Annotated in this window: 122 protein-coding genes, 8 tRNA genes and 3 rRNA genes (2 of these 133 running past the window's edge); 43 read left to right on the top strand and 90 right to left on the bottom strand. The window is 40.2% G+C overall.

The genetic code is table 11. The features are described 5' to 3' along the window. The 26 genes from HYX58_01415 to HYX58_01290 form a co-directional block, all read right to left on the bottom strand. On the bottom strand, window positions 1–500 hold the 5' portion of the coding sequence (locus HYX58_01415) for a nucleoside monophosphate kinase (protein ID MBI2774644.1). 187 nt of this gene lie to the left of the window's left edge; 500 of the gene's 687 nt are visible here — the first part of the coding sequence; the start codon lies at window positions 498–500; its stop codon lies off the left edge, out of view. After that, window positions 497–1,810, bottom strand: a complete 1,314-nt coding sequence (gene secY / locus HYX58_01410) for a preprotein translocase subunit SecY (GenBank protein ID MBI2774643.1) — start codon at window positions 1,808–1,810, stop codon at window positions 497–499. The genes HYX58_01415 and secY overlap by 4 nt, the downstream gene beginning before the upstream one ends. A gap of 4 nt (window positions 1,811–1,814) precedes the next feature. Next, the gene (gene rplO / locus HYX58_01405) at window positions 1,815–2,261 is read right to left on the bottom strand and encodes a 50S ribosomal protein L15 (GenBank protein ID MBI2774642.1); all 447 of its coding nucleotides are present in this window, start codon (window positions 2,259–2,261) and stop codon (window positions 1,815–1,817) included. Beyond that, window positions 2,248–2,763: a 30S ribosomal protein S5 gene (gene rpsE, locus HYX58_01400; GenBank protein ID MBI2774641.1), complete on the bottom strand. Its 516-nt coding sequence runs from the start codon at window positions 2,761–2,763 to the stop codon at window positions 2,248–2,250. Before rpsE ends, rplO begins: the two co-directional genes overlap by 14 nt. An 18-nt stretch (window positions 2,764–2,781) precedes the next feature. Then, window positions 2,782–3,135: a 50S ribosomal protein L18 gene (locus tag HYX58_01395; GenBank protein MBI2774640.1), complete on the bottom strand. Its 354-nt coding sequence runs from the start codon at window positions 3,133–3,135 to the stop codon at window positions 2,782–2,784. A gap of 19 nt (window positions 3,136–3,154) precedes the next feature. After that, window positions 3,155–3,694 carry a 50S ribosomal protein L6 gene (gene rplF, locus HYX58_01390; protein MBI2774639.1) on the bottom strand — a complete coding sequence of 180 codons (540 nt, stop codon included), beginning with the start codon at window positions 3,692–3,694 and terminating at the stop codon, window positions 3,155–3,157. An 11-nt stretch (window positions 3,695–3,705) separates the two neighbouring features. Beyond that, a complete protein-coding gene (gene rpsH, locus HYX58_01385) occupies window positions 3,706–4,101 on the bottom strand; it encodes a 30S ribosomal protein S8 (GenBank protein ID MBI2774638.1) in 396 nt (131 codons plus the stop codon). 23 nt (window positions 4,102–4,124) lie between these two features. Continuing rightward, complete coding sequence (locus tag HYX58_01380; GenBank protein MBI2774637.1) at window positions 4,125–4,310, bottom strand: type Z 30S ribosomal protein S14; 186 nt, start codon at window positions 4,308–4,310, stop codon at window positions 4,125–4,127. Between the two features lie 8 nt (window positions 4,311–4,318). Further along, entirely contained in the window at window positions 4,319–4,876 is a 558-nt protein-coding gene (gene rplE, locus HYX58_01375; protein MBI2774636.1) for a 50S ribosomal protein L5, read from the bottom strand. A gap of 15 nt (window positions 4,877–4,891) precedes the next feature. After that, complete coding sequence (locus tag HYX58_01370; GenBank protein MBI2774635.1) at window positions 4,892–5,203, bottom strand: 50S ribosomal protein L24; 312 nt, start codon at window positions 5,201–5,203, stop codon at window positions 4,892–4,894. 14 nt (window positions 5,204–5,217) lie between these two features. Then, window positions 5,218–5,580 (bottom strand): 50S ribosomal protein L14, encoded by a 363-nt coding sequence (rplN, locus tag HYX58_01365; protein MBI2774634.1) that lies wholly within the window; start codon window positions 5,578–5,580, stop codon window positions 5,218–5,220. A gap of 27 nt (window positions 5,581–5,607) precedes the next feature. Further along, the gene (rpsQ, locus tag HYX58_01360; GenBank protein MBI2774633.1) at window positions 5,608–5,871 is read right to left on the bottom strand and encodes a 30S ribosomal protein S17; all 264 of its coding nucleotides are present in this window, start codon (window positions 5,869–5,871) and stop codon (window positions 5,608–5,610) included. Between the two features lie 14 nt (window positions 5,872–5,885). Then, window positions 5,886–6,095, bottom strand: a complete 210-nt coding sequence (rpmC, locus tag HYX58_01355) for a 50S ribosomal protein L29 (GenBank protein MBI2774632.1) — start codon at window positions 6,093–6,095, stop codon at window positions 5,886–5,888. Beyond that, a complete protein-coding gene (rplP, locus tag HYX58_01350) occupies window positions 6,082–6,501 on the bottom strand; it encodes a 50S ribosomal protein L16 (protein ID MBI2774631.1) in 420 nt (139 codons plus the stop codon). Before rplP ends, rpmC begins: the two co-directional genes overlap by 14 nt. A gap of 19 nt (window positions 6,502–6,520) precedes the next feature. After that, a complete protein-coding gene (gene rpsC / locus HYX58_01345; GenBank protein MBI2774630.1) occupies window positions 6,521–7,153 on the bottom strand; it encodes a 30S ribosomal protein S3 in 633 nt (210 codons plus the stop codon). A 10-nt stretch (window positions 7,154–7,163) separates the two neighbouring features. After that, the gene (rplV, locus tag HYX58_01340) at window positions 7,164–7,502 is read right to left on the bottom strand and encodes a 50S ribosomal protein L22 (protein ID MBI2774629.1); all 339 of its coding nucleotides are present in this window, start codon (window positions 7,500–7,502) and stop codon (window positions 7,164–7,166) included. A 73-nt stretch (window positions 7,503–7,575) separates the two neighbouring features. Beyond that, a complete protein-coding gene (gene rpsS, locus HYX58_01335; GenBank protein ID MBI2774628.1) occupies window positions 7,576–7,863 on the bottom strand; it encodes a 30S ribosomal protein S19 in 288 nt (95 codons plus the stop codon). Between the two features lie 13 nt (window positions 7,864–7,876). Continuing rightward, on the bottom strand, window positions 7,877–8,692 hold the full coding sequence (rplB, locus tag HYX58_01330) for a 50S ribosomal protein L2 (GenBank protein ID MBI2774627.1): 816 nt from the start codon (window positions 8,690–8,692) through the stop codon (window positions 7,877–7,879). A 16-nt stretch (window positions 8,693–8,708) separates the two neighbouring features. Beyond that, a complete protein-coding gene (locus HYX58_01325) occupies window positions 8,709–9,041 on the bottom strand; it encodes a 50S ribosomal protein L23 (GenBank protein MBI2774626.1) in 333 nt (110 codons plus the stop codon). Continuing rightward, window positions 9,032–9,685 (bottom strand): 50S ribosomal protein L4, encoded by a 654-nt coding sequence (gene rplD / locus HYX58_01320; protein ID MBI2774625.1) that lies wholly within the window; start codon window positions 9,683–9,685, stop codon window positions 9,032–9,034. Before rplD ends, HYX58_01325 begins: the two co-directional genes overlap by 10 nt. A 10-nt stretch (window positions 9,686–9,695) precedes the next feature. After that, complete coding sequence (gene rplC, locus HYX58_01315) at window positions 9,696–10,310, bottom strand: 50S ribosomal protein L3 (protein ID MBI2774624.1); 615 nt, start codon at window positions 10,308–10,310, stop codon at window positions 9,696–9,698. Between the two features lie 20 nt (window positions 10,311–10,330). Then, the gene (gene rpsJ, locus HYX58_01310; protein ID MBI2774623.1) at window positions 10,331–10,636 is read right to left on the bottom strand and encodes a 30S ribosomal protein S10; all 306 of its coding nucleotides are present in this window, start codon (window positions 10,634–10,636) and stop codon (window positions 10,331–10,333) included. A 21-nt stretch (window positions 10,637–10,657) separates the two neighbouring features. Continuing rightward, window positions 10,658–11,848: an elongation factor Tu gene (gene tuf, locus HYX58_01305; GenBank protein MBI2774622.1), complete on the bottom strand. Its 1,191-nt coding sequence runs from the start codon at window positions 11,846–11,848 to the stop codon at window positions 10,658–10,660. A gap of 39 nt (window positions 11,849–11,887) precedes the next feature. Beyond that, window positions 11,888–13,960, bottom strand: coding sequence for an elongation factor G (fusA, locus tag HYX58_01300; protein MBI2774621.1), 2,073 nt, complete (start codon window positions 13,958–13,960; stop codon window positions 11,888–11,890). A gap of 12 nt (window positions 13,961–13,972) precedes the next feature. Further along, window positions 13,973–14,458 carry a 30S ribosomal protein S7 gene (gene rpsG, locus HYX58_01295; protein MBI2774620.1) on the bottom strand — a complete coding sequence of 162 codons (486 nt, stop codon included), beginning with the start codon at window positions 14,456–14,458 and terminating at the stop codon, window positions 13,973–13,975. Window positions 14,459–14,481: 23 nt separating this feature from the next. Beyond that, a complete protein-coding gene (locus HYX58_01290) occupies window positions 14,482–14,868 on the bottom strand; it encodes a 30S ribosomal protein S12 (GenBank protein MBI2774619.1) in 387 nt (128 codons plus the stop codon). Window positions 14,869–15,160: 292 nt separating this feature from the next. Between HYX58_01290 and HYX58_01285 the strand changes: the two genes are divergently transcribed. Together HYX58_01285 and HYX58_01280 are read left to right on the top strand one after the other, a co-directional pair. Beyond that, window positions 15,161–16,276, top strand: coding sequence for a site-2 protease family protein (locus HYX58_01285; GenBank protein MBI2774618.1), 1,116 nt, complete (start codon window positions 15,161–15,163; stop codon window positions 16,274–16,276). Window positions 16,277–16,286: 10 nt separating this feature from the next. Then, window positions 16,287–16,631, top strand: a complete 345-nt coding sequence (locus tag HYX58_01280) for a hypothetical protein (GenBank protein MBI2774617.1) — start codon at window positions 16,287–16,289, stop codon at window positions 16,629–16,631. Between the two features lie 90 nt (window positions 16,632–16,721). Here the strand turns inward: HYX58_01280 and rplM are convergent, their stop codons facing one another. Beyond that, the gene (rplM, locus tag HYX58_01275) at window positions 16,722–17,138 is read right to left on the bottom strand and encodes a 50S ribosomal protein L13 (GenBank protein ID MBI2774616.1); all 417 of its coding nucleotides are present in this window, start codon (window positions 17,136–17,138) and stop codon (window positions 16,722–16,724) included. A gap of 170 nt (window positions 17,139–17,308) precedes the next feature. On the opposite strand from rplM, the gene HYX58_01270 reads away from it, so the two are divergent. Continuing rightward, the gene (locus tag HYX58_01270) at window positions 17,309–18,898 is read left to right on the top strand and encodes a hypothetical protein (protein MBI2774615.1); all 1,590 of its coding nucleotides are present in this window, start codon (window positions 17,309–17,311) and stop codon (window positions 18,896–18,898) included. A 103-nt stretch (window positions 18,899–19,001) separates the two neighbouring features. After that, window positions 19,002–19,427 carry a hypothetical protein gene (locus HYX58_01265; protein MBI2774614.1) on the top strand — a complete coding sequence of 142 codons (426 nt, stop codon included), beginning with the start codon at window positions 19,002–19,004 and terminating at the stop codon, window positions 19,425–19,427. 71 nt (window positions 19,428–19,498) lie between these two features. Here the strand turns inward: HYX58_01265 and HYX58_01260 are convergent, their stop codons facing one another. Then, complete coding sequence (locus HYX58_01260; protein ID MBI2774613.1) at window positions 19,499–20,875, bottom strand: aminopeptidase P N-terminal domain-containing protein; 1,377 nt, start codon at window positions 20,873–20,875, stop codon at window positions 19,499–19,501. A gap of 226 nt (window positions 20,876–21,101) precedes the next feature. On the opposite strand from HYX58_01260, the gene HYX58_01255 reads away from it, so the two are divergent. Both HYX58_01255 and HYX58_01250 read left to right on the top strand, forming a co-directional pair. Next, the gene (locus HYX58_01255; GenBank protein ID MBI2774612.1) at window positions 21,102–22,106 is read left to right on the top strand and encodes a hypothetical protein; all 1,005 of its coding nucleotides are present in this window, start codon (window positions 21,102–21,104) and stop codon (window positions 22,104–22,106) included. Window positions 22,107–22,255: 149 nt separating this feature from the next. Beyond that, complete coding sequence (locus HYX58_01250) at window positions 22,256–22,486, top strand: hypothetical protein (protein MBI2774611.1); 231 nt, start codon at window positions 22,256–22,258, stop codon at window positions 22,484–22,486. 72 nt (window positions 22,487–22,558) lie between these two features. Here HYX58_01250 and HYX58_01245 read toward each other — a convergent pair whose 3' ends face one another. The 3 genes from HYX58_01245 to HYX58_01235 form a co-directional block, all read right to left on the bottom strand. Beyond that, window positions 22,559–23,527 carry a leucine-rich repeat domain-containing protein gene (locus HYX58_01245; protein ID MBI2774610.1) on the bottom strand — a complete coding sequence of 323 codons (969 nt, stop codon included), beginning with the start codon at window positions 23,525–23,527 and terminating at the stop codon, window positions 22,559–22,561. A gap of 62 nt (window positions 23,528–23,589) precedes the next feature. Further along, entirely contained in the window at window positions 23,590–24,189 is a 600-nt protein-coding gene (gene recR, locus HYX58_01240; protein MBI2774609.1) for a recombination protein RecR, read from the bottom strand. Next, window positions 24,182–25,750: a YidC/Oxa1 family insertase periplasmic-domain containing protein gene (locus HYX58_01235; GenBank protein MBI2774608.1), complete on the bottom strand. Its 1,569-nt coding sequence runs from the start codon at window positions 25,748–25,750 to the stop codon at window positions 24,182–24,184. The genes recR and HYX58_01235 overlap by 8 nt, the downstream gene beginning before the upstream one ends. 113 nt (window positions 25,751–25,863) lie before the next feature. Between HYX58_01235 and HYX58_01230 the strand changes: the two genes are divergently transcribed. From HYX58_01230 to HYX58_01220, 3 genes are read left to right on the top strand one after another with little or no spacing between them, the layout of a single operon-like run. Continuing rightward, window positions 25,864–26,235 (top strand): MerR family transcriptional regulator, encoded by a 372-nt coding sequence (locus HYX58_01230; GenBank protein MBI2774607.1) that lies wholly within the window; start codon window positions 25,864–25,866, stop codon window positions 26,233–26,235. 5 nt (window positions 26,236–26,240) lie between these two features. Beyond that, window positions 26,241–27,620, top strand: a complete 1,380-nt coding sequence (locus HYX58_01225) for a deoxyribodipyrimidine photo-lyase (GenBank protein MBI2774606.1) — start codon at window positions 26,241–26,243, stop codon at window positions 27,618–27,620. Next, window positions 27,617–29,080 (top strand): cryptochrome/photolyase family protein, encoded by a 1,464-nt coding sequence (locus tag HYX58_01220; GenBank protein ID MBI2774605.1) that lies wholly within the window; start codon window positions 27,617–27,619, stop codon window positions 29,078–29,080. The genes HYX58_01225 and HYX58_01220 overlap by 4 nt, the downstream gene beginning before the upstream one ends. A gap of 14 nt (window positions 29,081–29,094) precedes the next feature. Here HYX58_01220 and HYX58_01215 read toward each other — a convergent pair whose 3' ends face one another. Beyond that, window positions 29,095–29,628 carry a GNAT family N-acetyltransferase gene (locus tag HYX58_01215; protein MBI2774604.1) on the bottom strand — a complete coding sequence of 178 codons (534 nt, stop codon included), beginning with the start codon at window positions 29,626–29,628 and terminating at the stop codon, window positions 29,095–29,097. Window positions 29,629–29,945: 317 nt separating this feature from the next. Here HYX58_01215 and HYX58_01210 point away from each other — a divergent pair, with 317 nt between their 5' ends. The 8 genes from HYX58_01210 (at window position 29,946) to HYX58_01175 (ending at window position 36,761) form a co-directional block, all read left to right on the top strand. Beyond that, window positions 29,946–31,364, top strand: a complete 1,419-nt coding sequence (locus tag HYX58_01210) for a sodium/proline symporter (GenBank protein ID MBI2774603.1) — start codon at window positions 29,946–29,948, stop codon at window positions 31,362–31,364. Next, window positions 31,357–31,950 carry a hypothetical protein gene (locus tag HYX58_01205; GenBank protein ID MBI2774602.1) on the top strand — a complete coding sequence of 198 codons (594 nt, stop codon included), beginning with the start codon at window positions 31,357–31,359 and terminating at the stop codon, window positions 31,948–31,950. Before HYX58_01210 ends, HYX58_01205 begins: the two co-directional genes overlap by 8 nt. After that, window positions 31,947–32,279, top strand: coding sequence for a tRNA-binding protein (locus HYX58_01200; GenBank protein MBI2774601.1), 333 nt, complete (start codon window positions 31,947–31,949; stop codon window positions 32,277–32,279). Before HYX58_01205 ends, HYX58_01200 begins: the two co-directional genes overlap by 4 nt. Before the next feature lie 44 nt (window positions 32,280–32,323). Then, entirely contained in the window at window positions 32,324–32,866 is a 543-nt protein-coding gene (locus tag HYX58_01195; protein MBI2774600.1) for a hypothetical protein, read from the top strand. 104 nt (window positions 32,867–32,970) lie between these two features. Beyond that, on the top strand, window positions 32,971–34,011 hold the full coding sequence (locus tag HYX58_01190) for a hypothetical protein (protein MBI2774599.1): 1,041 nt from the start codon (window positions 32,971–32,973) through the stop codon (window positions 34,009–34,011). Between the two features lie 60 nt (window positions 34,012–34,071). After that, the gene (locus HYX58_01185) at window positions 34,072–34,713 is read left to right on the top strand and encodes a hypothetical protein (GenBank protein MBI2774598.1); all 642 of its coding nucleotides are present in this window, start codon (window positions 34,072–34,074) and stop codon (window positions 34,711–34,713) included. Window positions 34,714–34,782: 69 nt separating this feature from the next. Next, the gene (locus HYX58_01180) at window positions 34,783–35,340 is read left to right on the top strand and encodes a hypothetical protein (protein MBI2774597.1); all 558 of its coding nucleotides are present in this window, start codon (window positions 34,783–34,785) and stop codon (window positions 35,338–35,340) included. A 29-nt stretch (window positions 35,341–35,369) separates the two neighbouring features. Beyond that, window positions 35,370–36,761, top strand: coding sequence for a UDP-N-acetylmuramate--L-alanine ligase (locus tag HYX58_01175; protein ID MBI2774596.1), 1,392 nt, complete (start codon window positions 35,370–35,372; stop codon window positions 36,759–36,761). A gap of 5 nt (window positions 36,762–36,766) precedes the next feature. Here HYX58_01175 and HYX58_01170 read toward each other — a convergent pair whose 3' ends face one another. Next, window positions 36,767–37,462, bottom strand: a complete 696-nt coding sequence (locus HYX58_01170) for a hypothetical protein (protein ID MBI2774595.1) — start codon at window positions 37,460–37,462, stop codon at window positions 36,767–36,769. Between the two features lie 167 nt (window positions 37,463–37,629). Between HYX58_01170 and HYX58_01165 the strand changes: the two genes are divergently transcribed. Beyond that, complete coding sequence (locus HYX58_01165; GenBank protein MBI2774594.1) at window positions 37,630–38,067, top strand: hypothetical protein; 438 nt, start codon at window positions 37,630–37,632, stop codon at window positions 38,065–38,067. 8 nt (window positions 38,068–38,075) lie between these two features. Here the strand turns inward: HYX58_01165 and HYX58_01160 are convergent, their stop codons facing one another. From HYX58_01160 to HYX58_01130, 7 genes are all read right to left on the bottom strand, one after another. After that, window positions 38,076–38,498, bottom strand: a complete 423-nt coding sequence (locus HYX58_01160) for a hypothetical protein (GenBank protein ID MBI2774593.1) — start codon at window positions 38,496–38,498, stop codon at window positions 38,076–38,078. 23 nt (window positions 38,499–38,521) lie between these two features. After that, window positions 38,522–38,914 carry a 50S ribosomal protein L19 gene (rplS, locus tag HYX58_01155; protein MBI2774592.1) on the bottom strand — a complete coding sequence of 131 codons (393 nt, stop codon included), beginning with the start codon at window positions 38,912–38,914 and terminating at the stop codon, window positions 38,522–38,524. A 236-nt stretch (window positions 38,915–39,150) separates the two neighbouring features. Continuing rightward, the gene (trmD, locus tag HYX58_01150) at window positions 39,151–40,437 is read right to left on the bottom strand and encodes a tRNA (guanosine(37)-N1)-methyltransferase TrmD (GenBank protein ID MBI2774591.1); all 1,287 of its coding nucleotides are present in this window, start codon (window positions 40,435–40,437) and stop codon (window positions 39,151–39,153) included. A 14-nt stretch (window positions 40,438–40,451) separates the two neighbouring features. Then, window positions 40,452–40,682 (bottom strand): KH domain-containing protein, encoded by a 231-nt coding sequence (locus HYX58_01145; protein ID MBI2774590.1) that lies wholly within the window; start codon window positions 40,680–40,682, stop codon window positions 40,452–40,454. 11 nt (window positions 40,683–40,693) lie between these two features. Then, complete coding sequence (gene rpsP, locus HYX58_01140; GenBank protein ID MBI2774589.1) at window positions 40,694–40,951, bottom strand: 30S ribosomal protein S16; 258 nt, start codon at window positions 40,949–40,951, stop codon at window positions 40,694–40,696. A 26-nt stretch (window positions 40,952–40,977) separates the two neighbouring features. After that, entirely contained in the window at window positions 40,978–42,318 is a 1,341-nt protein-coding gene (gene ffh / locus HYX58_01135) for a signal recognition particle protein (protein MBI2774588.1), read from the bottom strand. 34 nt (window positions 42,319–42,352) lie between these two features. Next, window positions 42,353–42,679: a hypothetical protein gene (locus HYX58_01130; GenBank protein ID MBI2774587.1), complete on the bottom strand. Its 327-nt coding sequence runs from the start codon at window positions 42,677–42,679 to the stop codon at window positions 42,353–42,355. Between the two features lie 89 nt (window positions 42,680–42,768). Between HYX58_01130 and hflX the strand changes: the two genes are divergently transcribed. From hflX to HYX58_01110, 4 genes are all read left to right on the top strand, one after another. Further along, window positions 42,769–43,905 carry a GTPase HflX gene (gene hflX / locus HYX58_01125; GenBank protein MBI2774586.1) on the top strand — a complete coding sequence of 379 codons (1,137 nt, stop codon included), beginning with the start codon at window positions 42,769–42,771 and terminating at the stop codon, window positions 43,903–43,905. 129 nt (window positions 43,906–44,034) lie between these two features. Then, window positions 44,035–45,282: a hypothetical protein gene (locus tag HYX58_01120; protein ID MBI2774585.1), complete on the top strand. Its 1,248-nt coding sequence runs from the start codon at window positions 44,035–44,037 to the stop codon at window positions 45,280–45,282. Between the two features lie 124 nt (window positions 45,283–45,406). Then, a complete protein-coding gene (locus HYX58_01115) occupies window positions 45,407–46,351 on the top strand; it encodes a hypothetical protein (protein MBI2774584.1) in 945 nt (314 codons plus the stop codon). Between the two features lie 74 nt (window positions 46,352–46,425). Further along, entirely contained in the window at window positions 46,426–48,669 is a 2,244-nt protein-coding gene (locus HYX58_01110; GenBank protein MBI2774583.1) for a UvrD-helicase domain-containing protein, read from the top strand. Here the strand turns inward: HYX58_01110 and HYX58_01105 are convergent. From HYX58_01105 to HYX58_01040, 14 genes are all read right to left on the bottom strand, one after another. Next, window positions 48,666–49,724 (bottom strand): hypothetical protein, encoded by a 1,059-nt coding sequence (locus HYX58_01105; GenBank protein ID MBI2774582.1) that lies wholly within the window; start codon window positions 49,722–49,724, stop codon window positions 48,666–48,668. The genes HYX58_01110 and HYX58_01105 overlap by 4 nt on opposite strands. Beyond that, a complete protein-coding gene (locus HYX58_01100) occupies window positions 49,705–50,775 on the bottom strand; it encodes a hypothetical protein (GenBank protein MBI2774581.1) in 1,071 nt (356 codons plus the stop codon). The genes HYX58_01105 and HYX58_01100 overlap by 20 nt, the downstream gene beginning before the upstream one ends. Window positions 50,776–50,828: 53 nt before the next feature. Further along, complete coding sequence (locus tag HYX58_01095) at window positions 50,829–51,371, bottom strand: hypothetical protein (protein ID MBI2774580.1); 543 nt, start codon at window positions 51,369–51,371, stop codon at window positions 50,829–50,831. Then, on the bottom strand, window positions 51,352–52,428 hold the full coding sequence (locus tag HYX58_01090) for a hypothetical protein (GenBank protein ID MBI2774579.1): 1,077 nt from the start codon (window positions 52,426–52,428) through the stop codon (window positions 51,352–51,354). Before HYX58_01090 ends, HYX58_01095 begins: the two co-directional genes overlap by 20 nt. Further along, on the bottom strand, window positions 52,409–53,506 hold the full coding sequence (locus HYX58_01085; protein ID MBI2774578.1) for a hypothetical protein: 1,098 nt from the start codon (window positions 53,504–53,506) through the stop codon (window positions 52,409–52,411). The genes HYX58_01090 and HYX58_01085 overlap by 20 nt, the downstream gene beginning before the upstream one ends. 49 nt (window positions 53,507–53,555) lie before the next feature. Continuing rightward, on the bottom strand, window positions 53,556–54,134 hold the full coding sequence (locus HYX58_01080) for a hypothetical protein (protein ID MBI2774577.1): 579 nt from the start codon (window positions 54,132–54,134) through the stop codon (window positions 53,556–53,558). Window positions 54,135–54,397: 263 nt separating this feature from the next. Next, window positions 54,398–55,405: a tryptophan--tRNA ligase gene (gene trpS / locus HYX58_01075; GenBank protein ID MBI2774576.1), complete on the bottom strand. Its 1,008-nt coding sequence runs from the start codon at window positions 55,403–55,405 to the stop codon at window positions 54,398–54,400. A gap of 76 nt (window positions 55,406–55,481) precedes the next feature. Next, complete coding sequence (locus tag HYX58_01070) at window positions 55,482–56,078, bottom strand: hypothetical protein (GenBank protein ID MBI2774575.1); 597 nt, start codon at window positions 56,076–56,078, stop codon at window positions 55,482–55,484. A 26-nt stretch (window positions 56,079–56,104) separates the two neighbouring features. Next, a complete protein-coding gene (locus HYX58_01065) occupies window positions 56,105–56,302 on the bottom strand; it encodes a hypothetical protein (GenBank protein MBI2774574.1) in 198 nt (65 codons plus the stop codon). 27 nt (window positions 56,303–56,329) lie between these two features. After that, window positions 56,330–56,908 (bottom strand): hypothetical protein, encoded by a 579-nt coding sequence (locus HYX58_01060; protein ID MBI2774573.1) that lies wholly within the window; start codon window positions 56,906–56,908, stop codon window positions 56,330–56,332. Between the two features lie 10 nt (window positions 56,909–56,918). Further along, complete coding sequence (locus tag HYX58_01055; protein MBI2774572.1) at window positions 56,919–57,506, bottom strand: hypothetical protein; 588 nt, start codon at window positions 57,504–57,506, stop codon at window positions 56,919–56,921. 279 nt (window positions 57,507–57,785) lie between these two features. Then, on the bottom strand, window positions 57,786–58,145 hold the full coding sequence (locus HYX58_01050) for a hypothetical protein (protein ID MBI2774571.1): 360 nt from the start codon (window positions 58,143–58,145) through the stop codon (window positions 57,786–57,788). Window positions 58,146–58,156: 11 nt separating this feature from the next. Then, the gene (locus HYX58_01045) at window positions 58,157–60,061 is read right to left on the bottom strand and encodes a hypothetical protein (protein ID MBI2774570.1); all 1,905 of its coding nucleotides are present in this window, start codon (window positions 60,059–60,061) and stop codon (window positions 58,157–58,159) included. Next, entirely contained in the window at window positions 60,061–61,176 is a 1,116-nt protein-coding gene (locus tag HYX58_01040; GenBank protein ID MBI2774569.1) for an AAA family ATPase, read from the bottom strand. Before HYX58_01040 ends, HYX58_01045 begins: the two co-directional genes overlap by 1 nt. Before the next feature lie 215 nt (window positions 61,177–61,391). On the opposite strand from HYX58_01040, the gene HYX58_01035 reads away from it, so the two are divergent. The 4 genes from HYX58_01035 (at window position 61,392) to HYX58_01020 (ending at window position 64,607) form a co-directional block, all read left to right on the top strand. Continuing rightward, on the top strand, window positions 61,392–62,252 hold the full coding sequence (locus tag HYX58_01035; protein MBI2774568.1) for a hypothetical protein: 861 nt from the start codon (window positions 61,392–61,394) through the stop codon (window positions 62,250–62,252). Next, window positions 62,203–62,598 (top strand): hypothetical protein, encoded by a 396-nt coding sequence (locus tag HYX58_01030; GenBank protein MBI2774567.1) that lies wholly within the window; start codon window positions 62,203–62,205, stop codon window positions 62,596–62,598. Before HYX58_01035 ends, HYX58_01030 begins: the two co-directional genes overlap by 50 nt. Then, on the top strand, window positions 62,595–63,911 hold the full coding sequence (gene glmM, locus HYX58_01025; protein ID MBI2774566.1) for a phosphoglucosamine mutase: 1,317 nt from the start codon (window positions 62,595–62,597) through the stop codon (window positions 63,909–63,911). Before HYX58_01030 ends, glmM begins: the two co-directional genes overlap by 4 nt. A gap of 66 nt (window positions 63,912–63,977) precedes the next feature. Continuing rightward, entirely contained in the window at window positions 63,978–64,607 is a 630-nt protein-coding gene (locus HYX58_01020) for a DUF502 domain-containing protein (GenBank protein MBI2774565.1), read from the top strand. A gap of 2 nt (window positions 64,608–64,609) precedes the next feature. On the opposite strand, the gene HYX58_01015 is transcribed toward HYX58_01020, so the two are convergent. Then, window positions 64,610–64,954, bottom strand: a complete 345-nt coding sequence (locus HYX58_01015; GenBank protein MBI2774564.1) for a hypothetical protein — start codon at window positions 64,952–64,954, stop codon at window positions 64,610–64,612. 96 nt (window positions 64,955–65,050) lie between these two features. Between HYX58_01015 and HYX58_01010 the strand changes: the two genes are divergently transcribed. The 3 genes from HYX58_01010 (at window position 65,051) to HYX58_01000 (ending at window position 67,403) form a co-directional block, all read left to right on the top strand. Further along, on the top strand, window positions 65,051–65,335 hold the full coding sequence (locus HYX58_01010; GenBank protein MBI2774563.1) for a hypothetical protein: 285 nt from the start codon (window positions 65,051–65,053) through the stop codon (window positions 65,333–65,335). 54 nt (window positions 65,336–65,389) lie between these two features. Beyond that, window positions 65,390–66,601, top strand: coding sequence for a hypothetical protein (locus HYX58_01005; GenBank protein MBI2774562.1), 1,212 nt, complete (start codon window positions 65,390–65,392; stop codon window positions 66,599–66,601). A 97-nt stretch (window positions 66,602–66,698) separates the two neighbouring features. Continuing rightward, the gene (locus HYX58_01000; GenBank protein MBI2774561.1) at window positions 66,699–67,403 is read left to right on the top strand and encodes a hypothetical protein; all 705 of its coding nucleotides are present in this window, start codon (window positions 66,699–66,701) and stop codon (window positions 67,401–67,403) included. 79 nt (window positions 67,404–67,482) lie between these two features. On the opposite strand, the gene HYX58_00995 is transcribed toward HYX58_01000, so the two are convergent. The 19 genes from HYX58_00995 to HYX58_00905 all read right to left on the bottom strand — a co-directional run bounded on the left by HYX58_00995 (window position 67,483) and on the right by HYX58_00905 (window position 84,489). Next, a complete protein-coding gene (locus HYX58_00995; GenBank protein ID MBI2774560.1) occupies window positions 67,483–68,430 on the bottom strand; it encodes a hypothetical protein in 948 nt (315 codons plus the stop codon). Between the two features lie 14 nt (window positions 68,431–68,444). Continuing rightward, entirely contained in the window at window positions 68,445–69,209 is a 765-nt protein-coding gene (gene rph / locus HYX58_00990; protein MBI2774559.1) for a ribonuclease PH, read from the bottom strand. A gap of 25 nt (window positions 69,210–69,234) precedes the next feature. Beyond that, window positions 69,235–71,313, bottom strand: a complete 2,079-nt coding sequence (locus HYX58_00985; protein MBI2774558.1) for a polyribonucleotide nucleotidyltransferase — start codon at window positions 71,311–71,313, stop codon at window positions 69,235–69,237. A 53-nt stretch (window positions 71,314–71,366) separates the two neighbouring features. Further along, complete coding sequence (gene rpsO / locus HYX58_00980; protein MBI2774557.1) at window positions 71,367–71,627, bottom strand: 30S ribosomal protein S15; 261 nt, start codon at window positions 71,625–71,627, stop codon at window positions 71,367–71,369. Window positions 71,628–71,659: 32 nt separating this feature from the next. Next, a tRNA-Val gene (locus HYX58_00975) sits at window positions 71,660–71,734 on the bottom strand. A 10-nt stretch (window positions 71,735–71,744) separates the two neighbouring features. Continuing rightward, window positions 71,745–75,803 carry a DNA-directed RNA polymerase subunit beta' gene (gene rpoC, locus HYX58_00970; protein ID MBI2774556.1) on the bottom strand — a complete coding sequence of 1,353 codons (4,059 nt, stop codon included), beginning with the start codon at window positions 75,801–75,803 and terminating at the stop codon, window positions 71,745–71,747. Between the two features lie 52 nt (window positions 75,804–75,855). Then, window positions 75,856–80,181, bottom strand: coding sequence for a DNA-directed RNA polymerase subunit beta (gene rpoB / locus HYX58_00965; protein ID MBI2774555.1), 4,326 nt, complete (start codon window positions 80,179–80,181; stop codon window positions 75,856–75,858). Between the two features lie 103 nt (window positions 80,182–80,284). Then, window positions 80,285–80,668 carry a 50S ribosomal protein L7/L12 gene (gene rplL, locus HYX58_00960; GenBank protein ID MBI2774554.1) on the bottom strand — a complete coding sequence of 128 codons (384 nt, stop codon included), beginning with the start codon at window positions 80,666–80,668 and terminating at the stop codon, window positions 80,285–80,287. Window positions 80,669–80,728: 60 nt separating this feature from the next. Then, entirely contained in the window at window positions 80,729–81,259 is a 531-nt protein-coding gene (locus HYX58_00955) for a 50S ribosomal protein L10 (protein MBI2774553.1), read from the bottom strand. Between the two features lie 20 nt (window positions 81,260–81,279). Next, window positions 81,280–81,978 (bottom strand): 50S ribosomal protein L1, encoded by a 699-nt coding sequence (locus HYX58_00950; GenBank protein MBI2774552.1) that lies wholly within the window; start codon window positions 81,976–81,978, stop codon window positions 81,280–81,282. A 19-nt stretch (window positions 81,979–81,997) separates the two neighbouring features. After that, a complete protein-coding gene (gene rplK / locus HYX58_00945; protein MBI2774551.1) occupies window positions 81,998–82,420 on the bottom strand; it encodes a 50S ribosomal protein L11 in 423 nt (140 codons plus the stop codon). 18 nt (window positions 82,421–82,438) lie between these two features. Next, the gene (nusG, locus tag HYX58_00940; GenBank protein ID MBI2774550.1) at window positions 82,439–82,957 is read right to left on the bottom strand and encodes a transcription termination/antitermination factor NusG; all 519 of its coding nucleotides are present in this window, start codon (window positions 82,955–82,957) and stop codon (window positions 82,439–82,441) included. A gap of 15 nt (window positions 82,958–82,972) precedes the next feature. Further along, complete coding sequence (gene secE / locus HYX58_00935) at window positions 82,973–83,152, bottom strand: preprotein translocase subunit SecE (protein MBI2774549.1); 180 nt, start codon at window positions 83,150–83,152, stop codon at window positions 82,973–82,975. Window positions 83,153–83,232: 80 nt separating this feature from the next. Continuing rightward, window positions 83,233–83,309 (bottom strand) — tRNA-Trp (locus HYX58_00930). A gap of 10 nt (window positions 83,310–83,319) precedes the next feature. Further along, on the bottom strand, window positions 83,320–83,481 hold the full coding sequence (gene rpmG / locus HYX58_00925) for a 50S ribosomal protein L33 (GenBank protein ID MBI2774548.1): 162 nt from the start codon (window positions 83,479–83,481) through the stop codon (window positions 83,320–83,322). Between the two features lie 40 nt (window positions 83,482–83,521). Next, window positions 83,522–83,596: transfer RNA gene (locus tag HYX58_00920), tRNA-Thr, on the bottom strand. 274 nt (window positions 83,597–83,870) lie between these two features. Further along, a tRNA-Thr gene (locus HYX58_00915) sits at window positions 83,871–83,946 on the bottom strand. A 247-nt stretch (window positions 83,947–84,193) separates the two neighbouring features. Continuing rightward, a tRNA-Gly gene (locus HYX58_00910) sits at window positions 84,194–84,269 on the bottom strand. A 134-nt stretch (window positions 84,270–84,403) separates the two neighbouring features. Then, window positions 84,404–84,489 (bottom strand) — tRNA-Tyr (locus HYX58_00905). Window positions 84,490–84,724: 235 nt separating this feature from the next. Between HYX58_00905 and HYX58_00900 the strand changes: the two genes are divergently transcribed. Together HYX58_00900 and HYX58_00895 are read left to right on the top strand one after the other, a co-directional pair. Next, window positions 84,725–85,528, top strand: coding sequence for a hypothetical protein (locus tag HYX58_00900; protein MBI2774547.1), 804 nt, complete (start codon window positions 84,725–84,727; stop codon window positions 85,526–85,528). Between the two features lie 380 nt (window positions 85,529–85,908). Further along, entirely contained in the window at window positions 85,909–86,739 is an 831-nt protein-coding gene (locus HYX58_00895) for a hypothetical protein (GenBank protein MBI2774546.1), read from the top strand. A gap of 9 nt (window positions 86,740–86,748) precedes the next feature. Here HYX58_00895 and tsaE read toward each other — a convergent pair whose 3' ends face one another. Together tsaE and HYX58_00885 are read right to left on the bottom strand one after the other, a co-directional pair. Then, window positions 86,749–87,180 carry a tRNA (adenosine(37)-N6)-threonylcarbamoyltransferase complex ATPase subunit type 1 TsaE gene (gene tsaE / locus HYX58_00890; protein MBI2774545.1) on the bottom strand — a complete coding sequence of 144 codons (432 nt, stop codon included), beginning with the start codon at window positions 87,178–87,180 and terminating at the stop codon, window positions 86,749–86,751. Between the two features lie 10 nt (window positions 87,181–87,190). Further along, window positions 87,191–87,766 carry an NYN domain-containing protein gene (locus tag HYX58_00885; protein MBI2774544.1) on the bottom strand — a complete coding sequence of 192 codons (576 nt, stop codon included), beginning with the start codon at window positions 87,764–87,766 and terminating at the stop codon, window positions 87,191–87,193. Window positions 87,767–87,856: 90 nt separating this feature from the next. Between HYX58_00885 and HYX58_00880 the strand changes: the two genes are divergently transcribed. The 3 genes from HYX58_00880 to HYX58_00870 all read left to right on the top strand — a co-directional run bounded on the left by HYX58_00880 (window position 87,857) and on the right by HYX58_00870 (window position 91,811). Next, window positions 87,857–88,696: a F0F1 ATP synthase subunit gamma gene (locus HYX58_00880; GenBank protein MBI2774543.1), complete on the top strand. Its 840-nt coding sequence runs from the start codon at window positions 87,857–87,859 to the stop codon at window positions 88,694–88,696. Between the two features lie 107 nt (window positions 88,697–88,803). Next, the gene (locus HYX58_00875) at window positions 88,804–90,783 is read left to right on the top strand and encodes a hypothetical protein (protein ID MBI2774542.1); all 1,980 of its coding nucleotides are present in this window, start codon (window positions 88,804–88,806) and stop codon (window positions 90,781–90,783) included. A gap of 245 nt (window positions 90,784–91,028) precedes the next feature. Next, a complete protein-coding gene (locus HYX58_00870) occupies window positions 91,029–91,811 on the top strand; it encodes a hypothetical protein (protein MBI2774541.1) in 783 nt (260 codons plus the stop codon). A 60-nt stretch (window positions 91,812–91,871) separates the two neighbouring features. On the opposite strand, the gene murA is transcribed toward HYX58_00870, so the two are convergent. Beyond that, window positions 91,872–93,227, bottom strand: a complete 1,356-nt coding sequence (murA, locus tag HYX58_00865; GenBank protein MBI2774540.1) for a UDP-N-acetylglucosamine 1-carboxyvinyltransferase — start codon at window positions 93,225–93,227, stop codon at window positions 91,872–91,874. A 109-nt stretch (window positions 93,228–93,336) separates the two neighbouring features. Here murA and HYX58_00860 point away from each other — a divergent pair, with 109 nt between their 5' ends. From HYX58_00860 to HYX58_00825, 8 genes are all read left to right on the top strand, one after another. Next, complete coding sequence (locus HYX58_00860) at window positions 93,337–93,933, top strand: thymidine kinase (GenBank protein MBI2774539.1); 597 nt, start codon at window positions 93,337–93,339, stop codon at window positions 93,931–93,933. A gap of 83 nt (window positions 93,934–94,016) precedes the next feature. Further along, complete coding sequence (gene radA / locus HYX58_00855; GenBank protein MBI2774538.1) at window positions 94,017–95,360, top strand: DNA repair protein RadA; 1,344 nt, start codon at window positions 94,017–94,019, stop codon at window positions 95,358–95,360. Between the two features lie 113 nt (window positions 95,361–95,473). Continuing rightward, a complete protein-coding gene (locus tag HYX58_00850; protein MBI2774537.1) occupies window positions 95,474–95,845 on the top strand; it encodes a hypothetical protein in 372 nt (123 codons plus the stop codon). A 77-nt stretch (window positions 95,846–95,922) separates the two neighbouring features. Beyond that, the gene (locus tag HYX58_00845) at window positions 95,923–96,249 is read left to right on the top strand and encodes a hypothetical protein (GenBank protein ID MBI2774536.1); all 327 of its coding nucleotides are present in this window, start codon (window positions 95,923–95,925) and stop codon (window positions 96,247–96,249) included. Window positions 96,250–96,327: 78 nt separating this feature from the next. Further along, on the top strand, window positions 96,328–99,654 hold the full coding sequence (locus tag HYX58_00840) for a CPBP family intramembrane metalloprotease (protein ID MBI2774535.1): 3,327 nt from the start codon (window positions 96,328–96,330) through the stop codon (window positions 99,652–99,654). A 47-nt stretch (window positions 99,655–99,701) separates the two neighbouring features. After that, window positions 99,702–100,427, top strand: a complete 726-nt coding sequence (locus HYX58_00835; GenBank protein ID MBI2774534.1) for a hypothetical protein — start codon at window positions 99,702–99,704, stop codon at window positions 100,425–100,427. Between the two features lie 48 nt (window positions 100,428–100,475). Then, window positions 100,476–100,766 carry a hypothetical protein gene (locus HYX58_00830; GenBank protein ID MBI2774533.1) on the top strand — a complete coding sequence of 97 codons (291 nt, stop codon included), beginning with the start codon at window positions 100,476–100,478 and terminating at the stop codon, window positions 100,764–100,766. After that, window positions 100,759–102,075, top strand: a complete 1,317-nt coding sequence (locus tag HYX58_00825; protein MBI2774532.1) for an aldehyde dehydrogenase family protein — start codon at window positions 100,759–100,761, stop codon at window positions 102,073–102,075. The genes HYX58_00830 and HYX58_00825 overlap by 8 nt, the downstream gene beginning before the upstream one ends. Window positions 102,076–102,403: 328 nt before the next feature. Here the strand turns inward: HYX58_00825 and HYX58_00820 are convergent, their stop codons facing one another. The 12 genes from HYX58_00820 to gmk all read right to left on the bottom strand — a co-directional run bounded on the left by HYX58_00820 (window position 102,404) and on the right by gmk (window position 111,917). Beyond that, on the bottom strand, window positions 102,404–102,673 hold the full coding sequence (locus HYX58_00820; protein MBI2774531.1) for a hypothetical protein: 270 nt from the start codon (window positions 102,671–102,673) through the stop codon (window positions 102,404–102,406). 71 nt (window positions 102,674–102,744) lie between these two features. Then, the gene (add, locus tag HYX58_00815; GenBank protein ID MBI2774530.1) at window positions 102,745–103,749 is read right to left on the bottom strand and encodes an adenosine deaminase; all 1,005 of its coding nucleotides are present in this window, start codon (window positions 103,747–103,749) and stop codon (window positions 102,745–102,747) included. Window positions 103,750–103,755: 6 nt separating this feature from the next. Further along, on the bottom strand, window positions 103,756–104,100 hold the full coding sequence (locus HYX58_00810; GenBank protein MBI2774529.1) for a hypothetical protein: 345 nt from the start codon (window positions 104,098–104,100) through the stop codon (window positions 103,756–103,758). Window positions 104,101–104,292: 192 nt separating this feature from the next. After that, on the bottom strand, window positions 104,293–104,655 hold the full coding sequence (locus HYX58_00805) for a hypothetical protein (protein MBI2774528.1): 363 nt from the start codon (window positions 104,653–104,655) through the stop codon (window positions 104,293–104,295). 44 nt (window positions 104,656–104,699) lie between these two features. Beyond that, window positions 104,700–105,092: a hypothetical protein gene (locus HYX58_00800; protein ID MBI2774527.1), complete on the bottom strand. Its 393-nt coding sequence runs from the start codon at window positions 105,090–105,092 to the stop codon at window positions 104,700–104,702. Window positions 105,093–105,232: 140 nt separating this feature from the next. Further along, the gene (locus tag HYX58_00795) at window positions 105,233–105,568 is read right to left on the bottom strand and encodes a hypothetical protein (GenBank protein MBI2774526.1); all 336 of its coding nucleotides are present in this window, start codon (window positions 105,566–105,568) and stop codon (window positions 105,233–105,235) included. A 206-nt stretch (window positions 105,569–105,774) separates the two neighbouring features. After that, window positions 105,775–105,889: ribosomal RNA gene (gene rrf, locus HYX58_00790) — 5S ribosomal RNA — on the bottom strand. A 101-nt stretch (window positions 105,890–105,990) separates the two neighbouring features. Next, window positions 105,991–109,013: ribosomal RNA gene (locus tag HYX58_00785) — 23S ribosomal RNA — on the bottom strand. Window positions 109,014–109,135: 122 nt separating this feature from the next. After that, a tRNA-Ala gene (locus HYX58_00780) sits at window positions 109,136–109,211 on the bottom strand. Window positions 109,212–109,328: 117 nt separating this feature from the next. Beyond that, window positions 109,329–109,405 (bottom strand) — tRNA-Ile (locus HYX58_00775). Between the two features lie 124 nt (window positions 109,406–109,529). Then, a 16S ribosomal RNA gene (locus tag HYX58_00770) occupies window positions 109,530–111,070 on the bottom strand. Together the 16S, 23S and 5S rRNA genes with 2 tRNA genes alongside form the textbook arrangement of a ribosomal RNA operon. 259 nt (window positions 111,071–111,329) lie before the next feature. Then, entirely contained in the window at window positions 111,330–111,917 is a 588-nt protein-coding gene (gene gmk / locus HYX58_00765; protein MBI2774525.1) for a guanylate kinase, read from the bottom strand. 141 nt (window positions 111,918–112,058) lie between these two features. Here gmk and prfB point away from each other — a divergent pair, with 141 nt between their 5' ends. Next, entirely contained in the window at window positions 112,059–113,141 is a 1,083-nt protein-coding gene (prfB, locus tag HYX58_00760; GenBank protein MBI2774524.1) for a peptide chain release factor 2, read from the top strand. Between the two features lie 62 nt (window positions 113,142–113,203). Here the strand turns inward: prfB and HYX58_00755 are convergent, their stop codons facing one another. After that, a protein-coding gene (locus HYX58_00755) for a hypothetical protein (GenBank protein MBI2774523.1) crosses the window boundary here: on the bottom strand, window positions 113,204–115,343 show its 3' portion. Its footprint extends 4,316 nt past the window's final position; the window shows 2,140 of its 6,456 coding nt (coding positions 4,317–6,456); its start codon lies off the right edge, out of view; it ends in the stop codon at window positions 113,204–113,206.

Below are 115,343 nucleotides of genomic sequence, written 5' to 3'. Positions count from 1 at the left end.
TTGGAAGAACAACGATCGCAAATGCCAGCCTCTTTAGGCTTAAGCGCATCCTGAGCTGCTGAATATACCGTTTGGCAATCTTTATTCTCACAAACAAATCGAGCTGCTAGACGATCAATGAGTATTTCATCAGAAACCGCTAGTTTTACGAGCTTGAAGTTCAAAATAGATGCATACTTTTTCAAAATTTCATCGAGCGCTTGCGCTTGAAAAACACTTCGAGGAAAACCGTCTAGGATAACCCCTGAATGTTGATCAATTTGCTCAAGCAACCACTGCTCAACCATACTCACGATGAGCCGATCTTCCACTAATTTACCAGATTTAATGGAAAAATCTATTTCCTGGCCTATTTGAGTGCCTGCTGCAATGTGTTTTCTGCAAAGAAATCCGGTTGATAGTTGAACCCACCCTAATTCATCCACGCACAGCTGCGATAATGAGCCTTTACCTGCCCCGGGGGGACCAATGAAAACTATCAACTCTTTCTGACTGTTCACCGCGCTATCCTGCTTTTGAGTCTACCTGATGTTAAAAAACCTTCATAACGATGCTCAATAAGGTAAGATTCAATCTGTGCTGATGTTTCAAGTGCAACACCAACGACAATCAAGAGAGACGTTCCACCCAAGTAGAATGGCATCTTAAACAGCATGTACATAAAATTTGGAAGGAGCGCTAAGCAGGCTAGATAAATTGCACCTACAAGCCCAATTCTATTGAGAATGTAATTGAAAAAATCAGCTGTTTGCTTACCGGGACGTATTCCAAGAATATACCCACCACTCTTTTTAATATTTTCAGCTAATTCTTCTGGATTGAATACCAATGCGGTATAAAAGAACGAGAAGAATACGATAAGAACAAATTCAATAACGTTAAATAATACTGCTCCAGGTGCGATCATCTCAGCAAATTTTCTGAAAATATCATGCCTAGAAGAAAGCATCACTGCTAACGTCGCCGGTAATTGAAGTACAGAAGATGCTAAGATTACAGGCATAATCCCTGCAGTATTAATTTTAAACGGTATATAGGTGCTTTGACCGCCATACATGCGCTGGCCAATAATGCGACGCGCGTATTGCACCGGCACTTTTCGTTCACCTTTTTCAAGATAGACGATACATGCCGTGATCAAAACAAAAATAAGCAAAATAAGAATTGCCTGCCACAATTCCATGGTTCCGATATCTACAAGCGCCTTGGTCTTGATAATATATTCAGGAAACCGTGAAACGATACCTGCAAAAACGATCATAGAGCTACCGTTGCCTATGCCGAAAAGCGAAATTTGATCGCCTAACCACATCACAAATAGTGATCCAACGGTTAAAGAAAGTACAAACATAAACCTAAAGCCCCAACCAGGCGTAAACGCCAAGTTCGCACTTTCTAAGTAAACCGCGTAGCCGTAGCTATACATAATACTTAGGCCGATTGCCAGGTAACGTGTGTACTGATTAATGATTTTTTTGCCATACTCACCTTCTTTGAGCAATTGCTCAAAATAAGGCACCGTCATACCAAGCATCTGCATCATAATTGAGGCAGTAATATAAGGCATTATTCCGAGGGCAAAAAGCGTTGATTTGCTCAATGCACCACCAGAAAAAACATCCAAATAGCTTAATAAACCACCAACCCCTGTTGCTCGCTTCATATGCTCACCAAGCATAGGCACATTCACTCCGATTACCGGAATGTACGTACCAAGTCGATCAATTATCAGAACTCCAAGGGTAAAAAGGATCTTTTTTCTGAGTTCAGGGATCAGAAAAATGTTTTTAAAGTTCTTTAAGATGACCACTACTTCAAATCTCCTTTACTAGTTCAACCTTACCACCAACCGCTTCAATCATTGCAATTGCTGCTTTACTTGCTGCATGAACATGAACAACTAATTTCTTAGAAAGAGTACCGCCAGCGAGCAACTTTATTGGTGATTTTCCAAGAACAACGCCTTCTTTAGTTAGCATTTCTCTTGTTACTTGATCACCAGCTTCACAACGCTCTTCTAGCGTACCAATATTCACGATCTCAAATTTATTTGCGAAGTTATAATTATTAAATCCGCGTTTTGGCAAGCGGCGGGTCAAAGGCATTTGGCCACCTTCAAAGGCGGTTCTTACCTTAGATTTTCCACCAGTTCTTGCTTTCTGACCTTTATGACCTTTGCCAGATGTTCCACCGCGGCTACCGCCACGACCAATGCGTTTTCTTTTTTTAACCAAAGGTGTTAATTCATTAAGCTGAAACATGGCTGCCCTTCATTATTTCTTTAGCTGTTTTGCCTCTTAACTTGGTCATTTGATTCAAGGTGCGAAGCTTAGCGAGTGCATTTAGCGTAGCTTTAACCACGTTTTGCTTGTTTGAAGAACCAAGTGATTTTGCAAGAATATCTTCAACGCCTGCTGCCTTCATAATCGCGCGAACTGCTCCACCTGCAATAACGCCGGTACCTTTGCATGCTGATTTGAGAATAACGCGGCTTGCACCATGTTTGCCCATCACATCATAAGGAATGGTCGTACTACGAACTGGAATGCTAAACATTGAACGACGCGCTTTTGTTGTTGCTTTAGCAATCGCGCTTGAAACTTCGCGGCTGCTTCCTGTTCCAATGCCAACACTTCCTTCTTGATCACCCGATACGACAAATGCTGAGAATGAAAATCTCTTACCGCCTTTAGTAACTTTGGTTACTCTGCGCACACTTACGACCGAATCAACAAATACTTTTTCTTTACGCTCTTGTGCCATCTAGTTCCTATCAAAATCTTATAAGCTCAATCCACCTTCACGCATACCATCAGCGAGCGCCTTAACACGCCCGTGATACAAGAATGCTCCGCGATCGAATGCAACGCGATCAACACCCTTGCCAACAGCACGCTTAGCCAATTCTAACCCTACTGCTTTTGCTACTGCTGATTTGTCACCCTTGAGCGTTTTTAGCTCCAAAGATGAGCAACTAACGAGCGTCTTACCAGCTACGTCATCAATAATTTGGCCATAAATGTGGCTTGCGCTTCTAAATACTGTTGCGCGAGGTAATCCACTGGCTTTTACCGCTTTTCTAACTCTAAGAGCACGCTTTACTTTTCTGTGCGCTAATTTTCTTACGATCGACACGTTAATTCCCTATGTTCAATTATGCAGCTTTTGTCTTGCCAGCTTTACGAATAATTACTTCACCAGCTAACTTAATACCTGTTCCCTTGTACGGCTCAGGTGGTCTCAATGCGCGAATTTGACTGCTCACTAAGCCAACAAGTTCCTTGTTTGGGCCTTCAACAGTCACTAACTGACCTGTTTTGTCTGCCGTAACGTTAACGCCTTCAGGAACAACAAAATTTATTTTATGGCTATACCCCAAAGAAAAAACAATGTTTTTTCCAGAGACTGCCGCCTTAAAACCCAACCCTGTAATATTAATTTCTTGCTTGAAACCTTCGGCGCTGCCTTTAATTTCGTTAGCTAAAATCGCACGATGCATACCCCAAAGCATTTTGTTTTCGCGCGTCAGCTGCTTGCAAGTAATTGTTAAAAACTTATCTGCAACTTCCGCTTTCAATGCTTCTGGCAGCTCATGAGAGCCTGATGATTTTTTACCTTTGTAATCAACAACGTTTCCTTTAATTTCAATAGAAACGCCATCGAGTGCTATCGGTTTTCTTCCAATCTTAGACATAGTTTCCCTTCCTACCAAACAGAGCAGATAACTTCCCCGCCTACTGATAATGCTTTTGCTTGTTTATCAGTCATTATCCCTTTATTGGTGGTGAGGATAGAGATGCCAAATTTTCCAATAATCGGTTTAATACTTGTTGAATTTACGTAGTAGCGACGCGCTGGGCGGCTTCTTCTCGTAATTTCATGAATAACCGATTCGCCATCAACGTACTTTAAAATAATTTTTATCTTTTTTTGAGCAGCATCTTGATCGAATACTTCAAAAGATCTGATGAACCCTTCGTTTTGCAAAACTTGGGCAACGCTCATCTTGATATTTGAGGATGGTGCAACGACAAACGGCTTACCTAGTGCAATACCGTTACGAATAATCGTCAAAAAATCACCAATTGAATCTATAGACATAGTTTAATTTCCTTTATGATGCCTTACCAACTTGCCTTCTTGACACCTGGAAGCACGCCATCCAACGCCAATTTTCTAAAACACATACGACACATATTGAAAATTCTCATGAAGGCGCGTGGTCTTCCACACAACTTACAGCGATTACGCTGTCTTGTTGCAAATTTTGGTGTTTTTTCTGATTTTTCAATCATCGCTTTACGAGCCATGGTTTACCTCATTTCGCTTTCGTTTGACGGAACGGCATACCAAAAGCCTTTAGCAAAGCGTGTCCGTGCTCATCAGATATTGCTGTTGTCTGAATAGTTACATTGAGCCCAACAGCTTTGGTATCAACGCCACTTTCAACTTCCGGAAAGATGCTCGTCGCATCCTTAATGCCAAGGTTATAATTACCTCTGCCATCAAGTTTCGGCGTAACTCCTTGAAAGTCTTTAACTTTTGGTAAAGCCAAATTAATCAAACGATCAAGAAAGCTATACATTACATCACCACGCAGTGTAACCATAACACCAAGCGGCATTCCTTCACGAATCTTAAAACCCGCGATTGATGTTCGAGCAAGCGTTCTAACTGGTTTTTGGCCTGATATTTTTTCAATCAATTCGCCAATTATTTTTAGAACTTTGCTATCGGAGACTGCTTCTTTTGCTCCAACGTTAATAACGACTTTATTAACCTTTGGAACTTCCATAATATTTGAAAGTCCAAGCTCTTTTTGAAGCTGAGGACGTATAGTTTTATTATATGACTCTTTTAAACGAGCTGTGGCCATTGAAACCCTTAAATTCTAAAATGCTTCTTTGCATTTATTGCAAGTGCGAACTCTTGTTCCATCTTCCATTGTTTTGACATTGACTCGAACTGCTTTATGGCAGGCTGTGCAAATAGGCATTACCTTTGACACATGAAAATAAGATTCTTGCTGTTTAATTCCAGCAGTTTCACCTTGTTTTCGTGCTTTTGCATGCTTGGTTACAAGACCAAGATCTTTAACCATTACTTTATCTTTTTTGGGTAAAATTTCAATTACTTTACCCTTTTTACCATCGTCTTTGCCACCGAGAATAACCACGGTATCATTTTCTTTAACACGCATCATAAAGATACCCCCCGTTACACAACTTCTTGAGCTTTAGAAATAATTTCTGGATAATTTTTACGTACTTCTCGAGCTATTGGACCAAAAATACGCGTACCGACAGGTGCACCGTCTTTTATAATCACTGCAGCATTGTCACCAAAACGTATGTAGCTGCCATCTTCTCGTCGGAATTCTTTTGCCGTGCGAACAATAACCGCTTCTACCACTTCGCTCTTTTTTACCGTGCCACCAGGAATTGCAACTTTAACAGCACATTTAATTCTATCGCCAACGCGAGCAAATCTTTTGCCGGTACTGCCAACAATGTGAATACATTGCATCCATTTTGCGCCAGAGTTATCCGCAACCACGAGATAAGTTTGCTTTTGGATCATATTCAGAACCTCTTAATTATCTGTCATTTACGCTTGCATCTTAACAACACGCGCCAAGTACATATATTTTGTTTTTGAAACAGGACGCCCTTCGTAGAACTCTACGGTATCCCCAACTTGCGCCTGTCCATTTTCATCATGGACTTTATATTTTTTTACCGACCTCATTACTTTTTGTACTTTCGCGTTACGATAAGTACGCTCATGCTCAACAACGATAGTCTTGTCCATCTTGTTAGATACAACAATTCCGCGAAGGACATTTTTTACTTTTTGTTCTGAACTTACCATAAGAACCTTTTCTCTCAACCTAGCTGCTCAGACTTATCACGCATTTGCGTTAAGCCTCGTGCAATGTTTTTTCTCAGTTTCTTAAATTGCGAATAATCTTTAGTTGGCTGCGTAGCTGCAGACAAACGTAAGCTGAAAAGCTCCGCTCTCTGTGCTTCAACATACTTATAAAGATCTTCACCACTCATATTTTTAAAATCCAACTCATTCTTAGCCATTGTCATCCGTCTTCTTTACAAATTGGGTTTTCATCGGAAGCTTATATGCTGCGAGCCTGAAAAGCTCTTTAGCTTCACTCTCTGGCAACCCTTCAATTTCAAACATAATACGGCCGCGCTTAACTGCGGCAACCCAAAACTCTGGATTACCCTTACCTTTACCCATACGCGTTTCGGCTGGCTTCTTTGTTACCGGCTTATCTGGGAAAACTCTTAGGAAAAGTTTACCGTTTTTTTGCAAGCCTCGTGAAATAGTAATTCGAACAGCCTCAATCACTTGCGCAGTAAGGCGTGCTGGTTCTACTGCCTTCAGGCCATAGTTTCCAAAGAAAAGCTCGCGACAACCTTTTGAAAGGCCCTTGAGTCTTCCCTTTTGCACTTTACGAAATTTAGTTTTTTTTGGCATTAACATAGTGTCAATCTCTCATGCTTTACTGTTGCACTTCGCCTTTGCAAATCCAAGCCTTGACACCAATGATGCCATAAGTTGTTTTTGCTTCAGCAAAACCATAGTCGATATCTGAACGCAAGGTATGCAACGGAAGCTGGCCAAAACGCTCATATTCTTCACGCGCAATTTCAGCACCACCTAAACGACCGGCGCAACGTACTTTAATACCCTTAGCGCCTGCTCGCATCGCTGAAGCTACTGCTTTTTTCATAGCAGATTTGAAGCTACCGCGTTTTTCTAATTGTGCTGCGATATTTTTTGCAACCAGAGTCGCATCTAATTCAGGAGATTTAACTTCTTGAACCGATATCTCAACGTTTGGTCTTTTCAAGAAATTCGAAATATCTTTTTTCAATGTTTCGATATCTTGGCCGCCCTTACCGATGATCACACCAGGTCTTCCTGAGTGGATAATCACCTTAACACTGTCGTCGCCTGCTTTTTCGATTTCAACACGCGCTACTTCAGCATTATCTAAGTAACGATTGAGGAATCTACGAAGTTTCACGTCTTCAATAATTTGCTTACCGTACGATTTTCGCGCAAACCAACGCGCATCCCAATCACGATAAACACCTATTCTAAAACCTTTTGGATTAACTTTTTGACCCACTGTATACCTCTTATTTGCCCAGACGTTCTAAGATTACACTCAAATGGCAGAGCCGTTTTCTTTGAATATTCGCTCGACCCATCGCTCCTGGCTTATAATAGCGGATAATTGGGCCTTCATCAATGCGCAAATCTTTGATCACCAAGTCATTTGGCGACAATTCATTTAAGTTTTTAGCATTTGCGACAGCCGACATAAGCATCTTTTTCAAAGGTACCGATCGACGAGTTTTATACGTTTCAAGCCAATGTAGAGCATACTGCGCATTTTTTCCTCGGATCACGTCGGCCAAGGGGCGCAATTTGTAAGGCGAGTAACGTACAAATTTAGCTTTGGCACTAAATTGCATTTTGTTCCTTATTTGCAAAATCTAAAGTTTTTTCCTGTTATACATCTAATTGTATTAATTTACTGTACCTGAATTATGACTCTGGGGCAACTCCGGCTTGACGTTGGCCACTATGAACTCTAAAGGTTCTGGTTGGCGAAAATTCGCCCAGATAATGTCCCACCATATTTTCTGTAACAAAAACAGGAATAAACTTCTTACCATTGTGAACCGCAATAGTAAGACCTACAAAATCAGGAATTACCATGCTTCTTCGTGACCAGGTTTTAATAACTTCTCGTTTTCCAGAAGTTTTTGCCTGTTCTACTTTTTTTATTAGTGACTCGTCTACGAACGGGCCCTTTTTAATCGATCTTGCCATTGGTTACCTTAAATTATTTACGTCTTTTTAAAATCAATGGATTCTTTCTACGACGCGTTCTGGTACCTTTGCATCCCTTACCCCATGGAGTTGTAGGATGAGAACCAGATTTAGAACGACCTTCACCACCACCATGAGGGTGATCAACAGGGTTCATCGCCATACCGCGAACCGTTGGTCTAATACCCATTTGGCGCGTACGCCCAGCTTTACCAATAACGATGTTCTTATGCTCAGCATTTCCAAGCATGCCAACCGTTGCCCAACACTCGAGATTAATCTTTCTAATCTCTCCAGATGGCATCTTTAATGTAGCATACTCATTTTCTTTAGCTAGAACTTGCGCTCCAAGGCCAGCACTACGTACGAGCTTGCCGCCGCCGCCGGGCTTGATTTCGATATTGTGAACCACAAAACCGACAGGAATATTGCGCAATGGCAGGCAATTCCCTACTTTTGGGTCAACATTCTGACCAGCAGCAACTGTATGCCCTACACTCAAATTTTGAGGAAGAAGCATGTATGCCTTTGAACCATTGGCATAGGAAACTAATGCTATGCGAACGTTACGATTTGGATCGTACTCGATCGCCATAACTTTACCTTCAACATCTCTGCATGAGCGCATAAAATCGATCATACGGTATTTGCGCATCGCGCCACCGCCTCTATGGCGCACCGTGATGCGTCCATAGGCGTTTCTACCACCTTTTTTTCTCAACCCAAAAACGAGTGATTTCTCAGGTGATTTTTTCGTTATATCTTCAGAAGTTAAAAAACTTTGAAATCGTAACGAAGCATTTCTTGGTTTTCTTGTGATTACTGCCATTGTTTATCCTTCGTTATTACTTTTGGCCTGCAGGCATTTGCTCGGCAGCTGCCATTTGACCTGTTTCTGCAACGCCTAAGGAATAACCCGGTTTCAACGTAACAATAGCACGCTTTGAAAGTTTGCCCTGAGTTTTTCTACGTTTGAACGTACGATTTTTTCCTTTGCGGACCACAATGCGAACTGTGTCTGTCTCTACATTGAAGAGCTTTTTGAGCGCTTCTTTCACCATAGGTTTATTTGCTTGCGGGTGAATCTCAAGAACAACTTTTTTAAATTGTTGCATCAATCCCGAAGCTTTACTGCTCACCACAGGTTTGAGGATGACATTATAAACGCTTAACTCCATGTGGCCACCATTTTCTTAAACAAGTCTAAATCTTTCTTTAACACAACCCATTGATCGCCGCGTACAATACTGTATGCGTTCGCATCATCAAAGAGCACAACGTTCACATTTGGAATATTTACAAAAGAAGCGTAGTGCACCATATCTTCAGTAGAAAGAAAGAGGATAATTCTTTTGCCAATCAATTGAGCATTTTTTAATGCTTGATGCGCGTGGGATGTTTTTGGCAAATCGTTAGAAAGTTGCCAATCAAGCACACCAATCGATCCATTCTCTAAATAATTCCAGAATAATGTATTCAAAACACCTCGTTTGAGATCTTTTGAAATTTTGAGAGTTCTTGTACGAGGCTGTGGACCAAAAATTACACCACCACCAATCCAAAGTGGTGAGCGAGCAGATCCGGCACGTGCACGGCCTGTACCTTTTTGTTTCCAAGGCTTCTTATTTGAAAAGTTAACATCTGCACGTCCTTTGCAACCGACGGTACCTTGACGGCCGTTTTGCAATAACGTACGAATACTAATTGCAAAAGCGGCTTTATCGATTGAGCGCTCAGGAACTGCTTGAAAATCTGCAGCTTTAGCAACCATCAAAGCATTTTGCGAAGTAGTTTGAGTTTTTTTTGTTTTTTGAGCACACATGTTCTATTTCCTATACTTTCTGCACAAACACGAGCGAGCCTGCTCCGCCAGGTACTGAACCCTTAACAAGGACAAGCTTTGCATCTTGCTCAACTCTAATCACTTCTAGATGTTTCATCACGCGTTGATCACAACCCATGTGGCCAGGTAATTTTTTACCTTTAATAACGCGACCTTGAGATCTCATGAAACTCATAGATCCCGGCCATCTACCAAAACGTGGTCCGTGACTGGCGCTACCGCCTCTGAAATTGTGGCGTTTAACGACACCTTGGAATCCACGGCCTTTGGTCATCCCAAAAACATCAACTTTTTGGCCAACGGCTAAAACCGCTGCCCAGTCAAATGGTTGACCTACTTGATAGGAGCCTTGATCGTTCAATGCAACTTCGCGGAAATATTTAAAATATTTATTTTTCTTCTTCAACCATTCAATTTGGAAAGGTTCTTGCGCATAACGTTCACGCAAACATCCAATTTGAACTGCTTCATACCCATCACGATCCTTAGTTTTCACCTGAGAAATAATCCAATTATTAAGGTCGATAACCGTTACCGGTACCACCTTATTTTGCTCAGAAAAAACTTGGGTCATGCCAATTTTGGTTCCCCAAATACCATTCAACATCGATAACCTTTCCACCGCTAGCAAATTTCTACGTCAACCCCAGAAGAGATACTTAATTTCATCAACGCTGTCATTGTTTCTTCAGAGGGATCAACAATATCAACGATACGCTTGTGCGTTGTCAAATCGAATTGCTCGCGCGATTTTTTATCGATGTGCGGTGACCGCAAAACGGTAAAATAGCGGCTCTTATTAGGCAATGGAACAGGTCCCACGACTCGGGAACCTGTTCTTTTTGCTGTCAAAACAATTTGTTTCACCGCTTTATCAAGAAGCTGGTGATCATACGATTTAAGCGCTAGGCGAATTTTTTGTTTTTTCATTCCAAACCTTACCGTATGATACTATTTAAGAATTTCAGTTACTACACCAGATCCAACGGTGCGTCCACCTTCACGAATTGCAAAGCGAAGATCTTTTTCCATTGCAATTGGCGAAATAAGGTCAACGCTTAGTTCAACGTTATCACCTGGCATAACCATTTCACGACCAGCCGGCAATGTTACAACACCTGTTACGTCTGTTGTTCTGAAATAGAACTGAGGACGATAACCGTTGAAGAATGGGCTATGACGACCGCCTTCATCTTTGCTCAAGATGTAAATTTGGCATTTGAATTTTTGGTGAGGTTGTACTGAACCTGGCTTAGCAATAACCATACCACGTTCAATTTCTTCTTTTTTCGTACCACGAAGAAGAATACCTACGTTGTCGCCCGCTTGGCCTTCTTTAAGTTCTTTTTTGAACATTTCAACACCAGTTACAACTGTCTTTTGTGTTGATCCGAAGCCAACGAGTTCAACTTCTTCACCGACTTTAACTTTGCCACGCTCTACACGGCCTGTAGCAACAGTACCACGACCAGCGATAGAGAATACGCCTTCAACCGGCATCAAGAACGGCTTGTCGATTTCTCGAACTGGTTCAGGAATATAGGTATCAACTGCGTCTAATAATTTTTGAATTGCTTGGTAACCAAGTTCACCAGCATCGCCTGCGAGCGCTTTGGTTGCAGAACCGCGAACTACAGGAACATCAGCACCAGGAAAGCCATACTTGCTGATAAGATCGCGAACTTCTTCTTCAACCATATCGATCATGTCTTTGTCATCAACCATGTCGCATTTATTCAAGAATACAACAAGGGCAGGAACACCTACGTTTTTTGCAAGCAAGATGTGTTCACGTGTTTGAGGCATCGCACCATCTGCTGCAGAAACAACAAGAATTGCGCCGTCCATCTGTGCCGCACCGGTAATCATGTTTTTTACATAGTCGGCGTGGCCAGGGCAGTCAACGTGCGCATAGTGACGTTTGTCTGTTTCATATTCAACGTGAGACGCAGCGATCGTAATTCCACGTTCTCTTTCTTCAGGCGATTTATCGATTTGATCGTAAGCGGTAAAATTCGCTAAACCTTTTTGTGCCAAATATTTTGTTATTGCAGCGGTAAGGCTGGTTTTGCCATGGTCAACGTGACCGATGGTTCCGACGTTTACGTGCGGTTTTTTTCTTTCAAATATAGCTGCCATGATATTGGTCTCCTACAGACTCTGTACGATATGTGTATTATTCTATTTTTTCTGAGCTACAGCTGCTTCAATGTGTTTAGGCACTTCTCTATATGCCTCAAACTCCATCGAGTAGCTTGCCCTTCCCTTGGTCATCGAACGCAGCGACGTCGCGTAACCAAGCATTTCACCTAGCGGAACCTCAGCGTTAATCACTTGGCTTCCACTGCGACCTTCCATCCCTAAGATTCTGCCTCTTCGAGAGTTAAGGTCACCCATTACATCACCCATATATTCTTCAGGCGTCTCAACTTCTACTTTCATAATTGGCTCAAGAAGCACAGGATTTGCTTGCGCAAGTCCGCTTTTGAATGCCATAGATCCGGCGATTTTAAACGCCATTTCTGAAGAGTCAACATCATGATACGAACCCTCGTATAGAGAAACTTTAATGTCCACTACAGGAAATCCTGCCAAGATGCCAGAAGAGAGGGCTTCTTCAATACCTTTTTCTACACCGGGGATAAATTCTTTTGGAATCGATCCACCAACGATATCATCTTCAAATACAAATCCTGATCCACGCTCGCGAGGCTCAAGCTTAATCCAAACATGCCCGTATTGACCACGGCCACCAGATTGCTTGATGTATTTCCCCTCAGAATCGACAGACTTTTGAATTGTTTCTTTATAAGCAACTTGAAGCTTGCCTTGCGCCACATCCACTTTTGATTCACGTTTGAGGCGATCGACAATAATTTCAAGATGCAACTCACCCATACCAGAAATAACCGTTTGGCCCGTTTCTTGATTATAGGTAAATCTAAATGATGGATCTTCTTGCATTAATTTACGCAAGCCGATTACCATCTTTTCGTAATCACCTTTATTCTTTGGCTCAATAGAGCTATCGATAACCGGAGCTGGTACATCAATAGATTCGAGCAAGATAGGACGATCTTCAGAACAGAGCGTATGACCAGTGATCGCATCTTTAATACCAACCACTGCAGCAATATCGCCTGCTTTTACACTATCAATTTCTTCACGCTTATTGGCATGCATTTTTACCAAACGGCTTACGCGCTCTTTGTTGCCAGTGTTTGCATTGTACACGTATGAGCCAGATTTAATTTCGCCAGAGTAAACACGAATAAACGTGAGAACACCAACGAAAGGATCGGTCATAATTTTAAATACAAGCGCTGCAAAAGGAGCATCTGGATCCGCCTTGCACTCTTCTTCCTTACCGGTTGAAGGAACTTTTCCTACAACTGGCGGAACGTCAAGAGGCGATGGTAAATAATCGGTTACCGCATCAAGCATCAGCTGAACGCCTTTGTTCTTGAATGCAGTGCCGCAAAATGCAAGCGCGATTTGCTGGCTAATAACACCCTTACGAAGTGCCGCTTTAATTTCAGGAATTGAAAGCTCTTCACCATTCAAATAACGTTCTGCCATTGCATCATCAAAGTCGCACGCTTTTTCAACAAGCTGCGTACGCAATTTTTCCATTTGTTCAACATGCTCAGCAGGAACATCAGACCACGTTATAGTAACGCCGCGATCAGCTTCACTAAACGTAGCCATTTTGCGCGTTAATAAATCGATAATTCCTGAAAGATTTTCAGAAAAACCAACTTGCATTTGAGCAGGAACAGCGTTTACATGTAATTTTTCATTAATATCGTTAACAACTCTCAAGAAATCGCCACCAACGCGATCAAGCTTATTAACAAAAATAATACGCGGAACTTTATAGCGTTTTGCTTGGCGCCATACTGTTTCTGATTGAGGCTGAACTCCAGCTACGCCGCAAAAAACACCGACCATTCCATCAAGCACGCGCAATGAGCGGCCTACTTCAATGGTGAAGTCAACGTGTCCGGGCGTATCAATAATATTAATATTGTGACCCTTCCACGTGCACGTCGTTGCAGCGGAAGTAATCGTAATGCCGCGTTCACGCTCTTGCTCCATCCAATCCATAACCGTGTCGCCCTCATGGACTTCCCCAAGCTTATGGGTAACACCTGTATAGAAAAGGATGCGCTCAGTCACGGTGGTTTTACCAGCGTCAATATGGGCAGCAATACCAATATTTCTAAATTTTTGCAGTTCTCTTTCTCTACTCATAACTATCCCCAATTACCACGCGTAGTGCGAGAATGCACGGTTAGCTTCAGCCATCTTATGAACATCTAGCTTCTTCTTGACCGCATCTCCGCGACCTTCTGCTGCATCAAGCAACTCGTGGCCTAGGCGTAGCCCCATAGATTTATCTGATCGTTTCTTAGCAGCATCAATAACCCAACGCATTGCAAGCGCACGGCGACGTTCTGGGCGAACTTCAACTGGAATTTGATAAACGCTACCACCAACACGTCGTGGACGTACTTCAATAGCAGGAAAAACTTGCTCAAAAGCTCGGTAAAAATACTCAAGCCCTTTTTCGCGGTTATTTCCAGACTTCTTGGTAAGAATTTCGATTGCGTCGTAAACTATTTTGCGCGCAACGCCTTTTTTGCCGCGCCACATAACAACGTTGATAAACTTTGCAACTAATTCAGACCCATAGCGTTCGTCGACACCGATATCACGCTTTAAGCTTATTAATTTTTTACGCCTTGCCATAGATTAAATCCTTCTTGCCTAGCTTATTTAGCCGCTTTAGCTTGTTGTCGTTTTGCGCCATACAACGAACGTCCTTGCTTTCTATTCTCTACTCCAGCAGTGTCTAATGCACCACGAACGATGTGATATTTCACACCTGGAAGATCCTTTACTCTTCCACCACGAACGAGAACAACAGAGTGTTCCTGTAAGTTATGGCCTTCACCACCGATATAAGCAGTTATTTCGATTCCTGTTGAAAGCTTAACACGAGCCACTTTACGAAGAGCTGAGTTAGGTTTTTTAGGAGTCATAGTAGACACACGAGTACAAACACCACGTGCTTGCGGAGCACCTTTAAGTGCACGGCTCTTAGACTTATATACCACTTTGTGACGTCCAAAGCGGGCAAGTTGATTTATTGTAGGCATAAAGTTTTCCCAAAAAATTAATCGTTAACTGTAACTAATTACCAATCAGTAGATTCTATATCGAAAGCGTCGGGCGCGTTGATTCTCTGTGTATCGTTTATTTTTGAAACATTAAAGAATTATAAACATTTTAACCTTTTCCAGATTTTTTTCAAGTGGAATTGTGCCTCCAAGAAATGATTTTTGCTCATAGACGTCGCACACTATTCATGTTACCGTGTATGTCAGATCTCAGAGAAAAAAAACAACTTACAAACCTTATTCGGCCTTATTTTTGCTAAGGAGTATTTGTATGGCTTATCAAATCGTATCGCAGCTACTCGGCACAGCACAGCATCTTTTTTTCATCGCAGCGGGAATTGCAGGCGTCGGATTTCTTATAGGATTTCACGAGCTAGGCCATTTCCTCTTTTGCAAACTCTTCAAAATTGCCACCCCCTCATTTTCTATAGGTATGGGGCCGAAGCTTTTAAGCAAAAAGATAGGCGAAACCGAATTCGTGCTTTCTGCCATCCCATTTGGGGGCTATGTTGAGATCGCTGGCGCAGCAGAAGTGGGCCAAGGCGATCAAAAAGAAGCGCACCGCAAAGATAAATATTCGTTCGCCACTAAGCCTTATTATCAAAAAATGCTTGTTATGGCTGGCGGCGTGCTTTTCAATCTCATTTTTGCCTATATTGCTCTTTCGGCGCTCTATTTTACTGGAATGCCAAAATCTGCGCTCCTTTATCCAAGTAATGCATCAACCACTATTGCTACCATTGAAAATGAATCCCCTGCAGCTCAAGCTCAGCTTCAAGAGGGAGACATCGTTAAAGCGGTAAATAATGAACCGATTACCTCGGCTACGCAATTAATCACAATCGTTAAGAATAACCCCAATAATAAGCTCAACTTCTCCGTAGAACGCGCAGGTTCATTGCAAGAACTACCGGTTATCGTTGGTGAGCGCACTGTTCAAGATCAAACCGTAGGGTTTCTCGGGTTAGATTTTGTTATTCCCAACTATTCGTTCATTGATTCAATAAAAATGGGCATTTCATCAACTCATTTAATTGTTGTCCAAGTATGGAAAGCGCTCGTCGGCATTTTTACCCTTCAAAACGTCGGCCAAGTTGGCGGGCCATTAATGGTAATTTCTCAGACAGTTAAAGGCGCTGAAAAAGGGATCAAAGTTTTCATGCTGCTTCTTGCATTTATCAGCGTAAACTTAGCGCTCATGAATATCATTCCGCTTCCCATCATGGATGGTGGCCAAGCGCTTCTTTATACGATCGAAGCTATTGTAGGCCGTCCATTACCTGAAAAAACCCGCATGATGATTCATTATGTTTGCTGGATTGCGGTGCTTGCCCTCGTGGTATTTCTCAGCGTTAAAGATGTACTTCACCTATTTTCAATAGCGTAATAACTTAGCTATGAACAAACTATTTTTCATCCTGTGCATATCATTCCCGTTAGCGGGTAGTTTTCACTTAGTAAGAATGCACATTGCCAGACTCAATAATCGCAGCAATTCTTTTTTAACTGGATATCACAACTATCCAGCAAACACGGTATGTAATCCCCATGCTACTCAGCTTGATAAACGATCAAACCTTCGTATCATCGATCCTGCACTGCCACTTGCGATCAAACTCGATATTGCGCAAAACGAGCTTAATATTATGGCCCTTGAAATTGGTTTCATGGCGCAACATCTAAATATCGCATCACAGGATCAGGTTAATAATTTTTTTAAAGAAATGGGGCCGTTGAATTAAAATTGCCTAGCAAAAGCTTTTCTGGTACAGCAAAAAAATAAGGGCCGATTTTAGTCGGCCCTTTTAATTTATCTAGAAAAGTGCTGTGTTTTATTCAGCTTTTTTCATTTGCGCGATGTGCGGATGCTCAGCACCTTCGTAAATGCGTAGCTTTTTAATCACAGAGCGGCCTAATTTCGATTTTGGCAGCATTCTTTCAATCGCAAGCTCTAAGACCTTAACCGCGCCCAACTCTTCCATTGTGGCCGATTTTTGTCCGCCCATCCAACCTGAATAGGTATAGTGAGTTTTTTGTTGCCATTTTTTACCGGTAAATACAACGTCTTTTGCGTTGATGATGACTACGTAGTCACCAGCATCAGAATGAGGAGTATAGATAGGAACGTGTTTTCCGTGCAGAATATCAGCAACTCTTGTCGCCAAACGGCCTACAATTTTCCCACGTGCATCAATTACGTGCCATTTTGGCTTTTGATCTTCTTTTCTGAGGTAAAATGCTTTATTCATATCCATGGTGGATTCCTTATCGACTTAGCAAAAAATCTTTACGTGTAGTTCAATAGTAGAGCAAAAAGCTTTCTGGGTCAAATGAGATTTGCCAAACTAATGGTTTCCATAATTGCCGCTTTTATTTATATTCATAAAGTATTCATTATTTTTTTCGCACAAGGACTCCTATGCAGCTCAATTGGCTCGTTTTGTTGCCGCCCCTACTTGTTATCGCTCTAGCATTTATTACGCACCGCGTACTTTTTGCTCTTTGCATGGGAATTTTATCTGGCGCCGTTATTGCAGGTTCATTTTCACCATTTGAATCGATGCGTATTCTTTATCAAAACGTTATTGCGCAATTTGATATTGCAAATATATACACATTCGGCTTCCTTTTGAGCCTTGGCGCTTTGATTACATTGATTAGCTATACGGGAGGCACCATCGCCTACGGCCGCATCATAAAAAAAAGACTTACAAATGCTCGTAACGCCGAAACCGCTTCAATGCTTCTTTCTTTTTGCTTTGCTATAGACGATTTTTTTAGCATCCTCACGGTCGGTTCGATTATGAAGCCGGTGACCGACACGTTTAAGGTCCCCCGCATTAAATTAGCATTTCTTATCGATTCCCTCGCTGCCCCAATGATCATTTTGGTCCCGTTTTCAACCTGGGTTGCTATGATTTTGATGCAGCTTGAAAAAGCAGGCGTCTCTATAAACAAAGACGCGCAGCCTATAATTCTTGAAGATCCTTTCGCATTCTATTTGCAAAGCATTCCATTCATTTTTTATTCATTCATTATCGCCGCAAGTGTTTTCTATATCATTCGCTCCAATTCTTCCTGGGGATTAATGCGCGTGCATGAAGAAATTGCTCAAAAAACAGGCAATCTTTTTGGCGGGGCGCAAGAACACGAAAGCAAAGTAGCGCAATCAACTGAAACCAAGGGCACACTCTTTGATTTTCTGTTTCCCTTGGGTTCACTTATTGCAGGCATCATTATTGCCGTCCTGTACCTGGGAGATTCTGCGCTATTTGGCGGCCCAAATTCACTCGCGCAAACAATGCAAAAAACAGATATTTTCTTAGCCCTTTTTGCTGGCGGCGTTACGGCACTCACCGTAAGCATTTTTGTAGCGTTTGTTACTAAAAAAATTACCTTCAGCGATTTACCGATTATTGCACGCGGCGGCTACGAACTTATGAAAGATTCCATCGCAATTCTCTTTCTTGCGTGGACTTTTGGTTCTCTTTTGAAAAACAATCTGCACACCGGTGAATTTTTAGCACAAATCCTTGTTGGCTCGGTAAGTAGCGCATTCTTGCCAGCAATGTTTTTCATAGCGGCACTTATTACCGCCGTTGGAACAGGATCTTCTTGGGGTACTATTGCGGTATTAGTCCCTTTGGCTATACCCCTCGTTGCAAAATTTGCCCAAATACCCACACCTGCAGCCATTGGCGATCTTTTGATGGCGTACCCAGTTATTGGTGCAATTTTTGCTGGAGCGGTTGCTGGGGATCACGTTTCACCTATTGGAACTACAACGATTATGTCCGCCACCAGTGCTGAAGCAGACTTGCATGCGCACGTTCGCTCGCAGCTCCCTTATGCTGCCCCAGCCCTTATCAGCAGCTTTATTGCTTATATCGTTGCTGGCTATACGATTCCTTATGGAATTTGGATTTCCTTTGCCTGTTCGTTAAGTATTGGACTTTTTTTAGCACTTTCCATGCTCTTTACGATGAAAATGCTCCAAAAAAAGGCATAGTTTTCTATTTGTAACTTTTCTCGGCTGTTTATTGGGGGGCGTTTTCCACGCCCCCTTTTTTGTGCTAAAATGAGATCTGTAAATATAATTGAATGGAGTTTATATGAATTTCAAAAAAATATTTTTGGCGGGCTTGCTTTTTGTACCGTCGGTTCACATGCAAGCGGAATACATGCAAATAGACGAGCGCACATTTTCTGAAAAAATGAAAGAAACGTTCGGAACGGTGCTTTCAAACGCAAAAGAAAAAGTGACCCCTATTTTAGTAAACGCCGGTGAAAAAGCTAAAGAAAAAATTACTCAGTTCGCCTATAGCGACCCACGCTTGGTTGCTTTGAACGTTTTAGGCGGCATTGGTGCTACTGGTGGTCTATTGCTTGCTTTTAGTGGCATAAGAACATCATTATCTCAAAAAGCTGAAGACAAAGAAAAAAGCGGGATAAGCAAAATCCTTGTTGGTTCTTTACTCACCGGGCTTTTTGCTGGTGTGATTCTTAAATCAAAACACATAATTAAATTCTGCGAATAATTAATAATTAATAAAGAGAGCCTGAAAGAATTTCCAGGCTCTCTTTATTGTCAAAATATCGTGGCTCTTATTTAATTCTCTTCATCGTCAAAATCTTCCTCTTCAGATTCAACCGGCTCTTGCTCGAGTTCGAGTTCTTCTTCCGGTTCATCTTCAGGTTGGATTTTTTCCGCCATCATCAATTCGATATCATCGGGTGATTTTAATAAATCTTCGCTCAAGCAAATATTGCCATCTTCGATGATCCAATAATCATCTTCAATACGAATACCAATCCCTTCTTCGGGAATATAGATACCAGGCTCAATAGTGATCACATCTCCCTTTTGAAGCGGCGTGCTATAATCGCCAACATCATGCACATCGAGCCCTAAATAGTGCCCAATACCATGCAAGAAATATTTTTCGTACCCTTTTTCTTGTAAGAAACTAACGGCGCGATGGTAAAGCGATTGTTCCGGTTTGTCTTTATTGGAAACCCACATACCAGGACGCGCTAAGCTCGCTATATAATCTTGCGTTTCAAGCACGATCAAATAAAGTTCTCGCTGCCGCTTGGTAAAAGTTCCAGATACGGGAAATGTGCGTGAAAGGTCCGCATTGTAGTAATTGTACTCTGCGCCAATATCAACTACGACCATATCTCCTTGCTCAAGTTTTCCGTTATTTTCCTGGTAATGCAAAATGGTACTGTTTGGCCCCGATGCTACAATACTTCCAAAAGCAACTGAGCATCCACGAGAAGTAAAAAGATATTCAATAAGCGCTTGCATCTCATATTCTTTTTTTCCTGGAGCAATAGCACGAGCAACCGCGGCATGTGCATCAATCGTTACATCTATCGCTTTATACAAATATTCAAGCTCTTGATTCTGCTTAATGCGGCGCATACTGGCAAGCAATGGAGAAATGTCGACTACAAATTCAGATAAATTCGGAATTAAACTATTAATGCGCTGCAAAATAAATCGCTGTTCAACGTATGCGGATCCGGAATTAGGGTTGAATGTAAAAACCGTACGCTTTTGCGCGACCGCTGCATCCAATATTTTTATGAGTTCTTGATATTCCTCTTTGCTAAAAAATGGATGGCATTGATATCCTTTGCATTGCGCTCCCAAATACACAATTTCATCAAATCCCAATCGATCTTTTTGCGCAGGAGAAATAGTGGAAGCGACCCACTTTGCTCGTTCATTGCCAAAATTTGGAACATACAACGTTGTTTTATCACTTTTTAAATCAATTAATAATGCACATGCTGGCTCTTCAATCCCAGTCAAATAGTAAAATGAACGCTCTTGCTTGAAGATTGAGTGGCTCTCAAACGCACCAAAAAGAACTATGAGCCCATCGGCCGATTTCGGATACTGTTCACGAATTAATTGCATCAATTGTGCACGGCGACTTTTGAAGAATGCCGCATCATGCTTTTCACGAATTGCCATTGGTTCCCTTTATCTTTCTTATCTTTTTTATGAGTCTGATCGCTAAAATGCAGATTCCACTCCGATTCCAAAATAATAGCACAAACTGAACAATTCGCCCATGTCAAAAAATTATCATTCTTATAGGCACGTTCAAGCTCTGCGTAATTATAAAAATTAATACTAATTGACAAAATTTACAAATATGATACAGTTATTAGAAGTATTTAGTTTTAAAAGGTTGTTCATGTTAAAAAAAACAATAGTGATTTTATTTGCATTAGGTTTACCTAACTACAATAATTCTATGGATCTTCAAAAGCCAATGGGGCTTAAACAAACATTTGAAGACTTCCAAAAAATCGCACGCGCTATGCAACGTAAATCTCAATTGCCCGCACCGAGACATGAACAATCAAAATCACTTATAACTGCAATAAATAGTGGTAAATTCGCAAACATCAATGATTTATTCAAAGCCGTCAGCAAAAACTATCCACCTCAAACAGATAGACATGCGGAGTTTATCCGACTACTCAAAAAAGAAAATTTGAAGGTACAGAGCTTTGTCGAAACATTCCATGAAAAAAGAAATGAATACTTGTTTAACGAAGCAACAAAAAATATGCTCTTTGACGGTAAGAAGGGAACTTATCAAGAATTGGTTTCGATTGTTTCAGAAATAGACCAAGAGGAAGAAGATGAGCAGAAACCCTCAATTACTTACGATGCTATTTTTCTCTCTTGGAAGTTTGATGAATTTAGGAATCATCTTAACAAACTCATTGAATCAAATGATGAATTAAAGAAAAAGGCATGGTGCATTCAGAGCGATGACAATACTGATTGTGCAAGTGTGCAATACACGAACAAACAATTCACTATAAAATTTAATTCGAATTTTCTGAGCTTACCCTTCAATGAAGACGCTCAAGCAGCGCTTACACACGAAATTACACACGTATTAAAAAAGCATGCAACTACAAGCTGTACCCTTCAAGTTTTGGGAATAAAACCTAAATCAAAAGAGTATTTAAGAATTAAGCGCCAACACGAATATGAAGCAGACCAATACGAAGCTGCTAAAGCTCTTACAAATACCCATTTAATGATAGAACTTCCTCTTTTCAGCGACAACAAATGGGCATCAAAAAAACATCCATCTGATAAAAAAAGACTCGATTCGCTTTACACACTTCTTGCATTGCAGACTAAAGAAATAGATTTTTTTATAGGTAATAAACTCGATTAATTTACAAGTGCCAAAATACGCTTTCTTATTCGACTGATTATCACTAATTTTCCTGTGGTACATTATTTATAGCGCCCGCCTATTCAAAACCGTGAATTATTGCGTATTTAAGCCACTTTTTGCTACTTTAAAAACAAAAGGAGCAATTTATGAAGATGAAATTAATAATAATGGCGTCCCTTTTTGCCATTGTTTCTAGTATTTCGAGCGTTGCTATAAAAGCTGACTGTGATTCAAATGGAACGGGACGAGGCTGTATAGATTGCCAAGCCGCATGTGCAGCAGGTAGAAGCGTTGATCGTGAAACGTGTATTCAATGTAATAGTTGTATCGGATTCAGCGACGAAGCTAAACAAGAATGTGGCGAAACGCCTTTCTAAGAAGTTCCGCAGCGATCAGTATAGAATTGAAGAATAAGGTACAGATTTTTTCTGTACCTTATATTCTTATAATTATTTTGATGCAGCTTTTAAAAAATATGATTTTGCAGGAATGCCTGTTTTCTCATAATTACTAATATCATCAGTATAAAGCTCTTCAACAAAACGCCCCCATACCGGCTTTTTAATAGAATCTTTTGAACTCACCATTAATCTGCCAACATTAGTAAATTCTTCTCTATCTATCGGCACCTTTAATCCCTCTTTTTGTACCATATCAATCCTCATTAACTTCTTCATTTTAGATATGATGTGAGGCACACCCTCAAATTCATTAAATGATAGATTGAGTTTTTCTAATTCTGTTAAATCACTAAAATTCTCCTGCAAGCTCTTTAATTTATTAAAAGAGAGATCTACTTCATTGAGCTCGGGAAGACTTTCTAGATTGAGTTGCTCTATTTGATTATGGGATGCGATCAAACGTCCCAACTTGGGTAAAGCACAAACTGTCAGAATCTTTAGTTTATTATTCTTTAGAACCAATGCATATAAATTAGAAAACGATGATAATTCAGGGGATTTTAAAATTCTATTCGATGAAAGGTCTAAACCTGCGGTAGTTGGCGCGAAATTCAAAAACTGCTTAGGAAATTCATCTAAACAATTTTTTTGTAGGTTAATATATTTTATCCTAACAAGCTTAACCACCTCTGAATTAGCGTCCCTTTTAGCCGTTAGCCTCATGACTTCTGCAAGCACTGAAATATCGGCCTCTATTGTATCAGATGTTATTCTTTGATTAGAAAGATCAAGTGTTTGCAAACTCGCCTCTTCGGGAAGCTTAGATTCAATAACATTTCTATACAAAACAATTTCTTTGCAATTGTTTGTAAATGCTTCATCTATTTTTTGACTGGTGGGCGCCTTAGGCAAATCGGACGAAGCGTTATCACCGGTTTCATTATTATTGCAACTATCCATCGCATAAGAAATTCCAAAAGAGCAACCAATAATAAATACAAAAAAGATACGCTTCATACTTTTATCCTTTAATATTAATTGATAGTTAAAGTTTGTTTTTATCGAAACATTTCAAGATTTTAAAACGGCCGTCGCTCTGATAATGCTTTAAACACCGTAACGCGATCCATATATTCAAGCGAAGAACCAACAGGAATGCCTCGCGCTAAGCATGAAATTTTGATTGACCAATTTTTAAGCTTTGAAGAAATATATGAAGCAGTTGCCTCACCCTCAGGCGTTTGATTGGTTGCTAAAATTATTTCTTTAATATCATCGTTTACTCGAGCGACAAGCTGATCAACAGTCAAATCCTCAGGGCCAACGCCATTTAACGGGCAAATTGCGCCGCCAAGAATATGATACAGGCCACTGTAGCCTCCCGTTTTTTCAATCGCCATTAATTCTTGCCATGTTTCTACAACGCAGATAATGGAACTATCACGTTTGGGTGAATCGCAAAATGGGCATGCTTTGGCTTTTTCTTTCCAGACAAAACAATGCGGGCAATGAACTACTTCTGCACGCGCATCCATGATCGCTTTGCAGAGCTTTTGCGCTTTTGCATCATCCATGGTGAGAAAATAGTTAGCAACACGATACATATTTTTTGATGCAAGGTACGGGACTTGCTGTAATTGCTTCAGTAACTGCCCGAGCGTTGGGACTTGCTCAATCATACTTCAAAACTTTCATAATTTGCGCTTGTGCAACGCCCAAGAATGTACTCACTATCGTAAAGAGCGCCAATCCGCTTGAAAAGCTTGAAAGAACTGCTGCAACCACGAGCGCCATGCCAATAGATGAAACACGCTGTTTTGGATCGTTGCCCGCCGGCGCATGTAATACCATCCCAATAAAGATCAGAATCGGCAGAATATAGTACGGATCACGCGCTGTTAAATCTGGGATCCACAAAAATGGCGCCTTATAAAGCTGGATCGCATTTGAAAGAATGATGCTCAACGCCCAGAAGATTGGCAACTGGAGCAGAAGCGGAATACATCCGGCCATTCCTGGCATACCATGCTTACGAATCAGTTCAGCGCGCGCTTCAGCCAACGCCTCTTTATCGTGTTTGTATTTGTGCTGAATATGATCAAGCTTCTTTTGAAATTCCATACGCTTTTTCAAGCTTTGTTCACCGCGCCAGGTAAATGGCAACAACAATAGTTTGAGAAGAATCGTCAGAATAATAATTGCCCAGCCATAATTATGCACAACGCCATAAATAGCCTCAAGCGCACGCAGCATTAATTGCGAAAGCGGTTTTGAAATAAACGAGAACATCCCATAGTTCAACGTTTCTTCTAAGCGCGCATCTACTTGGGCCATCGCTTGATCCTCTTTTGGCCCCATATAAAACGAGAGGTTCCATGAAGCATTGCCGGTAACATCAGGCCCTTCTAGAATGGCGTACCACATTTCCAGATCCACCGGCTTGAAGTAGCCACGTTGTGTAAATTGTTGCGGATCGTTTACTAATGCATGAATAAAATAACGATCTTGCGCGCCAAACAAGGTTGGATGCGACCAATACGAAGAAGCTGTCTCGGCATTGCGTGAATACATTTTAACTTTATTACGTTCGTCATTTGCAATAACCGTAACGACATCTTCACCTGCCAATTCTGAAACCAATGGCGAAGGAATAAATATGCGTGCTCTTTGGTTAATGACGCCGTTTGCCTCGAATCCAACTTCTAGATCAATTCGATAGTCTTGCTTGTAAACCACAAACTTTTTGTTTAAATAGCCATTTTCAATCGGTGCTCGGTAGGTAAGCGTATGAGTTTTATCATCTTCTTGATGATTTACCAACTCAAATGAAAGTGGCGTTTTTTCTTCAAGTGCAACCAAGAAGCATCGTTTCTCACGATCTCCACCGGCCGGCGGAAATACGGTGCTTAAAAATCCTTCTTTTTCTCCCCAGTTGCGTCTGAATTCAAGGCGTCGCAATGAAGCGCCCTCAGAAGAAAATTCATAAAATGCGTTTTCTGTTTCAAAAGAGGTAATTGTTGGCAGTTTAGTATTTTTTGCGTCACTAAAATCTATTTCAAGATTAAGCGGTTTGTGCACTTCAACTTCTGTAGATTTGGGTGCAACAAATCGTTGCCCTGATCTTACCATCTCAATAGTTTCGGCCCCTTCATGACGACTAAAAAAATAACGGAGTCCCATCGTAGTCGCAAGCGCAAGTGCAAATGGAATCAGTAATTTGGAAATCTCGTTAAAATTCATGAAGCACCTTATACTAAATATTGGTATATCGAACTGTTTTTTTGCTAGTTTAACAGAGAAGAAATCGTTCAGCTAGCAAGAGTTATATCATAACCTATAAAAAAGAGGTAGTTATGAAAAAGCAGTATCGCATCGGGCACATCGCAAAAGAGCTCAATGTAAAACGATTCGTTCTCAGATTTTGGGAACGAGAATTCGGGCTCAATTCGCCAAGATCAACCGGCGGTCAACGTTGCTATGAACAAGCGGACATTGATCGTTTTAAACAGATTAAACAACTCCTTTACGATCAAGGCTTCACGATCGCCGGCGCAAAAAAATGGTTAGAAGAACATGCAGCACAACCGTTTACTCCATCAACGGCAGCTGCGGAGGAAATCACTTTTATTCCGGCGCAAGAAAAAACACGCGAACTGCCAGAAGCTATTTCAGAACAAATAACAACGCTTCAAAAAAAACTTCTTAAATTGAGAGAAATGTTATAACACGTATGAACTATAAAACGTCACTTTTCATCTTCAGGCGCGATCTTCGCTTGCAAGATAACACGGGATTGATTGAAGCGATTAAACAATCGGAAACAGTTATACCGTGCTTTATTTTTGATTCGCGGCAAGTGAGCAAAAAAAATGAATACCGAAGTTTAAATGCTATCCAATTTATGATCGAATCCTTGCGAGAGCTTGATGAAGAACTTCGTAAAAAAGATGGCAAGCTTTATCTTTTTTACGGGAAAAATGAAGAGGTTATAGGATCCCTTTTAAAGTCGGGTAAAATTAATGCGGTTTTTTGCAACCGCGATTATACGCCTTTTTCAATCAAGCGAGATGAAGAGATTAAAAAACAGTGCCTTCATTATGATGTCGCTTTTCATCAATACGGCGATGCTTTATTGCATGAGCCTGAAGAGATCAAGACGCAAGGTGGAACTCCTTACTCTATTTTCACCGCATTCTATAAAGCATCGCTCCATTTCCCCGTTAAACAACCACAAAAATTACCCGCTGCGCATTTCTATCGAGGCGCGCTGAATGGCTCAGAAGCAACAACGGCGTACAAACAGATTCTGCCAGAAAGTAACAAGGAAATTTTTGTGCATGGTGGGCGAAAAGAAGCATTGAAAATAATCAAATCAATTTCTGACTTTCAGCACTATCAAAAAATACGTGATTTTCCTGCACAGCACACCACTGGCCTTTCGGCCCATTTGAAATTCGGCACGATCTCGGTGCGCGAAACGTATGCTGCCATAGCAAATCGCTTAGGCCCAGCTCACCCGTTACTGCGTCAACTTTATTGGCGTGATTTTTTTACGCACGTTGCGTATTACAGTCCGTTCGTTTATGGGCACGCTTTTCATAAAAAATATGATCAATTGGATTGGAATACGAGTAAAAAAGATTTTGATGCGTGGTGCTCAGGCAAAACCGGTTTTCCGATTGTTGATGCCGGTATGCGGCAATTAAATGCGACCGGCTACATGCATAATCGAGTTCGCATGATCGTCGCTTCATTTTTAACGAAAGATTTGCATATCAACTGGCTCTGGGGCGAAAAATATTTTGCTCAACAACTCGTTGATTACGATCCGGCAGTAAACAACGGCAATTGGCAATGGGCAGCTTCCACTGGTTGCGATGCACAACCGTATTTTAGAATTTTCAACCCGTGGCTCCAGCAGAAAAAATTCGATCCAGAATGCGCGTATATAAAAAAATGGGTACCAGAACTTGCAAAAGTATCACCAAAAACAATTCATGCTTGGGATGAAGAATACAAAAACTCTCGCATCGATTATCCAGCGCCGATGGTTGATCATGCAGAAGAGAGCGCTCGAGCAAAATTACTCTATAAAAGTGTGAAGCCATGAAAAGTATTAAATCTGGCCTACTTATATTTCCGCATCAACTTTTTGAAAATCATGAGTTATTAGAAAGCGATTATCCAATTTTTCTTTGGGAAGCGCCTCGTTATTTTACCGATTTTTCGTTTCACAAACAAAAACTGATTTTTCATCATGCGTCGATGAACTATTATCATGATTTTTTGAAAAGCCAAAAAAAGACGGTACATTATTGCACATTTGATGAGTCGATCTGGAAATTGCTACGCCAACATAAGATATCCCACATCTCTTATATAGATCCGGTAGATACACCGTTTGAATCATCATTAAAAAAAATGCTGCAAAAAGAAAATATTTCTTTTGAATCGCATCAAACGCCCGCCTTTCTCACGCCAATGGATATAATAAAAAAAACATTTGATAAAAAAGACAAAACTTTTCGGATGCAGCCGTTTTATATCGCCCAGAGAAAACGACTTAACATACTCATAAAAAACGGGGAACCGCTTGGCGGCGCATGGAATTTAGACACGGAGAATAGAAAAAAAATTCCGGTATCTGTTTCCATACCCGCTATTTGGCAGCCAAAAATTAATGCCTATGTTTCCCGCGCAAAAAAATACGTGGAAAAAAAATTTGCTAATAATCCAGGCGACACCGATTCATTTTGCTATCCCATTACCCATGATGATGCAAAAAAATGGTTAGATGATTTCCTTAAAAAACGTTTCAAGCATTTTGGTGATTATCAAGACGCGATTAACTATGAAACACCCTTTCTTTTTCATTCTATTCTATCGCCGCTATTAAACGCGGGGCTCCTAATACCAGAATATGTTATCAAAAAAGCTACGGCATATGGCGAGAAGCATAATCTAGAGTTTAATAATATCGAAGGATTCATTCGCCAAATTATTGGATGGCGCGAATATGTGCGCGGAATTTATACGATCCATGGGAACACGCAGCGCAAAAGCAATTTCTTTAAAAATAAAAAGAAACTTGGCAAAGATTGGTGGTCAGCGACTACCGGTATTGCGCCAATCGATCAAACAATCGAAAAAGTCCTGGCATATTCCTTCGCCCACCATATTGAGCGATTAATGATTTTGGGCAACTATATGCTTTTGAGCGAAATCGAGCCAAATGAAGTGTACAATTGGTTTATGGAGTTATTTATTGACTCGTATGATTGGGTGATGGTACCGAATGTTTTTGGCATGAGTCAGTTTGCTGATGGAGGCCTTATGATGACCAAGCCCTATATTTCGAGCTCCAACTATATTCGATCAATGAGCACCAATTTCAAAAAAGCTGAATGGTGCCAATTTTGGGATGCAAAATATTGGTATTTCTTGCACAAAAATCGAACATTCCTTTCAAAAAATCCTCGTATGGCACTAGTTTACCAGCAGTATTATCGATTAAAGCCGGAAACCCTCAAAGAAATGGTGGCGCTGGCTACCTCAGAAAAAAAACGATGAAGAATAATTTCTTCCTAATCCAAGTAATGACGATAAGAACGATCACCCTTTGAAGTTTTTGTTACCACAAATCCATTTCGTTCAAAAAATTTTCCGGCTTTGTGGGCATATTGCGGTACATCAGCTATCACAAACTTACAATTCTGTTGGGTTGCGGTTTCGAGTGCTTCTTCTAAAAGCTTTGAACCGATCCCATGGCCAGGTTTATCAACCTGGATCCATTCAATTCGTGCATAACTGGCTATATTTATGCAGAAAAAATCGAAGTGATAAGTGGAATAGTGAACGAGACCGCGCAATGCATTATTATCAATGCAGACATTAGTTCTAAAAATCTTTTGACTGAGACAATTCGTAATTTTATTTGAACAATTAATCGATCTACGCAAATCAGCCTCGCATTTTTCATCTTCATGCTTACACTGATCCAAAAGTGCCCCTACCAATGCTTGATGCTTGGGATAATAATAAGAAACAATTGTTGGGCTTTCCATAGCCCACGCAGCAAACGATCCCGCAACTATCAATACGCACATTATTCTGTACATCGGCCAATCCTTAAAAAACTTTTTACTTGAGACAAATTTTAGCTCAACTATTGTAACAGCGCTGCTCTTGATAGCAATGATTAAATAAACCTATAGATTACGGTTTTTGACTTATTCATGCAAACCATTAGAATAAACAGATATCAGTTTCAAACCTCGCAAATGAATGCCATGAATACACTTTTATTCCATTTCATGCACGCTCACCTGCCTCGTCCCTGAGGGGTGTACTTCTCTTTTCTTTCTTTCCATTCTGTTTACCTGAGTGAATCTAAATCGATAATTTAGAGTTATATATTTTTTAAATGAGGTCGTTCATGAACAGTGCTTATATTATTTCGTTCGTTGCATATTTTGCGTTCTTTTTAGGCCTGAGTATTTATTTTTATCGAAAAAACAAAAATGCTGGTGCGTTCATTTTGGGTAATCGCTCGGTAAGCTATTGGGTTGCAGCCATTGCTGCACAAGCAAGCGATATGAGCGATTGGCTTTTCATGGGGTATCCCGGTTTGATTTATGGATGTGGCCTCTTTTACGGTTGGGTTGCCATCGGGCTCATCATTTTTATGTTCCTCAATTGGCAGTTTGTGGCCCCTAAGTTACGAAAAGCGACCGAATATTATGAGAGTGTAACCCTCGCCTCATTCTTTGAAAGACGTTTTCACGATCACTCCGGTGCACTCAGATTGATGACCGTTTTTTTCACGCTCTTCTTTTTAAGTTTTTATATTGCAGCCGGATTACTTGGCCTTGGTCGTCTTTTTGAATCTACCTTTGGCTTAAGTTATCATTATGGCATTGCGATCAGTATTTTTATCGTCGTCATTAATATTTTGATTGGCGGTTTTATTGCAGTTGCGTGGGGCGATATGTTCCGCGGTCTTTTTTTACTCGCTATGATTCTCATCGTTCCTTTCGTAGCTTGGGGTTCAATGGCTGTTCACCCAGACTTCGGATTTCATACACTTATGCATGCATTAATCCCTTCAGTTTCCTATAGCACACTCACCCAAATAATTACGTTAGCATTTGGTTGGGGACTCGGTTATTTTGGTTCGCCTCATATTTTAATTAATTTTATGGGTATTAAAGAAACCTCTAAAATATCCAAAGCAAAATGGATCGGCATTTCTTGGCAAGTAATTGTGCTTACCGCTGCAACGCTGATCGGCATGCTCGGTACAACTTTTTTTGCACAACCGATTGCTAATCGTGAACTTGTTTTTATAGAAATGGTTAAAGCGCTCTTTCATCCAATTGCCGCAGGTTTAATTCTTTGTGCAATTTTTGCGGCGACTATGTCGGTAATGACCGCGCAAATTTTAGCAACCGCATCCAATATTTCAGAAGATTTCATCAAACGAATTATTACTAAACCTCTTTCCGCTGGCGCTTCACTCTTCATTATTCGCGCATGCGTCGTTTTTCTTCCTCTAATTGCGTATGCGATCAGCTATAATAGTACAAGCAGCGTAAACGATTTAGTTTCATATGCATGGTCTGGCCTCGGGCTTGCGTTTGCACCCGCGGTTATTGCTGCCCTTTACTTGCCCCGTACCAATAAATACGGTGCATCTGCCGGCATGCTTTTTGGGGGCGTTACCGGCATGATTTGGCCTTATTTGCACATGAATTTTATGCCATTGCTTCCAGGATTTGCGATCGGGCTTTCATTAATTACGAGCATTTCATACGCAACAACTTCGCACCAAAAAAATAAGGACGCGCATGAATAGAAAGATCCTTTTGATCTCTTTATTTTTCATTAGCAGCATCCGCGCGATGAAAGAAACAATTAAAATAGAATCGTTACTTGATTCTGATGATTGTAAAACATTTAAGGCAATTATTTTCATAAATACTCTGCTAAAAAAAACATACAAAGAGGCAAAAAAAGAAGGCTTAGTATATTTATGCATGCGCGGAGATATCCCGCGGCACCACCCTGATGTTCCTTACCACGATCCGGTAATACAAGGCATATTCATTAATTTCTTCCGAGATCTGCCCTATTCACTCTTAACCAAATGGGGCACGATAGATTTACCAAATCCATCTCGCGAAAAAGAATCTCAATTAAGTGAATTTAGTCTACACAAAGTTCTGCCTTATCTAGAACTCAAGAAAGTATCCACAGATAAAGAAGGATCAACGACTCTCTATGCAATAACCAAAGTAGATGAACAAGAGCTTCCCGAAACAATAAGAATTAATGGAAATTCGATTGATTTTTACGAACGCTTTAAAATTAGAAAGTCTTGGGAGCCATTACGCTCATTTCTCATTGAAGCCAAAAAAAATAAAACGAAGAAACAATTATGATCATCTCTTACGCAGACTTTGAAAAAGTAGATATTCGGGTTGGTACAGTTATTGTGGTCGATGACTTTCCCGAAGCTCGCAAACCAGCCTATAAACTCACCATCGATTTTGGGCCAGAAATTGGTATCAAAAAATCTTCAGCACAAATTACGCAGTATTCAAAAGAGCAATTACTTGGCAAACAAGTTATAGCGGTCGTTAATTTCGCCCCAAAACAAATTGGGCCATTTGTCTCTGAATGTTTAACGCTCGCAATGCCTGATGAGATTGGTCGGGCGACGTTGCTGTATCCATCAAATTCTGTCCCAAATGGTGGAAAATTGTTTTAAAATAGTAAGAAAAATATTTAAATTGCTTTTTAGAAAGAAAAAAAATGCATAAAATAAACCGTATTATATTCAGCGCACTTTTAATTGCAAATGCTGCGCAGCACGCTATGGAAAGAAGAAACGAAGAGGCTGGCCCTCTCTATAATTATGAGTTGTTTAAAGCAGTTCAATCTCTTAAAGATATTATTCCTGATCAAGTTCTATTTAAAGATCTTGATCAGGAAATTCCTAGTTACCCCAATCTAACTAAGCAAGGCTTACTATTAGAAAAAGATTCCTTTGATCGCACTCCTCTTTTTTTATGGACGCCATGGGGTAAAGTTGCCTTAATGGAATCGTATCTCGCCACGGAGGAGAACGAAAACAAGATTTTGAGTCAGTTCGATTCTTGTATTAAAACAAAATTTTATCAAGAATCTGAGGACAACAACAAACGATATGAAATCATTTCTGTGAATGGCTTATTATTACCGCAAGCAAAAATTTATAAAGATGATTTGCCAGATTATCACGAAGCGCAAAATCACCGTTCAATTTGGAAGCAGTTATACGAAAAACATCAAAAAGAAAAAAGTAAAAAAGAATAATTAATTTAACAAAAGAGAAATTAAAAAATAATCATAGCAATTACATTGCAGGCATACCTTAAGAGCTTTTATGCTCAAAAAAAGCATAGCTAGGGAGGTGATGCGTGAAAATGTATCTTGGATTTTGTTTATTTTTTTTTGCAGCTATCGTTCTGGGCGAGGATCAATTTATCATGCCGCCGCTTGATCGTCGCTATGATCACGTATGCTGGCTTGCATCGCATAATGCATACGCCGCTGAAAAACATGGATACATTTACGCAAATCAATATTATACGCTTGCTGAACAACTTGAACGCGGTGTGCGTCAATTTGAACTCGATTTAGAAAAAAAAGGTTCGCGCATTCGTGTATGCCACGGCAGCTATACCCTCAATAAATTTATTCAACCGTTCAAAAAACATATCGATTTTAAAAAAAAGGTGCTCAGCCTCTTTAAGGAATTTTTAGAAAAGCATCCACACGAAATTATTACTATAACCATCGAAAATCGTGTTACTAAATGTGGAATTCTTGATGATCATCTTGAGCAATCTGGCATTGCATATTTAATTCTCAAGCCGGCAGATTGGAATCCGATTGCAAAAGAAGGTTGGCCTACCTTGCAGTGGATGGTAGAACATAATAAACGACTCATTTTATTCAATGATATCCCCCCGCACAAGCAAGGTTTCTACACTCATCTACCATTTGCGGCAACTAAATACACCTATTTTCAGTGGGCAACGATTGCTCAGAATCAATGGGCCGGTGTCAAAGATTTTAGCGTTGCGCTTAAAGAAAGATTACATTCAAAAACTGAGCACAAAGGATGCGTGCGTTATCTTTTTGAGTTTGATCATTTCGCGCTTGGCGGAAAAATCCTTGGAGGATCGTTTTCACGATTCCTTGATAAGTTAGCGTATGGATACACGCCATTCGTAACTAACTATAAAAAAATAAACGGCCCTAAATTACAAGCACTCTTTGAACGCTTTTTAAAAGAAGGTTTGGATACCGGGATTTTAAAAGGTCGTTATCCAAATTTTATTAAAGTGGATTATTTTAATGAGGGTAATCCCATGAAGCTCGTGAATTATATTAACGAGCTTGCCAATGATCCTGAAAAGCGCATCGCAATGTTTTCGCCAATTTATCCACATTAATTATTTAGCGTTTCTGCTATTATTGCACACAAGAATAAGCAAATGTTAAAGGAGCAGAAAATGATTTGGAAAATAAGTTTTCTTTTTTGGTGCTTTGCACTATCGCTGCAAGCAATGGAACAAAACTTGCATGAACAAAATAACTTAGATGAAAAAGAGTGGCCCTTGCTCGTTTCTGAGACGGTGCAGCAAAAAATATACGATTACGAACTTTTCAAGAAAGTTCAATCTCTGTTAACTGCGTATGAAGGATCATTAAAGGAACTCGAGAAGGATCCTCGCTTTTCTTCTTTTTCTTACATAGGTGCCGGAAACTCATTATGGCATGGGTTCACTAATCCCGCATACCAAGGGATATTTTTAGCAGGCGAACGAAATGAACCGCTTGATCACCTAGTAACTCCTTGGGGAACTGCCCCTTTGTATTGGTCGATGCACTATGCATTCAATAAAAACGAATCCGGTGAATTAAGAATAGAAGAAATACTGAATAAACCCTTACTAGCCCATGTAACAGTGAAACCGTCTCCCACAAAAAAAGATAACTACACGCTTTATGCTGTAGAAAAAATTGATGGAGTCGAAATACCAGAAGCAAAAAAATATGAATCTCATCAAATAAGGGTTCCTACCGATGTACTCAAAACAGCGTTGTTTTCGCTCAGAAAAAAATATTTAGAAGAAAATAAAGCGCAAAAATAATAGGGAAGAATCTAATCTTCTGCTAAAATAAACTGCTGCAAACAAGAATGTACATAGGAGTTGATTCATATGCTAAAAAAAATTATGATAGCAGGATTTCTTTTCGCAATTTCTCTCAATGCAATGGAGCTCGAAGATGAACTATCCTTCGATCAGAAAGAAATACTCAATGATTATCCACTTTTTAAAAAAGTGATATATATTCATTCATTAAGTTATAACTATTCTCCCATACAGTATCTCGACTATGTTCGAGAACATATTGACAATAATTTAGTTCCAGGCGCATTCCCAACTCAACAAGGACTCATCCTAAGCTGTGATTCTCTTAATAATCCAACAGGCTTGCATACCCCCTGGGGATATCTCTACATCAATTACAAAAGAGACAATAGAGAAAATCAAATTCCCAAGAAAATTCTGGGCGCTCTAGCTTTGAAAAATTTGAAAGGAGTCCCGCTGTGTTCCACTATACTAAAACTTAACGAAAGCCCCCTGCCAGAGGCGGTGCAAAAGAAAGTAGATAGATTCACTTATGGCGAAATTAGTCAGTCTTGTTGGTCTGAATTAAAAATGCGTTACCTTCTTGAGAAGTATGAGGTGCTTACGCATTTATTCGATTACTAGCAACGTATTATATTAATTAGGGATTATCGATGTATCGTAAAAATTTGCATATTCATTTTGTTGGTATCGGCGGCATAGGGATGAGCGGCATCGCCAAAATTTTGAAATACCAGGGCTATACTATTTCTGGTTGTGATCAAGATTTAAATCAACAAAGCGTGCACGATTTGCAAGCGATCGGATGCAAAATTTATCAAGGAAATAATACGCCATATTGCAACGATGCATCGGTTGATGTTTTAGTATATTCGTCTGCCATCAGAACTCAGAATCCTGAGATTCTTGCTGCGCAGGAACGCGGTATACCAACAATCCCTCGAGCGCTTATGCTTGCAGAATTAATGCGCACGAAATTTAGCATAGCAATTGCAGGAGCGCACGGAAAAACAACAACCACTTCACTCATCTCGCATATTTTGATCGAAGCGCAAATGGATCCAACAGTAGTGATCGGCGGGCATCTTAAAAACATTTCTGCAAATGCTCGTTTTGGTTCCGGCGATTTTTTAGTTGCCGAAGCTGATGAAAGTGATCGCACCCTCATTTATTTGCAAGCAACACTCGCAGTTGTTACAAATATCGATTTAGAACATTTGGATACCTACACCGATATTGATGATATCAAAAATACATTCAAACAATTTTTAAATAATTTACCGTTTTATGGATGCGCGGTTTTATGCATTGATGATCCGCACGTTCGTTCACTGCTTCCGCTATCGCACATTAAAACAATTAAATACGGTCTTGATCCTGCAAGTGCCGATCTTTACGCAAACGATATTATTTTAAACGCGGATTCATCGATTTTTACTGTGTATCAAAAAAATCAACACGAAGCGCTCGGCACTATTCGTTTCAGCATGCTCGGCAAACACAATGTTTTAAATGCATTGGCAGCAACAGCACTTTCTCTGCATCTTCAAGTACCATTTGCAGTCATTTCTCATGCACTTTCAACGTTTAAAGGAATCGATCGCCGCTTCAGCTTTAAAGGTACTTATCGCGGTGCAGAAATTTTTGATGATTATGGCCATCATCCTGAAGAGATCCGCAATACATTGCTCGTTGCTCGGCGGCGCTCACAAGGAAAAGTAATTGTCGCTTTTCAGCCACATCGTTATACCCGCACCGATAAATTATGGGATCATTTCGTACAAATGTTTCTAGATAGTGGCATCGACAAACTTATTATTACGGATATTTATCCAGCAAGCGAAGATCCTATTCCTGAAATTACGGGAAAAAATCTTGCCAAAGCTATTGAACTACGAAATCCATCATTTGAAGTTGTCTATGCACCCTTAGAAGCTGATTTTCAATCGATCATTGGCTCGGTTGAGCAAACAGTGAGCGATGGGGATCTACTCTTGCTCCAAGGTGCGGGCAAAATTAATAAATTGGCAGATTATTTAGTATAAAAAAACTATCCAAAGAAAGTTTTTTTACCCAGATAATATATCCCATAAAGTGCACTTAGTTGTAAACCTACCTCAACAGCTCGCACAATTCGGTGCTGCCGAGTCACAGAATCTATCGTTTTCCCATCTTTTGTATAAATAATTTTTCTTTTGGGATATGTAAAAGGAGTTTGAGGAACGGTCCACAGCTTGAGAAACGGAATTAAACAGCTATATTCAGTTACGGTTTCTACGTCGCTTAGAAGCCAATGTGGCTTTATAGTATGAGGATAATTTTCTGCTTTTTTTATATCAACTGGACCATCATATCTATGATAATCAACGCAACAGCCATTTTTATCATAATAAAAAATTGTCCGACCTATTTGTATATGAGAGCCGATGCCAATAGCTGTAGGTTTTTGGTATTTAATAGATGGATCAATCATTTTATTAAAAATTTCTTGTTGTTTCACATCAAAAACATCATATTCAATTTTTTTTAATACTTCGCCTCCGCTCATAAACCATGCTTGTGGTTTATTATATACTTTGCGCACGCCATTAGAGCCGTGTTCTATAGTGATTCCTCCACCAATATTTTGATAATAAGAAGCACCTTTTATTATCTGGACATTATCATTTGAGTTATCCATGGAATAAAGCGCTAATTTGCTCATAAAAGCTAATATAATACAAAAATATTTAGTAATTTTTTTCATATTTAGGTTCTTCTTTTAATAGATTCCTATAGTACATAGTAACTATACTCCTTTTTTATCTTTTTAAAAAAAACCCTTACCCAGTCTTAAGCCAAACCCGAGACTTGCGCTTCTATTTGTAATTATGATAAAATAATACTGTAGAATAAATAGAAAAAAGGGCTACCATGAAGAGACAAATTTTATATTTAGCGTTTATTTTGTGCGCCTTTGTTGCTCCCGAGGCAAACTCAGGAAATAGTGCAGCAGCCGGCGCTATGGGTGGCGTGGCCGGATTCATGATTGGCCGAGCAACCGCCCCTCGCGAAACTCAATATACGACGGTGCGAGAAGTACAATATGTTGATACTGGTTCTCAAGCAGTAGCATCTGCAAATGCACAAAACGCTCGCTTGCGCCAAGAAATTCAGCAAAAGAACTGCGAAATCGATGAACTTCATTCACTAACTGAACGATTAAAGCGCGAAAACAAACGATTGAAAGATGAAAATAAAGATCTCATTCAAGAAGTAGAAGATGTTCGAGCAGAATTAAAGCAGACAGCACGAGACGCGCGTAAAATGAAAGAGGCTGATGCTAAGATTGTTAATAAGTTAGAAAAATAATTTTTAACTTATTCCTGATAATCGTTAACTTCGTCGGACTGATATTTTATAGAAATTTGAGTTTCATGCTCTGAAATTGTTTTGATAAGAACATGGCAGAGTGCCTGGGGTTTTTCAAAAATAAGAATATATTCGTTCGTTAAGAACTCGCTAGAAAGTGCCCATCCAAGGCGCTCCATTTCATTTTTGTAAAATGAAGCAACTCTCAACAGTAAATCCCGCGTCGAATACGAAATTTCAAGAAGGCCGTTAGGAAAGGTTTTTTTAGAAAGAACTCGAGCGCCAATAGAAAGCGGAACATCATAAGGAACCGCTTCCTGGCTTATGGCGATATTTTGATAATCGTGTTTTTTTGCTTTTTGCAATCTACAGCTTGAAAACGAAAAGAGAAAAATCACAGCGCATATGAATCTTAAAACGTGCGCAATCATAAACGCGCGCCGACGATTCTAATTTACTTATTAAGAGCTTCTCTTTCTTCGCGCGTCATAATTTGTTCTGCAACACGCGCAGCTTTACCAACACGTTTTCTCATATAGAAAAGTTTCGCGCGGCGTGTTTTGCCTTTACGCACAAACTTAATCGAGTCAACGAGCGGAGAATAGTAAGGAAAAATACGTTCAACAGGAACTGAGTTCGCACCAATTTTACGAACCATGAACGTGCTTGCAGCGCCATTTTCGTGCTTCGCGATTACATCGCCTTCAAAAATTTGTAAGCGTTCTTTGTCGCCTTCTTTGATGCGCTGAGAAACGGCAATCGTATCGCCAATGCCAAAAGCTGGGAAATTGCGGTCTTTCATGCCAAGTTCGCGGATTGTTTCGCGCGTATATTTTTTCGCCTTCATGTGCTGTATCCTTGTGTGGATTCTCTAAATTTATCCAAAAAATAATTTTTATTCTTCGCCATGGTTCGATACATTTTGCTCGATGTTTCACACCTCGCAAAGCACTCACCACGAGCGGAAGAACTCATCCCGCTCGCCCTGAGTAAATGCGTTAGCATTTGTATCGAAGGGTCGGGATGATAAGATTAATCACCGTTCATTATAACTCAAAAAACAGGTGCTGCCAATCTTAAAGATCAGCGTTGTTTATGCTTCAGGCCCAGCCAACGATCAAATATTATTGCGACCGCTGAACGAACCGAGAGATGATTGAATCCTGTGAGCCCTTCGATAGGCTCAAGAACATAATCAACCCGCGCCATAAATTCGGGGCTTAGCCCCTTTCCTGTGCCAAATACTAAAAGTACCGGCTGTCCTTTTGCCCAAACCTTACTTTGATCATAATAGGTGATACTTTTTTCAGGTTCAGATTTTTTTGCAGAGGTCGCTATCACGAGTGGTTTTTTACCCTCTTTGGCCTCGATCGCTGCAATTACTTGATCAAATGAAGCCAAAAGCTCAACTTTGGAAACTGCTTGGTGTCGATTATTATTATATTCGATTCCATGGCCAGTTTGCCAAAAATCTAAAAGCGTTTTGACCACGCGTTGTTGATCTTCAAGAGGCGTTACTAAAAAATAATTTGCTATTCCAAAGGTTGATGCCGAGCGTGCAATATCATGAATATCCATCGAAGTAACCGAAGTGGTTCCAACTCTATCGTGCGGCAACATAACATCCGAATGCATAAGCACGCAGTAATGATGCGGAATTTCATGCGCAACAAGCGCTTTTTCTTTTGCACTTAATTCAAATGAGCGTACCCATTCAAAATGATGTGCCACCGTTTTCTTTACCGATTGTTCCTGCCGCCATTTATCCATAAGTGCATGATTTCCAGAACGTAAAACATCCGGAACTTCATGCCCCTTCCAACTAACTGGCGCGGTATACGGAGGAAAATCGACAAACGGGCCGTTGAACGATTCACGCTCCACCGATTCCTGCTTTCCAACAACTCCTGGTTCCAATCTCAGTAATCCTTCAAGAAGAACCATTGCAGGAAGATCGCCACCCATCAAAACAAAATCGCCGATCGAAAGAACGAGATCAGCATATTCTTGCTCGACGCGTGCATCGATCCCTTCGTACCTGCTTGAAACAAGCATAAGATGATTAACGCCTTTCAGTTGCAGCGCTATATCTTTCAGCACGTATTGATCAAGTTTTTTCCCCTGAGGCGAGAAAAAAATCTTGAACGCTTTTCCATGCACGCGCTCTTTATCCTCAATCGCTTGAGTTACAACTTCAGGCTTAATCACCATACCAGCGCCATGCCCGAAAGCAGGCGCATCTATGCGTGTTTTTGGCGGACAGTACGAAAAATAATCGGTAAGATCAAAAGAAATTTTCCCCTGCTCTACTGCTCTGCCTATTAAACTTGTTTTAATAAACGGCTCATAAAGCTGAGGAAAAACGGTCATTATCGAAATATCCATTATTGTACAACGTCGACGACGACTTCTTTGCCTTCGGGAGTAATAACTTGCGCAACTGAGCGGATCGCTTTAATCACGCGCCCCTCTTTGCCAATTACTCTCTTAAAATCGTCCTCATGGACTTTCAACTCAATAAGTACACGGGCGTCTTCGTGGAAAACTTCCACTTTAACCACCTCAGGCTTATCAACGAGTTTACTCACCACATGCTCAATCAATTGCTTTAACATAATTTCAAAACCTATTGAGCAGTCGCAGAAGCACTCTTCTTGTGCTCTTTGTACAATCTCTTAACCGTATCTGAAGGAACAGCGCCTTTGCCAATCCATTCAGTTATACGTTCAAAGTGGAATTGAAGAACTTCGCCTGTTGTTGGATTATAAGTACCCAAATCTTCGAGAAACGCGCCATCACGCTTTTTACGAGAATCAACCGCTACGATACGAAAATAAGGAGCATTTTTCTTGCCCAGACGCGACATGCGTATTTTTACTGCCATTGCAGGCAACCTTTCACTAAAGTGTATCAACGCTTAAAAGGGGAGAATTTTCCCGATTTCTTAAACAGTTTAACAAAATGCTGCATTTGTTCAAATCGAGCTATCAAAAGATTTACCTCAGAAACAGCTACGCCCGCCCCTTTGGCTATCCGTTGCTTGCGCGATCCGTTGAGCAAGGTGTGGTTTGCACGTTCTTTTTGGGTCATAGAATTAATAATCGCTCTGAACCGCTTCATCTGGGTTTCTCCCTGTGCCATTGCATCTTTATTGATGCTGGCAGAGGAAACACCAGGTATATATTTGAGCACTTGAGAAAATGAACCGAGAGAATTCATCATATCTATTTGTTGAGCAAAGTCGCTCAGGGTAAAAACCCCTCGATTGAAATTTTCTTCGAGTTTTTGCTGATCTGATTGCTTAATTTTTTGCTGAGCACGCTCCAAGAGTGTTTGTACATCCCCCATACCCAAAATACGGGTGGCCATTCGTTCTGGCCTGAAAAGCTCTAATTCATCCATTTTTTCTCCCGATCCCAAGAAAAGAAGTGGCTTTTTAAGCTCGTAGCAAAACGCAAATGCGGCGCCAGCTCGCGTATCGCTATCAATTTTGGTCAAAATCGCGCCTGAAAAGCCAACCGCCTGATCAAATGCTTGAGCCACGCGGAGCGATTCTTGGCCGGTCATCGAATCGAGGACTAAAATTTTCATTTGAGGGTTCACCGCATGGTCGATTTCTTGGAGCTCAGAAAGCATCTGGCTGTCGACATGCAATCTGCCTGCAGTATCAAGAAACAATAAATCGAACGAATGCTGCTTAAAATAGGCCAGAATTTCGCTTGCTGCAGCTACAGGATCAGTTTTGGTAGCCCTATAAAACGAGGCTCCCGCATTTTTAGAAACTACCTCAAGCTGCTCGACTGCCGCCGGCCGATAAAAGTCGACCGAAGCGCACAGTGTTTTAGGGGCAGCAATCTTGCGCATACGGGCATTTTCATTCACGTAGTGCGCTAGTTTTCCAATGGTCGTGGTTTTTCCAGAGCCCTGAAGGCCCATCACCATTACAATTTGGCCCCGAACAAATAAAAATTGATCATCGGAGCGCATCGCGCCAAGAAATTCGACCAACTGATCATGGACAATTTTAATAAATTGTTCGCCCGGGTTCAGGGTACCTAATACCTTTTTGCCCAAAACATCTTGCCGAACTTTGTCGACAAACGCATTAACCACCGCATAGGGAACATCCGCCTCTAAAAGCGCTTCTTTAACCTTATCGAGCGTATCACCGATATTTTTTTCGGTTAAATACCGTTGCCCTGTTAAACGGGAAAAAACGGATGAAAATTTCTCCGTCAAAAAATCGAACATAATTAGTTACCAGAGTGAATAATGTTAAACTTACTTATAGTAATATTTTTTTTATGCCATAAAGTATACAAACAACGGATCCAGTTCCATAAACCATAATCGTTGTCTTATCTCCAAATTTTTTATTCAGCTCTTTTTCGCCTTCTTTGACCATTCTCGCAAATTGACTATCTAACTTAAGCCAGCTTGACGCACTATCTCTGAGTTGAGCAAGAGGGCCCATGTCGCGCTGCTCAAGAGCTTTTAGACCTAGCCCGATTCCTAATCCTATTGAAACAGTCCCTGAAATAATACCAGCACGTACCGGTACAGCAAAACAGATCGCTAAAACCACTGCTTTAAACAAGTTATTCAATTTCATAGATCGACTCCTTCTATATCAAAGATATAAAGAATGATATACTACATAAAAAGTATACCATAAATTCTAAAATAGCGATTAAAGTTACCATGGCACGAGTTTTTTACGAACCCTCCGATTATCGCCCGCGCATTTTGCTCGTTGGCGTTCAAGCTCCTTATAATAGAAACCCCAATATTGAATCGTATTACGAAGAGTTTATTAATCTAGTAAAATCAAACGGCGTTCAATATGATGAAACTTATTTTTTGCGTCTACGCACCATAGAAGCGGGCACATTCATAACAAGCGGTCAGCTTGAATCGATTAAGAAAATCTGTGATGAAAAAAATATTACTGAACTTATTATTTCAGAACCCCTATCTCCACAACAAGAACGCAATTTGAGCGATTATCTGCATGTACGAATTTTCGATCGCACCCAACTTATTTTGGAAATTTTTGAAAAAGCGGCACATTCTGCAGAAGGAAAAGCGCAAGTTGAAATCGCAATGCTTGAGCATAAAAAATCTCGCCTTGCAGGAAGAGGAGTTCATCTCTCGCAGCAATCAGGGGCACTTGGATTAATGGGTGGATTTGGCGAAACGGCAAAAGAAAAAGAACGCCGCCATCTTGAAACATTAATGCTTCGGCTGAGACGACAACTTGATCAACTTGAAAAAACACGTGAAACGCAAAGAAAGCAACGTTTAAAAAGTAATTTGCCTCTTATTTGTTTAATTGGTTATACCAATACCGGCAAATCAACCATTTTAAATGCGCTGACCAAAAGTAACGTGCTGGCTGAAGATAAATTATTTGCAACGCTGGATACCACGACGCGCGAGCTCTTTATCGACGGCACCAAACGCGCATTAATTTCAGATACTGTTGGCTTTATTCAATTGCTGCCCCATAAATTAATTGACGCATTTAAATCGACTCTTGCCGAATTACAATACGCACACTTATTGGTACAAGTAATCGATATTTCTGATCCTAATTTAAAATTGCATATGCAAGTCGTTGATCAAATCTTGAAAGATTTAAATGTAACAAGCCCGATGCTTTATGCATTTAACAAAGTAGATAAAGCTGAAATGACGCCGCAACTGGAGGTTGAAATAAACCGTTTCCAACCGCACGTTTTAATTTCAGCGACCCAACCAAATGGTCTTGATGCATTAATGGAGTATTTAAATAAGTGGACCATCGAGTATAAATCCATGCAAGAAAAAGCTATTTGATTTTTTAACAAAACAAACTCCTTTTTTTATGATTTCGTGTACTTTCAAAACAAGATTGGCTATACCATAAATAGCTTTGCATTGTTTAAAAAAGCTCATGCTAAACATTCATCCTAAAAAAGGAGTTCTATGAAGCATTATCTTGTACCGCTTCTTTTGATTTCATCAATCAGCACCATTTCTCAAGCAATGGGGCAAGAAAAAAAGCCTGGTATTATTGCTAATATCGTTAATCATCTTTTCTCACGTCCATCCAGCGAGCAAAATCTCCAAGCAATGACCAATGGTTCTGGCAATCTAGCTAACTTGGTTGAAGAGTCTAGCTCTAATTCCGAAAGAGACTCCGAATCGTCAAATGGCGCAGAATCTTCCCACACCCCCGCATCTATCACGCGCTTGAGTACACCTCCGTCATTAAGAAACTCAACCGAGCTAAAAAACATGGAAACTTTATTAGCTACCGAGCTTGATAAAGAACCAAAACTGGCAGATCTTTCTTCATCGAATGGCAACAGCGGTTTACCCATTACACAAGAACCGGTTAAATTATCATCAGTCGAATTAAAAACTGAAACAACAATGCCCGATCGGCTGAGAGAACTTGGTGCTTTTGTGGTTGCAGCACAACATGCGGTTAATCAACAACAAATAAATGAAGAACTCACGGCGGGCTTAAAGAAATGGACCCTAGACGCTTTTAAACTTAAATTAGATTATCCAACAGGAACCCCAGAACGTACACAAATAAACAAATATTTACGTATCATGAAAAATTTTGGCATTAAAATCGATTTAAAGAAACTTCAAGAGTATGACAGTCCCGACGAGTTTTCATACCAGGATTCCTATGATCCAAAGCGTGAGCTCTTGAAAACTACTAATATCAAACTTACTGCATTTGATGCCGAAGACTCAAAATATGATAATGAAGAGAAACATCAGTTGGCTCACATAGAACAAATTAGCGGACTATTAAGAAACGCGGAAACAAAGTTGGGAGAAATTAAACACTCACGTCTGAAAAATGAAACTGAGAAAAAAGAAACTTTAGAAATTAAAAACCTGCTGATAGATTTACAAAAACAAGATCTTTCTTACGTGACCGCCAAAATTGAGTCTCTAAAAAAAGAAATCACAGGATCATACGACTCATTAAGGGCTGAGCACAAAAAAATTGACGATGAGACTGATCTCACAAACAGATCTAAAATGCGCAATGAATCTACTCAGTTCATGCAAGAAATATCCGATAAAATTACATCTCATGAAAAGGCAGTTAAACAGCTGGAAATTGATAAGAAAAGCATCGCTGATCGCTTAACACCAGAAGAACTTAAAGCTACAGGTAATTGGAAAAAAGCACTTAGATTAAAATAGTACTCTCCTGATATACGATTTTAAGCGGTCATTAATTATGGCCGCTTTTTTTATAACTTTTTCTATACTTTTGGGAGTTGCTGCGTTATAAACTTGAGGTAAGTTTCAACTAAAAAGGAGCCTTATGAAACATACGGTAAACCCATTACTCTTTGCATTGCTTTTTTCTTCGATCGCGCAATCGAATGAACTTGAGAAATTAAAAAAACAAATAGAAAGTGCACAGGCTGATAATAAACCTGCTTTGTTAAAAGATGCGTATTCAGCGGCTATGGAAAAAAAAGTAGCGACAAGAAAGGGCACTCAGGAACGCATAGAAATAAATGAACGCCTCAAATTCCTTAATGCAGAAATCGGAAAATTGCCTAATGATCAATATGTTTCAATAGCAGCCGCAATGGATGCCTATAAAGGTATGGAAGTTAGTGGCGATGAATCTATTGGAAGCTATAACCCTTTTAACATTAAGCGACAACAAGAGAAGAAAGTAAAAGTTTTACAAGATGGTAAACAAACAGAGCTCAAGCTTCTTGAAGACCAATCGACTGAGCTTGACAAGCAAATTGTAGCTCTTCAGAAAGAACAAACTGAGTTAAACAAGCTATATAAATCGAAAAATGCAGAAGCTGATTTTCTCCGCCGCGCTACTGTCATTTTACACACTCTCCAGCTCAAAGATCGCGAACAATTACTTGAACTAAAAAACCAAAAAAATGAACGGTTAAGTAAAATAGAAGAAGAATTCAAAACGCAGACTGTAGCACTCAAAAAAGCTGACAAAATTGCCGACTTAACACAAAGAACACAGGACATGAGAAAGATTAACGAGCAAATAGATAAACTAACGCAAGAAAAAACAACTTTAAATAATGAATTACTAACTCATTCATCAGATTTACTCAAAATGAATCAACGCTTAAATCCAAAAACATATCCAACAGTAACAGCACAAGTAGCCAATACTGTAACATCTGCAGTTTGGGGAACTGTGTCAGTTCTTAAAAGCGCCGTAGGATTAGGAGCAAGCGTAGAACAACCATCTGATGAAAAACCTGACAAAAAAGCATAATTCATTTAACTAATTTCCAAAGCGGTCACAATTTTTTTGTGGCCGCTTTTTTTTTCACCGGTATACTACTTTGTATGAATCACGAAACAAATCCAACTCACCAACCTTTTTCGCATCAATTAAATGAACGGCAATTACAAGCAGTGCTCCATAAAGATGGCCCGCTTCTCGTTATTGCTGGTGCTGGCTCTGGAAAAACACGCGTCATTACTTCGCGCATCGTGCATTTGCTCACCGAGCGAAACGTACCGCCGCACGAAATTGTCGCGCTCACGTTCACTAATAAAGCAGCTGGCGAAATGAAAGAGCGTATTGCCAAATCAATAGGCAAAGGAATGCACGGCCTATTTATCGGCACGTTCCATTCCTACTGTTTATTTTTGCTCAAAATTCATGGCCATCGATTGGGATATGAAACATTTAGCATCATCGATGCGGATGATCAACAGCAACTCGTGAGCTCAATACTGAAAAGAAGTGGCAGCGATAAACGTTACTCGCCAAAACAATTGATGTATCAAATCAGTATGCTTAAAAATAAAAGCGCTGATGACGTTTATATCGATCCGTTTGTAAAAAATGTGTGGCAAGCGTACGAACATGAAAAAAAATTAAGCAAATGTTTTGATTTTGACGATCTCTTGATCGAAATTTTGCATCTTTTCAAAACGAATCCAGAATTCAAACAAGCCCATCAAGAGCGAATTCGGCATTTACTCATTGATGAATATCAAGATACGAATAAAGTGCAGCACGAACTGCTTAAATCGATGGCGCTCAAGGACGATGGCTCTTTTGCAATCGATTCACTCTGTGCCGTTGGCGATGAAGATCAATCGATCTATTCATGGCGGGGAGCGACTGTCGCCAATATTCTTGAATTTAAAAATGATTTTCCCGCAACAATAATGGTGACGATCGATCAGAATTATCGCTCTGCAGAACCTATCTTAAACGTCGCAAACCAAGTTATTAGAAATAACACGCAGCGCAATCCTAAAAAATTATGGTCTTCAAAAGAAGGCAGTGATCGCGTACGCATTGTGCACTGTGCTTCCGGATACCAAGAAGGTGAATTGATTGCGCTCGGTATCAAACAACTGCGCAGTTTACCTAACTATAATTCAATCGCCCTCCTTTATCGCGCTCATTATCAATCTCGTACTCTTGAAGAGGCACTTATTCGCCATTCGATTCCGTACGTTATTATTGGCGGCATTCAGTTCTATGAACGAAAAGAGATTAAAGATCTTCTTGCGTATTTGCGTTTAGCGGTGAACCCGTTTGATCGTGTTTCTTTTATGCGCGTCGTCAATTGCCCGAGCCGCGGCCTTGGGGATGTATTTATTGAACAGTTTTTAACAGAATGGGATAAGCAACCATTTTTAGATTGCCATGGAATCGCGCAGCATCTTATTAATGAACAAGCTCTTCCAAGTGCTAAGCGATCTGCGCTTGAACGATTTATGAAAACAATTGCTGCGGTTGCAGAAATTCAAAAGCCACATGAAGCGCTTGAAAAAGTTATCACGCAAATCCATTACTTTGAATATTTAAAGCATGCGTACGATCTTGAAGAGGCGCAGGAAAAAATTGAGAACTGTAAAGAATTGCTCCGTGCTACCAAACATTTTGATGAAATTGGGGTCTCAACACTTCTTGATTTCTTAGCGGAAGTTGCCTTGATGCAAGAAAAAGCACAAAACAAAGAAACTGAGCATCATGTTTATTTGATGACGCTTCATGCTGCCAAAGGACTAGAGTTTGATGCAGCGATGCTCACTGGCCTAGAAGAAGGAATTTTTCCAAGTAATCATTCGCTCCAAAATCCTGATGGCGTTGAAGAAGAGCGGCGGCTTTTATACGTGGGTATCACGCGCGCTCGAGAACGGCTTTTAATGACGCATGCGCGCTATCGCTCTACGTTTGGCACAATGACCGATCAAACGCCGTCTCGCTTTTTGCACGAGATTCCTGAGCGCCTTGCGCATCGCACTGACGCTTCTTTCTTTCAGGAACATCAATTAATGCAATTTTTCCATGAATGGCTCGGCACGAAATCGCAACGCGCTGCGGTGCAAACCTTTGGTACTGCAAGCAAAAAACCTTCATTCGATATTGGTTCTGGAACACCAAAAGAACTCTCAAAGCCGGCGCCATCAACTACAAAATTTAAGCTAAATCAACCGGTAAAGCATGCACAGTTTGGCATCGGCATCATTAAAAATATTGAAGAGCGGGGCGAAGAGAAAATTATTACCGCTCAATTTAAAAACGGTCTCAAAAAAGTGAAATCCTCATTCATTCAAGGCCTTTAAGTTTTCTTTAGATTTTCATCTTTTGGGCAAATGAATGCTTTTATTTTTTGCGCATCGGTTTTAATCCACGTGCCTAGCACAAAATGTATTAACAACGATTTATCGTTCCAGGAAACCTTTGAGAAACCCAAGCCGTTAGAATCGAAATGTTTTAAGTTCGCATAATCGAAAAAATAGCGAACGTTGCCGGTGCTGCTTTCAAAAAAGGAAATTCTTTGAGCATCGGTCACCGCTAGGCAGTCATTATCGCTCGAAAATGTCAAATCTTTAGCTTCAGGAGCAAAGATTACTACCTGACTCCCTTTTTCTAAATCAGCGATGCAGAAAACTTTTAATTGGCTAGCCCAGGCAACCGCTTTTCCATCACGGGAAATTTTCATACTGTCGGCACTAAAACTTGGAAAGGCTAGAGCTTTTATGCTTTTTTTTATGTCACCATCATAATCGATAATATCGACTGAAGCGCTTGTATTATTAAAAACGACTAACTCTTTATTGGAGCGCTCTCCAAAGAACAAAGAATTAGTTATGTTCAACATTTTATAAGCTATTCCCGTTTCGGATAAACGTACAATAAGCAGTTTACAAGTTTTAATTTCTGGCGGAACGCCAAATAATATATTTGAAGAGTTTTTGAAAACTGGCCGTGATCCTATCACCTTCCCATCTTTTGTTTCGTAAACAATCTGCCCAGTTGGTGCATCTGCAATATTAAAACTTACTGATTTATACTTTTTGTTAAATAACGTATAGCCTACGTAGTTATTGGCGGGAGAAAACGACAGATTATCAACAATCCCCAAGGTTGCCAGTTCTTTATTGTTTAAGTCGTAGATTTTTGTTTCACCATCATTGAGCGGAACACGACCTATAAGGGTATGATCAGGAGAAATATACTCTCGTGCAGGAGCTAATGAATTCTTTATAGGTGACGACGTATATGCTTGGAAATTCCCTGAATTGTCGTTGTCTTGTTTCATTTCCATCGCATATGTATTGATACCCCATAAATGGAATACTATAAAAACAAAAATTTTAATTTTTATTTTGTTCATTTGTTGTCTTTTCCATCAGTTGCTTTTTATTTTTAGCTTTTTCAATTAAATCAAAAATCTTTTTCACATCGCCTTGGTACCATCTTCCCATACCATCTGCCATTATAAGGTTATTTTGATGCCATGCAACTTTTGAAACGGGCAAGCCACCGTGCAAATGGCTCCAAGCATTAAGATTATGCTTATGCAGTAAATCACCCGCTGTTGCATCCCAAACATAAACGTCTCCTTCCTGCATGTCCGTTCCCGATACAAGATAGTTACTATCAGGACTCCACGCATGATTGCTAACGCTTGCCTTATGCTCGAGCTTCCCTATCTTTTCCCCCTTGTTCATACTAAAAAGATTAACCATTGAGCGATATTGGCAAGAAATTTTAGTGGAATCGGGCGCTAGAATCCAATTAAAACTTAACCAATGTGCATCTTTAATCTTGAATTTCCGTTTTAATACGCCAAAAAAATCAAGCACTTGAAAATGGTTTGAGTTTTGTAGATAAAGTTCTTGTTTTTGAATATTTGCTCCTAAAAGCTCATGCAATAAAGAAATATCTTTAAGCGGAATTTTAGAATAAAATTCATCTTTAATATTCAGCAGCACGCAATAAGAAGATTTCTTATCTTCTGAATCTTCGATTTCGTAAAAACTTTTAGTAACAAGCCATTCATCATCAAGAAATTTAGGGTCCATATTGCGCGGATTATTGCAAATAGTAGCTTGAAAGAGTTCTTTTCTTTTTTCAATATCTATTATTTTTACGACCGATTTTTCACTGGAATTATCGGTATAAGCAAATAATAAGCTGTTTGGAGAGAATGCGCCCCCCAGATACATTGTATTTTTAGGTAATTTGGCAACCACTTCATCATCCGGAAAACCGAGTTTTACACACTCATTTTTTTCATTCATTCCATATTTCAAGTCTGCCGAAAAAACATGATACAAATTACTCGAAAAAGGCTTAAAAGACTGAACAGCTTCATCATCCATTGCATTACCAGTAAAGAAAGCACTGCAAAGTATCACAATAAGATTAATTTTTCTGCTCATTCTTGATTTGCCTTCATCATTTTTTTATTCTTTTGGACCATAGCCATCAGAGTTCACTCTTCGAATTTCTTTATGGCGTTGCCTTCATAATCTATGAAAACTAATTCATTTTTTTTCTTTATCAGTAATTGCTTTTTTGAAGGAAAAGCGGCAGCAAAAGTAGCATCCGCTATAAGAAATTCTCGTGTTTCGCAATAAGGATAACCAGGAAACTGGCATTCCTCATAGGTTAACGGCTCAATATAATGAAGCCTTATTCTCAAGCTAAGCCCCTTTTTGGTGCGACGCTGAACCCAAGAACATAAGATGTCATCTGTTATAAATTGCAATTGAGGAGTGTGCATATCTTCTTTCTCTTTGCCTTCATAAATAAGCGACCGCCATCTCTGATGCCGGATATCAAATAATTTTATATGCCCTGCATTATTTAGATCTGCCTCATATTTATTATTTGGTGACAGTACGGAAGATAAATTAGTTTTTTCTTTCTGATCAATTTCCATCGCATTGAGCTGCACTATACATAAAACTAAAGTACATCTGCGCGTAATGCTTGTAGGCATACTAAAAAAGAATTTACTCTTTACGCTGCTCATCCTTTTTTTCTTCAATTAGCCTTTGAATCGCTTTTACATCAGCTTTACGCCACTTGCCAAAACCATCCTCTGCACATAAAGTTTGTTCATTTATAGAAAGTTTAGTTATAGGAGAATAATCACCATTAAAATGGCTTGGAAGGCGGACAGAGGGCACACACTCTTTTACTACAGAAGTCACCTGTAATTTCAAAAGCTTTGCGCCGGTCATAATATCCCAAATATGGATAGCACCTTCAAGTTTATCAGTGCCACTTACAATTTTATCAGACTTCATAAGTGCAACTGAACATATGCCACTACTATGGGTAAACGGCCCAATTTCTTTGCAATCTTTTCCAATATCTTTCAGAACCCACACATCATTTTGATTATACCACGCAATAGCGTCACCCGATTCATTAACGGTGAAATTGCTAGGGGTTAAATATTTACTAATCGAGTCGACTGCATATTGAACCCCTTCCCCCGCTAAGTTTGTCACCAAAATTCTCCTGCTAGCTCCTAGGCTTATAAGCAACGGGAAACTATTGAAAGAAACATCGTGCGGCACTTGCAATTCATGGTCTTCTATTTTATAGAAGCCAATGATAGTTCTACCAGCTGTTTCAAGTTTATGTATTTTCTTTTTATTGAGCTCAATTAAACAATCAGGCAAACGGCAAAATATAGTATTATTATCATTTAGAAATGCGAATGATCCAAAATCTTGATCAGAATATTCAAAAATCGTATTGCCTGTTTTCGTTTCGCATACGCGCAAGAGTGATGTATTATTAGACAATTTTTGGTTAAATAATACTTTTGAGCTATCTGGGCTAAATGAAATAAAAGTAATGTTATTTTTCAGCGTCATTATTTTTTTTGCATCTTGATAAAGTTGCTGCTTACTTTCATAAAGTATTTTTTGCTTAATGCATGTTTCATGATCTGGCGCAATTTCAGTAACCGATGCCAATGGTTCAAACAGTTCTTTATGTTTATTTTCCTCCATTGCATTTATGCCAAAAAATAAAATAATTAGTGTTGCAATAAAGCTAGTTCTTATTCTGTCCATTCTTTTTTTCTTTCACTAGATCTTTCAATTCTTTAGGTATCTCGGCCTTAAACCCTTCCAGATCATAAAGTCTCTTTGCTCTAAAGGCTATCGAGTGTTGGTTGAAAGACATGTCAGTATGATCATAGAGCTTTCCCCAACTATTATAGGCTTCGGATGTATTAAGATGCTCCATATGCACAGATTTACCACTTTCTGAGTTCCAAAAATGCATGGCTTTTTCAGTTAATGAAACAAGCAAATCATTTTCATCATAGCCAATTGCCTTAACGTTATCCTGATGCTGAATCGGTGTATTCATTTTTCCTGATTTAAGATCAAGAGTATGCACCTCTTTCCAACTGATCCAGGAGACATTCTCCTCACTGCGCGATGAAATTGCCTTGCATGTATTATAAAAATTATCCCCAAGATCAAATTCTTGTACCACTTTTCCTTCATAATCAAGAAGTTGTAGCTGCTTTTCTTTATTAATGAGCAGCAGCTTTTTTAAAACAAGCGCTCCCCAATAAGCCCCTGCCGGAATCTCTGGGAGTCTAACAACTTTATGATTTGCATAACGTGTATGAAAGAAGCTATCATAACCATTAAATTCTTTTGGATCTTTTTCATCGATTGTGCAAAGCGAAAGGCGCAAATTCGTGATCCCTCTTTGGGAACGCGAATGCTCTCTTTCAGAAATACTTAACAAATCATCAGTTATAAAACGTAAATCTGGATAGCCTGAAGCAGAACCAAATGCTTTCCCTTGATATATTGGCAACCGCCATTCAGCGTTTTTAATATCAAAGAGTTCTATATGGTATTTATCGTTTAAAGATGCAAAATATTTGCTGTTTGGTGAAAACTTCGGCGATAAGTGATTATTTGGTAATTTAGTCAATTTTTGGGCAAAACTTTCAAGGTCCACAATCCAAGATTTATAATCATGAATATATTTCCCTTCGAATGCTAACCCATAATTATGATCTGAAGAAATTTCTTCAAGTTTTCCCAAGCTTTTAAACTTAAAGTCTGTGCCCTTGGCTTTTTTTTCATTCAGCTCAATTTCCATTGCATCGAGGTGTGCAGTGCACATGAATAAAAACCCTAAACAAAATATTTCTGCTCCATAATCATATATGTCCTTATCCCACGTCCAGCGCATCGCTATTCCATTCCATAAATGCTGATCTTTTTTCCGTTTTGCTCATAGGAACTGGTGCAGCAAGAGCCTTCCCGTTAAAATTGAGCATTTTTTCATCTGCCATCATTGCAGGAATATCGGCACTTTCATCAATAAGAATATCTTTCCCTATTATTTTCCCATTGCTGAGTTTTACGCCGTCGCCCGGAATTATGAAAAATCCTTTTTTGGTGCGCACAACTTGATAATTTTGTTCTTGCACCGTCGGGTTTTCTTTCAGATACGGCCCTTCCCATTTATTTGGATAAGCCAGATTCATGGAGCCGACCTCAGAGCCAGAAAATGATTTTACATTGAGAAAATCGATATAATTTTTCTGGTGATCAAAATCCATGATTCCTGCAGTATCATTGATCTTTTTAAATACCGCGCTTAATTGCGAAATATGATTCACAATCACGATATCTGTCGCAGATTCCGTTTGATACCACGTAGTAATTGAACTTATCAATACCAATAACATCAACGCCGCGACGATCACGATTGACGCGATCGCGATATGTTTTTTATGCTTAACCATCACTTCTCCTTTATTTTTTTCGCACTATCCCTCGATACAATTTTTAACAAAGTTAAAAACCACTCGGGACGAGCGCGAGACTAAATTGTCTCATCAAATTTTCAAATCGGCTCATAATAACCGAATACTAATACATTTACGCTGAGAAAAAAATATTCCCCGCGCTCGTCCCGAGTGATTTCAAGTGCAACGAGAAATTGTATCGAGGGATGGCGGAGTACATTTACTTTTAACATAAAATCTTCGAAAATAATGCGCCAGCATCATTCAAAATAATCTAAGTGCATCGCTTGTTTTACATGCGCCATAGTGCGCGCTGCAACTTCACGCGTTTCTTCTGTTCCTTTTTTCAGAATTTGCATCACCGCTTTTTTATCTTGCGCCAATTGCGCACGGCGGCTACGCACCGGCTCTAGAAATGCCTGCATCACTTCAAGCAATCTGCGCTTAACTACCACGTCGCCCAAACCGCCGCGCCGATAATGTTCTTTCATTTTCTCTACGCTTACCACATCTGGATCGAATGCATCGAGATATTCAAAAACAGTGTTTCCTTCTATTTGGCCCGGATCCTCAACGCGCAAATGATTTGCATCGGTATACATGCTCATTACTTTCTTTTGTACCACGTCTGCTGGATCTGAAAGATAAATAGCGTTGCCCAAAGATTTACTCATTTTTGCTTTGCCATCAATTCCTGGCAAACGCGCAAATTTTGGCACCATAGCTTCGACTTCAACAAGCGCTTCGCTACGATAAATACGATTAAACGTGCGCACAATTTCATTTGTTTGCTCAATCATCGGCAATTGATCTTCGCCAACTGGCACAAGATTCGCGCGCACACACGTGATATCTGCAGCTTGGCTAACCGGATACATCAAGAATCCAGCGGTTACATTTTCTCCGTACCCTTTTTGCTGAATTTCAGCTTTAACCGTTGGGTTTCTTCGTAAACGATTGACCGTTACCAAATTAAGATAATAAATCGTCAGATCCGCAATTTCAGGAATCATCGATTGAATAAATATAGTTGTTTTTTCAGGATCGATCCCGACAGCTAAATAATCGAGCGCCACTTCCACCACATTTTCGCGCACTTTTTGCGGCGTTTCAAAATTATCGGTGAGCGCCTGCACATCCGCAATCATTACGTATTGTTTATATTTTTGCTGCAAGATGAGCCGGTTTGCGAGTGAACCAACATAATGGCCAATATGCAACGGCCCGGATGGACGATCCCCCGTGAGAACAATTTTAGGAGTGCTCATTGCCAACCTTTCTAATCAAAAAAATATATAAAGCTTCTCTCAATATTGGATAAATATATATGAAATGAAAGATAACTTATAATACAAGCTGCTTCAATAATGATTCGCATTGTTGCATCCAATTCGAAGCCATTTCATTAGTTACTTCATCAACTAAAATCGGTTTATAATTTTTTATAAAATCTTCATATGGAATATAATCAATGTCAGCATCTGTTCGCTCTATATAATGCCACCTATAAAAAACTCCTATTTCAAGATATAGTTTATTTTGAGAAGTATACATGTATGTTTGTGCTTTGCCGGCTGGCAATGACCATACAGAAAAATTCATTGAGTTAATTAATCGCTTGCCACCCACCTGCTCTGATAAATATGTTGATTCATTAATATGATATGATAATGTCCCAATATTGATACCTTTAGGAAGGGATATCAAACCTTGTTTCGCTCTGATTAATTGATTGTATAAAGATTCAACTCCATCTCGAAGTGGATCTTCGGCCAAAATGATTTGCTTATTTTGCATGTAAAGCGCAATATTTACTTCATCAAATACATGTAATTTTTCACTCGGCTCATAAAAATAATTGAATTTATTTATTTCATCAGAAAAAAACACTTCAATTCGATTCTCTTTAGAAATCTCAAAGTTTAACAACACTTTTTTCATTCTCAGCGTTACCTTATACAAACCACCTAGTCCCGTTTCAAGATTTCTTCAACACAGTCAATCCAATCATTCCAGGCAGCGGGGTCAGCAGTTTTACCATCTTTTAGAATTTGTAAATCGTCTAGCAATGAGCCCACGTCATCTGAGCTTGTTTGTGTATAATAAAGCTCTAAGAATTTTCGCATTGCATTAAATGCCTGTAGGTTTGTCAATTTATTTTGCATTTGGTTTAGCATGTTTATTTTCAGTTCTCAATTTTGGTTTTTCTGTCTTTTTAAACGATCGGCAACCTTTAATACATCCTGGGCCCAGCCCTGTTGCAGTTCCATTATATATTCGCCCAAAGCTCCTTTGTTACTCAATTGCTTTTTGATTGGAGAATTAACACTCAATATCATCTTTGCGTATGAGATAAGCTCATCGCTTTCGGGATTTTTACTTTCAAGATCATAAAAGTATGATTCTTGATAAAGAGGATTTTGAGGCTCTATATCATGCGCTTTTTCTAACATTCTACGATAGTCATCATCGGTTATTCCAAAGAACCATTCGCTCATGACCGCAGTTTTTGCTGTTAAATGCAAAAATTCGGGGTTTTCATAAAACTTTGAATATGCTTCATCGAAATACCATTTTGCTAAAGTCTTATAATATTTCTGCTTGCTTTTATCATATTCTTCTTCAACTGATAAATTCATTAATAGGTAATTTATAAAGAGATATTTATCAATATTGTTTGGGTCTTCTCTAATTGCACCTTGCATAAACTCAATTGCTGCGTCCCAATTTTTAGCAAACTCTAATTTTTTTAATTTCTCTTTCCAGTTCATGTATATGAGCTCATTCGATCTGCTTTATCAAAGATTCGCACTGAGCAGACCATTCTTGTGCCATTTCAGGAGTTATTTCTTGAACCAAAATTGGTTTGTAGTTTTTTATAAATTCTTCATATGGAATATAATCGGTATCAGAATCCTTTCGCTCGCGACTATGCCATTTATAGATATATCCAACCTCTAAATATATTTTGCCATTTCGCGTATATACGAACGATTGCGCCCCACTAGCCATCGACCATAACCAAAAATTGCTGAAATCTATATCCTTATATCTTTGCTCTGCGTCATCCTTATCTGATTCGTTTAAACAACGAACAAAATCTCCAATCTCAATCCAATTCGGAAGTTCGCAAGTTTTTTGCTGCGCCCTTTGCAACTTTCTATAAAGGACCCAAATCATATCCCTAAGCTCGCCCTCTTGCAAAAGGATGGTTTTATGATTTATGTTTAGCTGTGCGGTTACTTCATCAAATTTATGCAAGGCGCTGGTTGGCGCACAATAGAAATTCTGCTTATTTCTTAGATCCGGAAAATAGAGTTCTATAAAACTATCTTCTGATATCTTAAATATAGAAATTACTTTCTTCATGTGATGATCTTTCCTTGACTAGTGACCTTTCCCGCGCTTTTTAGGGCATTTTTCATTGGATCTGTTAACTTCTCCCACGGCACTGCATATCCATGATAAACTCTTGGTTGGGTGTATCTTAAAACAACGAATTCCCCGTTGCTTATTCCAATCCGACCCCTACTATCACTGTAAGAATATGAATTATTCAATGCTTCTTGGCCATTAATTGGCTTTTTGCTCTTCGTCGCATTCGCCAAAAAGCACGCCCTTTTCCCTACTTCTTCAAGTGGTTTCTTTTTATTTATCGGAGTGAACTAAAACAAAATTATTGATTAATTTCGGCCACTCATCACGCCAAGTATATCCTTCAAGAAAGCTCATGGTTCCGTTTTTTATGAACAGAATAAACCCATAACCGCCGATACCATTAATAATAGCTTCGACGTCCCCATATGCATTCGGAACTGGTTCCGTTATCCGCGATGCTTCTGTGGCAACTTCAAAAGTCGTAAAAAAACCTACCCCCGTAAAGTCGCGGCTTATCACATGCGATCTATTATATTGTTCTCGTAATATAATATTTATGGAATTATCTCGCTCCATAATTTTAGACATCACTGCTTGTTCAAATTCTTCGAACGGAATAGCTTTTTTCATTAGTATCATTCTTATTTAGGAATAAACATTGTTCCAATCTTAATGACCCCATCTTGGACAAAGCCCCTCACATAAATAGTTTCTCCCATGAGATTAATCGGAAGATTATCAAATCTTCCCTCATCCGGTAATTTTACGCTCTCAAATAGTTCTTTTATCACATCATTAACTATTTTTTTTTGCGTATCTTCATTTTTGCCACCGATGTTATTAAACAATTTAAAAAATCCATGCCCTTCTTTATCAAAAAAATGGTGGAGTCTATTCTTTGTTGTATTATGCGCAATGGATTCTTTAATTTTATCCCGGTTTAAAATACGAAATATGTTTTTATTTTTCCTATTTTCCCAATTATGGTAATCATAATCATCATCCCAAGGGGGCTTGCCTCCACCGCCACCTGCGGCAGCACCACCTCCTCCTTTTTGTTTATCACTATCCTCATTTCTTGGCGGATCTATTTTCTTTTTGGCTGGATTTTGATGCCCAACTGTTGTTTGCACCAAAATCTTCATCTTCTTGGGTGGCGCAGTACTTTCAATTACCTTGCGAGCATTGGTATCTTCCAACTGCTCCTGTTCTCCATCTTGATCCGGTTCGTTTGATACTTCGCCAATTTGCTCTACTTTAGTCGGAATACTTTCTTCATTTGGTTTTACAGCTGAATCACTTTGTGCAGTTGGCTGTATTTGCGTATCTACATTTTTTGGCGGCTCAACTGGTTGAGCTGAAACTTGATCCCCAAACAAAAATGGTTTATTTAAATAATCGGGATTTGGAAAAACCGCTCCATATGGATTGCCATCGTTCCTATAAGGCGCGATCGAAGTAAAACCATTCGGTCCGGGATATAATTGGTTCGACCGTTCTAAATCGCTCAACGTCATAGGAACTGGATAAATTGGAGATGATTCATCAAGGATAGGATTCCCTTGCGCATCAACAGTCAATATGCGTGAATCTACCCCTTTGACCCGCAATTCATGAATTTCAGATGCGGTATAGACCTTATCAACCTTATCAGTAACCGAAAGACTTGCATCGTTATAACCGTGATCTCGATTATAGGTACGCAATGCTGTATGCGCCGCGCTCTTTACCGATGTGGTACTTTTATTATAAGAATTATAGGCGTGGTCCTGTTTATTTTTGCTCGTACCATAAACGACCGCCGCACCCGCAATAGTTGCTTGCGCACCGGTTTTAATAACTGGCCAGTATTTGTCCACTAACTCAAGCGCTTTATAACCTATTTCGAAGGCGGCCTGCGGCGAGATACTGTTATTAACTAGTTCAGATTCATGCCGCGATTTCGCGTTGCTATTTTTCGAAGCACTGGCGGCAGCGATATACTTGAAAAAAACATTACGGTAAGATGTATTACTTTTGTAGCCCCCATATACATCCTTTAAAAGATTATTTGAGATGCTGCTTTGCCTATTGCTAACTCTCTCGAGCAAATCTTCATATTTCGATTTTGCCGACGAACTTGCTTCAGCTTTGGCTGAGGCAACACTAGCATTTCGCGCTGCAATTCTCTCTTCAGCGATTTTCCAATATTTATCCGCAATATAATTATCAATCGCTGTATAATTTGCTTTGGAATTACTACTCTGTGCTTTGCACATCACCATTACGCCTGAGTAGGAATTTCCGCTAGAATTAGCCTTCCCTGATGAAGATGAATCGGAATCATCACTTCCATAGTTTTTATTTTTATCAGTGGACGACGGTTGAGATTGAGCTGCTAGCGCCGCGGCCTGGCTTGATTGAACCGCTGCCGTAGTCGACTGATTTGATTGAGTAGTATTTGATGCTGTTTGACTAAAGTTAGCACAGCTTCCTTTTTCTTCAGCTCCAAGAGTGTAAATAAAAAGCGAGAATACAATAATTATTTTGTTGTAGATATATTTCATTATATTCCATCGCAATATGTTTGCGTCAGAATATTATAAAAGCTTGCTTTTTTTCCGGTCGAATCAATAGATTTTCTTGCGTAAGAGCACAGACCCTTATTTTTGCATTCTTCAGGATTTTTCTTACTATCTAAAAATCGCTTTAGAATCGTTGTCGTCGCTATGTATTCCACATCTCGATTAGAAAAGTCTTTAGCTGTAACAGCTGCTAAGCATTGCGCAAATTCTTCCTCAATTTCCATTCCTCGATCTAAAAAAGCTTTTTGATACAGTTTTGTCTTTTCAACTTTATCCAATTCCTTGATCTCGCACACCGATCCTGAAAATCTATCTTTAACTGCTGGATCTAATGCCTCCAAATCATTGGTCGCCACAATAAAAAAAATATTCTTATTATTTTGAAGCTCCTGCAGTTCAGTTAGCAATGTTATTAACGTAGCCCTATGCTCTTCATGGGTGCTATCTTTTCTCTTAGTCGCAAGTGCGTCAATCTCATCGATAAAAACAAGAACCGGCTGATTGAGTTTTTTTGCAGCTTCAAACGCGCACCGGATTTTTCTGGATGATTCACCTATATACTTGTCCCCAAAAAAAGATGCTGAAAACGATATGAGGGGAATTTGCAATTCTTGAGAAAGTACTTTAACAAGATGCGTTTTGCCCGTGCCCGGTTTGCCATGTAAGAGCAACTTATTATGTATAGAAACGTTTTCGTCCACACATTCTTTATGGTATTTAAAGTACGAAACCAGATCCTCAACATGTGATGGTAATGTACCTATATATTTTTTTGCTATTCGTTTATAGACATCGAGCTTTTTTTCTTCATTTGAAAGTTCGGTCGGGAATTTTGGCGAATAATAATGCGCTTCGCTATCTTCCGGCTTTTGAGTTTGCGTAGTTTTAGCGATAGCTTGGACCGTCTTCCATTTTTGCCTCTCAGCCAACGCCCTCAATAACTCCTCTTGCGGCAAATCTTTCAAAATATGATCAAATCTATTGAGCCATTCATCTGTTTCTAATTTTGGCATCCCAGCCGACTCCGCATTAATAGTGCTTGCTATTAAAAACATAGTAAGTAAAACGTTTTTTTGTGTACTTCTGATGATGCTCATAATTTTCCTGAAGTTTATAAAAACCTTGCCTCAATAAAATAACAATGTAATCAATCTGCCCTGCAGTATAATACTTTTGAAAAAAAGTTCACGGAAAAACAAACCCACCATTGCGTGCATCATTTTTTTAAAAATCGATAAGATTGCACTCGCTAAATTCTTCTTGTAGGAATAGAAAAGAAAAGATAGGCTCTCACCAAAAAGCAGGAGTAGCAATGAATATGTGGCATACCATGGTTATGGTTATTAATCAAAGTAATATCTATTGCCTCAAGGATATTTTCGAGATTTTCTTTTTTGCCGCCATTATTTTTTCCATCAGCACGTGGCTCAAAAAAGATCGATCGTCGCCTCTTCTTTTTTCCTTTATTGCGTCATGCGTTTTAATGTTGGTTGCTGCGTACGCGCAACTCGATACGATTATGACATTTATTTTGCTCTATAGCCCCGGCATCATAATGCTTTTAATGCTTGCGCACCAACAATCACTGCAAAAACAACTCATCACATTTAAAAAAACACAACCGCTCATGCCTTCGGCGCACGATGATTGGATCGATTTAGTAGTGCGCGCTGCGCTTCATGCTCGCTCCCTTGGAAAATCTTTTTTTTGCATTATTGAGCAGCGAGATGCGCTGCACCCGCTTCTTGAATGTGAACTGCACATTAATGCGCCGCTGCAGCCATCACTCTTACCATTCATGGTTGAAAGCAGTTCGTTTGATCAAAGCTGCGCATTGCTTATTTCTCAATCAGGCATACTTTTTGGCATTAATGCATCATTCAATCCGCATAGTATTCAGCGCACAGCTAATACGCATGATATTCATCATTTTATTGCTAGCGCGGAAATGCTGACGCAAAAAACAGACGCATTAGTACTTATTATGCAACCAGCATCTGCAGGATGCATCGTCGTAGCAAACGGATCGGTGATGGAACAATTAACTACTAAACAAGCTCATTTGTTTTTGAAGCAACAACTGAGCATTGTTCACACGGCACATAAAGTTCAAGGAGATTTATATGAAATTCGTTCAGATAAAACAGGCGTTCACGAGCAACCTCGTTCTTAAAACATTTTCTCTGCTCACCGGATATGCCTTTTGGTATCTTTTAAGCCAATCGCACATGATCGAGCAATCAATCACTATGCCAATTGCATGGTTTGATATTCCTGAAGGAATTAATGTGCAGGCGCCGCAATCGATTACGCTTACGATCGCTGCAAAAAGAAATGTTTTAAAAAAAACGGCGGCACATTTTGATGCAATTCATTTAAGTGCTCGCGATCTTGCTATCGGCACACATCATATTGCCATTACACAAGATAATTTTTTTGTACCAGATGAAGTTAAACTGCTACACTGTTCTCCATCATTAATTTCGGTAAATGTCAGCGCACAGGAACAACCAGCATGAACTCATTTTTTGGCACCGATGGCATTCGCGCGAAAGTAGGAGATGAACCGTTTACGGTCGAAACGTTATTATCGATCGGTTACGCACTTGGCGCGTGGGCAGTGCAGCGCTATGGCCCGACGCCTACGCTTTTGCTTGCGCACGATACGCGCATTTCCTGTTCGCTCGTTAAATCGGTGATCAAAAGTGGTTTATTTTTGCATCCTATCGCGGTGCATGATGCACATGTGCTTACAAGCCCCGCGGTCCTCGCGCTTATGCGCAAACAGCAACAATTTGATGCGGCCATTATGATCTCAGCTTCGCATAATCCCTATTATGATAATGGCATTAAAATTATTGATGCAACAACCGGGAAACTAACCGCTGCTGATGAAAAAGCGCTTTCTGAACTCATTGTTGCACCAAAAGAATTTAATTACTCAGCGCTTGGCACGCAGTACATGATGAATAACGCTATTCAAGAATATCAATCGATAATTACACAGCATTTTGATGCATCACTTCTTGCAGGGAAAAAAATTATTCTTGATTGCGCGCATGGTGCCGCTTCAGCGATAGCACCTGCGATTTTTAGCGCACTTGGCGCGCAGGTGATTACCCTATTTGATCACCCGAACGGCGTTAATATTAATAAACAATGCGGCGCATTGCATACGCAAGCAGTTCAAAAAGCAGTTGTCGATCATCAAGCCGATATGGGATTTGCTTTTGATGGAGATGGAGATCGCGTGATGGCGGTAAATATGTACGGCCAGTTAAAAAATGGTGATGACATCTTAGCGCTCATTTTAAGCCATCCGCTCTATAAAAAAACAAAAATGGTAGTTGGCACCGTCATGACCAATCAAGGCTTTGAAGTGTATCTCAAAGAACGTTCTATCGAATTGTTACGCACCCCGGTTGGCGATAAGTATATTGCAGAGCAATTAACAGCACGAAAACTTCTTCTAGGAGGAGAACCATCGGGCCATATTATTTTGAACGACTATTTACCTACCGGTGACGGCATATTTACTGCATTGCGCGTTGCACAATCGGTTATTCATTCGCAAAATTGGGAAATGAATACGTTCACGAAATTTCCTCAAATTATTATTAATATTCCCGTAAAGAATCGCCGCGATTTATCTGAGCCGCCATTGCGAGATATTATTGAACACACAACGAGTCAATTACACAACGGAAGAATTTTAGTCCGCTACTCAGGAACAGAGCCACTTTTACGCATAATGATCGAGGATGATGATTGCGATCATGCACAAACCCTTGGTAGACTGTTATCACAAACGCTGCAAAAAGAAATTTCATAAATTTCCCCGAATGTTTTACTTACATCGGGTACCAAAATCATAACTTCGATTTATACAAGGGATACCATGGAAAAATCGTTCATTACTCATTTATTCGATTTTTTTAAATCGATTTTCTTTAATGGATTGTTAGTTTTACTACCAATAACGCTCACGATTGCGGTGTTTAATGTCGCTTTCCGATTACTTAAAGGATGGCTGGCGCCGATTTATCGAGTGGAGCCTGCGTATCTGCAATCGATTCCGCATTCAGAAATTATTCTTGTATTCTTGCTTATTTTACTTGTCGGTGCAATTTTTAAACTTTTTTTCCTAAAGAGTTTTTTACATTTTTTAGAATCGATCGTTGCACGCGTTCCACTTTTTAATCCTGTCTATTCTGGAATTAAGCAATTAGTTCAAGCATTCACCGGCCAAGATAAATTGACCTTTCAAAATGTGGTGATGGTTGAATTTCCTCGCGCTGGCGTCTACAGCATTGGATTTTTAACAAGCGAAGTTCCAGCAGAAATTAGCCCCAACAAAGCACAGCGTTTTTACAAAGTATTTATTCCAACAACACCGAACCCGACCACCGGATTTCTTATTGCAGTTCCTGAACAAGAATTACGCACGGTAGATCTTTCGCGGCAAGAAGCGATGAGCCTTATTATTTCTGGCGGCATTATTCAGCCGGATCGATTTTCAAAAAAATAAAATTATTTTTCGCGCGAAAGTTCGTTTTCCATTTTTTCTAACCGCTCCTGAACTGCTCCAGCTTCTCGTTTAAGTTTTTTAATAGCGACGGGGCGTGAGCGACGTTTTATCTGATTGCTCATTTTCTTTATCTGCTGATCAATTGATTGTAGCTGTTCTTTTAATTGCGATATTTCTTTTTGTAAATCGTTTCGATTAAGTCTTTTTTGTAAATGAGCTGCCCCAGCGGTATCTTGTGTCATCAGTATTTTCTGCTCATCTGTTAAAGAGCATTTATTTGTGCAAGATAAAAATAGTATTGCGGTAAAAAATATCTGTTTAGATAACTTTTTTAATGTGTGCTTCATTTTTCTCTCATTGTGATTTTTAATCCACATTTTATACTACACAAGCAAACATTATAATAGTCAAAATTAAAATCAAACTAAAAGCCGAACCGTTTTATGAAAATTCTGACCTACTCATTATTCTTTCTTTTCTCTGCTAATATCTTTTCTATGAATAATCAAAGAAAATTACAACATAAACCACCTAATACTGAAGTACCACAAAGAAAACATCTTTTTTCATTCAACAATCCTGCAGTGCTCGTTGCTCACACGATCTATTTAACTCAGATCGTCGTACTTAAAGAAAATAACGTAATTAATCCGGTTTTAGCGCAAAATATTATAGAAGCTTATGAGAAAGGCTCGAGCGAAGAGCTAACGAAGCCGTACCTTTTTTAGAATATTGATGGTATGCTACTGATCTGGGGGGAATGCATCATTAAGGAGCACTCTATGATGAGCCATTCTTTTCGTTCTCTTCTTTTCATCGCGATAACCTTTACAACACACACAGCTTTAGCACAAAAAGCTTTTATCATCGTGCCGGTTGCAAATGCGATCGGAGCACCAATTAACGATGAATCTGCAATTAACGATTATAATTGCATGTGTGCATCTTGGGGGCCCACAGCGGAAGATAAAATTATTTGCCCGCGTATTCATCAATTTCTTTTCAATGAACAAGTAACCATTATAAAGGAACAAGATGGGCAAGTTCTTGTTGAATCGCCCACCGCTTTTTATGAAGATAAAAATTCAAATGAATCAAATCAGTATTGGACGCTGAAAAAATATGTGATGCCATTTCAAGAACTCAAACGCAGAAACCTTATGGCGTGTCATGTTCCCAAACCGCTGGGCGCACCAACGGCTGCAAGTAAAGATGGGTTAATGATTACTCTCAAATTGCCTTTTTATGATGAAATAACAAATAGAACCTATTCTGCTGGAACACGATTTGTGGCTCTACAGCCACAAGACGATTTTATCGCTTGGGTTTATGATCCAAGCCACCATATTTTTCAAACAATTCATATTCCAGAATCGGTTGTAGCACCGCTCATATATGAAACTAAAGAAGAACAAATCCTAGAATTTGTTAATCTATTATTAAATTGGGCAAAACGAAGTGAAGGCAAAGTGCCTTTTATTTGGGGCGGCGCATCACTCACGCATTTCTACCCACGCTTTCAATTTTCGCTCAAAGAAAAAATGAGCTCTTCCGGAAAAAAAGCGCGTTATTGGTCGATCCACCATCAACTTTATCCGCTTGCAGGTTTTGATACTTCAGGCCTGATACTACGCGCAGCACAAATTTGCCAAATTCCTTATTTTTTCAAAAATACAACGACCGCCCGCACTTATCTAAAAAAGATGAGCGAATATGCTTCATTAAAGAATGGCGATATTTTATGGATTCCAGGAGCATTGCTCGTTATCAGCAGCGTGCGGCATAATAAAGTTATTGCTATTTTAGGCTATCAATTCGGCTACGGCGCATTGAAAGAATTTAAACTAGCAGAACTTTTTGAAGATGTTTCGACGTACCAAGAATTACAAGAGCTTATGGCAAATAAAGACAGATTGATTATGAAAAAAGCTGACGGCTCAGTCGCGCGCGAGATAAAAGAATATCAATTTCTCTCGTTGCGATCATTAAACTAGCTCACATCCGGATTACTTAATATTTAATAATGCTTTGAAAAAAACTTTTTCTCTGTATCCTTTTTGAGAACATTAAACAATACCACCAAAGGGATCTATGAAGAAATATTTATTAATTGCACTGTTAGCTCATTTATCCATCGCACTTCAAGCAATGAATAAAGAATTCTTCACGAAGGAACAGATAGAATTAATCGATAAGCAAACACCTATCGCAGATTTTTTAAATCAATGTTCAATGGGGGAAGCAGTAGATCGTTTCGGATACACACTTTCTACTGAGATTATTCAAGGAAAAAAATTTCATCAATTAGCGCACAAAGAGCAGGGAATTTTTCTACTTCCCATTCAAGAATCGGCGCCTGATTATTTTAAATATACATATAAAGGTGCATCCAATTGGCAGCCGAGATTAATTGTAGAATTTCAACTTTTCGATAAAGCGCTCCACGTTAAATTAGCAAAGCTCCCATGGACTCAACGAATAGCTCCTATGGTTGTCAGTTATGCAGAAAACCCAGATAAATTGCATTATGAAACATGGTTTCGCGCAGTTAAGGGGATCACTGGATTAGCTTTTATAGCTTCGAGCAGCTACGGATTGTTAAAATATTTTTCAGGAGAACCCACCGTTTTGGCAAATCCGATTGTTAGCTTTCCTGCTTTGTATGCCGGTATTTATTTGACGGCAGCAGCTGCAAAGCCCAATGCATCATTCAATAAAAAAATCTTATTTACGAGTGCTCTAGCTCCGGCAGGATCTGGCGTACTTTATCTAGCAAATAACTACCGGCACAAATAATCTGCAAAAGATCTTAAAAAAGCATCGCCTTGAAAAAGCGATGCTTTTTTATTGTTTCCAAGATATTAGCTAAAACCAATTACTTAAATTCGTTTAAAAAGAACTTCAAATAAAAAAGTTCTAATGAAAATGGCTGACCACCTTGCTTGAAAGAGCAATCAACGCGATATAAAAAATCGTGTGCTTGTTGCAATTGCGCAACATTATAATTTTGCCATGCTCCTTTAATAAACATAAATGGCAAACGAAATGCGATTTTTTTTGCTTGCACTTGTTCATTTGCTCGCATTAATTCAATAAATGAAGCGGCACGAAAAAGTTGCTCCGACCAAAACGCGATCCAAAAAATATCCGGGTACGTTTCGCGCAGAAGCTGCCACTGAGAAAAAAAAGATTTTTGATTTCCTGAAAAAAAATGGCCACTGAGCGTAAAAAGTGAACTTTCTCCGGCGATAATCTGCGTTAACCACTTCGTTTGGAAATCGTGCACCATTGGGCGACTCATAATACTTGCATATTGGATGAGCAAGCAACCAGCTTCAACTGCATATGTTTCATGCTGCGTTAAAAGTGCATCAAGATGCTTTGTGTCGGTAGAGCCCATCAAGCAAACTGCGAGCGAGGATAGCTCTTCACGCGTGATTTTTTCTTTAAGTTCGATAATTAATTGTTGATTTGATGAAGATTCAAACAGATCGCTATAAAAAACAATTAAATGCGGCCCACGATAGGAAGAAAGAAACTGAAGCAGCACTTTGTGTCGTTTATTTTCTAGACGACTCAAATCACCCAGCCAATAAAGAACACGTTGCCCTAAAAAACCAACGGAAAGCTCCGCCTTTAAGCTCGCATCTTCCCGCTGCTCAAGATCGAGCATAACGCATTCTAATGCGCTTTGTTGTTTTATTTTTTTGAGTAATGCACTGGAAAAAAGAAGCGGATATTCGGGTGCCTTAAGTGCAAGAATTGCATGATCTTGATAGATCTGCGCCTGATCGATCGTGCGCATAAAAGAGGTAAGATTCATGCAACATCTCTCGTTTAGAAATTTTGCTCGAGAATTTTTTGCCCAAGTGTTTCGGCCGATTTTACATCAGAAACTGGAACGGGGCACAATTCAAAAAGTGTTTGCGTTCCTTGCCAAGCAAGCGCGCTCATCGCTTCTATTTCGTGCCAAGAAAGTGGTTCACGCTCTGCAGTTCCTTGAATCTCAATAATTTTGCCAGATTTAGTGAATACGAAATTGAAATCGGCTGCAACTTTACTATCTTCAGCAAAATCTAAATCTACCAAGCAGTTACCGTTTTGAACACCAACCGATAATGCGGCAATCTCATCGCTCATGATCGGTTCTTTAATCAACTGCTGGGAAAGCCAACGATTTTGTGCAAGGCGAAGTGCAATACTTGCGGCGGTTATACACGCAGCACGCGTACCACCATCAGCTTGTAGCACATCACAATCAACATTGATAGTGCGTTCACCAAGAATAGAGAATTTAATGATAGTGCGTAAAGATCTGCCAATAAGACGAGAAATTTCCACCGAACGTTCATTGCGCTTTGCAGCACTTTCTCGCTCAATACGATTTTTTGTAGACGTGGGTAACAGAGAATAGGAAGCCGTTAGCCAACCTTGCTGCTTGCCTTTAAGAAAATGTGGCACGCCAGAAGATAACGTTACGCCGCAAATGACACGCGTTTTGCCTATTTCAAGTAAAACCGAGCCGTCTGCATAATCAAAAACATTATAAGTAATCCGAGTAGGGCGAACCTGATGAGAAAGCCGCTGATACGAACGATGCATATGCGCGGCCCTCTCTACAGTTTTTTTATTGATCAAGCAATTTTAGACGGATTCTGCCGGTCGCTGGATCGTAATCAACAACTTCTACTTTAACGTCGCTATCGATCGGATATTCACGCTGCAGATCGCGTTGTTTTTCGCGTGGAATCATAGAAATATGTACCAATCCGTCTTGGCCAGGAACCAACTCAACAAAGAGTCCGAATTCAGCAACACGTCTAACTTTGCCTTCGTGGACACTACCCTTCTCGATCAAGCCGCCAAGCAATTTAACCCAGTTAATTGCTTGCTCAACTTTAGCATCAGGGCCACCGTAGATTTTAACCAAGCCATCATCTTCGATATCGATCGTGGTGCCAGTTTTATCGATAATATCACGAATAACTTTGCCACCTGTACCGATAATCGCGCCGATTTTATCGGTTGCAACTTTGAACATAATAACTTTTGGTACTAAATCTGATAATGGATTTGGCGTTGTCATTACTTTTTGCATTTCGCGCAAAATGTGCAAACGACCTTTTTTAGCTTGCTCAAGAGCAGCTTCAAATACTGAGCGCGATAATCCACCTTTGTATTTGATATCCATTTGGATAGCGGTAATACCTTCTTGGGTACCAGCTACTTTAAAATCCATTAATCCGTACGCATCTTCAGTGCCGTTAATATCGGTCAACGCTTGGAATTTACCAGTTGGGCTGCCGAGCAATCCCATAGCAATTCCGCTGACCATTTTGCGAATTGGAACACCGGCATTCATAAGTGCCATTGTTGAACTACAAACAGTTCCCATAGAGGTTGAACCATCTGATTCAAGAACATCAGCTACAACACGAATCGTATAAGGAAATTGTTCTTTATCTGGAAGCATTGGGCTCAGTGCCGATGCAGCTAGATAACCGTGGCCAACTTCGCGGCGACCTGGTCCGCGATTTGGGCGAACTTCACCAGCAGAGAATGATGGAAAGTTATAATGAAGCATGAACGATTTTTCGATCGTATTGCCCATGAGATCTTCAACTTTTTGTTCATCCTGACCGCCACCCATTGTTACGCTTGCAAGAACTTGTGTGCGACCACGTTTGAATAAACCTGATCCGTGTGCAAACGGCAAGAGGCCAACTTCTACTGAAATCTGACGAACTTGATCAAAATCTCGTTCATCAAGACGTTGCCCTTTTTCAAAAATAAGGCGGGTAATTTTTTCTTTAAGAACGTTGTCGTAAACATAATCGACAACTGCCATAGAAACTTTTTTCTCTTGAGCAAGTGGCTCAAAATGTGCTTTTGCTTGATCATAAAGAAGCGACATCACTTGATCACGTTTAATTTTATCAGAGATGAAGCATGCTGAAACTTTATCAGGCGTCAAGAACACTTCAATTTGTTCTTTCCACTCAGCCCATGCAATACCGTCGGCAATGCTTTCTTTCATCACGCCAACTTCACGGCAAATTTCTTCTTGCCATGCAACTTGCTTTTTAATTTTTTCATGTGCTTTGAAAAGAACATCTAGGAATTGCTCTTCAGAAATTTCGCTGGTGCAACCTTCCACCATACAAATACCTTCTGCTGTTCCCGCGACGATAATTTTCACATCAGATTCTTTTGTTTGCGAATAGGTAGGATTAAAAATCCATTCACCATTCACGCGAGCAACTTCCACCGCTCCAACTGGGCCCATGAAAGGGATTTTGGAAATGGTAAGCGCTAACGACATCGCAATGAGAGAAATAGTGTGCGGAGAATGTTCTTTATCAACAGAATAAACGGTTGCCAAACTTTGAATTTGGTTAAAGTAATTTTCCGGAAAGAGTGGACGAATTGCGCGGTCGATAAGACGGCCGGTCAAAATCTCTTTATCGGTAAATCTTCCTTCGCGCTTATAATAGCCACCCGGAATTTTACCTGCAGCAGCAAACTGCTCACGATAATCAACCGTCAATGGTAAAAAGCCTGGAAACTCCGGCGAGGGAGCGGAAACAACGGTTGCCAATATGACGGTACCACCTTGTGCAAACCACACAGCTCCGTCAGCTTGTTGGGCAAATTTGTTGAGGGTTACTTCGTATCCAAACTCTTCTAACCTAAATTTTTTTACCATTTATTTTGACCTTATATCGTTTATAGTAAAGCGATTGTTGAACTTATTATAATTTATCTGAGATTCAAACGTCCGACTAACGCTTTATATTGTTCTTCATCATTGTGCTTAAGATATTCTAAGAATCTACGTCTTTTGTTAACACTCTTAAGCAAACCACGTTTAGATGAATAGTCTTTTTTGTGACTATCAAAGTGCTCTGTCAAACGATTAATATGATCTGTAAGAAGCGCGATTTGAACTTCTGCAGAACCTGTATCGTTTGCATGTTTACGATTTTTTTCAATTATCGAATTTTTTGTAACTTCCGCCATGGATAAACCTTTACTCTAGTTGATCGTTTTACTGGTAGGCGCGAACGGGATTGAACCGTTGACCCTTGCTACGTCAAAGCAATGCTCTACCACTGAGCTACGCGCCTACACGTTATTTTACGATTCTCTTATTCTTTGCATTTCATTCATTTCTTCGATGCGGGCCTGACGTTCAAAATCATGTTCATCGGTACCTAAGTACTTATCTTTGAACTGAACTACGCCAGTACCAGCAGGAATTAATTTACCAATGATTACGTTCTCTTTCAATCCGTACAAGTAATCAACTTGTCCCTCAACTGCCGCAGCAGCTAAGATTTTAGTTGTTTCCTGGAACGAAGCGGCAGAAATAAAGCTTTCTGTATCCAACGATGCAAGGGTCAGACCCATGAGCGTAGGTTTACCTGAAGCAACTTTCTTACCTTCAGCTTGAAGGAGACTGTTGACTGCTTTAAAGTGAATGCGATCAACGCGATCACCTACTAAGAAGTCTGAATCACCTGGTTCAACAATGCGGATTTTACGCAACATTTGTCGAACAATTAATTCAACGTGTCTATCGTTAATATCAACACCTTGCAGCAAATAAATCTCTTGAATCTGATTTACGAGATATTTTTGCAATACTTCAGGGCCCATGATGCGCAAGATATCGTGAAGAACTGGAGTTCCTGTTGTAAGAGGATCGCCAGCGCTTACTTTATCGCCATTCATCACCATAATCTGCTTACCGCGCGGTACAAAATAGTCATGGGTTTCATAACCATTGCTTACCGTCACTTTACGCAAACCACGATGCAAGCCACCAAATACCACTTCACCATCGATATCGGAGATAATAGCTGGGTCTTTCGGTACTCGAGCTTCAAAGAGCTCAGCAATACGCGGCAAACCACTCGCGATATCTTTGGTTTTTGAAATTTCTCGAGGCATTTTCACAAGCACGTCTGCAACACTCACTCGCTGACCATCTTCAACAACAAGATAGGAAGCAGGAGGTAGGTAATACGAGGCTAGTTCATTGCCTTCATCATCAACGATGTTGATTGCAGGTTGATACTTATCATTTTTATGCTCAAGAACAATCTTTGACGATTTATTTGTTGCTTCATCAAAAATATCTTGAACCGTAACATTCTGTACTAAATCAACATATTGTACCTTACCAGCACGCTCCGTTAAGACCACGCGACTGTTTGGATCCCACTCAGCAAGAACGGTACCAACTTTTACTTCTTGTTTATCTTCAACAAGCAATGTGGTGCCATATTCTAGTTCATGCTGTTGCAATTCACGACCATCGGGCGAAGTAACCACCAATCGCGATTTACGGCTCATATTGACCGCTTTACCATCACGATTTTCAAGGGTACGAACACCACGGAGTTGAATAATACCAGCGTGTTTTGTAACAATAGATGACTGTTCACCCGTACCAGAAGCAGTACCACCAAAGTGGAACGTTCTCATGGTCAGCTGTGTACCAGGTTCACCGATCGATTGCGCTGCAATAATACCAACGGTTGTGCCAACGTCTACAAGTCTACCTTTAGAAAGGTCAAGACCGTAGCACATTGAACAAATTCCACGCTTCGCTTGGCACGTAAGCACCGAACGAACCGGTATTTTAGCTACTGCAGAATTTGCAATTTTATCAACATCATCTCTACGTACCAAATCGCCTTGTTTGAAAAGAAGTTGCCCACTTACGCGGTCTTTGATATCGATTGCAACAATACGGCCATACGTTCTGCTTGAGAGAGAAAGAAGCGTGTCTCCACCCTCTTTAAGATCTTCAAGTTCAACATAACCAAGTGATTTACAATCGGCCATCGTAACGACCACGTCTTGCGCAACGTCAACAAGTCTTCTAGTCAAATAACCAGAGTTTGCTGTTTTAAGCGCCGTATCGGACTGACCTTTACGAGCTCCGTGAGTAGATACAAAGTATTCAAAAACGTTTAATCCATCTTTGAAGTTACTCTTTACCGGTGTTTCCATAATTTCGCCCGTTGGAGTAGACATCAATCCACGCATACCAACAAGCTGCTTAATTTGATCCTTAGAACCACGGGCTCCAGAATCAAGCATCATGAAAATCGGGTTAAATGGCTTAAATTCTTTATCTTTATTCAAGAATGCAGAATCGTTTTCTTGCTCTAGATTACGCGTTACTTCTTTTGCAACATCAGCAGTTGCATGTCCCCAAATACTAATAACTTGGTTGTAACGTTCTCTATTGGTGATAACACCATCCATATAAAGATCTTCAATACGCTTAACGCTCTTTTCTGCCTTGCCAACAATCTCATTCTTCTGTTTAGGAACCATGAGGTTTGCAAGAGAGAAAGAAACGCCACTTTGAGTTGCGTAGTAGAAGCCTAATTTCTTAATTCTATCAAGACATTCAACGGTTGCTTGCGTACCAAACTGATAGTAAATACGCTCAACCATTTTGGTCAAATCACTCTTGGCAATAACTTTATTTACCCAATTAAAATCGGCACCAACTGGAAGCGCGTTATAAAGAACGACGCGACCGGTAGTTGTTTCAGCTATTTTACCAGATGCCAGGCGAACTTTAACTTTCGCATGTAATGCTACTTGATCATGCTGATAGGCAGTGATCACTTCTCTCACGCTCGAGAAAGAAAGGCCTTCGCCTTTAGCATTGCAACGCACTTTAGTAATGTAGTGCAAGCCAAGAACCATGTCCTGACTTGGAACCGCGACCGATTTACCATTAGCAGCAGAAAGAATGTTTTTTGTTGAAAGAAGCAATGTTTTTGATTCTTCTTGTGCTTTATCGCTCAATGGAATGTGTACTGCCATTTGGTCACCGTCGAAGTCTGCGTTAAACGCGGCACAAACGAGCGGATGAATTTTAATAGCTTTACCATCGACCAAGATCGGATAAAACGCTTGAATACCTAAACGATGCAGCGTCGGTGCACGATTGAGAAGAACTGGGCGATCTTTTACGACGCCTTCTAGAACATCCCAAATCTCTTGTGCCCCCTCTTCAACCATTCTTTTTGCTATACGAAGGTTTGGCGCTAATTCTCGTTCCATCAAGCCTGCATAAATATACGGCTTGAAAAGCTCAAGTGCCATAATTTTTGGCAAGCCGCAGTGATCCATCTTCAATTCAGGATCAACAACGATCACTGAACGACCAGAATAGTCAACACGTTTACCAAGTAAGTTCTGACGGAAACGACCTTGTTTACCGCGAAGCATTTCGCTCAACGATTTCAAAGGACGGCGATTAGTACCGCGAACCGGTTGTCCACGACGACCATTATCGATCAATGCATCAACCGACTCTTGAAGCATGCGCTTTTCGTTCTTAATAATAACGGACGGCGCTTCAATTTCCATCAAGCGCTGTAGACGAATATTTCTGTTAAGAACACGGCGATAGAGCTCGTTCAAATCTGAACTAGCAAATCTACCACCTTCAAGAGGAACCAATGGGCGCAAATCTGGTGGTAATACAGGCAATACGCCAAATACCATCCATTCAGGTTTAATATCGGCTTGGATGAGACCAGTAAGCACTTTTATTCTGCGCATAATTTTATGACGCAGTGCTACTGAGGTCGCCTTTGCATATTCATGCTTTAGTTTTGCAACTTCAATGTTTAAATCAAAGCCAGAAAGGATCTCTTTTATAGCTTCAGCACCCATATCAGCTTTAAACTCAGTGTCTTCCGGATGAGCTTCCATATAACGCTCATAGTCGCCACTCGTTAAAAGCGTCTTAATTGGGTACGGTGATTTTCCCTGCTTAATAATAATATAAGCATCAAAGTAAATCACACGCTCAAGATCTTTAACCGACATATCAAAAACAAGGCTCAAGTAACTTGGAATCCCTTTAAGGAACCAAATGTGAGCAACTGGCGCTACTAATTCGATGTGCCCCATACGCTCACGGCGAACGCGTGATTGAATTACTTCAACCCCACATTTTTCGCACGTTACACCACGGTGTTTCATTCTCTTATATTTACCGCAGTTGCATTCCCAGTCCTTTACAGGACCGAAAATGCGCGCACAGAAAAGCCCATCGCGTTCAGGCTTTAATGTTCGATAGTTAATCGTTTCTATCTTTTTAACTTCGCCGTAAGAAAGCGAGCGTATCTTCTCTGGCGATGCAAGCCCAAGCTTCATCGCGTTAAAGTGAGTTCCGCTGATATATTCTCTAAAGCGTTCTAAAACCTGATTACTCACTGATTTCCTCCTTGCCAGTCTTAAACAGATCCACTCGCAACCCTACACTTTGGAGTTCTTTGATTAAAACGTTAAACGCTTCTGGCAATCCAGGCTCAGGAATTCTTTCGCCACGTACGATTGCATCGTACACTTTAGGTCTACCGTTAACGTCATCAGATTTATAGGTCAATAACTCTTGCAAGGTATATGCTGCGCCATACGCTTCTAATGCCCACACTTCCATTTCTCCAAGACGCTGGCCACCCATTTGCGCTTTACCGCCAAGAGGCTGTTGCGTAACTAATGAGTATGGCCCGACAGAACGAGCGTGCAACTTATCCTCAACCATGTGGTTCAGTTTCATCATGTAAATTGAACCGACAGTAACTGGCTGATCAAAATATTCGCCAGATCTACCATCAAGCAATCTAAATGAGCCGTTATCCGGCAAGTTTGCATCTTTCAACATTGGTCGAACGTCTAGGTCGAGTGAGGCACCGTCAAACACCGGCGTCTTATAGTGAACCCCTTCTTGCGCTGTTTTTTCAGCCAGTTGGGTAATTCCCTCTTTACCATAAAGTTCTTCGTAAGAAGCAACCAATTCCTTGCCGTAGCATTGTTCAAGTTCTTTTTTCAATACAGCTTCTTGAGCATCTGCAACAAGTACATTGAACTTCTTACCAATTTCGCGGCCCACAAGCCCTAAAGCTGTTTCAAGGATTTGTCCCACGTTCATACGAGATACGATACCGACTGGGTTTAAAACGATATCTACAGGAGTACCGTCTTCCAAGTAAGGCATATCTTCGCGTGGAACAATGATAGAAACCACACCTTTATTACCGTGACGACCAGCAAGTTTATCACCTACTGAAACGTGACGTTTGCTTGCGATATAGACTTTCACCATCTTAATAACACCAGATGGCAATGGGTCTCCGCGTTTCAACTTATTAATGCGTTCTTCTTTCAAACCAATCAAAATACGTTTTTGGTTCTCAAAAGAATGCTGCAAGTGCTCTATTGTTTCATTGATCTTTTTATCTTCAGCACGAAGAACGATCAACTCGTCAAAAAGCAATCCAGCTAACGCTTGTTCATCATATTTCTTATTTTTAACTAACTTAGCAGAAGTTTTATTTGCAGCTTCTACGCCAGCAAGCATTGCTCGAATTTTTTCGCTAATCATAAGCTGTAAAAATTCATTATGCTCACGGAATTCAGCTTCAAGTTTTTCTGTTAACTTCGTAACCATATCTTTGTAGCGCTTATCCTTACGAATACCGCTTCTAGAGAATACTTTTACGTCGATAACAGTACCTTCAACACCAGGCGGTACGCGTAATGAAGTATCACGAACTTCTCGTGATTTCTCACCAAAAATTGCTCGCAATAACTTCTCTTCAGGCGAATATTGAATATCACCTTTGAGTGTTACTTTACCAACTAAGATATCGCCAGCTTTAACGCGAGTACCAACACGTACAATGCCCTCTTCATCTAGGCAAGCCAGTGCATTTTCACTTACGTTTGGAATATCTTTGGTAATTTCTTCAGGCCCAAGCTTGGTGTCTCTTGCATCTACAATGTATTCATCAATATGAACCGATGAAAGTACATCTTGTGCAACTAATCGTTTACTTACAACGATTGCGTCCTCGAAGTTGTATCCGTGCCACGGCATAAATGCTACCAGAAGATTTGTACCGAGCGCTAATTCACCCTCTTTAATCGCTTGCGCATTAGAGAGAATATCGCCTGTTTGAACGCGTTGTCCACGTTTAACGAGTGGCGTATGGTGAATCCAGGTACTGTAGCTTGAACGTTGATATTTTCTTAAATAGTAAACATCAACACCGTTAGCTATCCAATCTTCTGTATTTGCAAAGCCGCTTTCGTCTGCGCGTACTACTATTTTTTCAGAAGAAACGTAATCAACAAGCCCAGGACGACGCGCCATTAAGACAGCGCCTGAAGACTTACAGATTTCTTTCTCCATACCAGTACCAACAAGTGGTGATTGGCATCTAATAATAGGAACCGCTTGACGTTGCATGTTTGATCCCATAAGTGCACGGGTTGCGTCATCGTGCTCTAAGAATGGAATCAAGGCAGTAGAAACAGAAACCAGCTGCTTAGGAGATAAATCGGCGTAATCGATTTTTTGGGGTTCTTCATACAAAAAGTTACCTTCATGACGAGCGACAACTTTTGCACCTTCCCCCTTATTAACATGATGGAAGCCGAAATCTGCCTGTGCAATATACTTATTTTGTTCTTGGAATGCATCCAAGAATATAACTTCGTCTTTAACCTTCGCCTTTTGTACAGGACGATACGCCGTTTCGATAAATCCTAGATCGTTAACCAAAGCATACGTTGCTAACGAAGAAATCAAACCAATAGTTTGACCTTCAGGTGTCTCGATAGGACAAATACGGCCGTAGTGGGAAGTATGTACGTCACGAATTTCGTACGTAGCACGATCTTTCATCACGCCACCGGGCCCGAGGGCAGAAAGACGTCGTTTATGCGCAATTTCAGCTAGTGGATTTGTTTGATCCATAAACTGAGAAAGCTGCCCTGTACCAAAGAATTCACGCAATACAGCACCAAGTGGTTTTATATTGAGCAAATCTTGAGGCATTAAGCCAGTATGTGCATCTTGCGTTCTAAAGCGTTCACGAATGATACGCTCAATGCGCAAGAATCCAACATAAATTTGGTTTGTGAGTAATTCACCAACGAGACGAACGCGACGATTGCCCAAGTGGTCAATGTCATCAAGCTCACCTTCTCCAAGCTCACGCAAATTAATGAGATATTTTACCGTCGCAAAAATATCTTCCTTTGTCAGAACATGAACGTCTTTATTGACGTCAATTCCGAGTTTGCGATTCATACGTATACGGCCGACACGAGTCAGATCATATAAGCGGCTTGAGAATAGCATCGCTTCTAAACGTTCTTTAATTTCTTTAATTGATGAACTATCACCAGGCCAAATTTTAGAATGAAGTTCTTTAAGAGCATCTTCTTCAGAATAGCAACGATCCTGTTGCAATGTCATTGCTACTGTTGGCTGCAATACATAACCAGACGCACTAATTAAATCAAATTCTAATTTTTTTAGTCGGCTGAATTTTTCATAATGTTCTTCTGTAAACGATTGGCCTTGTTCAGCAAGAATCTCACCCGTTTCAGGGTCAACAACATCCGCACCAAAAACACGATTAATCAAACTCGCTTTTTTGAGCAAGACTCTGTCAATTCCCGCTTTCGTAAGCCGCTCAAGAAGAGATTCAGTAACACGAACCCCGATAAATTCATCACCGATTTTATCTGGGAGCATTCCTTTTTCAAGTCGCTGACCAATTAAATTGATATCAACAATTCGATAAAACTCATCTTTTGCAAAATAGACATGATCAAAAGGATAAAAAAGTTTGATAACATTCTCACGAGCAACACCAAGCGCCTGCAAGAAAGTGGTAACCAACATTTTTTTCTTTTTATCAATACGTACATAAAGATGATCGTTGCTATCAAATTCGAAATCAAGCCAAGATCCACGCATTGGAATAATTCGCGCTATGTAATAAGGGCGTCCACGCAAGTCTTTTACTTTTTTACTTTGCGTAAACACCACTCCAGGAGAACGATGCAGCTGACTTACAACAACGCGATCAACGCCATTGATAAGGAAGGTGCCGGTATTACCAACTTTGAAAACACCGTTTTCCTCATATAAATCTGCCATTACTGGCACATCTGCAAAGAAAATATCCTGTTCTTTAATATCGCGAACTACCTTATTTCCAGTTTCATCGACATCCCACGTCATCAACTGAACTTTAATTTTTAATGGCATCGAGAATGTTTGTCCGCTTGAACGGCATTCATCCAAGTTCATAGCCATTTGCACGGTAACACGTGCTAAACAGTTCGAGCACGTCTTATAACGTGCAGTTTTCTTTTTGCAGAATGTACAATGTAACTGATCATCAAGGCGTGAACAATCAGATTTCTTACACGAAGAACAGCTCCATGTATAACGATTTGCAATACCTTTAAGTTTGCCGCATGTACATGACCACTCGCCCAATTCATAGCTTACATATTCAAGAGACATCTTATCTTCGTAATCGATAGGAAAAATATCTCTCAATACTTTTTCAAGCCCAATTAATTGTCTTTCTGCAGGAAGATAATCCAACTGCGCAAAATCATTAAAGGACTTTGATTGTATAGCTATCAAATCGGGAACTGGTACTATATCTTTAATTTTACCAAACGATTTCCGAACGATACCGTTATCCATGCGCATGTTAGACATGCAGCTGTTCCTCCCTATGCAACTCTTTATCAGCTTTTATTGAAAACATGTCCAATAAAATAAACTGATAGCGATTCCAACTTACTACATTCAAAGCGTTTGCTTACGCCAACTCAACTTTAGCGCCAGCTTCTTCTAATGTCTTTTTAGCTTTTTCAGCGTCCGCTTTTGGCATTTCACCTACAGCATATGGCAAAGCTTCAACTGCTGCTTTTGCATCGCCCAATCCAAGATTTGGCAATACTTGACGCAACGCTTTAATTGCTTTGATTTTATCTGTAGCTTCAACGAGCTTAACTTTGTAGCTTGATTTTTCTTCAGCTTTTGCAGCGCCAGCATCAGCTTGTGCAGCAGGTGCAGCAGCGGCAACTGGCATTGCAGCAGAAACACCAAAAGTTGTTTCTAGCGCTTTTACCAATTCGCTCAACTCGAGCACAGATAATTTGCTGATATCTTCTACCAATTTTTCATAAGATTTAGATGCCATAGCATTCCCCAATCTAAGAATAGATTATATAACACACGTAATTACACATTAAAAAGTTGCCTAAGCAGCAGCTTCTTGTTCTTTCTTATCTGCAGCTTGTTGTAATACATAAAGCAAGCGCACCACCATCAGGTTGAGCATCATCACCAATTTTTGTGATGGAGCGTTCAATGTACCACACAAGATAGCAAGCAATACTTCGCGAGGAGGCAATGAAGCGACCGCCTTAATACCCGCAGTAGATATCACTTGATTTTCCAGATAACCAGCTATTAGCTGAAGTTTTTCGTTTTCCTTTGCATAGGTAGATAAAACTTTGGCGATAGCTGGAGAATTTTTCTCAGCGTAGACAAAGGCTATTTGATTTTGCAGATATTGTTTCAATTGTTCAGCTGAAGATCCTTCAGAGATAGCACGCTCCATAAGCGTTACTTTAGCTACCTGCATCGATCCGCCATCTTTGTGCAATTTGCGTCTCAAATCTGTCAATTGAGCAACGGTTAATCCTTTATATCCGACAATAAACGTTGCTTCTTTTTGCAACCCATCTTTCAAAGACTGTATGCTTTGCGCTTTATCTTGGCGATTCATGGTTTTACCTTAATCCATCACTATGCGTTTACAATATCATCCGGGTTAACGCGAATACCAAGTCCCATGGTAGACGTTACCGTAACTTTTTGAATAAATTTGCCCTTTGAAGAAGCTGGCTTAGAAGTACTCAAAGCTCTTATGAAAGCAACGAGATTTTCTTGAAGCTTAGCAGCGTCAAAAGAAACACGACCTATTGAAAAATGCACAAGGCCACTCTTATCGTTTTTGAAAAAGAGGCGTCCCTTTTTTAGATCGTTAATTACCGGAGCTACTTGAAGCGCAACGGTGCCCACCTTCTTGTTTGGTAACAAACCACGAGGCCCGAGGACTTTTGCAAGTTTACCAACCATGCCCATTAGATCGGGTGTTGCAACTGCATATTCAAAATCAAGCCACCCGCCTTCAATTTTTTCTACCAAATCATCCGTACCTACAAAGTCGGCACCAGCTTCTCTTGCAAGATCAGCTTGATCACCTTTTGCAAAAACGACAATGCGAACCTTTTTGCCAACACTATGAGGCAAAACTACTGATCCACGAACGGCTTGTTCGCCTCTTTCAGGATCAATACCAAGGTTCACATGCACATCAACCGATTCATCAAATTTTGCGTGTGCTAATTCTTTAACTTTTGCAAGACCATCTTTGAAAGAAAATACGGTGTCTGTATTAACTTTTTCGCTTGCAGCTATGTATTTTTTACCATGCGTTGCCATAACAAAAACCCAATCTTAATCAAACAATATCAATTCCCATACTACGAGCAGTACCAGCTACGATTTTTTTTGCCTGCTCTACATCAAGTGCGTTGAGATCTGGCATTTTAACCGTTGCGATATCTTCGACATCTTTCCAGGTTAATTTGCCAACTTTTTCAAGATTTGGCTTAGAAGAACCTTTTTCTAGCTTGAGCTTCTTTTTAATGAGAGCTGAAGTTTCAGGCGTCTTAACAATAAAGTCGAACGTCTTATCTTTATAAACAGTAACAACTACCGGAAGGACTTCTCCCTTCAAGTGCGCCGTTTTTGCATTAAACTGCTTGCAGAATTCCATAATCGCCACGCCTTGCTGACCAAGAGCGGAACCAACTGGAGGTGCAGGCGTCGCAGCCCCTGCAGAAACTTTTAACTTAACTTGTGCTTTGACTTCTTTTGCCATTGTACCAACCTACCGTAATCATCGTTTTACTTGATCAAAACCTAATTCAATAGGAGTCATTCGACCAAAAATACTTACCATCAACGTGAGACGCTCATTTGCCTCATCAATTTTCTCGACAACTCCAACAAACCCTGCAAAGGGTCCTTCAGATATATCAACTTCACTTCCAACAACGAAATCACTCTTCTTAGGAACCAAGGCGACCTCGCCTTTCATTTGAGACACTATTCGCCCTATCTCCTTCTGAGATAGCGGCATAGGTTCTTTACCACCTAAAAAGCGAATAACGCGCGGTGTCGCTTGCACCAAACGCATTGTCTCCTGAGACAACTCCATCTCAACAAGGAGGTATCCAGGAAAAAGCTGTTGCTCATCTTTTGCTTCAGTCGAGAACATACTCTTTACCTTAGCAGAGGGGATTAATACGTCACCAAACACATCTTGTTTGCCCGTCTCTTTAATGCGGCGTTCAAGATCTGTTTTAATCGCCTCTTCGTACCCAGCGTAAATTTGAACAACATACCAACGCTTCATGTATTTCCCGATGCGCTAAAAAATTCGCCCAGCGATTTTGTAAAAAATGACATCAATAGAACCTATATAGAGAGCAAAAATGCAAACCAAGATAAGAACTATAATTACTGAGCCAACAAGTTCATTAAAACTCGGCCATGCAATCTTGGCTAGCTCAAGCTGGACTTCCTGCAAAAAACGAACAACACCCTTCATTACACCTCACCTCTTTTGCATGCAAGAGATGCAAAATAAACCTTATTCATCTTGGACACTTTCAGATCTATTCGATCGTTTGGCAGGCCAGGAGGGATTCGAACCCCCAACCCGCAGATTTGGAGTCTGCCGCTCTGCCAATTAGAGCTACTGGCCTCCACAAAAACCTATTTGGTTTCTTTGTGCATCGTATGCTTACGACAATGAGAACAATATTTGCTTAATTGCAAAGAGCCAACTGATCTTTTTCCTGAAACTACTTGCGAATAATTACGCTCTCTGCATTGCTCACATGAAAGGGCAGTAATTACTCGTTTCTTCTTTGCCATATGGTTCTCTTACGTTATGAAACAACTACGACTTTTATTATGGAGCCCGCGACCGGGATTGAACCGGTGACCTCTCCCTTACCAAGGAAGTGCTCTACCACTGAGCTACGTGGGCATACATTTCTCAAACATAGTACTAGGTTAAATAAAAAAAAGGAAAAAAACAACTCGATTTTTATCATTCAACCCTGGTTTAGACGCGTCCCGCATCGCTTTTTAGCATTATGGGACTCGTCAGTTCTTATAAGGAGAGCGATTTTATCAACATCTTCATCGCTTTTTTTTCATTATTAAGCGGACCTAGAGCCGCACTTCGCCAACACTTGATCACGGCTATTAGCTTTTGGATCGGCGCTAATCAGCTCGGGCATCAAAGCTTAGGCGGAATTTGGAGCTGGCGACTGGATTCGAACCAGCGACCTACTGATTACAAATCAGTTGCTCTACCGACTGAGCTACGCCAGCATTACTCTCAAAAAACCAACCCACATTGGACTGATTTTATACTAAATTTCAATTCTTTTGCCAAGTTAATTTCAAAACATTCAGTGAGCTTGACGATTGAGCTGCCCACCTTGGCTCTCAATCGCATCTATTTATATCCATTCTTCTCAGCAACAGTTAGCATCTGCTTTGTGGCTATGAGCTCTGGGTGAAGACTGGCCGCGCCATTCGTAGTTTGCCGAGCCTGAAGGCCCGGATAAACGTAGAATGGAGCGGGAAACGGGGCTCGAACCCGCAACCTACAGCTTGGAAGGCTGTCGCTCTACCAATTGAGCTATTCCCGCATCCTAAATTATTTCAAACTTCATACGCTCGATCTTGAACCCAGGCGCCGCTTATCCTCGCCTTACGGCTTGGCAAGCTCGGACACGCTTCGTTAGGATTGCCTGGCTGCGCCATACGAAGCCTGGGCCAAGTATGGTGGCGAGAGAAGGATTCGAACCTTCGAAGACATAAGCCAACGGATTTACAGTCCGTCCCCTTTGACCGCTCGGGAATCTCGCCTCGAACTGTCAAATAGAGTAGTGATTTTCTTCACACTTTTCAACTTTTATTTTTTTACCGAGCCTACAGCTCTTTATTTCAATGCAAATGAGAAGCAGAAATTAGCGGGCATTGCCTCGCGAATTCTTTTTTATATTTTCAAATATAAAATATTGATAAATGGGTTCTTATTAAATCATACTTATGAGTGATAGCACTATCTGCTAAAAAATCATTTAAAAAGGGCTAAAATCTTATGAAATCACGTATTTCTATGACTCATTTGGCACTACAAACGCTTATTGCCTTGATTACTATCTCATTTGACGGCCAATTAATGGCCGCTCAAGGTGCACCAATATCTTCACGTGTATCAAGTGCGGCTAAAGCGCCCATTCTGGTTCGTAATCAACCGATTCCACGCGCAGCTTTTTTAAAAACCAATATCAAAGAGAATATACCTGTTTATTTAGGTACTGTAACCATCTCAAATAGTTCAGGTTCCCGCTCCCCAAATTTCGCCCTTTCACGTTTTCCCGATTTAGGATTGGTTGGTGGGGCTAACATGCTTGTAAACACTCAAGGGCCGACGCTTGTGGTGCCGGGGCTTTTAGGTCTTAATGATACAGTCCTGAATGATAAAGATCAGATTGTTATCCAATCAACTGTCAATCCATCAAACTATTTTAGCGTAGCAATCAATTACAATAGTGATAAAAATAGCGCAGGCGAATATGTAGGACGCATCTTGACTATTACAGGGACTCTGCCAGCTTCTGCAGGGGCCTCGCCGTGTACAATCCAAGTTAACCTACAAAATCTATTAAGCAGGTTCACCTTTTCAAATACCGGTTTTTACTATGTCGGAGTAAATATTAGTTTCGATCCGTTAGGCAGTTTTCTTAAACTCGATTCTCTCGACATTTCTTGGCTGCAAAATGATGGTGGAAGATTGACGGGTCGTGCTGAACGCATTGTACCAAATCAGCAGTCGCGTTCGATGGATCTTCGGACAGCAAAAATAATGCTAGATTCTGATAATTATTATCAAGATTGCTAGCGATAAACCAATAGTTATTTAAAAGACAGCTCACAATGAATGGCGGGCTGTCTTTTACGTATTCAATTGAATGCCCCAGGAAAGAACGTCAAAAAATCGACAATACCATTCTTGCCACCCAATCACTTCATCTTTTTTATTAATCAAGAAAGCGCCCTATTCAAATAAAACGAAAAATGATTATTCTATTGCCCTTTTTCGTTTATTTTACCCTGCCTGCAGCTCGAGTACTGCAAGGAAATAATGGACAAACACCCATATAAACTACCAACTAGTTTATTTTTTTCAAATATAAAATATTGATTAATAAGTCCTCATTAAATAATACTTATGTATGACAGCATTATTTGCGAGAAACTATTCAAAAGGGTAAAAAACCAATGAAAATGCGTGTTTTAATGAACCGTTGTATATTGAAGGCACTCGTTGCCGTAGTTGCGATCTCATTTGAAGGCCTATTAACTGCTGCCGCCCAAGGCGCCCCAATATCTTCACGTGTATCAAGCGCCGCTAAAGCGCCCATTATGGTTCGCAGCACAGGTATCCCTGCCAATCTTCCACCTGTTGTGAACATTAAGCAGGATATCCCCGTTTACCTGGGCACCGTAACTATAGCCAATAGTGCAAGTGCCCCTAGTTATGCATTATCAACGTTTCCGGACATGGGATTATCAACTGGCCCTAATGTTATTCTAAATACAAAAAACCCTGTGGACAATAAACCTGTTTCTGGCCTGCTCAATCCTGCTGATGCTGCTTTTGGCAACAAAAACCAGATAACTCTACAGTCCACGATTAATCCTTCTAATTATTTTACCATTTCGATGCAATATAATAGCGATAAAAACTCGCTAGGCGAAACTGTCGGAAGACTCCTAACGATTGTTGGTACCATTCCAACCACCGGGGGCTCGGGTACTCCATGCACTATTCAGTTAAATCTTCAGAACTTACTCAATCGGTTAGCATTTTTAATTCCAACGTTTTTTTTCCTTGCAATAAATATTAGCTTCGATACTTCTGGAAGCTTTCTAAACGTAGATTCTGTCGATGTCTGCTGGGTGGAAAATTCCAATAGAGGGGAGTTTCAGCGCCTTGATACTATCTTTGCAAATACCCGCGCGCGATCTCTTGACATGAGAACAATTAGGCTCGATTCCAACATTATGTATAACGATTGCGGATCAAGCACGGGCAATACACCAAAATAGCATCTAATACTATTCAGTTACTTGGCAGCTCACGATTCGTTGTGAGCTGTCGGGCCCATATTCGATTGAGACATCGCAAACATTTTTTTTTAGTAATGGCGCAATCACATCAGGCCATTCGATGAGCGCCCAGCTTTTTGGCGCATAAATGAATTCGTCAAATCCCGCCTGAATAAATTCGTCAATCGATCCTATTCTGTATAAATCAAAATGGTAAAATGTTTCACCATGCTCATTTCTATAGATATTAACATAATTAAAGGTGGGGCTCGTAACCGGCTCTTTAACACCCCATGCGCGTAGCAATTCGCGTATGATTGTTGTTTTTCCCGCACCAAGCGATCCAGAAAATGTAAAGATCGCACAACGGTTTTTGTAGTGTGCCAACCGCTGTACTAAATCAGGCACTGTTTCCAGTGTAAAGGTTTGGTTGAATTTCATATGAAACTTCTTATAGTTTTTTTAATTTTTGAAGACGCCGTTTTTCATTTTTTGCCAAATCTTTTCCAGCCGGCTCACGTGAACTATCTTTGTCATCTTTTTTTGTCGGACGCATCAAACTTCCATAATGCATAAGCTGATCCACATCCGGCTCATCTTTTTTGTCACTTATCTTGATAGCTCTTGTACTACTTGAATCATCTTTTGGTTTTGTTAATGCATCTTTTAAATAGTGAAAAAATTCTTGCGCCGAAATCGTTTCGATACCAAAGCGGCGCGCGGCATTAATAATCTCTCGGTCAGAAGAAACGGTCACGATACCGCCTCCCTTATGGCGCTCACAGTAATTCACAATAAATTCATCCGCGGTTTCTGCTTTTCCAGTATAAATGACGCGCACTGATCCATGCGTTTCTTTATCGGGCAAACCAAGAGGCCCGCCATCAAAAACGAGTACGATCTCCATTTTTTTAAGTGCTGCATAACGTTTTAAAAGAAAAATAAACTGCTCGCGCTCATTTTGGTGGAGCCGAGATTTTTCCACACAGTACTTTAAAACGTTATAGCCATCAATAATAAGTATCATACGCTTTCAAATTTTATTTTATCGTTTTATCTTATAGTAACAGAGTCGAGCTGCATAATACAAACTCCTTTAGTTGCCGTAAGGAAAATCATGTCTGAGCTTATTCAGATGCGTCAGCGCATTAAAGCGGTAGAAACAATAAAAAAAGTAACTCACGCAATGCGTCTTATTTCTATGGCAAGCCACTCAAAAATGCGCGCGCAGCGCTCAATGGTTGAAAATTATCGGCAAGAAATCTCCCGCCTTCTAGCTCTCATTTCCCAAGAGCACCCAACATGGAATTATCCGCTAAAGGGCAATCCTGAAAGCAATCGCGATCTGGCAATCGTCGTCGGCTCCCAAAAAGGATTATGCGGCAACTTCAATAATGCTATTGTTGCTTTTTTTGCGCGGCAATATGAACACGTAGACCCTAAAAATGTGGACACAATCGTAATAGGAAAAAAAGCGGTCGAGCTTCTCTCAAAGCGAGAAGGCCCGACGGTTATGGAACTGCGCGTATTTAACTCTGCAACCATTGCGCATATCATTCAAAAAATTTCGATGTATCTTTCAGCGCATGGAAACGACTATAGATCGATTATCATTTATTATCAGTACCCAAAAACTTTCTTTGCGCAAAAGCCCACTGCCCTCAATTTAGCGCAGCCCTATAACAAGCAACTCGATGAACCGAAGCCTCAGGAAGCTTACCGATTCGAAGCTGATTCCCAAGAACTCCTTTCTTATCTTTCCGCCAAACAAATGGAAATTACGCTTCGCGAAATTCTGGTAAACTCTCTAATTGCTGAACAAGCAGCACGCTTTATAGCGATGGATAGCTCAACGAGAAACGCATCAAACATTTTGGATACGATGCGACTTGATTATAATAAACTCCGCCAAGCAAAAATTACTCGTGAACTGACCGACTTAACGGCAAGCTTTTAAAAGACTCGCCCAGCCTATAAAAACGCTCTTCTATCTTGCATTATTGCCTTCCAGAACTATAATGGAAATGAGCATATTTTCATCTGATACCTCAAAGGAATGCTATCATGATAGTGCGCAGCACCCCCTTGTATGTTTTAATCGTATCTTTAGGTCTTTTTTCAATTCCCGCATCGCCTGAGTACGCAACGGCACGAGATCTTTATCTCAAGTCGTTCAGCACAGAGCAAAATCAACGCATAGAATCACTGGAAGAAATTAAGAAGAAAAATAAAAAATTAACTCTTCAAGTTACTGAACTTTCTGAAGGGGAAAAAAGGAAAATAGCGTTCGATATTTTGAGCAAAAATACGCAACCAGGAACAAAGCAGACAGCGCTTGATGCAACATTTTTGAAAAAAATGGAGATCTTTTGCGGCGGTGAATTAAATTCTGCGCATCTTATAGAAAAAATTAATCACACGCGCACTGTTTTTGGCGAAGCTGCCCTAGCTGCTTTAATTTCAGAGCCAACTTTCGATACAAATATTCTTACTACCCGCCAAGAAGTAGTTAAGCAGCTCATCCATGATAAAAAGCTCATCAAAGAAATTGATGCCATTCTTTGCGAAATCAAAAAATCGGAATCGCTCATGTTTTCATATTGGCAAGATGAAAATCCAGTAAATGAGGAACTATTTAAAAAGGTTTATTATCCAGAACAAGTTTCGTGGTTAAATACAAACGCTACAGCTCTAGAGGCGACTGTACAAATGCGTAATGCATTGACCGCCATAATGATTAATATTTTTCCTATTTATGCGGTTGAAGTTGCAGCTATTGCCAAATATCAGCAAGCTGCGGCATTTGGTGAGCCTATTTCAAAGTTGGAGGCTGTTCGTCAGGGAATCCTCGCAATTAATCCCAGTAACATTAAATATGCATTCAATCTACTAGCCGAGCTACCTACTCAAACAAAAGCAACTCTTGTCGGCGCTGGTGGCGTAATGGTGGGTCTGCTTGGTTATAGTAGCTACAAAACTTTTGATGACACAAAACTCAACAATAATATTGCACGCCATCTACAAACAAAACTTATTGATGTTGCAACATATATTAATTCTTTGAGCAAACTTTCAAATCTTCTCAATCAACATTCAGAAAATCCCGTTTTTGAATCAATTCGCGAATCATTATCTACTAAAAACAATTTAAGCGCACACGCAGAGAAGCTTAAATCTTTCTTGATGAAAAATACCTTCACCGGTAAAGCATCGTTCTTTTCGTTAACAGGTAGAGTATTAGCCGCACATCAACTTATGAAAGAAGTCAAAGAAGAATTTGGGCAAGCGATGTCCGCTGCCGGCTATTTGGACGCATACCTTTCCATAGCAAAATTATATCTCGCACACGAATCGAGTCGCGTTCAGTATTCTTTTGCATCATTTGTTGAGGCAGATAAACCATATCTTCACATTACAGATCTTTGGAATCCATTTGTCAGCGCAGATGTTGTTGTTACCAACGACCTAACGCTTGGTACGGAAACACTTCCGAACAACATGATTCTTACTGGTCCAAATACTGGTGGAAAATCAACTGTCATCAAAGGCGTTATCATCAATCTTTTGCTAGCGCAAACAATCGGCATTGTTCCAGCCAAACAGTTAGTAATAACACCGTTTGTTAACATAAATTGTTATTTAAATATTACTGATGATATTGCAACAGGAACTTCATTATTTAAAGCGGAAGTAATTCGCGCAAAAACACTCATCGAATCGATTAGAAAGCTGAGCAAGCACGAATTTAGCTTCACGATTATGGATGAAGTTTTTAGCGGTACGTCGCCAAAAGAAGGCGAAGAAACCGCCTATCTTTTTGCTAAAGAACTGAGCAAATTTGATAATAGCATGACGTGCATTGCAACGCATTATCATCGACTTACAGAACTTGAAAACGAAAAGTTTAAAAATTATCAAGTTACGGTTTATAAATCAGAAGATGGTTCATTCGTCCGCCCATTTAAACTAGAAGAAGGTAAATCGACTATAAATATAGCGTTCGATTTATTAGAGCAAGAAGGAATTTTCAGCTCTGGTTTGTAAAATTAATACATAAAACATAATCAAAAAAATAGGCTAGACAAAAAAAGTCTAGCCTATTTTTTTACGGAATATTGTCGTTATTTTCTTTTCTGCTTTATCTGATTCATCGTCGTTTGGTAATACTGATTTTGTGCCGAAGATTACGTGAGCACTAGAATTTAAAAAGATTAGCGAAAAAAAAGGGTTTTTTTGTTGAACTGCTGCTAAGTTTATTTGTACAATTCTCCTAATTAAAGGAGTATTCGATGATAAGCGCAATTTTAAAATCTTGGATCGATTCCGTTTCTATTTTTTTGCCTCATAATTTTAAAAAGTTTGTCTATCAGACGATGGAAACTTTTGCAGCATCAATGCGGCCATTTTGGACTTATATAGGTTGGCTTGTCGCACTTGAAATTATGCTCTTGTTACTCGCGGTTTATTCAAAAAACACTGTTCAAGAACGTGGTATTGACCCTCAATCCGGCTTTGCTTTCCCCTATTCATTATTTGCAGTTTCGAGTGTAACTTTTTTTGTTATATGTTTTTACATTGTCAATTTTTATCTGTTTGTAGCTGTTAGGCAAACAAAACAAGAAAAAAATGGTCGCTATTTTTTGTCATACGCTTGGCATCTTGTTACATATTATTTTGTAGAGAGGTTATTTGTTGGCTTAACTCAGGCCGTTTCAACGCTTACGCCATACGTTTCCTCGTACATTGGAAAAGATCTCACCAAATATTCATCTATGTCGATCCATATATTCGTTAAGGCTATTTTTTTCTTTTTTACCTTTTTCTTGCTTGAAAATAAAAAGCTCGGAGGCGAGATTATTCAAAAGGCTTTTTATGATGCATTTAAATTTACGGTAAAAAATCTTCCTATTTGCATACTTTACCCTCTGCTATTGATGTTCAGCGCAGAAACTCTTTTGCGATATTCAGACTCTTATGCGCTTATTATTATTTTTGTGCTCGGCGAAACATTAGTACTTCAACTCGTTGTTTCATCTGCAGCTGTATTTTATAAGCAATTTTCTCGACAGTAAAATGATAAAGAACAGGATAGACCAAACAGTCTAGCCTGTTTCTTTTGATGAACTATGTAACTATTCTCCACTGCTCATTAATGCAATTTTTGCGCCGAGAGTTACTAATTTTTTTTCTAATGCTTGGTAGCCTCTTCGCCAATGGTGAATTCCCGTAATCATCGTTGATCCTTTTGCAGCAAGTCCTGCAATCACCAATGCACACGAAGCGCGAATATCGGATGCAATTACATTTGTTCCATAAAGTTCTTCAACGCCGGTAATCAATGCGCGATCGCCATTTACTGCAATTTGTGCGCCCATTTTTTGAAGTTCACGAACATGAAGAAAACGATTTTCGTATACCGTTTCATGTACTTCACTTTTACCTTGTGCCAAGCAAAGTGCAGCCATCATTGGTGCTTGTAAATCGGTAGGAAATCCTGGATAAGGAGAAGTTCTAAATGAAACTGCCTGAGGATGTCGCGTTGCAATAAGCGAAATGCCAATGCCATTTTTACCAACTTCAATGTGATGCCCCATTTCTTGTAGTTTGAGTAAAAAAACTTCCATGTCGGTAGCGACTGCCTGCGGCAAACTCAGCGAACCGCCAGCAATTGCTCCTGCAAGTAGTAAGCTGCCCGCTTCAAGGCGATCCGGAATAACCGTATGCTCAACCGGGCGCAATTGTGAAACACCTTCAATTTCAATAGTTGCTGGTGCGTGGATAGTGATGCGTGCTCCCATGGAACGCAAAATTGAAATCAGATCGTTTACTTCAGGTTCAAGGGCTGCATTAATAATGCGCGTTGTTCCAGGAACCAGCACTGCTAGCATTAAAAGATTTTCTGTAGCGCCAACACTCGGATAATCAAGAATCAGCGTTGCAGATTTGAGATGAGAAACATGCGCACGCAGATATTCGCCTTCAACTTCAAGCTGCACTCCCATTTTTGCGAAATTTTTCAAATGATAATCGATCGGACGCGCTCCAATTAAGCAGCCTCCTGGAAGCGCAATATCTGCACGGCCAAAACGAGCAAGCAATGGCCCCATCACCAAAACAGACGCTCGCATTTTTTTCATAATTGCTGCCGGCACTTGAAACGTACGGATAAAACTCGTGTCGACTTCGAGCATATTCAGTTCAGGATAAAAGGTAACCTCAGCTCCAAGCTCTTCAAGAAGCGTAACCATTTGAATAACATCTGCAGAGCACGGAACATTTTTAAGAACAGATTTTCCCTCTGCAAGAATAAGCGACGCCATAATAACGAGCACCGCGTTTTTTGCTCCCACAAGCGAAACTTCGCCCTGCAGCTCTAATGATTGCTCGACAGCAATATAATCTGCTTCCGCTTTGCCGGAAAAATAGCGTGCTTCGATCGTATGCCATTCATGCGAAGCAAATAATTGTTTACCGATCACGATACTCATGCGAGCCCCTTGAATTCAAACTAAAAAAAATTGGTACTTATCTTAACGCAAAAAAAAAATTACTCTAATAAAAAAAGTTAAATTTTTTTCAATACGAAAGCATTATGCTATGACACCATATAAAAGTCACGAAACGAAGGGGACGTTAGAAGTTATTTGCGGCCCAATGTTTTCCGGAAAATCTGAAGAACTCATACGGCGCATTAAACGAGCCCAGTATGCAAAACTTTCAATAGCAGTTTTTAAACATCAGTTTGACAATCGAACAACCATTGAGCATATCGCATCGCACGACGGCTCGCGCATTGCAGGCACTCCAATCGATCATCCTGAGAAAATGTTGGATGTCATTCCTGCATCTACAAAAGTAATCGCTATAGATGAAGTACAGTTTTTTCCGATTGAAATGGTAAACGTCATATGCAAACTCGTTGATGAAGGAAAGCGCGTCATTGCTGCGGGGCTCGATCTTGATTTCAAACGTCGCCCATTTGGCTGCATGCCAATTTTACTTGCAATTGCTGATCACGTGACCAAACTCAAAGCAATTTGCATGGATTGCGGATGCGAAGCACATTTCACGCAGCGACTTGTAGACGGAAAACCTGCGCAATACAATGATCCATTGGTTTTGGTTGGCGCACAAGAAAATTACCAAGCACGCTGCCGCGATTGTCATAGCATTGATGAACAGCCGCCATATTAAAATCCCCAAAAAGCTGAAGCTTTTGTGGGGACCCCCGATAGAACATAAGCTCCTTGTAAAAAATAATCGATTGCGAAATAAAAATGGCAAAACAAAAAATAGAGTTTAATTGCGCAAGTTGCGGCTACCGGCCACCTAAATGGGTTGGATGCTGCCCATCATGCAAAGAATGGGATTCAATTTCTGAAATGAAACCATCATTTACTGCAAAAGAAGCTCTTTTTGTTAAATCCACGGCAAAGCTCACCTCGCTCGATCAAGTCTCGCTCGAGTTTCAAGAACGCATGAATTCGGGCATTGACGAATGGGATCGCGTACTTGGCGGCGGCATTATGCCTGGATCGTTTCTCATCTTAACGGGAGATCCTGGTATTGGAAAATCGACCCTCTTGCTACAAATTGCGCACGCGCTTGCAAACAGGCACCGCGTAATTTATATTTCATCGGAAGAATCACTTGAACAAGTACGTTTGCGCGCCGATCGGCTAAATTGCTTGAATACACAACTTATGTGCTCCGATCATGCACAGCTTGAATCGATCATTGAACTGAGCGAAGAGCACAAACCTGATATTGTAATTATCGATTCTATCCAAAATTGTTATTCGGCCGATAGCCAAGTACTTCCTGGAAGTATTGGGCAACTGCGCGAATCAGGATTTCGCCTTATGCGCTTGGCGAAAGAAAATAAATGCGCCGTCATTTTAACCGGCCATATTACTAAAGAAGGCACTATTGCTGGGCCTAAAATGCTTGAGCATATGGTCGACGCAGTATTTTATTTACAAGGAGAAGATCGCTGGCAAACGCGCATCTTACGCGCGGTGAAAAATCGGTTTGGATCGATCGGGGAACTAGGTTTTTTTGAAATGCACGAAAATGGTTTACAGGAAGTTCGCAATATTAATCAACAGCTTCTGGAGGAGGCTTCTTATTCTCCCGGCTCTGCATTAATAAGCTACTTAGAAGGATCACGACCACTGCTTCTGGAGCTGCAAGCACTGTTAGTTCCGACCAAGTTTGGCATACCCCAACGCGTTGTCTCTGGCGTGGATCAAAAACAGGTTGTATTAATGGCCGCAATTTTAGAAAAATATTTGCGGATCAACCTGAACGCTCAAGATATTTTTTTCAAAGTTGGCGGCGGCTTTAAAATAAAAGAAAGCGGCATTGATTTAGGAATAGCACTTGCAATTCTTTCTAGCTATTTTCAAAAACCGCTCCCAGAAAAATCTATCATATTAGGTGAAATAAATTTAACTGGTCAAATCAAGCCGATCAACCAAATTGCCATGCATCTTAATGAGGCTCATAAATTTGGCATTCAAACGCTCGTCGTTGCACGCACCCAAAAAATCGATATTCCATTCCGGTCGGTGATAAGATTAGATTCGGTTTATCAGCTTGTAGAATTATTTAATGATTAATTTGGATACGCTGGGAAACTAGAAGCCACCAACAATAATAAAAGTGACAAATGAGAAAAATAGATACATAATTGCTTTAAATTAGCGCACTCATTTATTATTGGAAAATTTTTATGAAAAATTTATTTTATTATCCTCTCTGCTTTGCACTGGCACTTTTTGTAAACAGCAATGCCTTTGGAATGGACTCATTATCATTGCAATTAAAAAAAGTTGGCTTGAACGAAACACCTTCATTTAAAAAGACAAAAAAACCAAATGATGAAAAAAAAGCAAAGCGAGTTTTTTCTAGAGAGTTCAATAAAATAAAAAACGATCTTACTGATAAAAATGCATCTCCAATAAAAGAAAAGCTTTCCGAATTAATAAAGTTTAGTCGCAAGCATAAATTGTATACAGAAAGAGTCGTAGCAAGTGGTCGTCTTTGCAATCTAAATATCCTGACCGCAAAATCAGATCCTACGTCTCAAAGTAATCCCTCATAAACGAATATACCCATTTGCATCATAATAGTACTATACTAAAGTAACTACCTATAAGTATTTTAACTTCAAGCGCGGCCATGAATATTTTAAAAGTTGTATTATTTGTTCAGTATTTTATATTCTCATCCTTAAAGCTCTGCGCCGTTCAGCGATTACTTGAACACAAACTCTTAGATTTACAAAACAAGCAAGAACCTATTATAGCAAATATAGATTTCCATCATCAGCGTCGCCAACGCATACCGCTTAATACCAAAGAAGAAATAGAACAGTTTAAAGCTGAATGTGTTAATCTGGCAAAAGAAGCAAGTAGAGCCAATAGTTCAGATATTGCTCGGAAAGCAAAGGCAATCAAAAATACTATTTTTCTCCAACGTCAACGTTTGTATAAAAAGCGCAAATAGATTTTCCATCTATCCTATTAGTTATAATACTTTTATACTTAAACTTCCTTCTGTATAACTTATTAAAAAAAGGAAGTTATGAGCTCAACCCGCGTTTGGTCACGCACCCCATTATTTTGGATAACATTAACCTTACTTTGTTTGAGCGGCTTATTATTTGCCTATCATTTTTTTCCTAAGGCATTTGCCATCCTCAATATCCGCATCACTATGAATCGTGAACAAGCGCTTGAAAAAGCGGCCGCTCTTGATCGCATTCATCAATGGGGGCCGGAAAATTATCAGGCAGCAGTTGCATTTAAAACTGATGACGAAACAAAAAATTTTATTGAGCTCGAAGGCGGCGGGACACAACGGTTAAATGAAATTATTAAAGAAAAATGGTACACCCCCTATTATTGGATTGTGCGCCATTTTAAAGAATTTGATGCGCACGAAACCGAAATTCTTTTTACACCTGAGGGAACTTTCTACGGCATGTCCGAAAAACTTCCTGAAGATGCGCCGGGATCCGCACTCGCGCCACAACAAGCGTTAGCAATCGCACGAGAAAACGCGCTTAATTGGCAGATAGATTTGAGCTCGTATACTTTCGCACAATCCTCACAAGAGATGAGACCAAATGGGCGCATCGATCATCAGTTTGTTTATGATCGCATCGGCCATTCGGTTAACGGAGCTCCTTTTCAACTGCATCTTGGCGTCAGTGGCGATCGATTGACAGAAATTAAATATCAGATCAAGGTCCCTGAAAGTTTTAAGCGTCGTTATGAACATATGCGTTCAGCAAATAATATTATTGCGTTCGGTGCGCTTTTTTTGATCTGTATTCTTTATTTAGGAATCGGTTGCCTTGCAGGGCTTGCATTTCTTCTTGCGCGTCATTCGCTTCTCTGGAGACCAGCGCTTGCTGCGGGCTTTTTGGTGGCACTCCTGCAATCGTTTAACACCCTCAATGAGCTTCCCCTTGCTTGGATAGAATATGAAACAGCACTCAGCAAAACATCCTTTTTCGTTCATCTTTTTATCTCTCTTTTTGCAAGCCTTTTAATATATACCGGATTACTTACTCTCGTATTTGCTATCGCAGAAGGATTAACACGCTACGCTTTTGGCTACCATCTCAAACTATGGTCGATGTGGAAAAATGAAAATGCTTCGTCGATCCAAGTGCTGGGTAGAACCCTTGGTGGCTACCTCATAATTGGCGTAGATATTGCTTATGTTACTGCAGCATATGCTTTCACAACTCGCTATCTAGGTTGGTGGACACCTGCTGAAATGCTTTTCAACCCCAATATTTTAGCCACTTATTTTCCTTGGTTTAGTGCACTTTCGCAAGCATTTATGGCTGGATTCATGGAAGAATGCCTTTTTCGCGCAATCCCTCTAGCGGGTGCGGCATTGCTTGGCTCCTATTTTCGACGACGAAATCTTTTTATCGCACTTGGTTTTATTATACAAGTATTGATTTTTGGCGCAGGCCATGCGAATTATCCGCAACAACCCGCCTATGCGCGCGTTGTTGAGCTGATATTTTCATCATCACTTTTTGGTGGAATTTATTTGATTTATGGCTTGCTCCCAAGCATTCTATCGCATGTTATCTTTGATGTTTTCTGGATGGCTTTACCCCTTTTTATCTCAACCGGGCCCGGAACGCTTATCAACAAAGCGCTTGTAATTATTATCTCATCGATTCCACTCATCATCGTACTTTATGCACGGTTTAAAAATGGCACATTCACTCAAGCGCCTGCAACTGCCTATAATAAATCTCTTCAACCTGAGCCTAAACAAAAAGATGATGAATTTTTTATCCCTGAAGAAGAACCTCTTCGCGGAATTTCTGGAAAAGAAATTCGCTTTCTTGCATTATTTGGCATCATCGCAATGGTGGGTTGGCTTTTCCTTACCCCATTTAAACAACAGAATTTTCCTTTAGAAACACGAAAAGCTGAAGCACTAAATTCCGCATCTTCTATGCTAACGGAACGTGGCTTTTCGCTTTCAAATCCACCGTGGCAATCGCTTATTAATACTCATGGAGACACAGATGAGCACGATAGGTTTGTGATCCAAAAGAATGGAAAAGATGTGTACATGAATTTGCTTGGCTCTTATATCACGCCAGCCTCTTGGAGATTGCGGTTTGCACAGTTTGAGGGAGATATAGCAGAACGTTCAGAAGAGTTCGGCATTCTTGTTGAAGGCTCTGGAAAAATAAGAGAATTTGATCACGTTCTACCCGAAGCTCGGCCCGGAGCTTCTCTTAGTGAATCATCTGCACGAAAAAAAGCGCACGAAATCATTAGAAATGAATTTAATCTAGATCCTGCAAAATTAAATGAAATATCCGCAGTCTCAAAAAAACACCCAACGCGCGTAGATTGGATATTTACGTTCAAAGATCCTCATGTTCTGCTAAATGATGGCGAAGCGCGCGTTAAAATCTCTCTTGCGGGAGACGAATTTTCAAATGCGGAACGCTTTATATTTATTCCAGAACAATGGCAACGCGCAGAAAAACAATATACAACGGTAATAAGAATTATCGGCATGATCTGCAGCTTATTTGCGCTTATTTGTTTAGGTTTCTTTATGATCTTGCTCGTAAGAAATTGGCGCCGCCTTGCATTTTCATCAACGATCTTTTTTGTTTTTTCTGTTTTACTAGCACTAAAAGCGCTCGTGCAATCGATCAATATTTGGCCACTCATTACCGCCTGCTTTCAAACTAGCGAGCCATATTTACATCAAGCAATCAGATCAGGTGGTTGGCTCATGCTGCAAATTATTTCCCAAGGATTATATTATGGCGCTGGTGCAGCTCTTGCAACTACAAGAACCCTCAATAAACACACGCAAAAATCGATTACCATTTTTATTGGCGTCTGCTGCGGTTTGATATTAAGCGCAATGGGATCCCTTGCTCTTGCATTAGCGCCCACTTTTAAACCTCTCTGGGCAGACTATACTCACGCTGCATCACTGATTCCTAGCATAGGATTTGCGCTCACCATGTTCACCGGATACGTTTCAGCGACGATAATATTTTTACTCATCACCCGCTTTGCTGATCTAGTAACAGCACAATGGAAACAACGCTCGCTTGCTGGGCTCATTCTAATCGTGCTTCTTATTTTCTGTATTAATGGTTTATCGATCGAATCAATTGGCACATGGCTTCTGCCAAGCTTACTGGTTGGCGGCGCTACTGCAGCTCTGTATTACGTTATCATCAGACACATTCGCAATTCCATTCCCATTATCACTGGAACAATAACAATTTTGGCAATCGCACAACAAGCAGCATTTCATGCATACCCAGGAGTTTTGCTCGGCGCGGCGCTAGCGATTCTTCTCATCGGAATGCTTGCTTACTGGTGGGAAGAAAATTTATAATTAATTACACATAGAATATGGTTAAATTAATTATAAAAGGTTGAGCGATGAAATATTTAGTAAAATATGCAATTTTCTTAGCCGCACTTATAGCTTCAACAAGTTCAAGTAATGCAATGGTATGGGATCTGCCTGCCGGGCAAGAAGACGAAAAAAAAGTAATTCAAGATGCAAAAGAATTTATTGCAATGGTTCCTCACGAACAAGTTTTCCCCTATTCTCGCTATAAAAAAATAGTTGTCTCTCTAAATGCTTTTTGGCCGAAGTCCGCACAAGAACTTATTGATCTGCATGCAACTATGCTTGGCAAATTAGCTGAAATGGGTATCGATATGGATGCAAAAACTGCAAAAGAGATGATTATCAATGCAGGGCAATCGCTTGCAGAATTGAAAGCCCCAAAAGCGCCGTACACCCCGGAACTAGATGATGCACAAGAGCTTCTAAAAGAAAGAATTGGAATTGTAAACGCTTCAATTATTCTCTTTTCAAAAACAGCGAGCACAAGCGAACTGAATGATATTATCAATACGCTGACAAAAATGGCAGAAAAGCCTGTGCGCTCAAAAGATATTAAGCTCATTAATAAACGATTAGCATACGCATATAATCGCTTAATTAAAGCATACGAAAAAGAAGGAAAGAAGGATTTTGCACAAGCGAAAGCCATAGATGCTCAAAAAGCTATCAAAGCAATGGGAAATAATTTAGATACAAATAGTAGCGGCTATAAAGCACTCTTAAAGACGTTGAATGAATATGGCATAAAATAACTTTTCCGATTAGGATATAAAAAAATATATTAAAAAAGGGATATATTTATGCGAAAATTAATGAGCGTCTTCATTTTATCGATTTGGACGGTAGCGCTGTCGGGCATGGGCCATCAGCCAGAATCTCCAAAAGAATCAATTGCAGTAGCGACAGAACATTTTCATAAAACAGTTGTCGCAAAACATACCAACCTGACTCCTATAAACAAATGTTGGGACAGCACGAATGCTTTGCGTCCCGATGTAGATCCCCAACTTATCATTCTCGCTCGAGCAGAATTGGGAGACGAAGAATTTAATAACCGTTTTGCTGCAACATTAAAAAAACTGGATGAATAATTATCATATAGTTTCACGCTCACGCTCGTTTTTTGAATCAGGTCAAACCCGCTGTCTGTGTTTTCGTTTAAATTCGCTTCAAAAACTCAAGTCCGCTCTAACGGAAAATAAACAATTGCTTCTTGCGGCACTTCATGCTGATTTAAATAAATCAAAGCATGAAACATGGGAAAGCGAAATCGAAATCTGCCTGAAGGAAATAGACTTTCATTGCAACTATTTGACTTGTTGGGCTGCAGAAAAACGAGTTAAAACGCCAGTTGTTTTTTTCCCTACCGCAAGCATGATTATTGCAGAACCCAAAGGCGTAGTATTAATTATGAGCCCTTGGAATTTCCCAATCGCTTTAACCATAATGCCACTCGTTGGTGCAATAAGTGCAGGAAATTGCGCAATCTTAAAACCTTCGGAGTTTTCACCAGCAACATCGGAAGCGCTTGCAAAACTCATTTCCTCAACATTTGATCCTGGATACATATCAGTCGTTCAGGCAGATGCATCAAGAGCGCAAGATTTGGTTACTCTACCATTTGATCACATTTTTTTTACCGGCAGCACTCGCGTCGGCAAACTTGTAATGAGCGCGGCCGCACAAAATCTAACGCCCTTAACTCTTGAATTGGGTGGTTGCAACCCATGCATTGTTGATAAGGAAATAGACATAGAAATTGCAGCGCGAAGAATCGTTTGGGCTAAATTCTATAATGCTGGACAAAGCTGCTTAGCTCCAAATTATCTGCTTGTCGATCAGCAAATTGAAGAGCCATTTATTCACGAGATGAAAGCTATCATGAAAGAATGGTATCAAGATGCAAAATATCCATTTGCACGTATTGTAAATCAATTTCATTTTGAGCGTCTTGATAAACTTTTGGAAACACAAACTATTGTTGCTGGAGGCGATGCACAAAAAATCTCATTGCTGATTGAACCTACCCTAACCAAAACGACATTTGTAGATCCAATCGTTCATGAAGAAATTTTTGGGCCTGTATTGCCCATTATATCGTATAACAAAATTGATATGATTCTTGAAAAACTAAAAACAATGCCTAAACCGCTTGCTTGCTATTTTTTCAGCAAAAGCAAACGATTGCAAAATCACATTATTAATAATGTATGCGCTGGAAGCATCTGTATTAATGATGCCATAGTACAATATGCAAATCTTCATCTGCCATTTGGCGGAGTCGGTGCAAGCGGCTTTGGCTCATACCATGGCAAAAAAAGCTTTGAATCGTTCACTCATTATAAATCGGTAATGAGACGCTCATTTTGGTTTGATTGGCAGTGGCGATATCAACAATAGCCAAACTCAATTATAAAAATAAAAACGACTACCTGGCGGGATAGCGTAGGGCGCGTTTGTTGAGCTAGTCTGAGAATCATTTTTCGTACTTTGTATATCCGCCGGAGATTTTTGTTGTGTGGAAGCAATTGGTCTTTGATTATTCGATATTCTTTCTGGTTGCGTACTGCTTTGATTAATCATTGGAAAAATTGTTTGAACAAACGCAAAAGCCCAAAAAACAAAAATAGAGAATCGCATCGGCACTTCTATATTATTATATAAAATAAAGAGTTGTTTTACACTAAAAGTATCGTACCGGCTAATTACCCATTTGTCGACCAACCAATTACAGTTTAGCGCTAAGGTTTTTTTTCCTTGATTGAACTCTATTCATCCGTGAATAGAGCTTTTCCTTAGAGCTATTAGCTTGCTTTAATATGATGCTTTCTGCTTCGTTATTTTCATCTTTATCATCTCTCTTTTCTCGATATTTTATTTCAGCATCATCGTTCATGGTTCCCTGCACTCCTACAGCAAAACCAATCATTGTTTTTTGCATATTCATCGCTTCAAGAGAAAGTGAACAAATCATAAATGCTAGCCCATATTTCTTCATATGCTTCTCCTTTTTTCTTAAGTATATGAAAATTAGGCCGCAACTGAGAACAAAAATAGCACTTCTTTAAATCAGTTTGTCTTTATTGCTTCATTTAGCATTTTGAGATAATCGTTTTTTCGGTCATCTGAAATAAAAGCTGAAACAAATGAATTCCTAGCGCAGGCTATTATATCTTCCCGAGAGAGACCTCCCTCATTATATGCCATTCCATAGTTATCAAGTAATTCCGCCCCGAAGAAAACTGGATCATCAGAATTAATTGAAACCATAAGCCCGGCATCTAGCATTCTTTTAAGCGGATGCGCGTCAATTGTTGGAAAAATTCCGGTTTTAATATTGGAAATCGGGCAAACGGTAAGCGGAATGCGCCTCTTTATCAATTCTGCAACTAATTTTTCGTCTTGAATGCATCGCACTCCATGATCAATTCGATCCGCTTTCAGCAAATCAATTGTCTGCCAAATATTTTCAGGCCCGGCATTCTCTCCTACATGCGCTGTCGTTCGATAGCCAAGTTCTCGCGCGTAGTTAAATGCTTTCATAAATTTAGTTGGCGGATTGCTCGCTTCATACGAAGCTAAACCGATCGCAATAATTTTGTCTTTGTACGGAATTGAAAGCTTTAATGTATTTAAAGCAACCGCCTCATCAAGATGGCGCAAAAGGCACAAGATCATATTGGTCGTAATACCAATATCGCGCCGCGCATCAACAAACGCTTCATAAATGCCGTTAACAATAATGCCAGGATTAATTGCGCGAGGTAAATAGGTGTCAAAATCGAATGTCATTTCAAGATGAAGAACTCCTTGGGCATGGACTCGTTTTGCATACGCATATGCAACATCATAAAAATCTTGCTCGGTGTGCATAATTGAAGTCAGGCTTCTATACGCTCTCGCAAACTCATCATAATTGGTGAACTTAAACGCAGCGGATACTTCATCCACTGTTTTATAAGGCAGTTTCAACTTATTCCGGTCTGCAATAATAAACATTAATTCTGGAGCTAGCGTCCCCTCTAGATGAACATGCAGTTCAGCTTTGGGTAATTGAGCTAAAAAAGAATCCATCTTCACCTACTTTATTCGTAATCTTTTATTCATAGATACCTGTTTTCTAGCTTCTTTAACACATTCAACTAATAATTCGGGGGCATGCTTTTCTGATTCGCCCAAAATGTTATGTTTAATTAAAATTTCTCTCGACTCTTCTGGTATTTCATAATCTTGATTGTAGCAGGAAGCAATAAGATGCTGCAGCGCATTTTTTTTAATACTATTTTTGCTTGCGCGCCAAAATTTTATTGTTGCCAAGCAATTTTTATAATGTTCTTTCATTTCTTTTCTAACAAATAAGCTTGGATCTTCCATTGAAAAAATACTAAAAGGGAACAGTAAAAAAATTACAAATAAAAGCTTCATACGCATTCTCATAGTTAAACATGTACGAAATAGATTTCTCAATAATTTAGCAGAAATTAATCAGAATACACAAAATCAGCGCGATCAATGTTTTTCCATAAAAAAGAGCCGAGTTATTACTCGGCCCTAAAACGTTTTAAATCACTTATTTTATATCGAAATTTCTGAAGTATTGTTAATCCATTGATTTGCCTAGTGAGGTCCTTGGTCATTTGGCAAGATCGCTTCTTTCATCATTGCTGCAGCTATTGGATCGATAGAGCTTTCGCCTTCAAGTAGAAATCCTTTTTCTTGTAATAATTCTTTTGCAGGACTTGGCACTTGATATTCTAAATCATCACATGCTGCCTGCAAATGCTCCAGAGCTTGAAAATTAAGCGGTTCTTCTGGATTCTTAAGCTCATTGTAGGCCTTTGACAGATCAACATATAAAGCTAAGTATTCGTTTTTTATAGCTAATTTTTCTTCCTCAGTTTGCTCTTGAGGCTGTTCCATAGCCAAAATACTGCTCATTCCTGCTAAAATAATTAAGCCTTGAAATAATAATTTTTTCATAAAACCCCTAATAAAAACTCAATTGATAATACTAAAATTAGATATTATTTTTTTAATTGTCCTAATATTTCGAGTGCGTCAATTGCTTCTGATTCTTTCTTTTGTTTTGCGGCCGCTTTGAGCATTATTTCTCGAACATGAGGCGCAACCTTTTTTTGCGCTGAATTTACTAATTTCTTTTTTGCAAGTTGCACTGAGTTAACTTCAGTAATTGTATAATTTTCATCTTTTACCGATTTATTAAATTCATAGCGAATATTATTGGCAATTGACGGGGACCACTCTGCTTCGATTTCTTTAAGGGCTTCAAATATCTCAAGCGTGGCCAGAGTTTCAACATCTTCTAGTGCTGCCTGAAATTTCTTATCATTCTCCATTGCCACAACAGGGCCCGTCATAACCAAATATATTAATCCACTAAACAATAGCTTTTTCATAAAAACCCCTAATGAAAATAAATTAAAAAAATTATTTAGCATTTATTGCCAAATACCAATACCCATGACAATTGTATCTGAAGAAAAAACAATCTGCAAACGGATCATGACAATCCATTGCATAAAGAAGTCGCCATATTTTAGCTGTTTTGATCATTCAAAATAGTTGCTCGAACGATTGTTGCAACTTCAGCGGCGACTTTTTTCTCACCTGCTTGAATCAAATTTTTTTCCGTTAGGATTTTGATGATATTTGGATCCTCAACCTCTGCACCTGGATGACGACATACATCATAAAAGGTATTAACCGCAGTTAAATTCAGCGGATTGGAAGCATCGTCTTGAAGACTGTGGATCGTTGCAGAAACCGCTATAATCTGTTCAAGGTTCATACCATCAATTTCGGTTTCCTGCATACAATTTGAGTGATTCGCAACTAAGATTACCAGCAAAGAAAACAACAGTATTTTGTTCATGATTTGCTCCTTTCGTAAATTAAAAAAACAACTAAAATGGGGAGCTGAAAAATTTAACTATGTATGTAAATATAAAAATTAACATAGATGACACAATGGAAAACGCGAAATGGATTTGACGAATTAGTGCATACGATCGTAAAATAAAAAAATGATCCTTAAAAAAAGAAAACCCCGACTTTTACATCGAGGTTTTCTAAAATTTACCCTGGCAGTATCTACTTTCCCAGGCCGTTACCAGCCAAGTATCATCGACGTTGCAATCTTAACTTCCGTGTTCGGGATGGGAACGGGTGTGACCCTGCAACTATCCCCACCAGGAAACTTTTACAATCTATCAAAATTTTTTCTTGTGCATTGCTATAAGTGATCTAAGCTTATCGGTAGAATTTACAGAACATTATTACCGAGATTATTTGAGCGTGATTAAAACATTCGATCTATTAGTACTGGTTAGCTGAACGCATTACTGCGCTTACACACCCAGCCTATCAACCTTGTAGTCTTCAAGGGATCTTATGACTAACCGAAGTTAGTCGGGGTATCTTATCTTGAGGCGAGTTTCCCACTTAGATGCTTTCAGCGGTTATCTCTTACAAACCTAGCTACCCAACGTTGCTTTTGTTAAACAATTGGAACACCAGAGGTTCGCCCATCCCGGTCCTCTCGTACTAGGGACAGCTCCTCTCAAATACCCTACGCCCACGACGGATAAGGACCGACCTGTCTTACGACGGTCTGAACCCAGGTCACGTACCGCTTTAATTGGCGAACAGCCAAACCCTTGGGACCTTCTCCAGCCCCAGGATGCGATGATCCGACATCGAGGTGCCAAACCTACTCGTCGATGAGGACTCTCAGAGGAGATCAGCCTGTTATCCCCGGCGTACCTTTTATCCGTTTAGCAATGGCCCTTCCATTCGGAACCACTGGATCACTAAGTCCTGCTTTCGCACCTGCTCGACTTGTTTGTCTCGCAGTCAAGCTCCCTTATGCCTTTACGCTCTACCAACGATTTCTATTCGTTTTGAGGGAACCTTCGAACGCCTCCGTTACATTTTGGGAGGCGACCACCCCAGTCAAACTACCCGCCTGACATTGTCTTTCACCCGGATTACGGAATGAAGTTAGATCTTCAAACTAATCAGGGCGGTATTTCAACGACGACTCCGCTAAAGCTAGCGCCTTAGCATCAAAGTCTCCCGCCTATCCTACACAAATCAATCCAAAAATCAATGTCAAGTTATAGTAAAGGTGCACGGGGTCTTTCCGTCCTGTCGCGGGAAGCAGGCATTTTCACCTGCACTACAAATTCACTGAGTATATCATTAAGACAGCGCCCAACTCGTTACGCCATTCATGCGGGTCAGAATTTACCTGACAAGGGATTTCGCTACCTTAGGACCGTTATAGTTACGGCCGCCGTTTACTGGGGCTTCAATTCAACGCTTCACGCTTACGCGTTAACATCTCTTATTAACCGTCCAGCACTGGGCAGGCGTCAGACAATATACTTCCTCTTACGAGTTTGCATTGCCCTGTGTTTTTGTTAAACAGTCGGCTGGGCCTCTTTGTTGAAGCCTGCTCTTGCCTCTTAAATCAGTGATTTAATAACAAGAGAGGCACTCCTTATCCCGAAGTTACGGAGCCATTTTGCCGAGTTCCTTAATGATACTTATCTCAACGCCTGAGCATTTTCAGCCCGTCTACCTGTGTCGGTTTGCGGTACGATCACGCATTTAGCTCGCTAGAGGTTTTTCTAGTCAGTGTGGGATCAGTCGAATACATTTTTTCCTAAGAATCAATATACCCATAACACCTCAGAGGTTTTAGTACTGCGGATTTACCTACAATACACTCCTAAATGCTTAGCTTGGCAATCCTTAATCCAAGTCAACCTGCCCTACTGCGTCACCCCATCGCTCAAACGCTAGTGCGCGGTGCAGGAATATTTAACCTGCTTTCCATCGCCTACTCCAACTGGCCTCGGCTTAGGTATCGACTAACCCTGAGTGGATGAACCGTTCTCACGGAAACCTTAGACTTACGGCGAACAGGAATTTCACCTATTTTTTCGTTACTTATACCAACATTCTCACTTCTTTGATCAACGACACCTGTCCTTACGGTCAAGCTTGTATCTATCAAAGAACGCTCCCCTACCCCACATAAATAAACCGGAGTTTATTTATGAGCCATAGCTTCGGTAGTTCGTTTAGCCCCGATCGTTTTTCAGCGCAAAAACACTTGACCAGTGAGCTGTTACGCTTTCTTTAAATGATGGCTGCTTCTAAGCCAACATCCTGGCTGTCTGTGTATTTTCACTTCTTTTACCACTTAACGAACATTTTGGGACCTTAGCTGATGGTCTGGGCTGTTTCCCTCTCGACTATGAAGCTTATCCCCCACAGTCTGTCTCCTGTCTTCTGATTTGCATGGCATTCAGAGTTAGTAAAATCCCGGTACGCTTGCGCGCCCAAAGACTAAACTGTGCTTTACCACCACACAAAATCCAACAAGGCTATACCTAAATATATTTCGGGGAGAACCAGCTATTTCCCAGCTTGATTAGCCTTTCACTCCTACCCACACCTCATCCGAGAAGTTTTCAACCTTCACCGGTTCGGCCCTCCATCTCATTTTACTGAGATTTCAGCCTGGACATAGGTAGCTCGCTAGGTTTCGGGTCTATCCCACGTTACTAACGCCCTATTCAGACTCGCTTTCGCTACGGCTCCGCTCTTAAAAGCTTAACCTTGCAACGTAAGAATAACTCGTTGGCTCATTATGCAAAAGGTACGTAGTTGCGCGTACGTATACATCGCTTCTACCGATTGTAGACAATTGGTTTCAGATTCTATTTCACTCCCCTTCCGGGGTTCTTTTCACCTTTCCCTCGCGGTACTTGTTCACTATCGGTCATTAGGTAGTATTTAGCCTTACCCCATGGTCGGGGCAGATTCCTACAGAATTTCACGTGCTCTGCAGTACTTGGGAACATAAACTACTATGTTTGTAAATTTCTGTTTACGAGGCTTTCACTCTCTGTGGCTGCCCTTTCCAAGACAATTCAACTAAGTTTACAAACTCTAGCTCGAAGACTGTGATCTTCGAACATTCATGCCCCGCTACTCCTTTATCGCAACGCGCACAGGCTATTACACGATAAAAGTTTAGGCTCTTCCCATTTCGCTCACCACTACTAAGGGAATCACGTTGTTTTCTTTTCCTAGCACTACTTAGATGTTTCAGTTCATGCCGTTCGCCTTTTTGCCCTATATATTCAGACAAAAATACTTTGGTTTTACCAAAGTGGGTTTCCCCATTCGGATACCTCCGGATCAACATTTGATTGACAACTCCCCGGAGCTTATGGCAGCCTTCCGCCTCCTTCATCGCCTCCTAATACCAAGGCATCCACCAATTGCCCTATTTCAATTAATCACAAATTTAATTACTCGATAAGTAAAATTCCTGTTGTGAATTCTATCAATAAGCTTAGATCACGTATATTTCAAAGAACACAAGAAACTTTTTATATTTATTCAGTCAAAACCCAAATCTTAATGGTGGAGATGAGCGGATTCGAACCGCTGACCTTCCGCGTGCAAAACGGACGCTCTACCAACTGAGCTACATCCCCAAACTGGTGCCGTTTATGCTCACAATAGAATAACTATTTTTAAATAATTTACTAGAACTATTTTTGTTGTTTTTCTATTGTTATCAGAGGTTTTTCACTCCCAGCAGAATTAATTACTGGTGGGCCTAAGTCGAGTTGAACGACTGACCTCCCCGTTATCAGCAGGGCGCTCTAACCACCTGAGCTATAGGCCCGCTTCCTATAGTAAGATTATTTTTAGTGCTTACAAGTTTTTGCGACACCTTAAATTGCACACCTAAATGCATATATAAAATGTCGGAGTTGCATAACAAAACCGACAGGTATTTAATCTCCCTCGAAAGGAGGTGATCCAGCCGCAGGTTCTCCTACAGCTACCTTGTTACGACTTCACCCCAATCACTCCTCATACCTTAAACATCCGCCTCCCTTACGGGTTAGCTAAGATGGCTTTGGGTACAAACAGCTTTCGTGGTGTGACGGGCGGTGTGTACAAGGCCCGAGAACGTATTCACCGCGCCGTTCTGATGCGCGATTACTAGCGATTTCAACTTCATGAGGTCGAGTTGCAGACCTCAATCTGAACTTAGACCAGTTTTATGGGATTTGCTCCACCTTGCGGTATCGCTGCCCTTTGTACTGGCCATTGTAACACGTGTGTCGCCCTAGACATAAGGGCCATGAGGACTTGACGTCATTCCCACCTTCCTCCTGGTTTCCCAGGCAGTCCCACCAGAGTGCTTTCTTTCGAAGTGGCAACTGGCGGCAAGAGTTGCGCTCGTTAGAGGACTTAACCAAACATCTCACGACACGAGCTGACGACAGCCATGCAGCACCTGTGAAATTGTCTTGACCGAAGCCAAGAAGATCGTATTTCTACGACTGTCAAAAACATGTCAAGCCTAGGTAAGGTTCCTCGCGTAGTGTCGAATTAAACCACATGTTCCACCGCTTGTGCGGACCCCCGTCAATTCCTTTGAGTTTTAGTCTTGCGACCGTAATCCCCAGGCGGATCACTTATCGCGTTAGCTACGACACTAATATTGCAAAGCAACATTAACGTCCAGTGATCATCGTTTACGGCGTGGACTACCAGGGTATCTAATCCTGTTTGCTCCCCACGCTTTCGTGCCTCAACGTCAGGTATGAGCCAAGAAGCTGCCTTCGCCATCGGTGTTCCTCTCGAGATCTACGCATTTTACCGCTACTCCGAGAATTCCACTTCTCTCTCTCACCCTCAAGCGCGCCAGTTTCTACCGCAGATCCTCAGTTAGGCCGAGGAATTTAACAGTTGACTTAGCATGCCGTCTACGCACCCTTTACGCCCAATAATTCCGAATAACGCTTGCACCCCTCGTATTACCGCGGCTGCTGGCACGAGATTAGCCATTGCTTTCTCTAATGGTACCGTCATCCTCTATCTGTATTAGAAATAGAGATTTCTTCCCACTTAACAGAAGTTTACAATCCGAAGACCGTCATCCTTCACGCGGCGTCGCTGCTTCAGGCTTTCGCCCATTGAGCAAGATTCCTCACTGCTGCCTCCCGTAGGAGTCTGGACCGTGTCTAAGTTCCAGTGTGGCCGTACACCCTCTCAGGCCGGCTAACCATCATCGCCTTGGTAGGCCATTACCCTACCAACTAGCTAATAGTACGCAGGCTCATCTTTCAGCGACAGCAAAGAGGCCGCCTTTCTCCCCGTAGGGACGTATGCAGTATTAACCTCGATTTCTCGAGGGTATTCCTCACTGAAAGGTAGATTCCCACGCGTTACTCACCCGTTTGCCGCTTTACTCACTCCCGAAGGAGCTTTCTCGCTCGACTTGCATGTGTTAGGCACGCCGCCAGCGTTTATTCTGAGCCAGGATCAAACTCTCCATCACAAAAATTGTGTATGAAAAGAGCGTCGCAAAAACTTGTAAGCAAATTTTTGGGTTTCTCGTGAATTTCAAAGAAATTATGATTTTTTGTTTTTTCGCTTTAGCTACGACGTTTTGTTGTCGTTGCTTGCTACTTGTTATTTCAAATACAAGAGAAATTATACCGGTATTACGTCATAAGTCAACACTTTTTCCGAAACTTTTTATAAATTTTTTATATATTTATTCGATAAATTTCAAAACGACGTCCCAGAGCTCATTATTGATGATGTGAAATTATAATATTTTTTAACTCTTTTAATGCTTTTTCAAAAAAATCGTTAAGAATATGGTGCTGATAGAGCCTATTTTCTTGTTCTTGTGCTAGTTCTCTTTGAGCCAACGCCAAACGGAGCTCGATTTCTTCCTGAGTTTCTGTGCTTCGTAGCCGAAGCCGTTCTTCAAGGACTTGCATATTTGCCGTATGGACCCATGTAAGAATCGCTTCAGGGATCTCCTGTTTCAGCCGCTGGGCCCCAGATCTATCAACTACCGCAATAAACGAGCTCCCCGAGGCTAAGTGATCAATCAGTAGGCGCGCTGTGCCATAATAGGCACCATAAGCACCGCTCCACTCCAAGAAAAACTGTTCGTCGATCTTCTGCTCAAACTCTTGATTCGATAAAAAATGATAATCGACCCCCGGCATTTCATTGAAGCGAGGGCTTTTACTGGTATAGGTAATGAGCCGCGCAATAGAATGCTCCATCGGCAGTTGCTTAATGAGCGCATTAACAAGTGTCGTTTTACCCGCACCCGATGGTGCCGAAACAATAAAAAGCTTCCCGGTTTTTTTTTCTGATCCCAAAGCAGAACCCCTTAATAGAGAAAAATTACCTATATAGGTAATTATATCATTAATAGATAGCACCGACAAACAACTGTCGACCAACCTGTGGGGGCTCAGAGAATTTTCTGCTATAATATTAGTTATAACATAAGGATGCCCATGCTCATTGATGAACTACGCGAGAAACTAAAATCTATTGAACCGGATCTTGAAACAATTAAGACCTACTGGAAAAACTCAAGTATCGAGAACGAGTTTCAAAAACTCACCACTCAAACTGAGCAAACAGATTTCTGGCAAAATCCAGATCAAGCCACCATTTTAAAAAGCTTACAACGGCTCAAAACGCAGCGAGAACTCTATCATTCCATAATAAATAGCCATAAAGACCTTTTGGAGATGATCGAACTTTTTGCAAATGATGAATCTGAATTAGCAAATATAGCGCGAGATGTTGGCGGCTTAGTAAAATCGGTTGGTAAATTCAAAATAGATCTCCTTCTTAATAATCCTGAAGATTCATCTAATGCTTTCTTAAATATTAATGCGGGCGCAGGCGGTACCGAATCGCAAGATTGGGCAAATATGCTTTTGCGCATGTATTTAAGGTTTTGCGAGCGAGAAGGTTTCGATGCAGAAGTTCTTGATATGCAGCCGGGAGAAGCTGCAGGAATAAAATCTGCAACATTGTTTATTAAAGGAAAGCATGCATATGGACTCTTTAAAGCGGAGCAAGGAATCCATCGCCTCGTGCGCATATCTCCTTATGATGCAAATAAACGCCGACATACTTCATTTGCCGGCGTAAGTGCAACGCCCGAAGTTCCTGAAGTTGCGATTGAAATCGATGCAGGCGATTTGCGAATTGATACGTATCGCGCAGGAGGAGCAGGAGGCCAGCACGTCAATAAAACAGAATCTGCGGTACGCATCACCCACATCCCAACCAATACCGTCGTTGCGTGCCAGACGCAGCGCTCTCAGGGCCAAAATAAGGATACGGCAATGAAGATGCTTAAAGCAAAATTAGCGCAAAAACAAAAAGAAGAACAAGAAGCAAAAGCTGCATCGGTAGAAAAAAAGAAAATTGAATGGGGATCGCAAATCAGATCGTATGTATTGCATCCCTATAAAATGGTTAAAGATCATCGCACCGATCTTGAATCACCTCAACCAGATTTAGTACTTGATGGCGACATCATGGAATTTATTGAGAAATATTTGCTGTTTGCAGCAACGTAATAAAAAAGGGGAGCTTTTTACTCCCCTTTTTCTTTGGTGCGATTCTTTTGGAAAGTACTCGGTTATTTTTGGTACCCCTGAATAACTTGCTTCATTAGATCGATCGTTTGTTTCTGATTTTTTTCTGCATACTCCAGCACCTTTTCGATACTTTTTGTCATAGAGATAATTAAATCGGTACCTTGAGTATTACTATTCGAGTCATCATAAGATCTTTCAATAACTGAAGCCGGCACAACCCGCTCATTAACTTCTCTTGCAGGAATGTAGCGTGGCTCTTGAGTCGCTTGCATTACTGGATCTTGAATAGCCTGCTTTTCAGCTTGCGCGGCTAAGCGATCTTGCGCTGATGCGGGTAACATTGGTAATTTTGCAGCAATAGGTTTTTTTATGCGATATTCTATCTGTGCAGGTTGAATATCATAAGAATTGTTTTGCGAAAGATTTTTTTCAGATGAAGCAGCAACATTCTTGATGTGCATTTGAGCATCGTCGATAAGTTGACCATAGAATGCTTTTTTGTTGGCAGTCATTGCCATTTTTTGTTCCTGATATTCTTGGAAAGCTGCTCGTTGGGCTTCTTTTTTTGCTTGAATCACTTGGGCTTTGTGTTCAGCGGATAAACGCTCTTGCTCTCTTCGCTCTGCCAACCTTTGCTCTCTTGCCATTCTTAATTCTTGTTCCGCTTTAATGCGCTCGGCACGTTGCATATCTTTTTGCATTTGTCGCTCTGCCGCAACTTTTGCTTTTTCTTGATCACGCGCCAGGCGTGCCATTAAATACGGATTTTCAGTATTATTATTTTTCATTTTTCTTGCTTGCACAATTTGCATCGCACGTTCTCGAGAACTTCCGCTCATTGCCGTTTTATTATGCACTAACGATGCCGTTTCGTTTTCTTTTTGCAAAAAGATCATTTCTTCTTTTTTATTTTTCAATTCTAACTGCGCCAATCGCATTTGCTCTTCGTGGCGTGCGTTTTCTACTTCTTTTTGCACAAGAGCTAACTGCCGCTCATGTTCTTTGCGAAGCTGTGCTAAATGTTTTTCTTGTCTTTCAGCTTCCATTCTCTCTTGTTTGCGCAAAGCCGCAATTCGATTTTCCTCTTGCATCTTTTCACGCTCAGAAACTCTTTGAGCAAGTTTCATTTGATTCTGATGTTCTTTTTCTATCTGCGCTAACCGTTGAGTTTCATTGCGAGCTTCCATCTCTTGTTGCTTGCGCATTGCTTGCAGGCGATTTTCCTGCCGCATTCTTTCCTGCTCAGAAGCTTTTTGAGCAAGCTTCATTTGATTCTGATGCTCTTTTTCCATCTGCGCCAATCGTTGTTTTTCAGCGCGCACTTCCATCTCTTGCTGTTTGCGCATCACGACCATTCGCTTTTCTTCTTGATTTCTTGTTTGATCAACTTGGCTGGAACGAATTAATGATCTTCTTTCTTGCCTTTTTTGCAAACCGGTAGCAAGCGCTCGCTGCTCTTTGCGCTTACGTATCATTGCTTGTGCGCGTTCGCGACTGGTAGATCGAGCGTGAGTGGTTAGTTCAACCTTAGGCTCGCATACTCGTGTCTTATCCATTTCTACTTGCGCAAGATTGTCACTAGATTGATTCATTTGACTTTGAACAACTATTTGTTCATTTGCTTTATCTTCTTCTAATAAAGCCAACCGTTGTTCTTTTTTTAGTGAATCGAGTTGACTCGCATTATTTTTAACCAACTCTATTTTTTCTTGATCGTGGCGCATTGCCGCAATTCTTTGTTCTTCTTGGATGCGTTTTTTTTCCACCTCAAACTCTGCCAGCATTCTGCTCTGCTCTTTTTCATATTCTAATTTTGCCAGCCTTTTTTCCTCATTCAGCCTTGCTTGCATCTCTTCTTTTTGCGCTAACAAAATTTCTTGCTGCTTTTTCTTTGCAAGATCGGCCAAACGATTCTCTTCCATTTTGCGCTCTTGATCTGCTTGTTTTTGCGCAAGCATCATTGCATGCGCGCGTTCTTGTTCTAGTTTTGCTATGCGCGCTGTTTCTTTTTGTCGCTCTTGCATTTCTTGCTGCTGAATAACGAGCATTTTCTTTTCATGCTCGTTACGAAGTGCAAGCAATCGCTTTTCTTCTTGAGCCTTCTCTCGCTCAATCTCTTTTTGCGTTATCATCATCTGATGCTGATGTTCTTTTTCTGCTTGAGCCAATCGCTGTTGTTCT

It is taken from the genome of Candidatus Dependentiae bacterium, assembly GCA_016191325.1.
Classification (GTDB): domain Bacteria; phylum Babelota; class Babeliae; order Babelales; family JACPOV01; genus JACPOV01.
This window is presented reverse-complemented; position numbering and strand designations above follow the sequence as displayed.

Coding starts and splice junctions, on each gene's coding strand:
- rplO (MBI2774642.1), bottom strand. CDS start 2,261: ATGTTTCAGCTTAATGAATTAACACCTTTGGTTAAAAAAAGAAAACGC.
- rpsE (MBI2774641.1), bottom strand. CDS start 2,763: ATGGCACAAGAGCGTAAAGAAAAAGTATTTGTTGATTCGGTCGTAAGT.
- rplF (MBI2774639.1), bottom strand. CDS start 3,694: ATGTCTAAGATTGGAAGAAAACCGATAGCACTCGATGGCGTTTCTATT.
- rpsH (MBI2774638.1), bottom strand. CDS start 4,101: ATGTCTATAGATTCAATTGGTGATTTTTTGACGATTATTCGTAACGGT.
- HYX58_01380 (MBI2774637.1), bottom strand. CDS start 4,310: ATGGCTCGTAAAGCGATGATTGAAAAATCAGAAAAAACACCAAAATTT.
- rplE (MBI2774636.1), bottom strand. CDS start 4,876: ATGGCCACAGCTCGTTTAAAAGAGTCATATAATAAAACTATACGTCCT.
- HYX58_01370 (MBI2774635.1), bottom strand. CDS start 5,203: ATGATGCGTGTTAAAGAAAATGATACCGTGGTTATTCTCGGTGGCAAA.
- rplN (MBI2774634.1), bottom strand. CDS start 5,580: ATGATCCAAAAGCAAACTTATCTCGTGGTTGCGGATAACTCTGGCGCA.
- rpsQ (MBI2774633.1), bottom strand. CDS start 5,871: ATGGTAAGTTCAGAACAAAAAGTAAAAAATGTCCTTCGCGGAATTGTT.
- rpmC (MBI2774632.1), bottom strand. CDS start 6,095: ATGACAATGGCTAAGAATGAGTTGGATTTTAAAAATATGAGTGGTGAA.
- rplP (MBI2774631.1), bottom strand. CDS start 6,501: ATGTTAATGCCAAAAAAAACTAAATTTCGTAAAGTGCAAAAGGGAAGA.
- rplV (MBI2774629.1), bottom strand. CDS start 7,502: ATGCAATTTAGTGCCAAAGCTAAATTTGTACGTTACTCGCCTTACAAA.
- rpsS (MBI2774628.1), bottom strand. CDS start 7,863: ATGGCAAGATCGATTAAAAAGGGCCCGTTCGTAGACGAGTCACTAATA.
- rplB (MBI2774627.1), bottom strand. CDS start 8,692: ATGGCAGTAATCACAAGAAAACCAAGAAATGCTTCGTTACGATTTCAA.
- HYX58_01325 (MBI2774626.1), bottom strand. CDS start 9,041: ATGGAGTTAAGCGTTTATAATGTCATCCTCAAACCTGTGGTGAGCAGT.
- rplD (MBI2774625.1), bottom strand. CDS start 9,685: ATGTGTGCTCAAAAAACAAAAAAAACTCAAACTACTTCGCAAAATGCT.
- rpsJ (MBI2774623.1), bottom strand. CDS start 10,636: ATGAAAAAACAAAAAATTCGCCTAGCGCTTAAATCGTATGATCACCAG.
- fusA (MBI2774621.1), bottom strand. CDS start 13,960: ATGAGTAGAGAAAGAGAACTGCAAAAATTTAGAAATATTGGTATTGCT.
- rpsG (MBI2774620.1), bottom strand. CDS start 14,458: ATGGCAAGGCGTAAAAAATTAATAAGCTTAAAGCGTGATATCGGTGTC.
- HYX58_01290 (MBI2774619.1), bottom strand. CDS start 14,868: ATGCCTACAATAAATCAACTTGCCCGCTTTGGACGTCACAAAGTGGTA.
- HYX58_01285 (MBI2774618.1), top strand. CDS start 15,161: ATGGCTTATCAAATCGTATCGCAGCTACTCGGCACAGCACAGCATCTT.
- HYX58_01280 (MBI2774617.1), top strand. CDS start 16,287: ATGAACAAACTATTTTTCATCCTGTGCATATCATTCCCGTTAGCGGGT.
- rplM (MBI2774616.1), bottom strand. CDS start 17,138: ATGAATAAAGCATTTTACCTCAGAAAAGAAGATCAAAAGCCAAAATGG.
- HYX58_01270 (MBI2774615.1), top strand. CDS start 17,309: ATGCAGCTCAATTGGCTCGTTTTGTTGCCGCCCCTACTTGTTATCGCT.
- HYX58_01265 (MBI2774614.1), top strand. CDS start 19,002: ATGAATTTCAAAAAAATATTTTTGGCGGGCTTGCTTTTTGTACCGTCG.
- HYX58_01260 (MBI2774613.1), bottom strand. CDS start 20,875: ATGGCAATTCGTGAAAAGCATGATGCGGCATTCTTCAAAAGTCGCCGT.
- HYX58_01255 (MBI2774612.1), top strand. CDS start 21,102: ATGTTAAAAAAAACAATAGTGATTTTATTTGCATTAGGTTTACCTAAC.
- HYX58_01250 (MBI2774611.1), top strand. CDS start 22,256: ATGAAGATGAAATTAATAATAATGGCGTCCCTTTTTGCCATTGTTTCT.
- HYX58_01245 (MBI2774610.1), bottom strand. CDS start 23,527: ATGAAGCGTATCTTTTTTGTATTTATTATTGGTTGCTCTTTTGGAATT.
- recR (MBI2774609.1), bottom strand. CDS start 24,189: ATGATTGAGCAAGTCCCAACGCTCGGGCAGTTACTGAAGCAATTACAG.
- HYX58_01235 (MBI2774608.1), bottom strand. CDS start 25,750: ATGAATTTTAACGAGATTTCCAAATTACTGATTCCATTTGCACTTGCG.
- HYX58_01230 (MBI2774607.1), top strand. CDS start 25,864: ATGAAAAAGCAGTATCGCATCGGGCACATCGCAAAAGAGCTCAATGTA.
- HYX58_01225 (MBI2774606.1), top strand. CDS start 26,241: ATGAACTATAAAACGTCACTTTTCATCTTCAGGCGCGATCTTCGCTTG.
- HYX58_01220 (MBI2774605.1), top strand. CDS start 27,617: ATGAAAAGTATTAAATCTGGCCTACTTATATTTCCGCATCAACTTTTT.
- HYX58_01215 (MBI2774604.1), bottom strand. CDS start 29,628: ATGTACAGAATAATGTGCGTATTGATAGTTGCGGGATCGTTTGCTGCG.
- HYX58_01210 (MBI2774603.1), top strand. CDS start 29,946: ATGAACAGTGCTTATATTATTTCGTTCGTTGCATATTTTGCGTTCTTT.
- HYX58_01205 (MBI2774602.1), top strand. CDS start 31,357: ATGAATAGAAAGATCCTTTTGATCTCTTTATTTTTCATTAGCAGCATC.
- HYX58_01200 (MBI2774601.1), top strand. CDS start 31,947: ATGATCATCTCTTACGCAGACTTTGAAAAAGTAGATATTCGGGTTGGT.
- HYX58_01195 (MBI2774600.1), top strand. CDS start 32,324: ATGCATAAAATAAACCGTATTATATTCAGCGCACTTTTAATTGCAAAT.
- HYX58_01185 (MBI2774598.1), top strand. CDS start 34,072: ATGATTTGGAAAATAAGTTTTCTTTTTTGGTGCTTTGCACTATCGCTG.
- HYX58_01180 (MBI2774597.1), top strand. CDS start 34,783: ATGCTAAAAAAAATTATGATAGCAGGATTTCTTTTCGCAATTTCTCTC.
- HYX58_01175 (MBI2774596.1), top strand. CDS start 35,370: ATGTATCGTAAAAATTTGCATATTCATTTTGTTGGTATCGGCGGCATA.
- HYX58_01170 (MBI2774595.1), bottom strand. CDS start 37,462: ATGAAAAAAATTACTAAATATTTTTGTATTATATTAGCTTTTATGAGC.
- HYX58_01165 (MBI2774594.1), top strand. CDS start 37,630: ATGAAGAGACAAATTTTATATTTAGCGTTTATTTTGTGCGCCTTTGTT.
- HYX58_01160 (MBI2774593.1), bottom strand. CDS start 38,498: ATGATTGCGCACGTTTTAAGATTCATATGCGCTGTGATTTTTCTCTTT.
- rplS (MBI2774592.1), bottom strand. CDS start 38,914: ATGAAGGCGAAAAAATATACGCGCGAAACAATCCGCGAACTTGGCATG.
- trmD (MBI2774591.1), bottom strand. CDS start 40,437: ATGACCGTTTTTCCTCAGCTTTATGAGCCGTTTATTAAAACAAGTTTA.
- HYX58_01145 (MBI2774590.1), bottom strand. CDS start 40,682: ATGTTAAAGCAATTGATTGAGCATGTGGTGAGTAAACTCGTTGATAAG.
- rpsP (MBI2774589.1), bottom strand. CDS start 40,951: ATGGCAGTAAAAATACGCATGTCGCGTCTGGGCAAGAAAAATGCTCCT.
- ffh (MBI2774588.1), bottom strand. CDS start 42,318: ATGTTCGATTTTTTGACGGAGAAATTTTCATCCGTTTTTTCCCGTTTA.
- HYX58_01130 (MBI2774587.1), bottom strand. CDS start 42,679: ATGAAATTGAATAACTTGTTTAAAGCAGTGGTTTTAGCGATCTGTTTT.
- hflX (MBI2774586.1), top strand. CDS start 42,769: ATGGCACGAGTTTTTTACGAACCCTCCGATTATCGCCCGCGCATTTTG.
- HYX58_01120 (MBI2774585.1), top strand. CDS start 44,035: ATGAAGCATTATCTTGTACCGCTTCTTTTGATTTCATCAATCAGCACC.
- HYX58_01115 (MBI2774584.1), top strand. CDS start 45,407: ATGAAACATACGGTAAACCCATTACTCTTTGCATTGCTTTTTTCTTCG.
- HYX58_01110 (MBI2774583.1), top strand. CDS start 46,426: ATGAATCACGAAACAAATCCAACTCACCAACCTTTTTCGCATCAATTA.
- HYX58_01105 (MBI2774582.1), bottom strand. CDS start 49,724: ATGAACAAAATAAAAATTAAAATTTTTGTTTTTATAGTATTCCATTTA.
- HYX58_01100 (MBI2774581.1), bottom strand. CDS start 50,775: ATGAGCAGAAAAATTAATCTTATTGTGATACTTTGCAGTGCTTTCTTT.
- HYX58_01095 (MBI2774580.1), bottom strand. CDS start 51,371: ATGAGCAGCGTAAAGAGTAAATTCTTTTTTAGTATGCCTACAAGCATT.
- HYX58_01090 (MBI2774579.1), bottom strand. CDS start 52,428: ATGGACAGAATAAGAACTAGCTTTATTGCAACACTAATTATTTTATTT.
- HYX58_01085 (MBI2774578.1), bottom strand. CDS start 53,506: ATGTGCACTGCACACCTCGATGCAATGGAAATTGAGCTGAATGAAAAA.
- HYX58_01080 (MBI2774577.1), bottom strand. CDS start 54,134: ATGGTTAAGCATAAAAAACATATCGCGATCGCGTCAATCGTGATCGTC.
- trpS (MBI2774576.1), bottom strand. CDS start 55,405: ATGAGCACTCCTAAAATTGTTCTCACGGGGGATCGTCCATCCGGGCCG.
- HYX58_01070 (MBI2774575.1), bottom strand. CDS start 56,078: ATGAAAAAAGTGTTGTTAAACTTTGAGATTTCTAAAGAGAATCGAATT.
- HYX58_01065 (MBI2774574.1), bottom strand. CDS start 56,302: ATGCAAAATAAATTGACAAACCTACAGGCATTTAATGCAATGCGAAAA.
- HYX58_01060 (MBI2774573.1), bottom strand. CDS start 56,908: ATGAACTGGAAAGAGAAATTAAAAAAATTAGAGTTTGCTAAAAATTGG.
- HYX58_01055 (MBI2774572.1), bottom strand. CDS start 57,506: ATGAAGAAAGTAATTTCTATATTTAAGATATCAGAAGATAGTTTTATA.
- HYX58_01050 (MBI2774571.1), bottom strand. CDS start 58,145: ATGAAAAAAGCTATTCCGTTCGAAGAATTTGAACAAGCAGTGATGTCT.
- HYX58_01045 (MBI2774570.1), bottom strand. CDS start 60,061: ATGAAATATATCTACAACAAAATAATTATTGTATTCTCGCTTTTTATT.
- HYX58_01040 (MBI2774569.1), bottom strand. CDS start 61,176: ATGAGCATCATCAGAAGTACACAAAAAAACGTTTTACTTACTATGTTT.
- HYX58_01035 (MBI2774568.1), top strand. CDS start 61,392: ATGAATATGTGGCATACCATGGTTATGGTTATTAATCAAAGTAATATC.
- HYX58_01030 (MBI2774567.1), top strand. CDS start 62,203: ATGAAATTCGTTCAGATAAAACAGGCGTTCACGAGCAACCTCGTTCTT.
- glmM (MBI2774566.1), top strand. CDS start 62,595: ATGAACTCATTTTTTGGCACCGATGGCATTCGCGCGAAAGTAGGAGAT.
- HYX58_01020 (MBI2774565.1), top strand. CDS start 63,978: ATGGAAAAATCGTTCATTACTCATTTATTCGATTTTTTTAAATCGATT.
- HYX58_01015 (MBI2774564.1), bottom strand. CDS start 64,954: ATGAAGCACACATTAAAAAAGTTATCTAAACAGATATTTTTTACCGCA.
- HYX58_01010 (MBI2774563.1), top strand. CDS start 65,051: ATGAAAATTCTGACCTACTCATTATTCTTTCTTTTCTCTGCTAATATC.
- HYX58_01005 (MBI2774562.1), top strand. CDS start 65,390: ATGATGAGCCATTCTTTTCGTTCTCTTCTTTTCATCGCGATAACCTTT.
- HYX58_01000 (MBI2774561.1), top strand. CDS start 66,699: ATGAAGAAATATTTATTAATTGCACTGTTAGCTCATTTATCCATCGCA.
- HYX58_00995 (MBI2774560.1), bottom strand. CDS start 68,430: ATGAATCTTACCTCTTTTATGCGCACGATCGATCAGGCGCAGATCTAT.
- rph (MBI2774559.1), bottom strand. CDS start 69,209: ATGCATCGTTCGTATCAGCGGCTTTCTCATCAGGTTCGCCCTACTCGG.
- HYX58_00985 (MBI2774558.1), bottom strand. CDS start 71,313: ATGGTAAAAAAATTTAGGTTAGAAGAGTTTGGATACGAAGTAACCCTC.
- rpsO (MBI2774557.1), bottom strand. CDS start 71,627: ATGGCGGAAGTTACAAAAAATTCGATAATTGAAAAAAATCGTAAACAT.
- rpoC (MBI2774556.1), bottom strand. CDS start 75,803: ATGAAGCTTGGGCTTGCATCGCCAGAGAAGATACGCTCGCTTTCTTAC.
- rpoB (MBI2774555.1), bottom strand. CDS start 80,181: ATGTCTAACATGCGCATGGATAACGGTATCGTTCGGAAATCGTTTGGT.
- rplL (MBI2774554.1), bottom strand. CDS start 80,668: ATGGCATCTAAATCTTATGAAAAATTGGTAGAAGATATCAGCAAATTA.
- HYX58_00955 (MBI2774553.1), bottom strand. CDS start 81,259: ATGAATCGCCAAGATAAAGCGCAAAGCATACAGTCTTTGAAAGATGGG.
- HYX58_00950 (MBI2774552.1), bottom strand. CDS start 81,978: ATGGCAACGCATGGTAAAAAATACATAGCTGCAAGCGAAAAAGTTAAT.
- rplK (MBI2774551.1), bottom strand. CDS start 82,420: ATGGCAAAAGAAGTCAAAGCACAAGTTAAGTTAAAAGTTTCTGCAGGG.
- nusG (MBI2774550.1), bottom strand. CDS start 82,957: ATGAAGCGTTGGTATGTTGTTCAAATTTACGCTGGGTACGAAGAGGCG.
- secE (MBI2774549.1), bottom strand. CDS start 83,152: ATGAAGGGTGTTGTTCGTTTTTTGCAGGAAGTCCAGCTTGAGCTAGCC.
- rpmG (MBI2774548.1), bottom strand. CDS start 83,481: ATGGCAAAGAAGAAACGAGTAATTACTGCCCTTTCATGTGAGCAATGC.
- HYX58_00900 (MBI2774547.1), top strand. CDS start 84,725: ATGAAATCACGTATTTCTATGACTCATTTGGCACTACAAACGCTTATT.
- HYX58_00895 (MBI2774546.1), top strand. CDS start 85,909: ATGAAAATGCGTGTTTTAATGAACCGTTGTATATTGAAGGCACTCGTT.
- tsaE (MBI2774545.1), bottom strand. CDS start 87,180: ATGAAATTCAACCAAACCTTTACACTGGAAACAGTGCCTGATTTAGTA.
- HYX58_00885 (MBI2774544.1), bottom strand. CDS start 87,766: ATGATACTTATTATTGATGGCTATAACGTTTTAAAGTACTGTGTGGAA.
- HYX58_00880 (MBI2774543.1), top strand. CDS start 87,857: ATGTCTGAGCTTATTCAGATGCGTCAGCGCATTAAAGCGGTAGAAACA.
- HYX58_00875 (MBI2774542.1), top strand. CDS start 88,804: ATGATAGTGCGCAGCACCCCCTTGTATGTTTTAATCGTATCTTTAGGT.
- HYX58_00870 (MBI2774541.1), top strand. CDS start 91,029: ATGATAAGCGCAATTTTAAAATCTTGGATCGATTCCGTTTCTATTTTT.
- murA (MBI2774540.1), bottom strand. CDS start 93,227: ATGAGTATCGTGATCGGTAAACAATTATTTGCTTCGCATGAATGGCAT.
- HYX58_00860 (MBI2774539.1), top strand. CDS start 93,337: ATGACACCATATAAAAGTCACGAAACGAAGGGGACGTTAGAAGTTATT.
- radA (MBI2774538.1), top strand. CDS start 94,017: ATGGCAAAACAAAAAATAGAGTTTAATTGCGCAAGTTGCGGCTACCGG.
- HYX58_00850 (MBI2774537.1), top strand. CDS start 95,474: ATGAAAAATTTATTTTATTATCCTCTCTGCTTTGCACTGGCACTTTTT.
- HYX58_00845 (MBI2774536.1), top strand. CDS start 95,923: ATGAATATTTTAAAAGTTGTATTATTTGTTCAGTATTTTATATTCTCA.
- HYX58_00840 (MBI2774535.1), top strand. CDS start 96,328: ATGAGCTCAACCCGCGTTTGGTCACGCACCCCATTATTTTGGATAACA.
- HYX58_00835 (MBI2774534.1), top strand. CDS start 99,702: ATGAAATATTTAGTAAAATATGCAATTTTCTTAGCCGCACTTATAGCT.
- HYX58_00830 (MBI2774533.1), top strand. CDS start 100,476: ATGCGAAAATTAATGAGCGTCTTCATTTTATCGATTTGGACGGTAGCG.
- HYX58_00825 (MBI2774532.1), top strand. CDS start 100,759: ATGAATAATTATCATATAGTTTCACGCTCACGCTCGTTTTTTGAATCA.
- HYX58_00820 (MBI2774531.1), bottom strand. CDS start 102,673: ATGAAGAAATATGGGCTAGCATTTATGATTTGTTCACTTTCTCTTGAA.
- add (MBI2774530.1), bottom strand. CDS start 103,749: ATGGATTCTTTTTTAGCTCAATTACCCAAAGCTGAACTGCATGTTCAT.
- HYX58_00810 (MBI2774529.1), bottom strand. CDS start 104,100: ATGAAGCTTTTATTTGTAATTTTTTTACTGTTCCCTTTTAGTATTTTT.
- HYX58_00805 (MBI2774528.1), bottom strand. CDS start 104,655: ATGAAAAAATTATTATTTCAAGGCTTAATTATTTTAGCAGGAATGAGC.
- HYX58_00800 (MBI2774527.1), bottom strand. CDS start 105,092: ATGAAAAAGCTATTGTTTAGTGGATTAATATATTTGGTTATGACGGGC.
- HYX58_00795 (MBI2774526.1), bottom strand. CDS start 105,568: ATGAACAAAATACTGTTGTTTTCTTTGCTGGTAATCTTAGTTGCGAAT.
- prfB (MBI2774524.1), top strand. CDS start 112,059: ATGCTCATTGATGAACTACGCGAGAAACTAAAATCTATTGAACCGGAT.